The following is a 105,337-nucleotide window of genomic DNA, read 5'->3' as shown; positions in this document are numbered from 1 at the left end:
CCGAGCGCTCGGACCGGCTTCGGACCGGCCACTACCGCATCCGAGGCGGCCCCCGGAGCGCCCGGGACGGCGCGGGGGGGGGCCCCCCCCCCCCCCCCCGGCCCCCGCCGCGAGCCCTACGAGATCCGGATGGTGACCCGGTCGTAGCGGGTCAGGGGGAACCCGCCGTTGTCAGTGGCCTGGGCGATGACCGAGATGGTCTGCCCCGGCTGCGCGTCGGCCGGAACAGTGACCCGAGATCCGTCGACGGTCACGGTTCCGGGATACGAGCCCTCCTCGCGGTACTGCCACCAGGTCGTGGTGACCTTGTCGCGGTCCGGGTCGGAGATGTGCGCGGCCAGCTTCACCGTGGCGCCGGGGCGGACCCGGATCGTGTCCTGACCCACCACCCGGACCGACGGCGGATGGTTGCCGGCCGACCAGCGCGGCGTCAGCGTCCACCGGATGCGGGCGGCGAAGTCGTTCTGCGCGGCCGCCGCCCACCGCAGCGTGGTCAGATTGGCCACGTCGGCCCCGGTGGCGTCCTTCTCGGCCGGCACCAGCTCCCACAGGTTCGGCGAAGCCGTCACCTGGTACGCCCGTCCGCCCCAGCCGCCGATGGCCGGGTCGGCCGGGTTCTGCAGCCCCGTACGCAATAGCTGGTTGAACACGACGTTGTCGCCCTCGGACAGGAAGTCGTACTTGGCCATCGGTTTGCACCAGCCGCCCGGCGCTTTCACCGGGTCGCCGAACACGTCGAGCGGGTCACCCGGCGTGGTCTGCCCGTCGAGCCACGACCGGTACAGCGAACCCCACGGCCCGACCTGGATGTTCCGCTTGATCCAGGCGCCCGTGAAGTAGACCCGGTCGGCCGGCAGCCCGCGGACGTTCCCCTGCCCGTTGTTGTTGCAGTTGAAGCCCCACGTGGCATAGCCCGCCGACAGTTCCTCCACCTTGACGGCCGGCCAGTTCACCGAGATGTAGTTCGCGTACGTCTCGTCCTGGAACCCACTGGCCAGAATGACCGCCTTGGCCGACACCGCCGCCTTGACCGAAGCCCACTTCGGCGAGGCCGAATACCTCTCCTCGATCGACTTCAGCGCCCGGGCGATCGTGCTCGTGCCACCCCAGGCCTGCAGGTACAGCGGCCGCCGATCCTTGTCCAGCAACAGATCCCGGATCAGGTTCGACCCCGCCGTGTCGGTGGCCATCTCGCCCTCGAACGCGATGTTGCCCAGCCGCACCAACGACTTGAGCTCGGCCGGGCTCGGATAGTCCGAGTCATGCTTGCGCAGATTCGGATAAACCTTGGCGTACGCCGGGATCAGCTCGTTCTCGATGGTCGTGTTCCCGGTCCACCGCCACGACGTCTGCGGTGTCTTGTACTCGCGGTTGGGCAGGAAGAACTCCGTCCCCTTCCCGTCACCGGCCCAGTGGAACTTGCTGCTGCTGTAGATGATGCCCTTCGTGTCGAGCTCGTTCGTGTAGAGCAGATACCGCACCAGGGACGCGATGTCGTCCGATTCCATGTCGGTCGTGACGACGGTGCGCGGCTTCTCCGCGTGCGAACCGCCGGCGGACGCCGGAGCGGCGAAGGTGGTGAGAGTGGTGACGGCGGCGATGGTGATCGTTAGTGCGCGGGGAATACGCATGATGATCTCCCAATCTCGGGTCGGGCTATTCGACGGCGCCGAACAGCGCGTTCTGCACGATGCGCTGCGCGGCCATCGCGTCCTGTCGTTCCTGCGCCTCGGCCAGCGCGGCCGTGTCGAGCCGGTCGAGCGCGCGGTGGAGCCGCTTCAAGGTGTTGATCGCTGTGGTAGCCGCGTCGACGCTGTCCTCCCGGAACGGGAACTGGTCGAGCTGCCACACGCCTTCCCAGTTGTTCTTGCGCAGCGTGTGGAAGAACTCGAAGATCTCGGTCAGGTGGACCGTGCCCACGACCAGGTCGTCGTCCCAGCCGCGCAGGTTGTCGTTGACGTCCATGCCGTACAGGCGGCCGTGGTCGATGATCAGCTGGGCCGCGTCCGACGGCGACTCGCCGCCGTACAGGCTGTGCCCGAAGTCGAGCAGGATGCCCACGTTGTCCAGGCCGATCTCCTGGATGCCGAGCAGCGAACGGGCGGCCGAGTCCCAGGTCATCTTGACCCGGGGCTCGCGCGGCTTGTACTCGATCGCGAACTTGAGGTCGGGGTGCGCGCCCGCCAGTTCGCGCATCCCGTCCACGGCCAGTTTCCACAGCGTGTGGTGGTCGACCTGGAACGGGTAGTCCCAGCCGTCCTGGCCGGGCCAGATCTTGACGTAGTCGGCGCCCAGTTCGCGCACGATGCCCGCGGCCTCGTGCATCAGATCAAGAGCGACCTTGCGTACGCCGGGATCGGGGTTGGTGAACGAGCCGCGGGCGAACTTGCGCAGGTAGATCTCGGGCGTGATGCCGATGGCGGACAGCCCCTGGGCCGCGAGCGCGTCCTTGACCTCGTCGAGGCCGACGCCCGGGGTGAACGGGTAGTTCAGGTCGACCACCGACAGGTCCTCGACCTGACCGGCCAGTTCGATCGCGTCCAGCGTGGTGCGGGCCGGGCCGTAACCGTCGGACGCGTAACGGTCGACGTAGGTGGCGAAGTGCCACAGGCCGGCGCCGAAGCGGGGGTACTCGGTCATGGTGCTCAGCTCCCATGCTGTGGGGTGCGGGCCCGGGCCACCGCCGCCCGCCACGCGGAGCGCTGTGCGGCGGAGTCACCCGGCTGGGGACGGAATTCGTCGTACGAGATGGGTGGGGTGAAGCCCCCGGCCAGGAAGGCGGCGCCGAGGGCGGACAGGTTGGCGGTGCGGGCGCGCAGCACAGGCACACCCGTGAGGTCAGCTTGAATCTGCATGAGGACGTCGTTGCCGGTGGCGCCGCCGTCGGCCAGCAGCGCGTCGGCCGGGCCCATCACGTCCACGACGTCGGCCACCTGGTGGGCGATCGATTCGACAGCGGCCCGGGCCAGTTGCGCGGGTTTAGTGCCCAGCGTCAGCCCGCTGATCAGCCCGACCGCGGTGTCGTCCCACCACGGCGCGGCCAGCCCGCCGAAGCCCGGCACCAGGCACACGCCGTCGCTGGACGCGGAAGCGGCCAGGCGCCCGATCTGCTCGGGCGTGCTGCCCAGCAAGTCGGCCAGCCAGGCCACGGTCGAGCCGGAGGACCGGATGTTGCCCTCGGCTGCCAGTTCGTCATTCCATGCGACGGTCATACAAACCCCGTCGTTGGCGACGGCCCCGAGCCGCATCACCGACGAGCCGGTGCCGTAAGTGACCTTGACGCCGCCATGGACAGGACCGCCGAGTGCGCCGCCTTCTTCGGGGCCGCCGAGCGCGCCACCGCTTGCCGGGCCGCGGGGCGCCCCGGCCGCAGCACGGTCGCCGTGGGCGTACAGCGCCGCGTGCGAGTCGCCCAGCACCGCGGTGATCGGCAGGCCGGCCAGCTCTCCCCCGCGCTCGCCGATGCGCCCCAACTCGCCCGCGGACGGGGTGAGCGAGGGCAGCGCGGTCGACGGGATGCCGAACAGGTCGAGCAGCTCGGGGCTCCACGCGCCGGCCCGCACGTCCAGCAGTTGGGTGCGCGACGCGTTGCCCGACTCGATCTGGTGACTGCCGGTCAGCGCGTACAGCAGCCACGAGTCGATCGTGCCCACCACCGCGTCCGGCGCCCGGTCGAGCAGCCACCGCAGCTTGGCCGCACTGAACATCGGGTCGAGGGGCAGACCACTGATCTCCCGTACGCGGGAAGCCTGTCCCTTCTCGCGCAGGGCGTCACAAATCGGCTGGGCCCGCTGGTCCTGCCAACCCAGCACCGGCCCGGCCGGCTCCCCCGTGCGCTTGTCCCACACAAGGGCCGATTCGCGCTGGGTGCTGAAACCGACCGCGCGCACCCACTCCCTCGGCACGTCGGCCAGGCACTGCGCGGCCGCCACCAGCACGCTGTCGAGGATCTCGCCCGCGTCCTGCTCGACCCACCCCGGCCGGGGATACCGGATCGGCACGGGCGCCGACCCGGTCGCCACGACCACACCCTCGGCGTCGACCAGCAGGCACTTGGTGGAGCTGGTGCCCTGATCGATCGCCAGCACAAGATCGCCCGTCACCCGCCCCAGGCCCCGCCCTCCGCCGGCAGGCCGGTCACCGCCGACAGGCCGGTCACCGTCAGCGGGCCGGTCACGGTCAGCGGGCCGGTCGCCAGCGGGCCGGTCGCTGTCGGCGGCCGGGCTGGGGACGTCAGGCATCGGTGCGGGCCAGGCCGATCGCGGCCTGGCGGATGTCGCCGGTGGTCAGCCCGAAGTGCTCGAGCAGGAAGGCGGTGGTCCCGGTCGGCGCGAACTCCCGGTGGATGCCGAGCAGCCGCATCGGCACCGGCGCGCGCTCGGTGACCACCACCGCCGCCACCGCCGCGCCGAGGCCACCGGTCGTGGTCGCCTCCTCGGCGGTCACGATGCCCCGGGTCTCGGTCATGGCCCGGCGGATCGCGTCCTCGTCCAGCGGCGCGATCGTCGACATGTTCAGCACTCGCACGGATACTCCCTGTTCAGCGGCCTCCTCGGCTGCTTCCAGCGCGCGCGAGACCATGGTTCCGGCCGCCACCACCGTGACATCGGTGCCGTCGCGCAGTGTGGTCGCCGCGCCGAAGGTGAACGGTCGGTCACCGGTCACCGCGGGCACCTTGAACCGGCCCACGCGCAGGAAGGCGGGCCGATTCGCATGGGCCGCCCACCGCACCGCCGAGCGGGTCTCGGCCGGGTCGGCCGGCACGACGACGTCGAGCCCGGCGATCGCCCGCAGCCACGACAGGTCCTCGATCGAGTGGTGAGTCGGGCCCAGTTCCCCGTACGCCATGCCGGGGCTCATCCCGCACAGCACCACCGGCGACTGGCTGTAGGCCACGTCGGCCTTGATCTGCTCCAGCGCCCGCCCGGTCAGGAACGGCGACGCGCCGCACACGAACGGGATGTACCCGCTGAGCGCCAGCCCGGCCCCGACGCCGACCATGTCCTGCTCGGCGATGCCGACGTTGATCAGGCGGTCCGGGAACTCCTGCTGGAACTTGACCAGGTTGCTGGAGCCGACCGAGTCGTTGCACACGGCCACGATCCGCTCGTCCTCGCGGGCCAGAGCGCTCAGTTCCTCGGCAAAAGCGACGCGGCAATCGAACGTTTCACTCGGAGAAGTGACGGGCGCGCTCATCGGGCCAGCTCCGCGGAAGCGGTGACGATCTGCTCGGCCGACGGCACCTTGTGGTGCCACTCCACGCGGTCTTCCATGAAGGAGACGCCTCTTCCCTTGATCGTGTTGGCGATGACGCAGGTCGGCCGGTCGCCGCGCGGGGCCGTGAACGCCTCGTGCAGCGCGAGGTGGTCGTGCCCGTCGACCTCGAGGACGTCCCAGCCGAAGGCCCGGAACTTGTCGTCCAGCGGGTCGAGGGTGTTCGTCTCCTCGGTGCGGGCGCCCTGCTGCAGACGGTTGCGGTCGACGATCGCCGTGAGGTTCGACAGGCGGCGGTGCCCGGCGGTCATGGCGGCCTCCCAGTTGCTGCCCTCCTGCAGCTCACCGTCGCCGAGCACCACGTAGACGTGGCGCGCCGACGCGGAGAGCCGGCCGGCCACGGCCATACCGACGGAGACCGGCAGGCCGTGCCCGAGCGGGCCGGTGTTGGTCTCGACGCCGGGCACCTTGACCCGGTTGGGGTGGCCGTTCAGGGCCGACAACGGCCCGGCGAACGTGTCGAGCTCGGCCGTCGGGAAGAAGCCGGCCGCGGCCAGCGTCGCGTACAGGGCCCCGGCAGTATGCCCCTTGCTGAGCACGAACCGGTCCCGGTCGGCCCACTCCGGCTTCTCGGGGTCGACCCGAAGCACGCTGAAGAACAGGGTCGTGAGGATGTCGAGGACGGACATGTCGCCGCCCACGTGGCCCAGGCCGGCCCGGCCGATCATGTGCAGGTCAGCGGTTCGGGACTGGTTGGCGCGCTCCCGCAGCATCTCGCGGCGGCGCTCGGGACCGGCATCGGTGAACTCCTGCCGGAACCGGCGCCAGTCGGCGGCGGTACCAGGGTCGGCGACCAGCATGGGTGTGCCTTTCTTTACGGTGGTGAAGGGGCGGGCCAGGCGAGGGGCCCGCCCCGAAAAGAAGGTCAGGAGCCGGCGACGGCGAAGTCCTTGACCGTGTCGGCGTTGTCGGCGTTGACAAGCACGCAGTCGATCGACTGCTTCTCGGGCTGGTCGGTCTTGCCGCCGGCCTTGATGTAGGCGTCGGCCTGATCGACCGCCATCTGCGCGATCTTGCTGGCCGGCTGCAGGACGGTGGCCTTGATGGCCTTCTTCTGGATCGACGAGACGACGTCGGGGCTGCCGTCGAAGCCGACGACGATGATGTCCTTCTTGGCCGCCTGCACCGCGGCGTACGCCCCGAGGGCCATGGTGTCGTTGCCGGCGATGATGCCCTTGATGTTCGGGTGGGCCTGCAGGATCGTCTGGGTCTTCTGCAGCGCCTCGGCCTGGTCCCAGTTGGCGCTCTGCTGGGCCACCATCTTGAGGTCCGGGTACTGGTCGAGGATGCCGTGGTAGCCCTTCGAGCGGACCCCGGCGTTGGTGTCGGTCGGCTTGCCGAGCAGCTCGGCGTACTCGCCCTTGTTGCCCATCAGCTTCGCGAACTCCTGGCCGCCGAGCCCGGCGCCCTGGGCGTTGTTGCTGACGATCTGGGCCACCGCGACCCCGGTCTTGTTGATCTCACGGTCGATCAGGAAGGTCGGGATGTTGGCGTCCTTGGCCCGCTGGATCGCGGTCACCGAGGCGTCCGCACCGGCGTTGTCCAGGATGATGGCGGCCGCCTTGCGGCTGATCGCCGTGTCGAACTGCTGGCTCTGCTTGGTCGGGTCGTCGTCGTGGCTGAGCACCAGCGTCTCGTAGCCGAGGCTCTTGGCCTGGGCGGCCGCGGCGTCCTGCTCGGCCTTGAAGAACACGTTGTCGGGCGACGGCGTGATGATCACGATCAGCTTCGAGGCGGCCGGGGCCGCGCTCGAGCCGCCGGACGAGGACGCGTCGTCGTCGCCACCACCGCAGGCGGCCAGGGCGAGGACGGAAGCGGCGCCGACGGCGATGAATGCTCTGCGGGAGGGGAGGTATTTCATGGTGGATCCCTTCACATGCGACGGGGTGAGAAAGGGTTACGCGGTGCGCCGAGTCAGGCTCGACTGCAGGCGCTGCTGGGCCTGCTCGGTGATGACGGCGAAGATGATGACGGCGCCCTTGACCACGGACTGCCAGAAGGTGGAGACCCCGACCAGCACCAGGCCGTCGCTGAGGAAGCCGATGACGAAGGCGCCCATGACGGTGCCGATGATCGTGCCGCGACCGCCGGCCAGCGCGGTGCCGCCGAGCACCGCGGCCGCGATGGCGTTCAGCTCGTACGTCGTGGCCGTGTCGGGATAGGCCGCGCCCAGCTCCGAGGTGAGCAGCAGGCCGGCCAGGGCGGCACAGGCGCCCGAGATGACGTACACGGCAATCTTGACGCGGTTGACCCGGATGCCGGACAGCACCGCGGCGCGCTCGTTGCCGCCGACCGCGAAGATGTGCTTGCCGAACGGCGTCTTGGTGGTGACGACGATGGCGACGGCCGCGACGACGACCATGATCCAGACGGCGACCGGGATGCCCAGGATGCTGTCGACCCCGATGAAGCCGAAACCGGTGTTGCCGCGGGCTTCGGTGCCGCCCAGGTCGGGGTAGGTGCCGCCGTTGCTGTGGAGCTGGGCCGCGCCGCGGGCCACGTAGAGCATGCCGAGCGTGGCGATGAACGGCGCCACCCGGAAGCGCGTGATCAGCAGGCCGTTGACCGCGCCGACCAGGGCCCCGACCACGATGCCGATGAGGATGACGACGGCGACCGAGAAGAACACCGTACCGCCGGGGAAGTTCAGGCCTTTGAACAGCAACCCGCCGGCCACCATGCTGGACAGCCCGGCGATCGACCCCACCGACAGGTCGATACCGCCGGTGAGGATGACGAACGTGACCCCGATGGCCAGGATCGCGTTGATGGCCACGTGCTTGGTCATCAGGATCAGGTTGCTCTGCGTCAGGTACTCCGACGAGATCGAGCTGAAGATGATGATCAGCACCACGAGCACGACCAGGGTGCGCCCGCGCAGCAGGAGCAGCGCGGCCCGGGCCAGCGCGGTGTTGCCGCGCTCCTCCGGTTGCGGCGCCGACGCCGTGGGGGCCGGGGCGGCGACGTGCGTGTCGGTCATGAGTGGCCCTCCAGGACACTTTCGGATGCGGAAGCGGCGACGAGCGCCTCCTCGGTGACGTTCTCGGCGGTGAACTCGGCGGTGATGCGGCCGCGGGCCATCACCAGCACCCGGTCGGCCATGGCCATGACCTCGGCCAGCTCGGACGAGATGAACAGCACGCCGAAGCCCTGGGCGGCCAGCTCGGCCATCAGCCCGGCGATCTGCGACTTGGCCCCGACGTCGATGCCGCGGGTCGGCTCGTCCAGCAGCAGCACGACCGGCTCGGTGAGCAGGGCCCGGGCCAGGACGACCTTCTGCTGGTTGCCGCCGCTGAGCGCGGTGACCAGGGCGCCCAGGCCGGGGATCTTGATGGCCAGCTCGCTGACCTTGGTCTTGGCCGTCCGCTGTTCGGCCGCGCCGTTCAGCAACCCGCTCCGGGTCATGCGGGCCAGGGTGGCCAGCAGGATGTTCTCCCGTACGGACATGGTCTGCACGAGCCCGTCGCGCTGGCGGTCCTCGGGCACCAGGGCCAGCCCGGCGGCCATGCGCGCCTGCACGGTTCCCTTGGGCTCGCGTTTACCGCGCACGGACACCTCGCCGGCGCCGGCCTGACGCATGCCCATCAGCGTCTCGACCAGTTCTGTGCGCCCGGCCCCCATCAGCCCGTAGATGCCGACGACCTCGCCCGCGCTGACGGTGAGCGAGACGTCGTCCACCTTGACCGTGCCCGGCACCGTCAGGCCACGGACGTCGAGCAGCACGTCCCCGACCGGCGAGCTGTTGCGCACGTACAGCGAATCGGGGTCACGCCCGACCATCTGCCGCACGATCCAGCCCGTGTCGGTCTTGCTCATCGACTCGTGCGCGACCAGGCTGCCGTCGCGGAACACGGTGACCCAGTCGCCGATGCGGCGGAACTCGTCGAGCTTGTGCGAGATGTAGATGACCGTGACGTCCTGCTGCCGCAGATCGGCCATCACCTCGAACAGCACGTCGACCTCGTGGTTGGACAGGGCCGAGGTCGGCTCGTCCATGATCAGCACCCGCACGTCCTCGAGCAGCGCCCGGCCGATCTCGACCAGCTGCTGCTGCCCGATCGGCAGGTCGCCGACCAGCGTGTCGGGGTCGATCCGGTCCTGGCCGAGCCGCTTCAGCACCTCGCGGGCCCGGCGCCGCTGACCGCCGGCGTCGACGAACGTGCTGCCCTTGCGCATCTCACGCCCCGCGAACAGGTTCTCGGCGATCGACATGTTCGGGAACAGGCTCAGTTCCTGGTGGATGATCCCGATGCCCCGCTCCTGGGCCGCGCGCGGGCTGCCGAGCTGCACCGGTTCGCCGTCGAGCCGGATCTCGCCGCTGGTCGGCTGCTCGGACCCGGACAGGATCTTCATCAGCGTCGACTTGCCGGCGCCGTTCTCGCCCACCAGCACGTTGACCTGGCCGCGGTAGGCGGTGAAAGTGACGTCCTTCAGTGCCCGTACGCCGCCGTAGTTCTTGCTGATGTTGTGCGCTTCCAGCATCTCGGCCATCACTTGACCGCCAGCTCGGTCGGCACCAGGAAGATCGTGCCCGGCGACAGGGCCGAGAACGCGCCGTAGAAGTCGACCGTCTTGCCCTTCAGGCTGTCGCGGTCGACCTTGGCGATCACCTCGGTCTTGGCCTTCGTGTTGATCTGGTTCGCGACCTCGGCGTAGTCGATCTGGTTGGTGAAGTCGCCGAACGCGATGAACTTGACGGCGTCGCGGATCGCGGTGCCGGCGATGACCGGCCCGGTCGCGATGGTGACCTTGACCGGCTTGCCCCCGGCCACCGGGACCTCGACGGTGACCGGCCCGGTCGGGACGGAGGTGTCGACGTCGGTGACCTTGCCCGAACCCTTGACCATGAAGGCGAACGGGCTGCCGGTGCCGGTCCGGTTGCCGTACTGCTGGCCGGCCGCCACGGGGTCGTCGGCGATCGCCGCGGCCACCGTGGTCACGTCGACGGCGTTGTCGTGCACGGTCGGCACGATCTTCTGCGTCCAGTTGTTCTCGACGTACGTCGCGGGATCGGTCGCCGACGCCTCGGCGGCCACCTGCCCGTCCTTCTCGTAGACGTAGACGCCCGGAATCTTGGAGCAGGCCGTCACCGCCGAGGCCAGCGCGGCCGCGGTCGCCGCGGCGAGCAGTCGGCGTGTGATCACCGTCATGTTGAATATCCATTCATAGGCGATTGGGCATGCCCACACTGTGAATGCTGGATGTCGTTCTTGTCAACGGGTCGTTCCCCTCTCGCTTCTTGCCGCAATTTCCTCGTGACATCGACGCACTTGACGGCGCCGTTCGACCTCGCCGGCATCGTCTCCTCGATGCGGACGGCGACAAGCTGTCGTACCGCTGGTGGCAGTACACCGACGCCGGCACGTACCCGGGCTCCGTGGCGGTCACCGGCGGGTCCACGGCCTCGTTCCGGGTGCCGGCCGACGCCGTACGCGGGCAGACGATCCACCTGATCTTCGAGGTCACCGACGACGGCGCGCCCGCGCTGAAGCACTACCAGCGGGTCATCGTCACGGTGAAGTAGGGCCGTTCGCTCGGCCACTCCGGCTGAACGGACGCAGGCTGAATGGATATTCTCCTGCGCAGGACGCACACGGGAGGACCGGAGTGGCAGAGCGTTACCCGGCGGCACGCGCAGCCGCCCTGGACGAGGTCGCCACTGACCAGATCCGGTTACTGACCAAGGTGGCCCGCATGTACCACGAGCGGGGCATGCGGCAGCCTCAGATCGCCGCGCAGCTGCACATCTCGCAGCCGCGCGTCTCCCGCCTGCTCAAACGGGCGGTCGAACTCGGCATCGTGCGGACGACGGTCATCGCTCCCCGGGGCGTCTACGCCGAGCTCGAGGAACAGATCGAGCGGCAGTACGGCGTCACCGAGGTGATCGTGGCCGACACCGACGACCACGCCGACGAGAGCCACGTGATGCGCGCGCTGGGCGCCGCCGCCGCGGTCTACCTGGAGACGACCCTGATGGGCGGCGAGCGCATCGGCGTCTCGTCGTGGAGCTCGACCATCCTGGCCACCGTCGAGGCCATGCACCCGCGGCCGACCCAGGTCGCCGACCAGGTGGTCCAGATGCTGGGCGGCGTGGGCAACGTGACCGCCCAGACCCAGGCCACCCGCATCACCGGCCGCCTGTCGGCCCTGACCGGCGCCCAAGCGGTGTATCTGCAGGCCCCCGGACTGCTGGCGTCCGGCGACATGCGCCAGATGTTCGTCACCGACCCCAACATCGAGCCGGTCCTGCGCGCCTGCGAAGACCTGACGATGGCCCTGGTCGGCGTGGGCAGCATCGAGCCCAGCCCCTTGCTGCGCGAGAGCGGAAACGCCTTCGCCGAGAGCGAGCTACCGGGCCTACGCCAGGCCGGTGCGGTAGGCGACGTCTGCATGCGCTTCTTCGACCAGGCCGGCGACCACATCGAATCCTCGTTCGACGACCGGGTGCTGGGAATCGGCGCCGAGACCCTGCGAGAGATCCCCCGCCGCGTAGCCGTAGCCGGCGGCCTGCGCAAAAGCACAGCCATCAAGGCCGCACTACGCGGCGGCTGGGTCAACGTCCTCATCACCGACCTGCAGGTGGCCCGTAGCCTGACCGATCAGGGCAAGTAGCGAACCTCGGGGAACGCGCGGCTGGGCCCTTCCATCAGCCGCTGCCGCCGCCCCCGCAGATGCAGATCAAAGAACGCCAACGGGTACGCCTGCTGAATGCGAACGGCCCGCGCCGGGTCCAGCGTGCCGCACCAGTCGAGCAGTTCCTCGTCACTGAGCCCGCTGATCCGAGCGATCTGCGGAACAAGCCACTGCTGATCGTTGTACGACCCGTGCGCCGCCCCCACGGCGTGCACGTTGAGCCGCCACCCCCGCAGCAACTGCCAGAACTCTTCGACACTGGGCTCCACGTCCCGCGGAAACGCAGCACTCATCACCATGAACGGCCGAGAAAGCCCCGCTACCGGCGGTTGCGACTGCATCTCCCCGTCGAACGCGATGCCCGCCCGCACCCGCCGATCGGTATTCATGACCAGCGCTGTAGAGGTGGCCCCCTTGGACCACCCGAACATCCCCACACGGCTCAGGTCGAGCGCGGCGCCCAACCCCACCGGAAGCGGGCGACGCTCAGCATCCGGGTTACGCCCCGCCGCGAGAACCTCGAGCTTGTCGAGCAACACCCGCATGTCGTGCGCCGAGTCCCACGGGTTGAAGAGGTCAGCATCCGGCAGCCCGACCCGCCCATCCGGGAAGAGCGTGTACCCGTCCCCCGTGTGATCCACGGTGGCCACCACATACCCGTGGCTGACCAGCTCCTGCACCACAATGGTGGTCTCGGACCGACACGTGTCGTTCCCATGCGAATAGAGCACTACCGGCCGCCGCCCCTTCAACACAGGCGCACCGTCCCGCGCCGCCGTCAGAGGTGCCGCCACCGCACCCGCATCAAACCCCACCGCGTCCACCAAAGCCCGCCACGGCGCATCAGGCATCCAGGCCGCGACCCGACCCCCACCCCGCCCCGCCGGATACCAGACGGTGGCCATCAGGTCCCGCCCCCCACCAACAAGATGCAGCTCAACATTGCCAACGGCATGAGGCCCGGTCGGCTTGGGCAGCGTGAGCCGCACCCGGCTGGCCCAGGCTGGATCGGCCATGGGCAAAGCCGCGCCGGCAGCGAGCGCAGCAGTAAGCAAATGGCGCCGGGACAGTGCAGTGGTCATGAATCCTCCATGTGTCTAGCCTGCCAATAGGTTTCCACAGCAAACTACTTGGCGCTAGCGCACCACCGGAGATTCGGTCGCGCTGGGACGGTTGGGGCCGAGGGTGGCCACGCTGGGCTGAAAAGCAGCTACGCCCTGCGTGGCCCTCGGCCCCAACCTCGCGGAGTTCCAACTCACCCTGACGTTGTGGTCGGCGCTTCTCTGATCGCAGGGCTGAGCCGAGGAAGCCCGAGCCGGGTCGGCGGTCAGGCTTCCGCGCTGTGGACGAAGCCAAGACTTCCCTCACCCAGGCCAGCCTGAGTGGTGGGGCGCGCGTGCGCACCCTGCCGGTAGCGCTTGTAGCTTGGCTGATCTCCCCGGGGCGGCATCCAAGCCCCATCGTGAGATGAGGGGATCCGCAACCGGGGTGTGGTTGCGGATCCCCTCATCTTGCGATTCGCTCCTGGGTGTCGCCCCGGGGAGATCAGCCAAGCCCCCGCAGTAGGCCCTTCCTGATCTTCTCGAGCGGCCGGGGATTGGGGCGGAGCCCCAAGGTCTTACCCCACCCTCGAAGCAACCCGGGCAACATCACTCGCCCCTCCGCGCCGCAGCTCCGCCCAGGCCTGAAAGGACCTAGGTTGCCGAGATGTCCAGCGCCGCGAATCGGCTGAGCAGGTCGTCGATCCACTCGTCCGGCGCCCGCCCGTCCGGTAACGGGACGCCGGCCTCAGTCCGCCACGCCATATCACCGACCACGGTGCGCAGGTGCCAGGCCATAACTCGATCGAGGCTCACCGGTGTTGCGGTCAACGCCTCGTAATCGGAGACGACGGCGAGGAACATCTCGACCCCGCAATCGGCGGGCAAGCAGCGCAGGTCGTACTCCGGCTCTCCCACGCCGACCGTCTCCAGGTCCACGACCAGACGCAGCCGGTTGGACCGCCACACATGGTTGTCGCCGTGGAAGTCGCCATGCACCAACGCCGTACGGCCGGGGATTGTCAGCACTTGGTCGGCCCATTCGGACCATGGCCGCAGGCGGTTCCACCACCGGCCCGGCGGCACGTTCTCGGTCCGCTTCGGCAATGGGCCCAACAGCGCCGATACCGTACGCAGAACGGCTGGATCGTGCAGGGCCGCCAGCACACCGGCCAGGTCGCGGGCGGCCGCGGCCGGGTCGACCTGGTGTCGTACTTGGAAGAAGGGCCGGCCCGGCACCCGCCGCAGGACCACCATGGCCGGCGACTCGGAGGCCGCGACCACCTCGGGTAACGGAATCGCCGGGGCGGCACCGCGCAGCGCATCCAGCACGCGCGCCCGGTAGCAGACCCGTTCGGCCGCTTCCTCCGACCACGCGAACTTCACCACGAACCGCTCGTCGACCATCGCGCTGGCCGCACACCAGCGTGGGTCCTCGCTCGGCACCAGCCCGCGCGGCACGATCACGCCGTCGGCGAGCGCGGGCGCCACCACCCGAAGCCCCTCCCGCAGGGCCGTCACCGTCGGCTCACCCAGCCAAGACCTCGTCACGCTCCCAGCATGACGGTCCGGGCTAGCATGACGTCCACATGCTCACGATCCGCGACGTCGTCGTCATCACGCTGGCCGCCCTGCCGTTGGCCGTACTGACGGTATGGATTCTCGCCAGCCGTCGGAACGATCCTCTGAGGTGGCGGCGGTCACTGGGCGAAGTGGGCATCGTCTACGGCACAGTGCCCTGGGTCTGGATGATCCTGCTGCCGAACGGCGGATCGAACGGTGATCGGCGGCGGGTCAACCTGGTGCCGCTGCACGACCTGGTCGAGGTGGTCGCGGCCGGCCCGTTCACGGCGACGGTGCAGATCGTCGGCAACCTGCTCGTGTTCGCGGCCCTGGGCTTCTTCGCCCCGATCCGGTTCGCGTGGCTGGCGTCGCTGCCGCGCATTCTGGCTCTGGCCACGACCGGCTCGATCCTGGTCGAGACCGCGCAGTACGTCCTGCGCCTGGACCGGGTCTCGTCGGTGGACGACGTATTGCTCAATGCCGGCGGCGCCGTCCTGGCCGCCGTCGCCTCACGCCGTTGGTGGCGCACTGGCACGCCGAGCCCGGACAGGGTCGAGACTTCGCCGGGCTGAGGTGCGGTGTGGGCCAGGATCGGGGTGACCTGCGCGGCGCATCACCGAGGTGTACGTGCGCAGCTTCGCGGTGGATTTGTCACCAGACCCCTGTTCGCGCCGGGCCGGCTCCACCGAACTCGTCTCGATGAGACTCGTGCCATCCCCTGACGCCGCTGGGCCGTCGACGACCCCGTCGGTGAGCCCGGCGTGCAGGAGCGTTGCCACAGCATCCGGTCGTCCGGATAGATGCCGAGCCAGGTGAGAAAAGGCGGGCCGTCGCGGCCACTTCGCTACGAAGTTGCCGGTTGGTCCGGCCTGCCGCGGTGTTCGGCCCGCCGCGCCTCGTACCAGGTGGCGCCGACCGGTTCGCCGGCCATGTTCCAGCTCCATGAGATCCGGGGCGTGATGCGCAGGAAGAGTCCGGGGCCGATCAGGCCGACCCGCTCGACCGGGCCGTCGGCGTCGCCGTACACGCGGATCCCCCGGGCGATGAACGGATCGAACGACACCATGTCGTCGACGACCAGCGCGACCCGGGGCCGGCCGGATCGGACGTTGACGAACTTACGGGTCGTCAGGACGGCTTCACCCGATCCGCCGACCCAGAAGACCGTCCCGTCGAACTCGAACGCGACCGGCATGACGTCGGGTTGACCCTCCGGCCCGGCGGTCGCCAACCGTGCCAAAGGCTGGGATCGCAGGTAGGCGACCTCTTCATCGGTGAACGACATGACGCCTCCCGCTCTCGAAACGCCGGCTGGGCCGAGCGATCAGTCTCGCACGCGGAACGCGGGATCCGGCCATCAGCGCGCTTTGGCGGTGCGGTCCGGCACTGCATCAAGCAGCCAGCTTGCCGATTCGAGGCGGTCGGCGCCGGCCGTCCGGCTACCGGGTAGCGGGGGGTCGAAGCGCCTCGGTCACAGCTCGCCCCAGGTCTGGCCGCTGATGCAGGTACATGCTCCCGGCGAAGGGCGGATCCAGCCTCGTGAGGTCGAGTGCGGCGTCGCGCAGCACTTCGAACGCCGCCGGGTCGCCGGCCAGGCCCGGGGCCAGAGCGGCACAGACCCGTACGCCCAATTCGGGGTCATCGAGCCAAGGCCGTGTCACACCGCCCAGCTCGCCGAGCCCGACGACCATCGAAGCCCGGTGGTGCGGTGCTCCGTGGCGGGCCTCGCGAGCATGGTAGGCGATCATCTCGTCGCGGTGGCGGCGCAGCTCCGGGTGTCCGACCAGCGAGGCGGCGGCGCTGGCCGCGGCCGCCCGCACGTTGTCCGGATGGTGCGGGGCGAGCAGCACCGAAACGGCTTCGAAGCAGTGGGGCAGGAAGTCGACGCAGTCCACCCGAGCCGCAGCGAGCAGGATCCGCCCGGGCTCGTCGGAATCGGTCCATTCGAGGATCGACCGCTCGGTCCGCAGATATTCGTCGAGCCACGCGGTGACAGCCGGCTCGTCGCGCCGAGCTGCCACGCGGCGGGCATCGTTCAGATCGGCGCCCGCCGAAGCAGCCCCGGACACGGCCGGCTGGTCGCCCGGATCGGGGCCCGCCAATGCTGCGCGGCTCACGTCCCGCAGCCACGAAAGGACGGCCGGGAGCAACGACTGGTCAGCGCCGCCGAAGTCATCCGCGGTCACGGCTTCGGTCAGGTATCGAAGGCCCAGCACTGTGGCCGGGGTGATCCGTCCGCCGCGGTACAAGGCGGACCACAGGAAGACGTATGGCTGTTGCCACCAGATCGCGTCGGGATGCTCCTCGATATGCGCCTCCTCGACGCCACGCCGGAGCACCTCGAGCAGAACGTCGCCACCCCGCGCCGGGCCGTAGGCGTGAAAGGCCCGATCCCACTCGTCAGGACGCGGCGCGGTCATGGTGACGCGACTCGTTGCCGGAGTCGCCGGGCCGCGAAACTCGGCCGTCAGGATGCGGCGCGGTCATGGTGGGGGGTCTCGATGTAGGCGCGGTTGTGGTAGACGAGGTGGCCGGTCGGCGGGCCCAGCAGGACGTCGTCGATCTGGAGGATGACCAGGGTGGACGTGCCGACCGGGACGCGGTCGAGGGGTACGCCGCGCAGTGAGGCTAGGGCGGTGGTCAGCACCGGTTCGCCGGTGGGCAGGTAGTCCCAGCCCTGGTCGGGGGTGAATCGGGGGCCGCCACCGGCCGCGAACGCCTCGGCCAGGGCCACGGCGCCGGGGCCGAGCAGGTTGACCACCAAGCTGGGCGCCTCGAGGATCGCGCGGGCCGACGACGACGCCATCACCGAGAACGACAGGGCGGGCGGGTCGGCCGACACCGAGGCCACGCTGGACGCGGTCAGCCCGACCGGCCCGGCCGCGGTGATCACGGCCACGCCGGTGGGGTAACGGCGGAACGCCGCCTTGAACTGATCGGCGACGCCGGTACGAACACTGGGGAGCACCTCACGACCCTAGAACGTGAAGCTGACTTCAAGTCAAGGTGTGCAGCAGGGTGATGATCAGCAGCGCGGGCACGCAGGCCAGCGTCGACAGGAAGATCGCGTCGCGGGCGAGGATCTGGGCGGTGCCGAAGCTCTGGGCGTACAGGAAGATGTTCTGGGCGGTCGGCAGGGCCGCCATGATCGTCACCGCGTACGCCTGGGCGGGCGGCAGCCGCAGGGCCAGCGCCAGCAGGAACGCGAGCGCGGGCATGATCACGGTCTTGAGGACGACCGCCGCGACGATCGGGCGGCGGTCGGGGCCGGCCTCGAGCACCCGGCGTCCCGAGAGCGACATACCGAAGACCAGAAGTACGACGGGTACGGCGGCCTGGCCGATGGCCGTGATCGGCTCGGCCAGCACGCTCGGCAACTCGATTCCGGTCACCGCGACCAGCACGCCCAACGCCACCGCCACGGTCAGTGGCACGCGGAAGGGAGCAGTCAGCGACGTACGCCAGGACGCGTGACCGGTGGTGACGAACTGCAGAACCGTCAGCGCGACCGGCGTGATGATCAGCAACTGCAGCAGGACGATGGGCACGACCAACGCGGTGTCGCGCAGCACATAGGTCGCGACCGGCACCCCGATGTACGTGGCATTGGTATACCCGGCGGCCAGCGCCCCCACGATGCGCGTACCGGTGTCGCGGCCCCGGGTCGTCAACGCGTGCAGCCCGAAACAGAGCAGGGCCGCCGCCGTCGACACGATCAGCGGTCGTGAGAGCAGCGCCCCCGGATCGGAGGCGGCGGCCCCGCTGAAGATCAGGCAGGGCGTCAGCACCACGAACGCGAGCCGCCCGCCCACCGCCTGCGTCTCGGCGGGCAGCACGTCCGACCGTCCGACAATCCAACCGACCAGCACGATCACGCCGATGACAGCGAAGCCGGACAGCGCCGAGATCATGACCCCGGGCGGCTGCGGCCTGTCTCAGAACGGCGGTCCGTTCGTACCTCGATCATGAACAGGCGTCAGGGCCGGGTCGCTTTGAGTTCCTGCTCGATCGCGCTCACCAGCTGGGCGTCGTCGGGCGTGACACCCGGCGCGAAGCGACCCGCGACCTCGCCCGTACGGGAAATCAGGAACTTCTCGAAGTTCCACTGCACGTCCTGGTCACCGCCGAGGGTGGCGTAGAGCGGGTGGCGGTCGGGACCGAGGACGGCGATCTTCGAGAACATCGGGAACTCGACGCCGTACGTGCTGCGGCAGAACTCGGCGATCTCGTCGTCGCGGCCCGGCTCCTGGCCGGCGAAGTCGTTGGCCGGGAAGCCGAGGACGGAGAAGCCCTGGTCACGGTACTGCTCGTGCAGCTTCTCGAGCCCGTCGTACTGCGGGGTGAGACCGCACTTGGACGCGACGTTCGCCACCAGCAGCACCTGCCCGGCGTAGTCGCCGAGCGAGCTCGTCCCACCGGAAATGGTCGTCAGCGGAATGTCCTGGATCGCCGTCATCGCTTCTCCGCTCCTTCGGTCTGAACCCGCATGACCGGGCTCCACTCGATGCTCGGCCGGATTCCCGGCCGCATCGACCGGTTGTTGTCTTTCCATCGGCCCGGCCGACAATATCCGCCAGCCACCGGTCGCAGCGCGTCGGCGGCCATTTTGCCGCAGCAACCGACCACCAGCCGCAACGCAACAGCCGCTACCTACCGCAGCAACCGGCCACCGGCCGGTTGCTGCGGTCATCCGCGACAGACCACTGCCAGCCGCAGTGGGCCAGCAACCGAACGACAATCGCGCCGGCCGCGACACGTTGACTACCGGTCGGCGTTTGCCCGGCCGGGCGCGGGCCGGGCGAAGACGTCCGCAAGCCGGGGCGAGGGCAGTCGCGGTGGACGCCAAACCGACTACCGGTTCGGGTGCCACGGTACATCCGCGCTGGCTGGGGTACTGGGCGAGGGTGACCGACCTGGATCTGCCCCTCGCGCTCGACGACCCGGCCGCGCCGCACAGCGCCAGCGGCGAGCGCGTGCCCACGCACGATCTGAGCGATGTCGCGCCGCCCGCCCGGCCGGCCCGGCAGTGGTTCCCGAAGCGGGTCGTGGCCACCCCGCCCGCGTACGACCATCCGCACGGCCGCCGCATCATGGCGCGGATCGAGGCCTACGGGATCGAGGTCGAACGGCTTCCGTCAGCCCGGCTGACCGGGGTCCGGGGCGAGAACGACCGCCAGACGTACGCGCGGGCCAAGTCGACGCTGGCGATCGTGGTCAGCCCGCCGTCGCGCCGCCGGCTGCAACCGATTGCACCCAGCGCGGACTGGCGTTTCGACCTGGCCGAGGGCTGCCCCGCGCACTGCCAGTACTGCTATCTAGCCGGCTCGTTGTCGGGCCCGCCGGTCACCCGCGTGTACGCCGACCTCGACGACATTCTCGACAACCTTTCCGCGTACGAAGGGAAGGGGACCATCACGTCCCGCCGTGTCGCCCGACGCGACGAGGGCACAACGTTCGAGGCGTCCTGCTACACCGATCCGCTCGCGCTGGAGCATCTGACCGGCAGCTGGCGCCGGGCGGTCGAGCATTTCGGGGCCTGGGACGCGCCCGTGCAGCTGCGCTGGACGACCAAGTTCGGCGACGTGGACGGCTTTGTCGGACTGTCACACAACGGGCGCACGCGGGTGCGGTTCAGCGTCAACTGCCTGCCGGTCACCACCCGGATGGAGGGTGGCACGAGTCCCCTGGCCGAGCGCCTGGCGGCCCTGCGGAAGCTGGCGCTCGGCGGGTATCCGGTCGGCCTGACGATCGCGCCCATCATGACGGTCGACAATTGGCGCGACCACTACGGCGAGCTGCTCGCTGCGGTGGCGGCCGCGGTCGACGGCGTGCCCGATCTGGATCTGACGGCCGAGTTGATCACGCATCGCTTCACCCCGGGCAGCAAAGAGGTGCTGCTCGGCTGGTACCCCCGCACCCGGCTCGAGATGGACGAGGAATCCCGCACCCGCAAGCACGGCAAGTTCGGCGCCGTGAAGTACGTCTACCCGGCCGGCATCATGGCCGAGCTGCGCGGCTGGTTCGAGCACGAGATCGCGGCCCAACTGCCGGCGTGCCGGATCCTGTACTGGACGTAGCCCCACGGGTGGCATGCCCGCCAGACACCCGGCGACATGACCGTCAGACAAGCAGGCTGCACGATCGTCAGACAAAGGGGCAGCGGCTCGGGCAGCGCAGCGGCGGCGGCAGCGGGCGGTGCGATCGTCAGACAAACGGACTGCGTGATTGTCAGACAACCGGCGGTGCGATCGTCGGACAACGGGCCATAAGGCGGTCGGACGCGCAGCGGCATCCCGCGCCACTCGGGGTGCGGGATGCCGGGAAACTGCGGGTCAGCAGGCGTTACTCGCGGCGTGGCGTGTCGGGGCCGCTGGGGCCGGGGACGTCGCCGGGCAGGCCGGAGTCGTCCGGGTGGTGCTCGGGAATCCGCCCGGGCTGGGGCTTCTCGCCGCGCTCGGGCAGATCGGTGAGGTCGATCGGGCGTTCGAAATCGGGCTGCTCGTTCGATTGGCGGGAACTCATGTCAGCCTCCTTCGTCTACCAGCGCTGATACCCGCTCAGCGCCAGGCCATGCGATGCAAACACTGCAAACGCTTGCATTCGGTATTCACGCCTTTCTATCCTCGCAGAGGTAAGCGCTTTCCTGCATACGAATCGCCGCGTGGGTGGCTGGTCTGCGGCCCGGACGGTCGCGGACCCTGGGGGAACGGTTCGTACTGGCAGAGCCCGGTATGCGACAAGGAGCGAACCCATGAGACGGACAGCCAAACGTGCCCTGGCGGCGCTGGCGACGGGAGCCGCCGGCGCGGCCATCGTCATCGCGCTACCACTCCACCAGGCCAGCGCGGCCGCGGTCGGCACGGCCGACGGGTACGCCAGCAGCAACGGCGGCACGACCGGCGGCAACGGCGGATCCACCGTACGAGCCACCACCGGCACCCAGATCCACCAGGCCCTCTGCGGGCGGGCCAGCAGCAGTACCCCGATCACGATCGAGGTCTCCGGCACGATCAACCACGGAAACACGACCAAGGTGTCGGGCAACAGCTGCAACACGGCGGCCGACAAGATCGAGCTCAAGGAGATCAGCAACGTCACGATCATCGGGGTCGGCAGCGGCGCGGTCTTCGACCAGCTCGGCATCCACATCCGGGACTCGAGCAACATCATCATCCAGAACGTGACAGTGCGGAACGTCAAGAAGTCGGGCTCCCCCACCTCCAACGGCGGTGACGCCATCGGCATGGAGAGCACGGTCCGCAACGTCTGGGTCGACCACGTGACGCTCGAGGCGAGCGGCGGCGAGTCGGAGGGTTACGACGGCCTGTTCGACATGAAGGACAACACGCAGTACGTCACCTTGTCGTACAGCATCCTGCGGAACTCGGGCCGCGGCGGGCTCATCGGCTCGAGCGAGAGCGACACGAGCAACGGCTTCGTCACGTTCCACCACAACCGCTACGAGAACATCGATTCCCGTACGCCGTTGCTGCGCGGCGGTATCGCGCACATCTACAACAACTACTACTACCAACTGCACGAGTCGGGCATCAACTCGCGCGCCGGTGCCCGGGCCAAGGTCGAGAACAACTATTTCGAGGACTCCAAGGACGTGCTCGGCACGTTCTACACCGACGCGGCCGGCTACTGGCAGGTCGCGGGCAACGTGCTCGACAACGTGACCTGGTCGAGCCCCGGCAGCGACAACAAGCCGGCCGGCCCGAACCTGACCTCGACCACCAGCGTCAGCGTCCCCTACTCGTACCGTCTGGACGGTGGCTCCTGCACCCCGGACGTGGTGCGGCAGACCGCGGGCGCCAACACCGGCATTCGTACGTCGACCGGTAGTTGCTCGACGACCGGCCCGCAGCCGACCACGCCGAACCCCACGACGCCCAACCCGACCACACCCAACCCGACCACGCCCCCGCCGACCACGCCCAGCGGCACGAACCTGAGCCTGTCCGGCGGCGCTGACGGTTCGAGCAAGGCCAGCGGTACGAGCTACGGCAACGTCAAGGACGGCAGCCTCAGCACCTACTGGTCGCCGAGCAGCGCGACCGGTTCCATCTCCATCAAGTGGAGCGCCGCCACCACGGTCGGCCGCATCAACATCCGCGAGTCCTCCGGCGGCGGCTCGATCAGCGCCTACCGGGTCCTCAACGCCGACACCGGCGCAGTGCTCAAGACCGGCAGCGGCTCCGGCGTCATCAGCTTCACGGCGACCTCCCTGAAGAAGGTCACCTTCGAGATCACCGGCGCCGGCGCGGCGCCGCGCATCGCCGAATTCGAAACGTACGCGTCCTAGCGGCCAAACGTGCACCCTCGGCCGACCCGGGGGTGCACGCGGCGATTGACCATGCCATCAGGGCAGCGCACACGCGTTGCAGGCGCACGATTCCGGCCGACTGCGATACACACGAACTGGTCGCGGGAGTACGCGCATGCTCGCCAGTTGCGAGCACAGACGAGCCCAACCGACCCAGTCCCTGCGCCCTCGATGGCCGAGAGGTACGCGCCCGAAGATGGGGCGCGTGAGCCCCGGACGGCCGAGACAGGCATGCGCCGTACTGCGGAGGCGTGTCTGTCCTAGGCGGCCGTGGTGGTTGCCGCCTTCGTCGCCGAGTATTCGGTGACGAAGGCGGTGACCTGGCGGCAGAAGGCCCCGGGCGCTTGTCCCGAGTACGAGACCTGACCGGCCTCGACCTCGACGACGGCCGCACCCGCCTGACCCTCCACCTGGGCCTCGCCCTGACCGACCTGCTACTCACCGCGCCGGACTGATCGGCCGCCACCGCCAAGCCGCCACTCGACCCGAACGCCAAGCGATTATCGACCGGGCGATCGGGTGGTGGCCGCTGCCGCTACAGGTGCCGCTGCCGACGCCGGTTGCCGGCGAGCGGCCCGCGATCAGCGATCGGCCGCTGCCGGCTGCCCTGGCCGTGCTGCTACCGATGCCGGCTGCCCACTCCCGGGTTCGGGTCCGGGTCCGGACCCGGGTCCGGCAATCGATTGGCGATTGCGGGGCTGGGCCGGGTGGCGTGAAACCGGTTGCCCGGGGTGGCGGGGCGTGTTGAGGTGCCGGTATGGAGTGGGTCAAGGAGTTCTATTCGCGGACCGGGACCTGGTGGGGGCCGGCCGAGGCCAAGGTCGGCGATCGAGACCATGAGCGTGCGGCCAAGGTGCGCGCGCATGTGGGTGACGGGCCGTTGCGGGTCTTGGAACTCGGGTCGGGCTACGGGACCACGGCGGCGGTGCTGGCGGCGGACGGGCACACCGTCACTGCCGTCGAGCTCACTGATCGGGTGCGGTTTCAGACGCCTGCGGAGCGGCTCACCGTCGTCAATGAGGACTTTTACACCGTACGGCTGGGGAAGGAATTTGACGTTGTTTGTTACTTCAACGGCTTCGGGGTGGGTAGCGACGCCGACCAGCGGCGGCTTCTGGCCCGGATCGCCGGTGAGTGGCTGCGGCCCGGCGGCACCGCGCTGATCGACGTGAGTAATCCGTTCGTCTGGCAGTCGTGGCACGGCGACGAGGAGCATCGCCGACCCGACCCCGAGCAGGGATACGCGTACGAGCTGCGTGAGCGCACCACGTTCGACCAGGTGACGTGCACGGCCACCGACACGTGGTGGCCGGTCGACCAGCCGGATGAGGCGATCAGCCAGAGGTTGCGCTGCTACTCACCGGCCGACCTGACCCTGCTGCTCGAAGGCACCGGCCTGAAGCTGGCCGGGATCGATCCGGCCGAGCTCCGGACGGAACACGAGTACCTGGCAGTGCTGCGGCCGGCCACTCCGTAGCCGCGAGGCGGCCGGTTATTCGGCGGCCAGGACCTTTTCCAGTGCGGCGGCCACCGTGGCCGCTTCCGTCTTGGTCATGCGGGATGTGAACAGGCGCTCGATCGCGGCCAGATAGGTCGGTGCGGCGGCGCGCAGGCGTTTGCGGCCGGCGTCGGTGATCACCGCGTACGCCGAGCGTTTGTCGTCGGGGTTGGTTTCCCGGATCACCAGGCCGGCTGCGACCAGCTGGTCGACGACGCGGCTGGCGCGAGTGCGGCTGACCACCGCCACATCTCCCAGTTCGGTCATGCTGAGCCGGCGGCCGGGGGCCGAATTGAGCTCGAGCAGCACGTCGTACCAGGTCAGCGGCAAGCCACAGGCAGCCTGCAACTCTTTGTCCATGTGTGGGACCAGTGCCGCGTGCACGCGCAGCAGGGCCGCCCACGCGGCCGTGTCGGTGTCGCCCATCACCCCAGCCTAGCCAACTCTTGTGCGTGCGCACGCATCAGCGTAACAATGTGCGTGCGCACGCATTCTCCGAGAAGGGCTCCCGTCATGCACAAGGTCCTGCACCTCTCCGCCTCGCCTCGCGGTCCGCAGTCCGAGTCGCTGGCCATCGCGGCCACGTTCCTCGACACGCTGCGCGAGGTCTCCCCGGAAACACCGATCGACGAGTACGACCTGTGGGACGGCACCCTGCCCGCCTTCGGGCCCGACGCGGCCGCGGCCAAGATGGCGGTCTTCGCCGGGGAGGAACCTCAGGGCGCGGCGGCCCAGGCGTGGCAGGCCGCGATCGACACGTTCCGCCGGTTCGACTCCTACGACCGGTACGTGCTGAGCGTGCCGATGTGGAATGCCGGGGTTCCGTACATCCTCAAGCAGTTCATCGACGTCGTGAGCCAGCCCGGCCTGGTCTTCGGCTTCGACCCTGTCGCCGGCTACCGCGGCCTGTTGCGGGGCAAGCGCGCCGCCGTGATCTACACGAGCGCGGTCTACGGGCCGGAGCGGGGCCCGGCCTTCGGCGCCGACTTCCAGGCCCCGTACCTCGAAGAGTGGTTGCGGTGGGCCGGCGTCGAGGACATCCGCAGCATCCACTTCCGGCCCAACCTGGCCACCGCCGACGCCGACACCGGCCGTCGCCGGGCCCACGCCGAGGCCCGCGACGCGGCCAAACTGTTCCTGCCGGGCGACGCCCGCGGGTGACCGCGACCAGGTGGTGCGTCTTGGTCAAGGGCTGACCGCCCGTGAGTCGCTGAGCCGCCAGACCACTTCCTCCCGCCAGTCGCCGAACAGGTCGCCCGACAGGGCCGGGGTGGCCTTGGTGGTGTTGTTGGAGCTGACCCCGGACGCAGTGAGCAGCCGGGTGTCCCCACCCGTGCCGTACTTGTCGATGCGGGTCTGGTCGAGCAGTTCGCGCACCGGGTCGCCGTCCCACCGGATCAGGAAGTTGGTCGACGACGGCTTGCGGCCTACGTTCTGGCCACTGGTGTTCGACAAACCGTCCACTGAGGACGACCAGGCTTCGGCGCCGGCGCTGCCCGCGTAGATGTCGCCGGCGACGCCGCGGCCGTTGTCGCAGCCGCACGAGGCGTGGGTCCAGATCCGGGCGCCGGTGCGGGCGGCGAGCATCGCGTCGGTCGGCTGCGAGGTGCTCTCGGAAGGGCGGTAGACCTCGAGCCCGGCCCGCGACGGGATCAGATCGCCGACGTGCAGCGAGTCGCCGTGACCGAGGCCGGACCGCCACAGCAGGCTGCCGTTGTCGTCGATCGCGGCCGCCCCGTACATGATCTCGTCCCGGCCGTCGCCGTCCGCGTCGGCGATCGAGGCGTCGTCGGCCGAGTAGGTGTAGGCCATCCCGTCCGGCGTCGTCCCACCCGCCGGCACCTGCATGCGCACGTCGAGGTCGCCGTTGGCGAAGCTCAACGAGGCCGGTGAGTCACCCTGCTCGGCGCCGTCGACAACCGCCCTCACCGTGTACGAAGCATTGGCCGCCGCGCCCGGGTCGAGGTAATTGGTCGAAGCCGTGATGGGCGTGCTGTTCAGCTTCGTCCCGGCGCGGTACACATTGAAGCCGATGCCCTGGGCCTCGGTGCCCAGCAGTCGCCACGACACGAGGTTGTTGCTGCCCGACCGCACGCTGACCAGCCCGCGGTCCAGGTCTTCCATCTGCCGCCCGGTCGTGCCGGTCGGAGGGGGCGAGGTCGGCGCGGTCGGGCCGGAGACTTAGTTGAACGACCACTGCATGCGCGCGATGTCCGAGCACGTCTCCTCGACGATCGGATTTTGCCCGCCGTCGAGCCGTCCTTGTTGCTGATAAACAGGCCGGTGGCGACGCTCCTCACGACGAACTTGCCCGACGCGGCGGTCGACGGCGAACGTCCACAGCTGATTCGTCTCGGTGCCGTCGCCGCAGGCGTACTGCTGCAGCTGCGTCCCCGAGGTGGTCGAGGCGCTCGGCACGTCGGACTCCGCCCGGGGAAAGCCGGAGCCGCCTCACTGCCGTAGATGCCGCCGGCCCGTCGCGACAACAGAAATCACGCCAGATCCGGGCCGACCGGCTTTGAAGCCGGCCGGCCCGGTGGCCGTCAGGCCAGCGCGCGCCTGAGGGCGTCGAGCCGCATGGCCCAGATCCGCTGGGACAGGGCCGCGTCGGCGGCGAACGTCTCGGCCGCGTGGTAGCTGCCCGGGTGCACGTGCAGTTCGGTCGGTACGCCGGCCGCCATCAACCGCTGGGCGAAGGCGATGTCCTCGTCGCGGAACAGGTCGACCGTGCCGACGTCGATGAACGCCGGCGGGAGACCCGACAGGTCCTCGGCCCGGGTCGGGGCCGCGTACTGGTCGGCCGGCCGGCCGCCGAGATACCAGGCCCACGCCTCGATGTTGCCGGCCCGGTCCCAGATGCCGATGTCGACGATCTCGTCGCTCGACGCCGTCGTGTTCGTGTCGTCGATCATCGGGTAGATCGGCATCATGTACTTCAGGGCCGGGCCGCCCCGGTCACGGGCCAGCAGCGCCGTCGCGATGGTCAGCCCACCGCCGGCGCTGGCCCCGTAGATGGCCAGCCGGTCCGGGTCGAAGCCGAGCTCGGCCGCGTTCTTCGCCATCCACACGAGGCCGGCGTAGCAGTCCTCGACCGGCGCCGGGTGCGGGTGTTCCGGCGAGAGCCGGTACTCGACGGAGACGACCAGGGCGTTGGTCTGGTCGCAGATCAGCGTGGCCGTCGCGTCCTCACCCTCGACGCTGCCGAGGATCATCCCGCCGCCGTGGATGAAGAAGATGCCGGGGAGCGGGCCGGTGGCGTTGACCGGGCGGTACACCCGGACCGTGACGTCCGGCTCGCCTTCGGGGCCGGGGATCGTACGGTCGTCCTTGCTGACGTTGGGGTTGTCCGGGACCTCGATGCCGCTGAGCATGGCTTCGACGGTGGCCCGGCGCTGGACGATGTCGGGGACCGAGTTGAAACCGCCGGGCATGGCCTCGAGCAGCTGGTCCAGAGGCACGCGGACTTCGGGGTCGATCAGTTCACGACGAGACATGGCGAATCTCCTTAACGGGCCAGTTCGAATCCCTCGTAGCCGCGGGCGGCTACGTCGTCGCACTTCTTGCGGTACTCCCCCACGCCGCCGCAGTACGGCATGAACACCCTGGTCTTGCCGGGGACGTTCGCGCCCATGTACCACGAGTTGGCGCGCGGGTAGAGCGTGTAGCTGGCGAGCAGGTTGACGTGGTCGACCCAGTCGTCCTGCGCGGCGGGGGTGGCCTCGATGGTGCGCAGGCCTTCACGGTCGAGATGGGCGATGACGTCGTTGACCCAGTCGACGTGCTGTTCGATCGAGACGATCATGTTGGACAGCACGGACGGACTGCCGGGACCCGTGATCATGAACAGGTTGGGGAAGCCGGCCGAGCCGATGCCGAGGTAGGTGCGCGGGCCGGCGCTCCACGTCTCCTTGAGCGAGAGGCCGTCGCGGCCACGGATGTCGACGTTGGTCAGCGCGCCGGTCATGGCGTCGAAGCCGGTCGCATACACGATGACGTCGAACTCGTGCTCCTGCTCGCTGGTCCGGATGCCCTTGTCGGTCACTTCCACCAGCGGGGTGCGCTTCAGATTGACCAGGTGCACATGAGGTTCGTTGAACGTCTCGTAATAGTTGGTATCGAGGCAGGGCCGCTTGGTGCCGACCGGATAGTCGGGACACAGGTCCTCGGCGGTCTGCGGGTCCTGGACGATGTCGCGGATCTTGCCGTGGATCCAGCGCTTGGCCGTGTCGTTGGCCTGCTGGTTGGTGGCGAAGTCGGTGAACGTCGACAGCAGGTTGACCAGGCTGCCGCTCTCCCACGCCGCCTCGAAGGCCGCGTTCCGTTCCGGCTCGGACACTTCGAGCGCGGACTTGGTGGGGACCTCGACGGGGACGCCGGCGCCGGATTCGCGCTGCGCCTTGCGGTACGCCCGGTAGTTCTCGCGCATCGCGGCGATCTCGTCGTCGCGCAGGCGCCGGTTGCGGGCCGGGAGCGAGTACGACGGGGTGCGCTGAAAGACAGTCAGGCTGTCGGCCGTCTCGGCGATGACCGGGATGGACTGGACGCCCGAGGATCCCGTACCGATGATGCCGACCCGCTGACCGGTGAAGTCGATCTGTTCGTGCGGCCAGCGCGAGGTCTGGTACGAGGTGCCTTTGAAGTTCTCGATGCCGGGGACCTCGGGCAGCTTCGGCGCGGAGAGGCAGCCGGTTGCCATGATCAGGAAACGGGCGGTGACGGCGTCCTCGTGCTCGGTGCGCACGAGCCACGTCCGCTGGTCCTCGGCCCAGGCCGCGCTCGTGACGCGGGTCCGGAAGACGATGTCCTTGCGCAGGTCGAAGCGGTCGGCGACGTGGTTCGCGTACTTGAGGATCTCGGGCTGCGTGGGGTAGCGCTCCTCCCACGGGTACTCCTGCTCGAGATCCTCGGAGAAGGAGTACGAGTAAGCGAGGCTTTCGACGTCGACCCGGGCGCCGGGGTAGCGGTTCCAGTACCAGGTGCCGCCGACGCCGGTCCCGGCCTCGAAGACGACGGCGGTCAGGTTTTGCTGCCGCAGCTTGTGCAGCAGATACAGGCCGGAGAATCCGGCGCCGACGATCACAGCGTCGACCGTTCGAGTTTTGGTTGAGGGCTCCTGGGGGTTCACGGACATGGGCGGGCTCCTACGAATCTTCGGTCACCACGGGTGACCGGTTCGTGACGTAGGCCACAACCTAGAATGCATTCTGCATTGAGTCAATGTTTCGAAGACGTTTCCACCGTGCGACGAAACATCAGACTTCGCGCCGACCAGGGACAATGAGGCCGGTCTCGTACGCCGTCACGACCACCTGGGCCCGGCTCGAGAGCGCGAGCTTGCCCATCAATCGGGCCAAATGGGTCTTCACCGTCGCCTCGCTGACGACCAGCGCCTCGGCGATCGCTGCGTTGGTGCGGCCGCTGCCGACCAGGCGCAGGATCTCGATCTCGCGGGCGGTCAGCGGGCTGAGCTCGGGAGCGGCCCGCACCGGCGGCACGAATGCCTCGACCAAGCGCCGAGTGACGCTCGGGGTCAACAGCGTGTCACCCTCAGCCACCGTACGGATGGCCGACAGCAGACGCTCGGGCGGAGTCTCCTTGAGCAGGAAGCCGCTGGCGCCGGCCCGCAGCGCGGCGTAGATGTACTCGTCGAGATCGAACGTGGTGAGCACCAGCACCCGCGGCGCCGGACGGGGACCGGCCAGGATGCGGGCCGTGGCCGCCACGCCGTCGATGCCCGGCATCCGGATGTCCATGAGCACGACCTGCGGGCGCAACGCGGCGGCAAGGTCGATCGCTTGCCGGCCGTCGGCGGCCTCGCCGACCACCTCGAAGCCCGGCGCGGCCCGGATCAGGGCGGCCAGGCCGGCCCGCACGAGGATCTGGTCGTCGGCGACGAGCACGCTGGTCATCGGGCCCGGCGGTCTCCCTCGGGAATGGGCAGGGTCAGCCGGACTTCGAAGCCCTCGCCCGGCCGGGGCGCAGCCGTGAGCGTACCGCCGTAGAGCAAGGCTCTTTCCCTCATGCCGATCAATCCCTGCCCGCCCGGTGAACGGTGGCCCGCGGTGGGGGCGCCGTCATCTCGTACGGTGACTTCGACCTGGTCATGGCCGTAGCCGACGGTGACTGTGGCTGTCGCGGGCGCGGCGTGTTTGAGCACGTTGGTCAGGCCCTCCTGCACGATCCGGTGGACGCAGAGGTCGAGCCCCGGCGGCAGCACCCGCGGCTCGCCGGTGATCCGCATCTCGACCGGAACCCCGGCCGCGCGGACGCGGTCGATCAGTGCCAGCAGGCCGGGCAGCCCCGGCGCGGGCGCGTCGTCCTCCGGTTCCTCGCCCGCCCGCAGCAGCGACAGCACGCGCCGCATCTCGCCGAGTGCCTCGGCGCTGGTCGACAGCACGGTGGACAGCGCGGCCTCGGCCGTGGGCGGGTCGGTGCGCAACACGTAACGGGCCAGGCCGGCCTGCACGGCGACCACCGACATGTGGTGGGCGACCACGTCGTGCAGCTCGCGGGCGATGCGCAGCCTTTCCTCGGTGACCGCCTGCCGGGCCCGCGCCTCGTTGGCCGCGGCCAGCCGGCGCGCGCTGTCGCCGACCTTGGCGATGACGGCCGGCACGGCCAGGCCGGTCAGCAGCACCCCGGCCGGCGAGGCGAACCCGGTCGTGAAGCCGGTGACGATCCAGATCACCGGGTTGACGGCGAGCAGGGCGGCGGTGATCCGGCGGGGCTGGGTCGCGGCCACCGTGTACATGGCCAGGAGGACGCCGTACGTGCTGACCACGGGGTTGTAGCCGAGCAGGATCTGCCAGACCCAGAAGCCGTAGCAGGTGAGCAGCACGGCCACGGGCGCTCGGCGGCGGACGGCGACCGGCAGCGTGGCCAGCGCCGACAGCACCATCGCCGGCAGGTCGAACGGCCGCCAGCGACCCAGCTCGTCGTCGAGCCCTTGCAGGATGCAGACCGCCGCCAGCGCGACCGCGAGCAAGGCGTCCACGACCGGCGGCCGCCACCGGGAGCGCCACCACATCCGGGCACCCTAGCCGCGTCCCGGCGGCCCGTCGTCAACCCACGGGTGTAGGCCGATTTCATACCTGGGCTTCACGACAGAACGGCGGTTGATCTCGATAGTGGACAGACATGAGAAGACTCGCGCTCGTACCGATAATCGCGTTGGCTGCCACCCTCGGGCTCGCCGTTCCGGCGCAGGCGGCCACCGTGGTGGGGCCACTCCACGCCCAATGCCGCATCGGCGCCCGGCTCATACTGTTTCGCTCCTGGGTCAGCTATCCCACGCCGAACTACTCGTCATTCACCGTCTATCGCGTCGCCTGGGGAACCGAGCCTTCGTTCCGGCCGTCGCGCGTGGCGATCAGCGTTCGCAAGACCAACGGTGACAGCCCACTGGTGCGGGCCTGGGGCGCTTCGCAGAGCACCCTGGCCGACGTCGGCGCCACCGGTGACACCGGGTCGCCGTGGGGCACGACGCAGTATCCGACCAGCACCTATGCCGGCGTCTTCGCTCGCTTCTACCTCAACGGCAGGTCCGACGGCGCCTGTTCCACCCCAGTGATCAATGTCCAGCCCTGACGCGGCTCGTAGCTCACTGCGGCCGCACGGTCGTGCAGCAGCAGCGACTCCAGCGACTCGTGCCGGGCCGGGCGGGCGCGCTGCGCCTGATGCCCGGTCTCCAACAGCACGAGACAGATGAGGATGCCGAGACAGGCGGTGGCGGCGGCCCCGGGGCCGGTGCGATCACTACGGCGTACGAGGTAGAGCTGCAGAGCGACAACCACGGCACCGATGCCGAGCGTGGTCAGGTGGGCGTTCACGCTTCGACGATGCGTCACCGCCCGGGCCGGCGCCTTGCGTTTTGACAAGACGTTGACGCCGTCCGGGCCGGTTTTGACGGGCTGTTCACGCCGCCCCAGCCGGTTCTTGCAAGCCGGTCACGCGGTCAGGGCGGCGCCGATCGAGAGGCGGTTGATGGGCAGGCCGCGCAGCACCTCACCCCAGGCGACCGGTCCGGCCGGTGCTGACGAGCCGGTCGCGCACTCAGTGGCGGCGTCGATCGAGAGGCGGTTGATGGGCAGGCCGCGCAGCACCCGCTCTGGGCGGACCGGCCCGGCCGGTGCTGACGAGCCGGTCACGCGCTCAGCTCGAGGCGGCCCGACCAGCCGTCGAGGATCCGGGCCGGGTCGCTGTCGAGGACGTCGGCGAGCAGCGTCGCGTAGACGTCCCGGAAGTCGGTCGTGAACTTCAGGTCGCCGTCGTCGAGGTCGGTCAAGCTCGGGGGCTCGCCGTGCAGGCCGCCCTTGATGCCGTCGCCGACCAGGAACATCGGGGACGCCGTGCCATGGTCCGTGCCGTCGGACGCGTTGGCCTTGACCCGACGCCCGAACTCGGAATAGACGGCGACGACCACACCCCGGCCGGTCACGCGCTCGGCGAAGGCGGACAACGCTTTGTCGAGCTTGGCCAGCAGGGCCTTCTGGGCGTCCTTGCCGTCGGCGTGCAGGTCGAAGCCGCCCAGCGACACCGAATAGACCCGGGTCGCCACGTTCGCCTCGACGCAGCGAGCGACGAGGTCCAGCTGCTGGTCGAGGGGCGGCGCGGCGCCGCCGGTCGCGGTGGCCGGGGCCTCGGCGTCGTCGTCCTCGGCCAGGGGCGCCGACGTGATCAGGTCGCGGACCCGGGCCAGGTCGGCGAAGCAAGCGGCGGCGCGGGCCTGGGCCGGCGACTCCCCCGCGGCCGACGCGCCAAGCTTGGTCAGCAGGTCCGGCGTAATTCCGGCCGGCAGTTTGAGTTCGCCGCCGGGCACGGTCGCACCGGCACTGGTGGAGCCGGCCAGCAGGGGCGGCAGCACCGGCTCGGACGAGATCGCCAGCCGCGGGTCGCCGCCAACCGTGTCGAGCCAGCGGCCGAGCCAGCCGGTGGTGCCCGGGCGATCAGGTTGGGCGGTCTGCCAGATGTCCATCGACTGGAAGTGGCTGCGGTTCGGCTTCGGATAACCGACCCCACGGATGATCGCCAGCCGTCCCTCGCCGAAAAGCTTGTGCAGCCCCGGCAGGCCCGGGTTGAGGGCTTCACCCGCCCCAAGGTCGAGCAGTTCCTCCGGCCGATAGGCGAAGTCGGGCCGGGCGGCGGCATAGGCCGGATCCTCGTACGGGATGACAGTGTTCAATCCGTCGTTGCCCCCGTACAGCGTGACCAACACAAGTGTCTTCGCCGCCGGATCGCGATCGCCCGCAGTCGCGAGAATCTCGCGCAGGCCGAGCGTGCCCGCCGCCGCCGCGGTAACGCCACTAGCAACCAGAAACCGCCGCCTGGTGATGGTGTCCATCTCATTCCTCCTCGGTGGACGCCCGCGACACGGAGTTCCGTTCCGGTGGCGCAGTCGGTGGACAGTCGAGCAAGCCAGCCGCCGAACAAGCGGATGACCTATCCGTGGACGGCCGCGCGTGATTGGTGGTCAATGGATGGCGTATTCGGGGCTGGCCAGGGCTAGTGCGAGTAATCGGCGTGGGTCCTTGATGGGAGTCAGGGTCGCGTGGGTCCGGTCGGTCCAGGTGTCGATGGCCAGGCGGTTGGCCAGGGCTTCGAGGCGGTCGGGGCCGGTCAGGTCGTCGATTTCGGCCTTCGCCGCCAGCTTCTGGGCGGCGCGCAGCCGGGTCAGGGTTGACGACGTGGTGAGCCAGGCCGCGCCCTCGGGCCATCCGCCGACCGACGGTGGGCGCAGCGGGATCTGGCCCAGTGCGCGCAGGGTCGGCTCGGTGCCGTCGGGCTCGATGCGTAATTGGCGCAAGGCGCCGACGAGCCACTCGATGGGCTGCTTGACCAACGTGCCGTTGGCGGCGGCGAACTCGGGCGCAGCGCAGATCGCCCGCAGCAGAGATGTGGCGTCGCGTCCGGTGACGGCCGGCGCCGGGCCCGGGCCGCCGTAGCGCGCCCACAGTCGACCGGCCAGGAAGGGCAGATGAGCCGATTGTCGGACGATCAGATCGGCATACGAGTCGACGCCGTCGGCCCGGCCGTCGGCCCGGCCGTCGAGCAGGGCGACCGCCTGATCGTCGTGGCGTCGCGGAACCAACCGGGCGGTGCCGGCGGCCCGGTCGACCTGCCAACCGGTCAGCACGCGGGCGCCCGCCTTGACGTCGTCCTCGGTGTAGGCGCCGACGCCGAGCGTGAAGAGTTCCATGACCTCGCGGGACAGGTTCTCGTTGGGCGCCTTGCGGGTGTTCTTCTGACCGTCGAGCCAGAGGATCAGCGCGGGATCCCGCAGCATGGCGCGGACGAAGGGTCCGGTCGGACCCGTACCGTACCGGCGGAACGTCTGTTGCTGGGCGAGCATCAGGCGGGCCGAGCGCACCTTCTGGGCGCTGGTGGCCCAGTGGCCGTGCCAGAAGAACGTGAGCTTCTCGGCCGCGGTCGGGTCGGCGACCATCCGGCTCAGCCACCACCGCCCGAGCACGCCGACCTGCTCGCGCTGCTTCTTGCGGGCGGCCTGACGCCCCTCGCGGCTGCCGCCGGGATCCGGCTCGGGCCCGAGATCGGGTGGTTCCGGCAGCGCGACCGGGGCGAGCAGCCGTTCCAGCGTGGCGTCGTAGCCGGCTCGAACGGCCGCGTCGACCTCGGCCGCGGTCGGCCCGAAGCTGAGCCGCCGCAGCAGGTGCATCACCAGGCGTCGATCGGTCATGCGGGCGACGCTAGGCCGCTTGTGTAAGCGTTACGTAAGGGCAGAGTCCGCGCTTCGTTCAGACCACCGCCGGGTCAGCACGGTCGCGGGCCGGGGTCAGGCGGCCCAGAAGGAACGGCAGAACGCCGGTCAGCCCGACCGCATCGGCGGCAACCAAGCGATCTGCAATTGGCCCGGGACCCGCCAACCCGCTGAACCGGCCACACCCAGGCGGTCTGGAAGGGACCGGCAGAAACCTGGTCAGCGGCCGGGCTCAGGCGGCCCGGAAGGGACGGCGGAAGGCAGGTCAGCCGGGCCAGCCGCAGTCGAGCGATCCGGAAGGGACGACGGGACTGCGGCTCGGGGTGGCGGGAGTCAGGCGGCCCAGCAGGAACAGCAGGACGCCGGCCAGCCGAGCCCGCCGCAGTCGAACGGCCCGGAAGGGACGACGGGACTGCGGCCCGGGATGGCGGGGGCCAGGCGGCCCAGCAGGACGCCGGTCAGCCGGGCGGGCCGCAGTCGAGTTATCCGTGATGGACGGCGGGACTGCGGCCCGAAGCGGCTGGGTCAGGCGGCCTGGAAGGAGCGGCGGGACAGGCCCAGGGAGTAGCCCTCGAGCTTGGTGACGACGGGGGCGGCCGGGTCGGCGGCTGCGCCCAGGGCCACGAACAACGGGGTGAAGTGTTCGACCGTGGGGTGGGAGTAGGGCATGCCGGGGGCGGCGCTGCGGAAGCGGGCCAGTTCGGACACGTCGCCGCGGTCGAGGGCTTCGGCGGCCCAGGCGTCGAAGTCGGCCGACCAGCCGGGGACCTTGTTGTCGACGAACTGTTCGCGGGTCAGGAACGGCAGGCCGTGGGTCATGTGGCCGGAGCCGACGACGAGCACGCCCTGTTCGCGTAGCGGGCGCAGGCGGGCGCCGAGGGCCAGCAGTTGGTCGGGGTCGTCGGTGGGCAGGCTGAGCTGCAGCACGGGGACGTCGGCGGCCGGGTACATGATCTTCAGGGGGACCCAGGCGCCGTGGTCGAGGCCGCGGCGGTTGTGTTCGTGGGCCCGTTCGCCGTCGGGCATCATCGCGGCCACCTGCTGGGCCAGCGGGGCGGCGTCGGGGGTGTCGTAGCGGAACGTGTAGTAGAGCGGGTCGAAGCCGCCGAAGTCGTAGACCAGCTCGCCGGGACGGGCGGCGCTCAGCGAGAGCGGCGCCGACTCCCAGTGGGCGCTGACGACCAGGATCGCCTTGGGCTTGGGGAGGGCGCGGGCCCAGCGGCGCAGCGGGTTGAGCCACTCGGGGTTCTCGAACGGCATGGGGCCGCCGCCGTGACTCACGTACAGGCTGGGCAGGGGGCCGTCCTCGGGGGTCCAGCTGCGGTGCGGGTCGGCCGCCTCGGCCTCGGCGGCCCGGCGTACGTGCTGGGCGAACGGATGGGCGGCCGGGATGCGGGCATCGGCCGTGGCAGTGGTGCTGGACATGCTGACTCCCGGCTTTTAGTTGAAGCTACAAGCTCCATCTAAGATACGCCGGAAACTTGATTCGTCAAATACCTGTTGCCGACGCCACCCGCCGCCCCATGCGAAGCACGGCCGGACGCAACGCACGGCCAGACGCGGCGCGCACAAGGGGCACGACACGCACGAGCGCGCAGCGCGGACGAAGGCGCAGCGCGGACGAAGGGGCAGCGCGGACGAACGCGCACCGCGGATGAAGGCGCAGCGCGGATGAAGGCGCAGCGCGGATGAAGGCGCAGCGCGGACGAACGCGCACCGCGGATGAAGACGCGGCGCCGGCCCACAGCCCGCATGCGTGGGGCTGCGGGCCGGCTCGACCAGCGCTAATAGACGAAGGGCCAGCCGGCGGAGTCATAGCCGATCACGTTGACACCCAGGAACGACGTCCCGTTGTTGGCGTAGTAGTGATAGAACAGCACGTCAGCATCGGTATCGGTGATCACCGTCTGGTGGCCGGGGCCATGGATGCTGCCGTGCCCGGCCAGCACCTGGGTGCCCCCGCCCGAGGTCATCGCGACCCCGTTCCGGTCGGTGAACGGGCCGTTCGGGCTGGTCGAGCGCCCCACCATCACGCGGTACGTGCTGGACGCGCCGCGGCAGCACAGGTCGAACGACACCCATAGGTAGTAGTAGGAGCCGTGCCGCACCAGGGTCGGCGCCTCGATCGCGCCACCACCCCGCCCGGCCAGGCTGCGGATCGTCGTGCCGGAGCGTTTGCCGGTCGCGGCGTCGAGCGGGATCTGCTTGATGCCCGACCAGAACGACCCGAAGTTCAGCCACCACTTGCCGGCCGTGTCGACGGTCAGGTTGGGGTCGATCGCGTTGTAGTTGTCGGACCCGGACGACTCGATGACCAGGCCCTGGTTGGTCCAGCTGCCGGAGGCGCCGGTGGTGCTGGTGGCCAGGAAGATCGCCGACCGGTTGGAGCCGAACGTCGAGGCCGAGTAGTACAGGTAGTAACGGCCGTTCCGGTACGACACGTCGGGCGCCCACAAATTGCGGCTGCCCCCGGTATAGGCCGTCGTCCACGGCGCGCCGTCCGGGAAGACGCTGCCGGCCGCCCGGAACGCCGTGCGGTCGGCCGACGTCGACAGGGGCAGGTTGTCGCCGGTCTGGGCCACGAGATAGCCGCCGCTCGGCGTCCTCACTACGGACGGGTCATGCGTACGCGTGGCTCCCGTGACCACGCCCGGGTTCGGGTACTGCCCGGGGGGCACGGTCGGAGTCGCCGCCGCGACGACCGGCGCGGCGTTGACCGCGGCGTGGGCGTTGAGCGTCAGGGCCAGAGCCGTGACGGTGGCGGCCGTGAGGACTCCGGCCGCCGTGAGCTTTCGGAACATGGCTTGTCCTTCGATCGGGGCTGCGCCCGAGCCGCGGTGGAACGACGAGGACACAGACGAATGGGGACGGACTTACCATGGTGAACGTTAACATCGACACATGTCAACCACCACTGTGATCACTCCCATAAAACAAGACTTCAAGAGTCCTCTTTAACTATGGTCGTCTCGTGCGCTTGAACCGCTCCACCGACATCGGGCTCCGGGTCCTCATGCTCGGGGCCGCCCGCGACGACCTGCTCACCATCGACGAGCTGGCCGCCTCGCTGGAGGTCCCCCGCCACCACCTCGCCAAGGTGGTGCAGAAGCTCCAGCACATGGGCCTGCTCGAGACGGTGCGGGGCCGCAGCGGCGGTGTCCGGTTGGCTCCGGCCGCCCGCGACTCGTCGGTCGGCGGCCTGATCCGCGAGCTCGAGGGCGAGACCGAGGTCGTCGACTGCAGCGGCGATCCGGCCTGCCCCCTCAGCCAGGGCTGCCGGCTGCGCGGAGCGCTCAAGCGCGCCCAGGAGGCGTTCTATGCCTCCCTGGACCCCATCACGATCGGCGACCTCACCGCGCCGCCGGTCCGCCAGGTCCTGCTGAGTCTGGGCCGGCACTAAAGGAGATCCACATGCTCTCGGAGAAAAGCATCCCGGTCGTCGAGGCGACCCTCCCCGTCGTCGCGCAGCACCTCGACGCGATCTCGGGCGTCTTCTACGACACGATGCTCGGTGAGAACCCCGAACTGCTCAACACGTTCAGCCGCAGCGCCCAGGCCACCGGCGAGCAGAAGTCGGCCCTGGCCGGAGCCGTCGCCGCGTTCGCCGCGCACCTGGTCGGCGCCGGGCCCGAGGCCCACGTCTTCGACCACGTGGTCGAACGCATCGCGCAGCGGCACTGCGCCCTCGGCATCCGGCCCGAGCAGTACACATTGGTCGGCCGTTACCTGATGGGCGCGGTGGGCACGGTCCTCGGCGACGCGGTCACCCCGCCGATCGCCGCCGCCTGGGACGAGGTGTACTGGCTGTTCGCGTCCCGGCTGATCGGCCGCGAGGCCCGGCTGTACGGCGAGGCGGGCGTGGACGGCACGGACCCGTGGCGGGAGTACACCGTGGTCAACCGGATCGAGGAGGCCCACGACGCGGTGTCGTTCCTGCTCTCCCCGGCCGACGGCGCCCCGGCCCCGCACTTCCTGCCCGGCCAGTACGTGACGGTCGCGGCCGACCTGCCCGACGGCTCCCGCCAGCTGCGGCAGTACTCGCTGTCCCAGTCGGCCACCGGCGGCCCGCTGCGGATCACCGTCCGCCGGGTGCGCGGCCGCGACGGGACCCCCGACGGCGTGGTCTCGGGGTGGCTGCACGACGTGGTGCAGGTCGACGACACGCTGCGCCTGAGCCAGCCGTACGGCGATCTGACCCTGCGCGACGGCGGCACTCCCCTGCTGCTGGTCAGCGCCGGGGTCGGCATCACGCCGATCGCCGCCATCCTCGACCACGTGGCCCGCACCCAGCCGGCCCGCCCGGTCACCGCCGTGCACGCCGACCGCAGCCCCGACCGGCACCCGCTGCGCCACGACACGGCCAGTCACGGCTCCCGGTTGCGCACGTTCACCAACCTGACCTGGTACGAGGAGTCGACCGGCCGGGTCGACGTCGACCTGATCCCGCTGGACGAGGGGGCCGAGGTCTACCTGTGCGGCCCGGTGCCGTTCATGCAGCACATCCGGGCCGGCCTGCACCGCCGCGGCGTTCCCGACGCCAACATCCGGTACGAGGTCTTCGGCTCGGAGCAGTGGCGTCCGGTCCCCGTCCCCGCCTGACGCCCGCCCCTGAGACGGATCCCGGGTCCGCCCCGGGATCCGTCTCAGGCGAGGCAGTCGTCGGGTAGCAGGAACCAGCGCAGCTTCTCGAACGCGGCCGGCAACTCGGCGCCTGAGCCGTCAACCGGGACGGGTCGGCCGGCGAGGATCGAGCGGGCCTCGGCCAGTTGGGCCGGCAGCACGTCCTCGCCCAGCTGAGCCGGCGCCGGCGGCCGGGTGACCGAGCCGTCGGCGTGCAGACCAAGGTTCGACAACTTCGGCCGCGACCAAACAGCGTTGATGTGACACCACTGGCCGGTGCGCGGATCGAAGCGGTAGTCGGGCAGCAGCCGAGCTCCGTGGGAGGCGATCAGCGACACCGCCTCGATCAGGTAGTCGGCGACCGTGTCGGAGAGGAAGTACGCGAAGTTGAGGCGCGACCAGCCCGGCTTGATGCCCTCCCAGCCGTCCTCGATCTCGTGCTCGAACCGGCGTGAGAGCTCGGGGCCGATGCCGAGCAGCCGGTGACCGTACGGGCCGGCGCACGAGCAGCCGCCCCGGGCCTGGATGCCGAACAGGTCGTTGAGCAGCCTCACCACGTAGTTGTGGTGCAGGTGGCGCTCGCCCGCGCGGATCTGGAACGACACGATGGGCAGGCGGGGTGACTCCAGGTCGCCGAGGATCTGGATCCGGTCGTCGCCGGCCCAGCGGTCCCGCGCCCGCTGCCACAGCGCGTGTTCCTGAGCGGCGATCACGTCGGTGCCGACCGCGTCCTTGACCTGAAAGACCAGGCCGGCCCGGATCGACTCGACGATGGCCGGGGTGCCGCCCTCCTCGCGGGCGATCGGGTCGTCCAGGTAGCGGTGGTCTTCCGGGTCGACGAACGCCACCGTGCCGCCCCCGGGGTTGGTCGGCACGCGGTTGACCAGCAGGTGCTTGCCCACCACGAGCAGGCCGGGCGTCTGCGGGCCACCGGGGAACTTGTGCGGCGACAGGAAGATCGCGTCCTTGTCGGCCATCGTGATCGGCAGGTAGGGGCCGCCGGCCGCGTAGTCCCAGACCGACAGGGCGCCGTGCTCGCGCAGCAGGGCCGAGATCGCTCCGACGTCGGTGAGCAGGCCGGTCACGTTCGAAGCGGCGCTGAAACTGCCGATCCGCAAGGGCCTTCCGGCGTACGCAATGAGGGCTTTTCGAAGATCTTCGAGATCGGGATTACCGCGCCCGTCGCTGCCGATCTCGACCACGTCGGCCACCGATTCGCGCCAGGGCAGGACGTTGGAGTGGTGCTCGTAGGGCCCCACGAACACGACCGGGCGCTCGGCCGACGGGATCTGCCCGCTCCACCCGTACCGGTCGTCGAGGTTCTCCGGCACCCGCAGCCCGAGCGTGGCGACCAGCTTGTTGACCGCCGTCGTGGCCCCCGAGCCGCAGAACAGCACGACGTCGCCGGGACCCGCGCCGACCGCCCGGTGGATCGACTCGCGCGCCTGTTCCCGCAGCGCCTGGGTGCCCGCCCCGGTCGCCGAGGCCTCGGTGTGGGTGTTGGCGTACCCGGTCAGGACCGTGTCCCGGATGAAGTCCTCGACGAAGTCGAGCGCCTGGCCGGAGGCGGTCTGATCGGCGTACGTGACCCGGCGCGGGCCGAAGGGGCCGTCGATGACCGTGCCCGTGCCGATCGAACCCTCGCGCAGCCGCCGCAGGATCGGTGTGTCCATGGTTCCCTCCGCGTTGGTCGCGCGCGGAGGCGGATCTCGCGCACCGCTGCGACGTGGCCCTCAGGGTGCCGCCCACCGGGGTCGGTTGTCACGCGCGGAGTGGGAAATGCGACTTGCTGCTCATCACAGTCAACACAATCGGCACCCTGACAACCTGTCCGGCCGACCCGCCCGTCCGGGAGCACGGGCGAGCCTAGCCTGACCACATGCCGTACGTCGCCGCCCGGGACGGCCGCCAGCAGCGCGGTCCGACCAACCGGGCCCCCAGCGTCCCCGACCGCCTCGACGACCTGCACGGCCACAGCGTCGGCCTGCTCGAGCTGCCGAAACACATGGCCACCGGGCACCGCAGCCGCCGCCTGCTGGACCTTGAGGATCCGGCCCAGCAACGGCAGGCCTACCAGACCGTGCTGTGCCAGGCCGCCGACTGCTGTGAGATCAACAACCTGCTCAACCCGAGCGTGCTGCGCCGGCTCTGGCGTCATCTGCACCTGCCGGCCAAGGTGCGCGACGAATGGGAGGCTCGGCACCCGGCCCTGGCCGCGACGCGCTAGCCGGGCACCAGCAGGCGCGCGTAGTCGCTGCTGTGCAGCGGGCCGCCGGTCAGCGTGCCGTCGGCCCGCGGCACCTGCAGCGACTGGCCGTCGCGGGTGAAGACCACCGAGCCCACGTCGGCCCGCGCCGTCAGCGTGCATACGATCTGCCCGTAGGCCAGGATCTCGTCGTTGCGGGCGTTGCCCTCGTCGAAGTCGGGGACGTCCACGGTCGCCTCGGCCCCGGCCAGCATCCGGCCGGTCAGGGACTGCCCGGTCAGCGCCGTACCCAGGCCGGTCGAGCGTTCCTCCGGCGTCGGCCCGTCGGCCAGGCTCTCGAGCTGGGCCTGCACCGCGGGGTAGGACGGCGTACGCCGCACGGTCTGCACCAACCGGCCGTCGCGGACCAGGCAGAGCACCTGCGCCACCTCGCCCGCGGCCACCGCCGGGCCCGCGCCGGGCGTGGTCAGCGGGTGGCGCGGCAGGTCGACGCCGTGCGGCTCGTCCTGGGCGCGGACACCGCAGCCGCCGAGCAGCACGACGGCCACCGTCATGATCGTCCAGGCCCGCCGCATATCCGAATGATGCCTCGCGCCGGCCCGGCGCCCCGGCTCCGTCATGGAACTGTCATATCGCCGGGAAACTTCCGCAAACCTTGACCGTCACTGTGGAGCCATGACGGTCACCAGTCTGGTCACCGCCGTCCTCGTCGGCGGCGCGCTCGGTATTGCCGGGCATCTGCTGACGAGGGCCGGGCGCCGGGTGCCGTTCTGGCTGCCGCCCACGGTCGGCGTGGGCATGGCCGTGTTCGCCACGACCGTCACGCGGATCGCCGCCGACCTGCCCCCCGGGTTCAGCCTCACCGAACTCGGCCTGCAGGTGCTCTTCGGCGGGGCCGGGGTCGCCGCCGTGGTGACCACCGCCGACCGCCGTACGCCCGAGAAGGAGGGCATCCGATGACCGATGTGCGCGACGCCACCGACACTGCGGTGGTCACCCCGCTGAGCGACCTCGACGCGGACGCCGTCGAGCTGTTGCGCGAGTCGCTGACCGAGGCCGTCCGCGATCATCGGCATGTCATCGTCGACCTGCACGCGGCGCCGACCATCGACTCGGCCGGGCTGAGCATGCTGGTGCGGGCCTACAACGAGGCCAAGAGCGCCGGCGGCACGCTGTCGCTGGCCGCGCCGTCCCGGTACGTGGTGACGGTGCTGCACACGATGAAGCTGCACCAGGTCTTCCCGCTCTACGAGGACGTCGAGGAAGCGCTCAGCGCATAGGCAGGTCGATCCGGAACCGCGCGCCGCCGCCGGGCCGGTCGGCCAGCGACGCCTGGCCGCCGTGGGCCGCCGCGTGCTCGGCCACGATGGCCAGGCCCAGCCCGGTGCCGTCGCCGCCGCCGCGCGCGTTAGCGGCCGGTCCCCGCACGAACCGGTCGAAGATCGTCGCGCGCGCCTCGTCCGGCACTCCGGGGCCGGCGTCGTCCACTTCCAAGAAGCCCGGTCCCACGCGTACGGCCACCGGGCCCCCGCCGTAGCGGACCGCGTTGTCGAGCAGGTTGCCCAGCGCCTGCTCGACCCGCCGCCGGTCGACGGACCAGTCCACCGGCGTGTCCGGCTCCATGCGCACCAGGTCGGTGGGCAGGTTCCGCGAGCTCAGCACCCGGCCCACCAGCAGCCCGATGTCGGCCTCCTCGAGGTGGACCGGCTGGTCGCTGCGGGCCAGTTCGAGCAGGTCGTCGACGAGCGTCTGGAACCGGGTGACCTCGTCGGCGATCAGCCCGACCGCGGCCGCCGACCGCTCGTCGAGCCCGTCCCGGCGCCGGTTGAGCACGCTGACCGCGGCGGCCAGGGTCTGCAGCGGGGACCGCAGCTCGTGGCTGACGTCGGCCGCGAACCGGCGGTCCCGTTGCAACCGGCGCGACAACTCGTCCGCCATGTGGTTGAACGACGAGGTGAGCCGGGCCAGGTCGGGTTCGGCGTCGGGGTCGAGCCGGGTGTCGAAGTCGCCCTCGGCGATGCCGCTGGCTGCCTCGGCCACCGCGGCCAGCGGGCGCAGGGCGTGCCGGGTGACGTACCAGCCGACCGCCGCGCCGCCGGCCGACACCATGATGGCGACGGCGGTCAGCACCAGCGCGAGCAGCTGCAACGTCCGTTCCAGCTCGCCCAGCGAGACGATCTCGTAGAACACGCCGTCGCCCTGCACCGGCACGGCCACGACCAGCGCCGCCTCCCGGTCGCGGCGGATCCGCTGGGCGCCCGCCTCGCCGTCCGCGGCCATCTGCTGCAGGGCCTGCGGCACGGCGTTGCTCGCGGCCGGGCCGGCGCTGCGCGAGTACCACTGGCCGCCGCGCTGCAGCAGGACGTACCGGTCGGCGCCGATGTCGAGCGACTGCAGCAGCTCCCCCACGTCCGGGCTGCTGGCGCCGAGCCCGGCGTTGATCGCCGCCGCGTCGAAGTAGGTGGCCCGCACGGCCGCCCGCTCGCGCTCGCGGAACAGCGTGTTACTGATCAACTCGTACGAGACGAAAGTGACGCCCGCCGACAGGGCCAGAGCGCCCACGGCGAACGCGGCGCTGACCCGGGTCCGCAGCCCGGCCCGCCTCACGGCTGCAGCTTGTAGCCCAGACCGCGGACGGTCACCAGGTGCCGTGGCTTGCCCGCGCTGTCCTCGATCTTGTGGCGGAGCCGGCCCACGTGCACGTCGACCAGGCGCTCGTCGCCGATCTCGTACTCCCAGACCCGGCTCAGCAGCTGCTGGCGTGAGAGCACCTGGCCCGGGTGCTCGGCCAGCTCACAGAGCAGCCGGAACTCCGTACGGGTGACCGCGACGACCTCGCCGTGCAACCGCACCTCGCCCGCCTCGGGCCGGATCTCGAGGTCACCGAAGGTGAGCACGGTGACGGCCGGGGTGGCCGAGGCCGCCCGCCCCCGCCGCCGCAGCGCCCGCAGCCGGGCCGCCAGCTCTTTCACGGCGACCGGCTTGACCACGTAGTCGTCGGCCCCGGCCTCGAGCCCGGCCACGATGTCGTGGGTGTCGTCGCGGGCGCTGACCACGACGATCGGCACGTCGTCGGTGCGCCGCAGCTGGCGGATGCACTCGAACCCGTCCATGCCCGGCAGCATCAGGTCGACCAGCACGGTGTCGGCGGGCTGCCGGCGCTGCAGCTCCAGGCCCTCCTCGGCGGTGGCCACGGCATGCGTCGTGTAGCCCTCGTCCTCCAGGGCCATGGCCAGCGACAGCCGGATCCGGTCGTCGTCCTCGATCAACAGCACGGCACTCATAACCGCATGATGCCGCGCCGGGCACGCTCCGACACGGTTCAGCGGCGAATCCCCGGTTTCGTCACGCAACCGTCATATGCCCGGAGGGCTACCGCCATCGGCCCCGAGCAGCATCGAAGTCGGGAACGAACCCTCCCCACAGGCCCGCGCCCCGCCCCGCCGGTTCGGCGGGACGGGGCGTGAGCTTTCATGCCGGAGAGACCTGGACCGCCATCTCGGCCTCTCCGGCGCCTACCCTGACGTATGGATCTTTTCGACGGGTTGACCGGGGTGGCGCGGATCGGGCTGGGGCTGGCCGCGGTGGGGCGGCCGGCGTACATCAATCTCGGGCGTGAGGCTGACCTGCCGGGCGACCGCAGTGTCGAGGCCATGCGGGGGCGGGCGCACGAGCTGCTCGATCAGGCCTATGCGGCCGGCGTGCGGTATTTCGACGTGGCCCGGTCGTACGGCCGGTCGGAGGAATTTCTGGCTTCGTGGCTGCCGGGGCACGACGATGCGCTGGTCGGCAGCAAGTGGGGTTACACCTACACCGCGAACTGGCAGATCGAGGCCGAGGCGCACGAGGTCAAGGACCACAGCGTGAGTACGTTCGACCGGCAGGTGGGTGAGACCCGGGCGCTGCTCGGCGACCGGCTCGGGCTCTACCAGATCCACTCCGTCACGCCGGACAGCCCGGCGCTGACCGACACGACCCTGCACCGGCGCCTGGCCCAGCAGGGCGCGCTGGTCGGGCTGTCGACGAGCGGGCCGCGACAGGCCGAGGCGATCCGGGCCGCGCTGGGGGTCGAGGTCGACGGCGAGCCGCTGTTCCGCAGCGTGCAGGCCACCTGGAACCTGCTCGAACCGAGCGCGGGGCCGGCCCTGGCCGAGGCCCACGCCGCGGGGCGGGCCGTCATCGTCAAGGAGGCCATGGCCAACGGCCGCCTGGCCGGGCGCGACGCCGAGGCTCTGGCCGCCGCGCTGAACCAGCCGTGGGCGACGGTGGTGCTCTCCGGCGCGGCCACGGCGGCCCAGCTCACCTCGAACCTGCGGGCGGCCGGGCTCGACCCCGCGGCCATCGCGCCGGTCGAGGCCGAGCCGGCCGAGCTCTACTGGGCTACCCGCGCCGCCCTGCCCTGGGGATGACGACGGCGGCCGCGAGCACCACGGCGGCCGCGCCGGCCAGGGCCACGCGGTGCATCGAGGCCCACGACCAAGCGTCCCGGTTCTTGGCCTTGTCGTCGAACATGCCGTGGGCGCCGTGGTCGACGTCGTCGTCCTGGGGCTCGAACACGTTGCTGCCGTAGCGGGGACCGCCGTCCTCGGAGAGCTGGCCGTCGACGACGGTCCGGGCGAGGTACCAGTCCATGAACGAGGGCGCCAGCCGGCTGCCCAGGATCGTGTAGGCGGTCGAGAATCCGACCCAGAGGTTGCGGCGCGGGTTCTCGGCCAGGAACCGGACGGCCCGGGCCGCGACCTCGGGCTGGAAGATGGGCTCGACCGGCTGCGGGTGGTCCTCGAAGTCGGTCGCGTTCCAGTCGAACTGGGCCGTGTTGACCCCCGGCAGCTGCACCTGGCTGACCCGCACGGCGCTGCCGGTGTGCTTGAGCTCGGTGATCACGCTGTCGGTGAAGCCCTTGATCGCGTGCTTGGCGCCGCAGTAGGCCGACTGCAGCGGGATGCCCCGGAAGGCCAGCGCGCTGCCGATCTGCACGATCACGCCGCGGTCGCGGGGTCGCATGTACTCCAGCGCGACCCGCGTGCCGTGCACCTGGCCGAGGTAGGTGACGTCGGTGATCTTGCGGAATTCGTCCTCCGGGATGTCCCAGAAGTACCGCAGGTCGCCCGCGAAGGCGTCGTTCACCCAGAGCTCGATCGGCCCCAGCTCTTCCTCGACCCGCGCCGCGGCCGACCGGACCTGGCCGGAGTCCGACACGTCGGTCTCGATGCCCAGCGCTCGCGCGCCGAGGGCCGACGCGTCGTCGGTGGCGCCCTCCAGCCCGGCCTTGCCCCGGGCCAGCACCGCCACGTCCCAGCCGTTCCCGGCCAGCTCCCGTACGACCGCACGGCCCACCCCGGCAGTGCCGCCGGTGACCACGGCGACTCGACGCTCTGTCACAACCCGCTCCCTCACTTCACGATGTTCCGCGAGTGCAGGTACCCCCAGGTCTCAGTCGTACTCGCCCGATCCCTCGACCAGGGTCCGGAAGCGCTCGGCGGCCGGGGTCAGCGCGCGGTCGTCGCGCCAGGTCAGGCCCACGACCCGGGCCGCGCACCGCCTGGTCGCGGGGCGGGTGGCCCGCGGTGGTGCTGCTGGCGTCGGCCTTCGTCGTCGTCAGCGGCGTGCTCGCGGCCCGCCTGCGGCAGGTGCCGGCCCTGACCCCTATCCGAACGTGAACACGTAGGCCCGTACGCCGGGGGCGGCGAACGTGATCTCGAGGAACTTCTCGCCGATCGGGCCCGGCTGACGGATCAGCTGATACATGCGGCCCTCGTCGAGCAGGCCGCTGCCGTCGGCGCCGATGTCGAGGCCGGCCGCGTCCCCCGGGGCCTCGCCGTCGAGGGTGACGCGGAACGGGATCGGCTCGCCGCCGGCCCGGTCGAGCACCAGGTTGGCGTCGCGGGCCTGGAAGCGGAACGCCACCCCACCGTCGGGCTCGGCCGACGTGACGTGCTCGCTGCCCACGGTCCACTCGCCGTCCAGCGCCCAATGGTTGAAGTGCAGGTAGTTCGAGTACGAGTACGGGTGCCGGCGACCGAACTCGGCCTCGCCGGCCGATGCGAAGTGCTCGCCCCGGGCGTACCCAAGATAGGTTTCGGGGGTTCGCAGGTGGGTCCAGTCGGCCTCGACCTCGACGCCGGCCGGTTCCACCCGCGACAGCGGGCGGCTGATGCCGAGCAGCCGCTGGATCGACCGTTCCGACCGCTCGTACTCGCCCTCGCCGAAGTGGTGATCGCGGATCACCCCGTCGCCGTCGGCCAGGTAGAGCGCGGGCCAGTAGTGGTTGTCGAAGGCCTTCCACACGGCGTAGTCGCTGTCGAGGACGACCGGATAGTCGATGCCGCGCTCCTCCACGGCGCGGCGGACCAGATCGGGACTGTGCTCGAACCCGAACTCGGGTGTGTGCACCCCGATGACGATCAACCCGTCCTGGCGGTACGCGTCCCACCACGCGCGGCGGTAGGGCACGGTGCGCAGCCAGTTGATGCAGGTGAGCGTCCAGAAGTCGTAGAGGACGACGTGCCCGTGCAGGTCGTCCGGGCCGAGTGGGAACGAGTTGAGCCACTCGGCCTGCGGTAGCGAGGGCGTTCTCATACAGACACCGTGCCAGCCCGGAGGCCCTCGGCTCTATCGTCAATCGAGTGACGCTGCTCCCACGACTCCACCGCGTCGCCGTCCTCGTGCTGGAAGGCGCCAAACCGCTCGACGTCGGCATCCCGGCTCAGGTCTTCACGACCAGGGCCAGCATGCCGTACGAGGTGAGGGTGTGCGGCGCCGCGCCGGGTCTCGTCACGGGTGGTGACGGGTTGTCCTACCACGTGGCCGACGGGCTCGACGCCCTCGCGTGGGCCGACATCGTGTTCCTGCCCGGCTACCGGTTCCCGGACCGCGAGGATCCGCCCGCGGCCGTGGTCGGCGCCCTGCTCACCGCCCACGAGCGGGGGGCGCGGCTGGCGGCCATCTCGACCGGGGCGTTCGCGCTGGCCGCGACCGGGCTGCTCGACGGCAAACGGGCCACGACGCACTGGCACTACACCCGGCAACTAGCCGGCAAACACCCGCGGGTGCTGGTCGACGAGAACGTGCTCTTCGTCGACGAGGGCAGCGTGCTCACGTCGGCCGGGGCCGCCTCGGGGATCGACCTGTGCCTGCACATCCTGCGCGGCGACATCGGGGTGGGCGCCTCCAACCACGCGGCGCGACGGCTGGTGGCGGCGCCCCACCGCAGCGGCGGCCAGGCCCAGTACGTGCCGCACAGCGTCCCCGAACCGCTCGGTGAACGCTTCGCGGCGACCCGGGACTGGGCGCGGCAACGGCTCGACCAGCCGCTGACCCTGGCCGCGCTCGCGCAGAACGCGGCCGTCTCACCCCGTACTTTCTCGCGGCATTTCGCCGACGACACCGGGTACACGCCGATGCAGTGGGTCATGCGGGCCCGCATCGACCTGGCCCGCGAACTGCTGGAGCTCTCGCAGCTCTCGATCGAGCAGATCGCGGTGCGGGTGGGGCTGGGCACGGGCTCGAACCTGCGGATGCACTTCCAGCGGATCCTCGGCACCACACCCAGCCAGTACCGGCGGACGTTCGTGGCTTGATCCTTGCGAACGGTGGCGCGCCCGCCACTGTCTACCTCGTGGCGACCCGGCCAAGCTTGACGCATGACTCGCATCGCCATCAACGGATTCGGCCGCATCGGACGCAACGTGCTGCGGGCGTTGCTCGAGCGGGACAGCAAGCTCGAGGTCGTCGCCGTCAACGATCTCACCGAGCCGGCCGCCCTGGCCCGTCTGCTCGCCTTCGACACCACCGCGGGCCGGCTCGGCCGCCCGGTGACCGTCGACGGCTCCACCCTGGTCGTCGACGGCCGCCGCATCGCCGTCCTGTCCGAACCCGACCCGGCCCGGCTCCCGTGGAAGGAGCTGGAGGTCGACGTCGTCCTCGAGGCCACCGGTCGGCTGGCCGCCGCGTCGAAGGCCCGGGCCCACCTGGACGCCGGAGCGCGCAAGGTGCTCGTCGGCGCCCCCTCGGACGGCGCCGACGTGACGCTGGCCCCCGGCATCAACAATTCCGCGTACGACCCCGCGGTGCACACCATCGTGTCCAACGCCTCGTGCACGACCAACGCGCTGGCCCCGCTGGCCTCGGTGCTGGACGACCTGGCCGGCATCGAGCACGGCTTCATGACCACTGTCCACGCCTACACGCAGGAGCAGAACCTGCAGGACGGCCCGCACCGCGACCCGCGCCGGGCCCGGGCCGCCGCGGTCAACATCGTGCCGACCACCACCGGCGCGGCCAAGGCCATCGGCCTGGTCCTCCCCCGGCTGGCGGGCAAGCTGTCCGGCGACTCGATCCGGGTGCCGGTGCCGGTCGGTTCGATCGTCGAGCTGAACACGACCGTCATCCGCGAGGTCACCCGGGACGAGATCCTGGCCGCCTACCGCGCGGCGGCCGAGGGCCCGCTGGCCGGCGTCCTCGAATACTCCGAGGACGCCCTGGTCTCGTCGGACATCGTCGGCAACCCGGCCTCGTCCATCTTCGACTCGGCCCTGACCCGCGTCGACGGCAAGCACGTCAAGGTGGTCGCCTGGTACGACAACGAGTGGGGTTTCAGCAACCGGGTCATCGACACGCTGGAACTGCTCGCCGCCTGATCTTCCTCACTTGTCCGGGTCCAGGCGCTCGGCGACGAAGGAGGACCAGCGGGGGTCCTCGACCTTGCTGGCCGCGCGATAGAAGTCGGCGGCCGACGATCGCAGCACGAAGAAACCGGCGGCGCCGAGGGCGATCAGCAGTCCGAGGCCGACGACCGCGTTGACGCTGGGGTACCAGCCGGGCACGAGGTCGTAGGTGAGGCGGGCCGCGGGCTCGGCGTCCGGCCCAGGCGTCGCGCCGACCGGGTCGACGCCGGCCAGCAGGGCGGTGCCCACGAGCAGGGCGAGGACCAGCGCCGTGGACCAGGCGATGGTCCGGGCCCAGGCCACCGGCCGGCGCACGACGAAGGCCAGCACGCCGCCGGCCACCACCGTGACCAGCGCCAGAATCAGCGTGACGGTCAGGATCTCACCGACGTCGGTGGCGAACTGCTCGGCGGCCAGGTCGCCGGCGTTGAAGTCGAGGTAACGATCGAGGGCGGGGCCGTGGTGGGCCTGCCCGAGCACGACCACCAACGCGGACGCGGCGGCTATGCCGGCCGCCGCCGCGAAGGCCCAGGAACTGTTGCGTACCGTCCGCGGCATCTCCACGGCTCTCCCCCGTCACTCGAAATCGGGCGGCATCGTATCGCGTCGATGCCGCCGGGGGCGCCCCTCTTCGGGACGCCCCCGGCTTCGGGCGTCAGGCCGGGCGGTAGCCGGCCGGGCGGGTCGAGAAGGTGCCCCGGCCCCTCGTACGGCTGCGCAGGTCGGTCGCGTAGCCGAAGAGCTCGGCCAACGGCACCAGCGCCGTCACCGACTCGCCGTTGGACGCGGTGACCCGGCCGCGCCGGGCGGCCAGATCGCCGAGCACCCCGCCCAGGCTCTCGGCCGGGGCGTGGACCGTCACGTCCGCGACCGGTTCGAGCACCGCCATCCCGCACGCCTCGAGCGCCGCCCGCAGACCGAACCGGCCGGCCGCGCGGAACGCCATCTCCGACGAGTCCTTCACGTGCGTGGCGCCGTCGGTCAGGGTGACCCGCAGGCCGGTGACCGGGTGACCGGCCAGCGGACCGTGGGCCAGGGCCTCGCGGCAGCCCGTCTCGACCGCACGGATGTACTCGGCCGGCACGCGCCCGCCGGTCACCGTGGACGCGAACTCGAAGCCGACGCCGTCGAGCGGCTGCACGTCCAGCACGACCTGCGCGAACTGGCCGGCCCCACCGTCCTGCTTGACGTGCCGGTAGGTCAGCGCGGTCACGCCGCGAACCACGGTTTCCCGGTACGCCACCCGGGGCCGGCCGGCCGTGACGGCCACCCCGGACTCGCGCAACCTGGTCACTGCCACCTCCACCTGCAGTTCCCCCATCCCGCTGAGCAGCGTCTGGCCCGATTCGCTGTCCGTGCGTACGGAAAGCGACGGGTTCTCCTCGACCAGCGCGGCCAGCACACCGGGCAGCCGGTGGGCGTCGGCCCGGGTCCGGCCCTCGAGCGCGACCGAGACGAGCGGCTCGGCCGTCACCGGAGCTTCGAGCACGACCGGATGCTCGCGCGTCGACAGCGTGGTGCCGGGCCGGGCCGCCTTGAGCCCGGCCAGAGCCACGATGTCGCCCGCGGTGGCCCGGTCGACGTCGGTGTGCCGGTCGGCCTGCACCCGCAGGATGCGCCCGACCCGCTCGGCGCGGCCCTCGACCGCGTCCCACACCGTGGCCCCCTTGGCCAGCGTGCCGTCGTAGACGCGGACGAACGTCATCCGGCCCTGGCGACCGGTCTGCACCTTGAACACAAGAGCGGCCAGCGGCGCCTCCCCGCGATCGACAGGCGATGGCAGATAATCGATTACCGCGTCCAGCAGTGGTTCGACGCCGACTGCGCGATAGGCCGATCCGCACAGCACGACCACCGCCTTGTTCTGGATCGTCAGTTCCCGCATGGCCGTCCGCAGGGTCTCGTCCGACATCGCGCCCAGCTCTTCGAGAGCGGCCGGGTGCAGCTCGGCCACGGCCTCCTCCAGCCGTTGCCGGGCAATCGGATCGCCGCCGGGCGCCACGTGGAGCACGCCGTCGGGCCACGTGAGCGTGCGCCGGCCGACCAGGTCGACGACGCCCCCATCGATAGGCGATTGGGCCACGAGCGGGGTGACGCCGAGCCGCTCCCGCAGCGAGCGCACGGCCGCGTCGAGGTCGGCCCCCGGCCGGTCGAGCTTGTTGACGAAGACGATCCGGGGCACGCCGTACCGGTCGGCCTGACGCCAGACGGCCTCGCTCTGCGGTTCGACCCCGGCCACCCCGTCGAGCACGACCACCGCGCCGTCCAGCACGCGCAGGGACCGCTCGACCTCATCGGTGAAGTCGACGTGCCCCGGGGTGTCGATCAGGTTGAGCCGGTGACCGTTCCAGTCGCAACTGACGGCGGCCGCGAAGATGGTGATGCCACGCTCGCGCTCCTGGGGATCGAAGTCGGTGACGGTGTTGCCGTCCTGCACGTCGCCGCGTTTGTAGGTGGCGCCGGTCAGGAACAGGATGCGTTCGGTGAGGGTGGTCTTGCCCGCGTCGACGTGGGCGAGGATGCCGAGGTTTCGCATGAGAGTCGGGCTTCCGGGAGTTCCAGCGGTGGACAGCGCCCACCCGTCCGCGTCGTCAGGAACGCGGGCAGGAACGACCAGCCTCGGTGGCGCAGCCGAGGCTGGGCGCACCAGACACGAGAAGAGGAGCGGTGCGGAACTGCACGGCGTCCTCCCCTCGACTATCGATCAACTGCGAAGAACCGTACGGATCCGGTTGCACCGCTGTCGAACGCTTTTCCGCCCGCTGCGACCCCCACCGGGCAGACGCGGGGTGGCGCAGCAGCGGGTCGGCCCGTGGGTGACGGGTCGACCCGGTGCTGACTCGTGGACAGTCGGAGTCAGGCGCGGACGGCGGTGGTGGCGGGGCCGTGGAGCGTACGGCGGGTGGTCTGCACCACGGCGGACGCCGTGAGCACCACTGCGATCGCGGCGACGATGCCGAAAGCGGCTGGTGAGGCGTCGGGCCAGATGCGGTCGGCGCGGGCCGAGCCGAACGGCAGGATGGTGAACAGGGAGGCGAGCAGGCCGCCGAGTACGCCGGTGGCCGTGATCAGGACGCCTTCCAGGGCGACCATGGCCGTCACCTGGCCCCGGGTGGCGCCGGCCAGGCGCTGCTGGGCGAACTCGCGGCGGCGGTGGGTGGTCGCGGCGATCAGCGTGTTCACCAGCATGATGGCCACGAAGAGCGTGATCATGCCGACGACCACGTAGTTGAGCGTCTGGATGTCCTGGGCGTAGTCGGGTTCGATCTGGCCGACCGCGGCTCGGTCCTCGATGCCCTGCATGTAGACCGTTCCGGTGGCGATGCCGGTGAACAGCAGCACGGGCATCACGGCCGCCGAGAGTCGCGGGCCCCGGAGCGCGAGTTCGCCGGGAGCACCGAAAAGGCGTACGACCGGACCCAGAGCAGCCGTGACCAGGCGCAGCAGCTCGGGTGCGAGCAGGGCCAGGCCGATCGACGCCCAGATGCCGGCCTGACCGGCGGTCTGCATCGCGTCGATGCCCTTGCCGTCCATGAGCGTGGCGGTCAGGATCGCGCAGTTCGTGCCGATCAACAGGAACAGCCCGGCGCCGATCCGGCGCAGCAGGGGGCGTTGCTTCTTGCGGCCGTGAGCCGACGTACGCCGGGCCGTCGCGAACGCCGCAGCCAGTGAGCCAAGTAGCGTTACTCCGAAACCAGCGCTGAGGGCAGTAACTCCGAACGCAGGGTCGATTGTGGACGCGACTTGACCCGTGTTGTGCAACAGCTTGACCAGCACGCGGCCCAGCAACCACCCGACGGGAACAGCCACGGCAGCGGCCAGAAGCGCTACTAAGAGCGCCTCCCCCACAATCATCCGGCGCACCTGGGGGCCGGTGGCACCCACCGAACGCAGCAGGGCGATCTGCTGGTCGCGTTGCCGGACGGCCAGCGTGAGCGTGGACGTCACCGCGAACGCGACGATGACGAGACACCAGCCGCCGCCGACGCCGGCGGTGGTCACGAGCGACTCGTTGCTCGCGGCGTCCACTCCGGTAGCGGTATCGATCAGCGAAGCGAACGCCATGATGAGCGCCGCGCCCAGAAAAGCGGACAGGAACGTGGCGATGAAACCGCCGGGACGGTGACGCAGGTTGCGCAGCGCGACGGCGATCATGCTGCCACCCCCACGCGGTCGCCGAGGTGGGCCAGGCGCTCGGCCACGGCGTCGGCGGTGGGCGCGCGCAGCGAACCGGCGAGCCGGCCGTCGGCCAGGAACAGCACCGAATCCGCGTACGCGGCGGCGACCGGGTCGTGCGTGACCATGACGACCGTACGGCCGTGCTCGTGCACTATCGACCGCAGCAAGGTAAGTACCTCGCGGGCGCTGCGCAGGTCGAGCGCACCGGTCGGCTCATCGGCGAAGATCACGGCGGGCTCGGCCACCAACGCCCGGGCGATGGCGACGCGCTGCCGCTGACCGCCGGACAGCCGCTCGGGCAACTCGCCGAGGCGGTCACCCAGGCCGAGGCGGTCCAGAATTTCGCGTACGCGAAGGCGGTCGGCCCGGCGCCCGGCGAGCCGCAACGGAAGCACGACGTTCTGCTCGACAGTGAGCGCAGGGAGCAGGTTGTAATCCTGGAAGACGAAGCCGACCCGGGTCCGGCGGAACTTCGTCATCGCGGTGTCGCTGGTGGCGGTCAGCTCGGCGCCGTCGATGAACACGCGGCCACCGGTGGGGCGGTCGAGGCCGGCCGCGCACTGCAACAGCGTGCTCTTGCCAGAACCCGAGGGGCCCATCACGGCGGTGAAGCTGCCGGCCGGAAAAGTGGCGGTCACACCGTCGAGGGCGGTCACCCCGCCGTCGTACGTCTTGTAGAGGGACTCGAGGCTCACGATGTCTGTCATGGATACACCGTACGAACGCACTACCCTAGAAATCGGTAGTGCTAGCACCCCACTGTGGGTAGTGCGGAGAGGTACGGTGCACTAGTGCAGGTTCCCGTCTACCGCCGGATCGCGGCTGAGATCGCCGAACGCATAGCCGCGGGCGAACCGCCGCCGGGGCAGCGCATCATGTCGACCCGTCAGATCATGGCGGAATACGGGGTGGCGATGGCCACGGCAACCAAGGTCATCAACTATTTGCGTACGGAAGGATTGGTGCGGGCAAAGCCGGGCGTGGGAACGGTGGTGGCTGGAGCGACGCTACCGCCGGGAGGCACCCCGGATCGCGACCTGGTCGTGCGGACGGCCATCACCATCGCCGACGCGGAGGGGTTGCCGGGGCTCTCGATGCGCCGACTGGCCGGGGAGCTCGACATCCCGACGATGTCGGTCTACCGGCATGTGGCCGACAAAGAAGAACTCGTGCTGCTCATGATGGACAAGGTCATGGCGGCCAACCCGCCGCCGCCCCGGCTCGATCCGTCACGGGACGATTGGCGGGTCTGCGTCGAGGCGCTGGCTCGGCTGCAGTGGTCGATGTATCGGCGGCACACCTGGCTGGCACAGGCCATTTCGTTCACCCGGCCGTTGTTGGCGCCTCACGCTATGGCCCACACGGAGTGGTGCATGCGGGCGCTGGAGGGGCACGGGCTCGACATCAGCACCCAGTTCCGGGCCGCGGTGACGATCGCCAACTACGTACGCGGCACGGCGGTCAACCTCGAGGAGGAAGCACAGGCGGTCCAGGAGACCGGCATGACCGACGCCGAGTGGATGGCTGCGCAGGGTGAACGCTTCGCCGAGGTGCTGGCCGGCGGCAAACTGCCCCTGATGGCGCGGTTCATGGCATCGGATGATCGCGAGCTGACTCTTGATCTGCTGCTGGAGTTCGGGTTGCAGCGGTTGCTTGATGGACTTTCGCCTTGAGGGCGGCGGTACTGCCGTTGCTGGCCGCCCGCTACCGGGTGCTGGATGCCTGACCCCGCGCGGTTCGACCGCGGTGTTTCCCCGTGGCGGCAATCCGTCCGGCATACCGGTGGCCGTCCCGAGTCGGGCGGCTCCTCTGCGGGCCGGCCTTCCGCCTGCGCCGGGACGGGTGGGGCCGAGGGTGGCCATGCTGGGCTGAAAAGCAGCTGCGCCCTGCATGGCCACCCTCGGCCCCACCCTTGCGGGGTTTCACCTCGCCCTTCCGTTGTGGTCGGCGCTTCTCTCCGTGCCTCGTCGAGGTGGGGGAACCCGTGCGGGTTCGGGGTCTGGCTGCCGCGCTGTGGACGAAGTTTGGACCTCTTCTTACGCAGGCCCGGCTTGGTGGTGGGTGCGCGTTCGCACCGTGCCGGCTGCTCATGTGGGCATGACTGTCTGACTGTCTGACAGTCTGGCGCGGTTGGGCTGGGGTCAGGCTGGTTCGCGGCGGTCCCACAGGAGCAGGCCGGTCAGGAGGAGGGTGCCGCCCAGGGCGAGCATCGACAGGGCGGTGGCGGTTTGGGCAGTGCCGGTCAGGTGGGAGGCGAGGATCCAGGCGCCTTTGATGTCGAAGACCAGGACCATCAGGCCTTGGGGGACGACCGGGATCCAGCCCAGGGTCAGCAGGGCTAGAGCGCCGAGCGTGATTTTGTGCGTACGGGCCCACTCGGTGTCCCAGGTCAAGGGGATCTGGGCTGTGGGGAGGGCGGTGGTCTGGGCTGCTGCGGCCAGGACCTCGGTGCCGCGGCGGGTCAGGCGCTCGGTGGCAGCCCAGGCTGCGGCGCGCCAAGCGGCGAAGCCGCAGAGCAGGCCTACGGCAACGGCGGGCCAGCGGGACCACGGTGGACCCCACACCGACAGGCTGAAAGCAGGGGCCGAGGTCACGACCAGCGCGAGCAGGACGAGCAGCACGCTCACGATGTCGGTGGGGTTGTCGGCGGCTGTGGGGTGGCGGGGGTCGGTTACCGGGCGTACGCGGGAAACGGATATCCACACCGGAACCGCGGACCCGGCGCCGAGGACGGCCGGGAGGACGGCAACGGCGGCGAAGACGCCGGCGGTGTTCGCGTCGGGGGTGATGAGGATGCCGAGGACGGTCAGCAGGATGCCGGCTGGTGCGACCAGGAGCAGCCACGCGAAGGCTCGGCCCAGCACCTCGGAGCGTTCGCCGCGCGGGGCGGTCAGGGGTAGCCACAGGGCGGTGCCGTCGAGGGCGACCAGGCTTGCGGCCATTGTGGCGGCCCAAAGGGCGACGAGCACGCCGGCCCAGGGGGCCAGCAGATCCACGTCGGACAGCATCGGCAAGGTGGCCAGCAGGACGCCGTAGACGAGGGCGAACGCCAGGTACTGCAAGCGAAGCGGATGGCGTATCCAGGTGTGGCGTTCGCGGCCCAGAACGCCGGCGATCGGGCCGCGGGCGAAATCTCCGGCTGAGGCGGTCGCCGCGCGGGCGGGCGAGGCGGTCACGGCGCCGGGCGAACCGGTCGCGCCGCCGGGCAAGCCGGTCGCGCCGCCGGGCGAACCGGTCGCGCCGCCGGGCGAACCGGTCGCGGCGCCGGGCGAACCGGTCACGCGGCCGGGTGCGGCGGGCGCCGGGTGGGCGGGTGAGGCGGGGGCTGGGCGGCGGGAGCGTGGGCGGGCGGCGCCGGTCAGGACGCGGCGGACCAAGGAGGCGTACGCCAGGAAGGCTGCGCCGACGAGCAGCGCCAGCGGCAGCAGCAGGATCGCCGTGGCGTCGAGCGGCCAGAAGCCGGGGGTCCAGCGCAGCACCGCCGTGACCGAGGCGGGTGGGCCGGTTATCAACAGGAGGCCGGCCCAGGGGGCTACGGCCCAGACCGAGCCCAGTACGCCCATGGCCGTGCCGGTGAGGACGCCGGTGAGCGCGGCGCCGACCGGACCGGCCGCGTTGCCGACCGCCTCGAGGGCGATGGCTGAGCCGGTCAGGCCGAGCAGCCACAGCAGCAGCGCGCCGGCCGCGGCGATCAGTGCGGGGCCGAACCCGTCGCGGGCGGCGTGGGCCGGCAACGCAGCCAGGGCGATCAGGGAGACGGCCGGGCCGATGCCGAGCGCGGACGCGACCAGCAGGGCGTACGCGGCGGGCGCGGGTGGGATCGACTCGAGGCGCAGGTGCACCGGGCGGACCCGGCCGCGGACCCCGCCCAGCAGGAGCGGCAGCACGATCCAGCCGAGCACCCAACTGCCGGTCAGGATGGACAGCGTCTCGGTGCTGGCCGACGGTCGTACGGCGTACACGATCAGCCATCCGGCCGCGAGCAGGCCGATCATCGCGGCCACGATCGGGCCGGGTTCGCGCAGGGCGCGGCGGAACATGGTCGCGCGCATCTGCGTGACCACAGAAACGGAGCGCGTCCGCGTGACCACGGCAACCGCGGGCGTCATTGGGTCAGCCAGTCGAGCGAGCCCGCACCGACGACGTCGGCGCCGACCAGTTCGACGAAGCGGTCCTCCAGGGTGCCCCCCGCCGCTACCCCGGACACCGGGCCGGCCGCGACAACCTTGCCCCGGTGTACGACTGTCACATCGTCACACATTTGCTCGACCAGCAGCATCGAGTGCGTCGACAGCACAGTGGTGCCGCCGCCGGCCACGAAGCGCTGCAGCACGCGGCGGATCGCCAGCGCCGAGACCGGGTCGACCGCCTCGAACGGCTCGTCGAGCACCAGCAGCCGCGGCGCGTGCACGAGCGCCTGGGCCAGGCCGATCTTCTTGCGGGTGCCGGTGGAGCAGTCGGCCAGCGGGGTGCCGGCCCCCTTGGTCAGGCCCAGCACCTCGATCAGTTCGGCGCTTCGGTTCTTCGCGACGGCCGGGTCGAGGCCGCGCAGACCCGCCGTGTAGCGCAGCAGTTCGGCGCCGGTCAGCCGCTCGGGCAGATCGAGTCCTTCGGGCAGCACACCCAGGAGGGCCCGGGCCGCCCGGACCTCGTGCCCGAGGAGCCGGATCGTCCCGGCATCGGGGGTGATCAGTCCGACTGTCATACCGAGCGTTGTCGACTTACCGGCCCCGTTCGGCCCGACCACCCCGTGACAGGTGCCCGTCCGTACCGTCAGATCGAGCCCGTCCACCGCCCGGAATTGCCCGAATGTCTTGACCAGACCGCGGATCTCGACCGCTGTTTCCACCCCGTGCCCCCGTTCATCCCGGTCGATGACCTTAACTGCTGACCAGTGACTTGTACGGGCGCGGTCGGGCCGACCGGGCCGCGACGCTGGTTTGTATGACAGCCGCACAACAGTTTCGTCTGACAAAGGTCAGCCCCGCCTACTGGCGCGTCACGTTCGGCAACGGCCCGGTCAACCTCATGGATCCGGACACGGTCGAGCAGCTGGCCGCCCTGATCGGTGACATCGAGACCGACCCGGACCTGACGGTCGTCGTCTTCCGCAGCGAGACGCCGGGCTACTTCATGGCCCACTGGGACTTTCTCGCCGACGGCGCCCGGGTCGCCGCGATGCCACCCGGTCCGACCGGCCTGCATCCGTACGTGGACAACTTCATCCGACTGAGCCGGGTGCCGGTGGCCACGATCGCCGAGATCCGCGGCCGCACCCGCGGCGCGGGTAGCGAGTTCGCGCTGGCCATGGACATCCGCTTCGCGTCCGAGCAGGCCGTGCTGGGCCAGTTCGAGGTCGGCGTGGGCGCGGTGCCGGGCGGCGGGGCGATGGCCCGCCTCGGCCGCTTGGTCGGTCGCGGCCGGGCCCTGGAGATCCTGCTCGGCGGCGACGACCTGGTGGCGGCGCTGGCCGCCGACTACGGGTACGTGAACCGGGTCGTGCCCGACGCCGAGCTCGCATCGTTCACCGACAGGTTCGCCCGGCGCATCGCCGCGTTCGACCGGGTGGCCGTGGCCGGCATCAAGTCCCTGGTCGACCAGGCCACCCTGCCCGCCGACGCGGAACTGGCCGCGGGCCTGAAGGCCTACTTCTCCACCGCCGGGCGCCCCCAGCACCGCCCGTTCGTGAAGTCGCTTTTCGACCGCGGCCTGCAACAGCCGGACGGCGTCGAGACCGAACTGGGAACCGCCGTCGCCCAGCGATAACCTCACGGCCCGGGTCTGACCCCGACACGTCTCGCCGCCGTGCGCACCCGGCTGATCTCCGGCGTACATTGATCTGCTTCAATGTCACCCGGAGGCAGTGAGGTGGGGACGAGCATGGATCTGGTGTTGCCGGGCGGGCGGGTGCTGAGCTGGGCCGAGTTCGGCGACCCGGCGGGGATGCCGGTGGTGTTCCTGCACGGCACCCCGGGTTCGCGCCTGAGCCGGCCGGACGAGCAGGCGCTGGGCGGCATCCGGCTGATCACGATGGATCGGCCCGGTTACGGCCGCTCCGACCCGGCGGAACGGGCGTCGCTGCTCGGCGTGGCCGACGACGTCGGGGCGCTGATGACCTCACTCGGTGTCGAGCGCTTCGGCGTGGCCGGTTTTTCCGGCGGAGCCCCGTACGCGCTGGCCTGTGGGGTTCGGCTGGCGTCCCGGCTCACCGGGGTGGCGGCGGTCGCGCTGACCGGGCCCTATCGGGAGCTGGGCACCGTGCGGGGGCGGCAGCTCTGGCAGACCTGGCGGCTGCGGTTCGTGCCGGGGGCCGGCCGCTCCTACGTGTCGCGGGCGGCCCAGTGGTACGCCGAGGACCCGCTGCAACAGCATCGGCAGGCGCTCGCCGCGGGCGACGACCCGTGGCTGCGACCGGCCGAGGACGCGCAGCGGGAGGGGGCCCGCCAGAACGCCAAGGGGCTGATCAGCGACTGGCTCGCTACCGACGTCCACTCGTGGGGGTTCAGCCTGCGCGAGGTGCCGGGCCGGGTGCTGATCTGGGCCGGCCGCCAGGACCCGGGCCGGGCTGTGCCGGACGCGCCATTGGTCGCCGACCGCCTGCCCGACGCCGAGGTGCGCATCAGCGAGGACGCGGGCCACACCCCCTCCCCCACCGACTGGCGAAAGACGCTGACCTGGTCAACGGGCGCGCAGCGGCACCAGATCGGCCAGTAGCTCCGGCAGGCCGGGTGACAGGTAGACGTGGCCCATGCCCGGCACGAGCTCGAAGCGGGCGCCCGGAATGGCGGCGGCCAGCGCCTCGCCATGGGCCGGCGCATAGATCGGGTCGACGTCGCCGTGGACCACAACCGTCGGGGCGGTGATCGTCGACAGCGGCACCTGCAGGTCCGGGCTCATCCGCTCGACGAGCCGCCCGTGGTTGCGGGCGGCCGCCGGGTCGGCCGCCCGGGCCCAGCACCGTTCCAGCATGGCCCGGGTGGCCGGTTCGTCGAACGGGCGGGCGTCCCCGTTCATCAGCCGGAACAGGGCCACGTCGGACTCGACGCCGGGCGGCCCGGCCTCGTACTGCAGGAAATGCGGAGCCGGCGGCGGCAACGGTGAGTCGGCCGGGTCGATGCCCACCGGGCTGGTCGAGAGCAGGGTCAGCGAGCGTACGCGGGCCGGCTCGTGCAATCCCAGCCACTGCGCGATCATCCCGCCCATCGACCCGCCCACGATGTGGGCCGAGTCGAGCCCGTACGCGTCGAGGACGGCCACGGCGTCGTGCCCCAGCTCGGTCAGCCCGTACGGGTCGCGGTCGAAGTCGACCGTGCTGGAGCGCCCGGTGTCGCGGTGGTCGTAGCGGATCACCTGCGCCCCGCGCTCGACCAGCCGGGCGACCAGGGCGTCGGGCATCGTGAAGCCCTGGGCCGACGCGCCCGCGATCAGCAGCACCGCGGGCCGCGAGGGCGGGCCGATGCGCTCGGTCCACAGCCGCAGCCGGCCGGAGGTGGCAAACGTCATCCGCGCAGGATAGCCCGGCCGCGCGGTTCGCGCGGCCGGGATTTTCCGGTCAGCTGACGGATATCGCGCCGCTCGACGCGCGCACACATTGGACGGAGCGCGAGGCCGTGACCGCGGCTCCGGACAAGCACTGGCCGAGGACGCCGTGCCCGGCCGCGTTCGGGTGCCACGACTCCTGGCACGTCTGGAAGTAGGTGACGCACGAGTTGGCGATCCGCTGGATGGCGATCTTGTCGCGCCCGGCCAGGTCGGTCAGGAACGTTCCGGTCGGCCCGTCCATCAGGCGGATCGGTGTGGCCAGCGCGTTCCCGGGGCTTCCCGTACGCTCGCACAGCCGGGCGCCGTCGAACGCGCGCTGCACGTTCAGATAGACCAGGTCGTCGTTCGGGAACTCAGCCCGCAGTGAGCCGTGCACCCCCGAGACCAGCGTGCCGAGCCCGCCCGAGAACAGGTGCCCGGCGGCCAGGCTGGCGCGGTGGATCGGGCACCCGGCGCGATACCGTTCGGCGCCCAGCTCGCGGAACTTGTCCCGGTCGTCGGCTCGCCCGTCCTCCTCCCACAGGCTGTTTTCGAGGTCGGTCGGCAGCGGATTCGTGTAGTCCTGGAACACCACCCGGTGCACGCCGTCCGCGTCGATCTCGTCGAGAGTGCGCAAGATTTCCCGTACGGCGGAAAGGGTTTCGGTCTGGGCCGCGCTCAACTGGGCCGCGGTGGCCAGATCGCCGGCGGCGCACGGGGCCTGCGGCACCGGCCCGCCGATGTAGGCCCAGAACTCCCACCACCCGGTCCACGCGTCGGCCACGAAGCGGTTCGCGCACTTGACCGCAACATCACCAAATGTGAACTGGCTGTTGTTGGAACCGAGCCCGACCAGCACCAGATCGATGTCGTGCGTCTGTCCGACAGCCCGCAGCTGGGCGAGTTGCGAGGCGACCGTGCGGCCCTTCTCGCGGGTGTTGGACGCGTTGGCGATGTCGCGGGGCTGGCCGCCCGAGCAGGCCAGGTTGAACCTGTCCTGAATGCCCGGCAGACTGGCCCGCAGCAGCGACGCGTTGGCCGAGCGGTGGCAGAAGAAGGCGTTGCTGTTTGCCGCCGACCAGCCCGGGAAAGCCTGGGCCTGCCCGTTCACGTCGACGACGGACTGATAGGCGCCGGCGCCCTCACCGCTGATGAAGCTGTCGCCGAGCGCGACGGCGGCGGTGGGCAGGGCGGCCTGAGCGGGGAGGGCGGGGACGGTCAGCGCGACGAGAGCGAGGGCGGCGGGCACGGCGAAACGACGCCACAGGGACAAGGCGGCCTCCAGTTCCGAATAATCTTCGGAACTCCGATCCGATCACCAACTTCGGAAGTCGTCAATGTGTCGTCGATGTTTCTTCAAGGGTTTGTGAAACTCGCCGGCGTCGCCAGGACAACAGCGGCGGCGCCACCAAGGCCAATACGACGAGGATCCACAGAGCCACGGTGAGCGGCGACGAGACCAGCGTCGACCAGTCCCCTTCGGACAGAGCCAGGGCCCGGCGCAGCTGCTGCTCGGCCAGCGGGGCCAGGATCAGCCCGACCACGGCCGGCGCCACCGGCACGCCGGCCTCGCGCATCAGCAGGCCGAGCAACCCGAGCACGGTCAGCACGATCAGGTCGGCGATCGTGCCGCCGGCCGCGAACGCGCCGAGGCAGGCGAAAACCAGAACACCGGCATAGATCCCGTACGCCGGGATGCCGAGCAGCCGCACCCAGACCTTGGCCAGCGGCAGGTTCAGCACGAGCAGCAGCACGTTGCCGATGTAGAGGCTGGCGATCAGCGCCCACACCAGGTCCCCGGACTCGCTGAAGAGCTGAGGGCCGGGCTGCAGACCGTACGACTGGAAGGCGGTGAGGATGACGGCCGCGGTGGCCGACGTGGGCAGGCCGATGGTCAGCAACGGCACGAGCACCCCGGCCGCCGCCGCGTTGTTGGCCGCCTCGGGCCCGGCCACCCCCTCGATCGCGCCGCGGCCGAACTGCTCGGGCCGCTTCGACAATCGTTTCTCGATGCTGTAGCTCAGGAACGTGGGCACGTCGGCCCCACCCGCGGGCAGGCTGCCGATCGGGAAGCCGAGCGCCGTCCCCCGCAGCCAGGCCGGCCACGACCGCCGGAAGTCCTCGCGGGAGAGCATCGGCTGGCCGCGCAACGGTTCGACCCGGCTCGCGCCGGTACCGGCGATCAGGTGGGCGAACGTCTCGCCCAGCGCGAACAACGCCACCACGACGATCACGACGTCGATGCCGTCGAACAGCGAGGGCAGGCCGAACGACAGCCGCGTCTGACCGGTCTGGGTGTCGATGCCGACCAGGCCGATGGTGGCCCCGATGACCAGGCCGGCCGCGCCCTTGAGCAGGCTCGGGCCGAGCAGCGCGCTGACCGTCACGAAGGCGACGGCCATCAGCGCCACGTATTCCGGCGGTCCGAAGTTGACGGCGATGTCGGCCACCAGCGGGGCCGCGGCGGACAGGGCGATGGTGCCGATCGTGCCGGCCACGAAGCTGCCGAGCGCGGCCGTGGCCAGGGCGGCCGCGCCACGACCGGCCCGGGCCATCTTGTTGCCTTCGAGCGCGGTCGCGACCGAGGCACTTTCGCCGGGCGTGTTCAGCAGGATCGAGGTTGTAGAACCGCCATACATTCCGCCGTAGTAGATGCCGGCGAACATGATGAGCGCGGCCGCGGGTTCGAGCCGGAACGTGACGGGCAACAGCAGGGCGACGGTCAGCGCAGGGCCGATGCCCGGCAGCACACCGACCGCGGTGCCGATGGTCACGCCGACGAACGCCCACAGCAGGTTGCCCGGGGTGAGCGCGTCCGCGAAGCCGCTGAGCAGGTCACCCATGTCAGAACCCCCACGGCCCGGTCGGCAGGGACAACCCGATGAGTACGTCGAAGACCAGGAAGACGATCACGGCCAGCGTCCACCCGTAGGCGGCCACGCGGGCCGGGTGCGGCGCCCCGAGCAGCAGGGCGGCCCCCGTGAAGAGGCCGGCGCTGCTCACCACGTACCCCATGATCGGCAGCAGCAGAGCGAACGCGACCAGGCCCGCGACCAGGGCCGCCAGGCGCCAGAGGCGCCGGTGGGGCCGTTCCGGCGTACGCAGGAAATGGCGCGACTGAAAGGCCAGAGCCCCACCGATGAGGCCCAGCAGGACGCCGAGCAGCGTGGGCGCGGCGGCCGGTCCGAGCGCCTCGTCGGAGTCCCGCAGCCGGGCCGCGTCGACCAGCACGACCACGGCAGCCACGACCATCAGCACGCCCAGCGCCCCCGCCGCCCGCGCTTCCCGGTGCGCGACCTCAGGCGTCTCCGGAAGCGGCCGCCCCTCCTCGATATCGGTCATGCCAGGCCCATCTTGACCAGCACATCCGTGACCGTGCGGCGCTCGCCGGCCAGGTACTGCTCGAACTGGTCGCCGGTCAGGGTGGCGTCCGACCAGCCACGGCGCTCCAGCGTCTCGCGCCAGGCGTCGGTGCGGGTCATCCGGACGAGCAGGTCTTCCAGCTGGCGCTCGTCGTCGGCGCTGATGCCCGGCGGCGCGACCACCCCGCGCCAGTTCGCCAGCTCCACATCGACCCCCTGCTCCTTGAGGGTGGGCACATCAGGCAGGTTGGGCAGGCGCTGCGGGCTGGAGACGGCGATCGGCCGGATGGTGCCCGCCTTGATCTGCCCCACCAGCTCGGAGACCCCCGAGACGCCCGCGGTGGCCCGCCCCGACAGCAGCGTGGACAGCGCCTCCCCACCACCGGAGTGCGCCACGTAGTTGACCTCGGCCGGATCCGCACCGACCGCGTCGGCCACCAGCCCCGCCAGAATCTGCTCGATCCCGCCGGCCGAACCACCGGCCCAGCTGACCTTGCCGACGTCGTCCTTCATGGCCGCCACCAGGTCTGACATGCCCTTCACGGGCGAATCGGCCGGCACCACGATCACCTCGTAGTCGGTGAGCAGCCGGGCCAGCGGCGTGGTCTGGTCGAGCGCCACCGGTGAGTCATTGCTCTTGATCGCCCCCACCATGACCAGGCCCATCACCATGAGCTGGGTGGCATCCCCGTCGTGGCGCACGAACTGGCTGAGCCCGATCGTCCCGCCCGCGCCGGCCACGTTGTAGACCTCGGTGCGGCCGACCTCGCCGCGCAGGGCGGCCTGCATCTCGCGCGCGGTCTGATCCCAGCCGCCGCCCGGGGCAGCCGGGGCCATCAGCCGCAGCTGGCGTCCGTTGAGGAAGCCCGCGTCGTCGTCACCACCCCACACGAGCGACGCGATGAGCAGCAGCGTTGCCACCGCAGCAGCCACGAACGGCCCCGCGGCGGCGGGTCGCCAGGTGTACCGCATCGGTCCTCACCACGCTTTCGTGACGTTCCGCCCGACACTCCCCATAGATTCAGCTACCTGGATCTTTAAGTCAATCGCCCCGCACACGACTTTCCCTCCACCCCACCGAAACAACCGCCCACCCAGCACCGCGCAACGAGCACCCCGCGACCGCCCTGAGCTGCGCAGCCGACGACGCATGATCAGCGTTAGGCGATCACCGACCTCAGTGAGCCGGGGCAGCGCGCGATGAGCAGACCGACGTCAACTGGCAATCGGCAATCGATAGGCGATGAGCGATAGGCGGCGCGCGTGCGGCCAGCCCAGCTCGTCCGCTCCGCGACACCCGAGGGCTGAACCCTGCTCAGGCCGCTGCGACGGTCGTGGAAGTTATTGACGTCGTGGCCGGCCCCAAGAGTCCGTGCGCCCCGACTGGCGGTCCGCAGTCAGCCGGAGAGGTCGACCGCTGGGCGGCAATCGGCTATCGATAGGCGATTAGCGGTTGGCGAAGGCGGACTGAGGGCCGTCCAGCTGTGTGAGGGCTGTGGGGTGCTGGGGGTGTCGTTTGGGTTCGGGGGCTCAGCGCGGCAGGATCAGGGGTGTGGGCGGGGACGGGGACTCGGCGACGCGGCTGCGGGTGACGCTGCTCGGCGCCTTGCGGGTGAGCTGCGGCGGGGCCGTGGTCGCCATTCCCGGTGCGCGGGTCCGGGCCCTGCTGGTGCGGCTCGCGCTGGCCGGTGGGCGCCCGGTCGATGCGGGCGCACTGGTCGACGCGGTCTGGATCGACGGGCGGCCGGGGGAACCGGCCAACGCGCTCCAGTCGCTGGTGTCACGGCTGCGGAAGATGCTCGGGGCGGCCGGGGCCGTGGTGCCGGTCGAGGGTGGCTACCGGCTCGATGTGAGCCCGGATGACGTCGACTCGCTTCGCTTCGAGCGGCTGGTTGCCGGCGGGCGGGAGAAGCTGCGGGTCGGTGAGCCGCAGGCCGCCGTGAGCTTGCTGGTCGAGGCCTTGGATCTCTGGCTCGGGCCCGTCGCGGCTGAGCCGGCCACGGTGGCGGCGGTGGCTCCGGCCACGGCGACCCGGCTCCGGCGGGCTTCGGTCGAGGCAGTGGCCGATCTGGCCGAGGCCGAACTCGCGCTCGGGCAGGCCGGGGACGCTGCCGCTCGGCTCACGTCTCTGTTGGCCGAGGAGCCGGTCGACGAGCGGGCGGCGGCCCTGCTCATGGACGCTCTCGCGGCTCAGGGGCGGCAGGCCGAAGCGCTCGGCGTCTACGAGTCGATCCGCGGAATCCTCGCCGACCGGCTCGGAGCCGACCCTGGAACCGCCCTCCGCGAACGCCACTTGCGCCTGCTCCGCTCCCCGAGCGACCTGGAAACCGCGATCCCGCACAGCTCCACCCCCGGCGTCACGGCCGCCGGCCGTCGGACCGGAGCCAAGCCGGCCACAGCCGGACCAGCCACACCTGCATCCGCGCCGGCCGCGGCTACGCCAGCTGCATCCGCGGCCGCCGCACCTGGACGTGTCACGTCGGCGGCAACCGCACCCGGGCCGGCCACAACCGCGGCCGCCGCTCATGGGCCGGCCACAGCTGGATCGGCCGTAACCCCGCCAACCACTGCCGGGCCCGCCGAAGTCGCTCCAGGCCGCAGCGCCGGGCCCACTGACACCGCGCCTACTACCGATCCGGCCGGACCGGCGCGGGGTGCTCCGGGTGACAGGGGCGGTGCGCTGCCGCCGAGCAATCTGCCGGCGCCGCTCACCAGTTTTGTCGGACGGGATGACGATCTGGCTCGGATCGACACGTTGCTGGCGGCCGGGCGGCTGGTCACGATCGTCGGGCCGGGTGGGGCGGGTAAGACGCGGCTGTCGATCGAGGCCGGGCGGCGCCGGCGGCACGAGTACCGCGACGGCACGTGGCTGATCGACCTGGCCGCCGTCACCGAGCCGGCCAAGGTGGGAGCGGCCCTGCTCACCGCGGTCGGGCTGCGGGGTTCCGCGCTGTTCGAGCTGTCGGCCCGGATGCAGGCCCAGAGCGCCGAACTCGACGTCCTCGTCGAGCAGCTCAGCGGCCGCGAATGCCTGCTCATCGCCGACAACTGCGAACACCTCATCGACGCCGTGGCCCATCTGCTGGCGGCCCTGCTGCCGCGCTGTCCGGGGCTGACCGTGCTGGCCACCAGCCGCGAGCCGCTGGCCGTCGACGGGGAGGCGCTGGTTCCGCTCGGGCCGTTGACTCTGCCCACTCCGGGTGACGATGTCGGGCAGGTTCGGCGTACGGCGTCGGTCCGCCTCTTCGTCGAGCGGGCGGCCGCCGTACGCCCGAAATTTGATGTTGACGAGCACACCCGGGACGACATCGTGCGGGTCGTGCGGGGCCTCGACGGGCTGCCGCTGGCGCTCGAACTGGCCGCGGCGCGGCTGCGCACCCTGTCGCTGGCCGAGCTCACGACCGGGCTGTCCGACCGGTTCCGGCTGCTCACCACCGGTCACCGCACCGCCAACCCGCGCCACCGCACGTTACGTGCCGTGATCGCCTGGAGCTGGGATCTGCTCGGCGCCGACGAACGCGTCGTGGCCGAGCGCGTCTCCGTGCTGCCCGGTGGCGTCACCTCGGCCACGGCGGCCGCGGTCTGTTCCGGCACGTCGGTCGGCCCGGCCGACATTCCGGACCTGCTCGGGGCGCTCGTCGACCGTTCGCTGCTGCAACTCGCGCCCGAACCGGGGCGTTACCGAATGTTGGAAACCCTGCGTGAGTACGGCACCGAGCGCTTGGCCGAGCAGTCCGAGCTGAACGCCGTACGGGGTCTGGCCGCTCGTCATCTGGCCGCGCTGATCGCCCGTCTCGACCCCGAGTTGCGCGGCCACCACCAGCTGCGCGCGCTGCGCGAACTCAGCGCCGAGTACGACAACGCCCTGGCCGCGCTGCGGCACCTGTGCGACGTGGGCGACGAGCGGGGCGCGGTCGGGCTCGCGATGAACCTGGCCTGGTTCTGGCAGATGTTCGGGCGGCACAACGACGCGACCTACTGGCTGGCCGAGGCGCTGGCCGTCCCGGCCGTCGGACCCTCGCTGCGCCGCGACTGTGCCGAGGCGTTCCTGCTGCTCAACCGGGTCAGCGCACGCTCGGCGATGACGCCCGAGGCCGTCGAGAAGAGCGAGGCCGAGCTGCGGGCGCTGAAGGACCGCCTGCTGAGCTATCCGGCGCTGCCCGGCCTGGCCGGCGCGCTGACCGCGCTGACCCTGTTCTTCCTGCAGGAGGACGAGGCGTCGCTGGCCGTCATCGACCGCCTGACCACGGGGTCCGACGTCTGGCTGGCCGGTCTGGCCCACTTGTTCCGGGCCCAGTTCGCCGAGAACGACGGCGACATCGAGCAGGTCGCCGTCCACGTGGCGGCCGCCCTGAAGTGTTTCGGGAACGTCGGCGACCGGTGGGGCCAGGCGACGGCACTGCCGATGCGGGCCCTGCTGCGCCAGTACGACGGCGACCCGGAGGGCGCGCTGGCCGACCTGGATCAGGCCCGCACGCTGGCCCGGCAGTTCGGGTCGCTCAACCTCAACGACGAGTTGTTCATCGACCTGCGCTGGATCGACCTGCACATGCGCCAGGGCAACGAGGATCAGGCCATCGCCATGCTGATCTCGTTGCGCGAGCGGGCGCTGAACGCGGCCGCGCCCGAGATGATCGTGCTGCTCAACGCGCTCGAGGCCGGCATGTGGGTGCGCCTGGGCGACCTGAGCCGGGCCCGCGAGCTGATCGATCTGGCCGAGGCCGAGATGGCAGCCGACCCACTGTTCGCCGGCGATCACGGACGGGCCATCGCGGGCAGCGTGCGGGCCGCCCTCGCCCTGGAACTGGGTGACCTGGCCGGCGCCCAGCGCGCCCTCACCGGCGCCTACACCGCGGCCGTGGAGAGCCGCGACAAGCCGATCCTGGCCCTGGTGGCGGTGACCGCGGCCGGTCTCGCCGAGCGCCAGGAGCACCCGTACGAGGCCGCTCGCCTGCTCGGTGCGGCCGCCCGCCTGCGCGGCGCCCACGACCGCAGCGACCCGAACATCCGCACCCTGACCGCCAAGACCCGGGCCGCACTGGGCGAGGAGGGCTTCGCCCGGGCGTACGGGACGGGTTTCGACCTGGACGGCAAGAGCGCCACCGTCCAGGTCGATCCGGCTCGCCTGATGGAGCTGCCCGAGGGTCAGGCCCGCCGGGCGTAGGCGCGCAGGGCCAGCGGCACGAAGACCACCAGCAGGCCGGCCATCCAGGCCAGGGTGACCGTCAGGTTGTGGGCCACCGGGCCGCCGATCAGCAGGCCGCGGATGGTCGAGACCAGCGGGGTGATCGGGTTGACCGACACGAAGGCCTGCAGCCAGCCGGGCAGCGTGCTGGTCTGCACGAAGACGTTGCTGCCGAAGGACAGTGGGAAGATCAGCAGGAACATCACTCCCTGTACGGCGCCCGGGGTGCGGACCAGCATGCCGACCCAGACCGAGATCCAGCAGAAGCACAGGCCGAAGCCGATGGACAACGCCACCGCGGCCACCGTCGGCACGAAGCCGGTCTCGACCCGGAAGCCCATCAGCGTGCCGAAGCCCAGCATGAACACGCAGACCGTCAGGTAGCGCACGATGTCGGCCGAGACCGCGCCGACCAGGGGCGCCGACCGGGCCACGGGCAGCGAGCGGAAGCGGTCGAAGACACCCTTCTCGATGTCGGCGTTCAGGTTCTGGCCGAGCGCGATGCCGCCCAGCGCCAGCGACTGGGCCAGCAGACCGGGCAGCAGGAACTGCAGGTACGCGCCGCGGTCGCCGGCCCCGATGGCCCCGCCGAACAGGTAGGTGAACAGCAGCAGGAAGATCACTGGCTGCACGGTCACGTCGATCAGCGCTTCGGGCGTACGCAATGTCTTGATCAGACTGCGCCGGGCCAGCGCCACGCTGTGGCGCACTAATGCCGCTAGCGCGCCGCCGCGTGGACGGTCGATGTCGCCGGTGAAGCCGCGGGTGGGTACGTCGAGGGTGGTCATACGAGCTCGTTCTCCTTGGTCGACGCGGCGGGCGCGGGGGTGCCCTCGGTGAGGGCGTGGAACACCTCGTCAAGGCTGGGCAGGTGCAGGCCGAAGTCGATGACCTCGACGCCGGCCCGGCGCAGCGCCGGCACAGCCTCGTCGAGGGCCAGGTCGCTGGTCACGGGCACGCTGACGGCGCCGGGGCGGGCGCCCGCGGCCGTCTCGGCCGACGCGCTGGTGCCGGGGGCGGCCACCGCGTCCAGCACGCGCAGCGTGTCGGGCACCTTGGCCGGGTCGGCCGGGCGGACGCTCAGGGTGAGGCCACCGACGCGGCGCTTGAGCCCGTCGGGGGTGTCGTGGGCGATCACCTTGCCGTGGTTGATCACCACGATCTCGTCGGCCAGCGCGTCGGCCTCCTCGAGGTACTGCGTCGTGAGCAGCACGCTCGAGCCCTGCGTGACCTGGGTGCGCACGACGCCCCACATGTCCTCGCGCTTGGCCGGGTCGAGGCCGGTCGTCGGCTCGTCCAGGAAAATCACCTCGGGGTGGCCGACGAGGCTGGCCGCGAGGTCGAGACGGCGCCGCATGCCGCCGGAATAGGTCTTGGCCATCCGGCCCGCGGCCTCGGTCAGGTCGAACCACTCGAGCAGTTCGGCCGCCCGCTTCTTGGCGTCACGGGTCGTCAGGTCGAGCAGCCGGCCGATCAGCACCAGGTTCTGGGTGCCGGTCAGATCCTCGTCGACGCTGGCGTACTGGCCGGTCAGGCCGATCCGCCGGCGGACCCGGGCCGGCTCCTTGAGCACGTCGATGCCGGCCACCTCGGCCCGGCCCTCGTCCGGCCGCAGCAGCGTGGCCAGCACACGCACGGCCGTGGTCTTGCCGGCGCCGTTCGGCCCGAGCACGCCGAGCACCGTGCCCCGGCGCATCGCGAGGTCCACCCCGTCGAGTGCCTGGGTCTTTCCGAAGCGCTTGCGGAGTCCCTCCGCGCGCACCACGAGGTCACTCATGTCACTTTCCTCCCGTCGCGAGCAACGCCGTATGGCGCCCGCTCTCGACGAGAAGGCTCCCGCGAGGGGCTGACATTCCGCGCACATATCGCTGACACAGCGGTGTCAGCGGCGGCGGTGGATCCCCTTGCGCGGCCTCAGGCTCCACACGAGAAGCGCCCCGACCAGCAGAACCAGGGGTATCGCGGCGATCCAGAGAAGTGGCGGTGTGGGCTCGCTCACCTGTTTCTGCGGAGCGGCGACCTTCGTCGGCGCGGGACGAGTCTTGGACGGCGTCGGCTTGGGCTTCAGGTCGGCCCCGACGACCGAGAGGATCCAGGGCGCGATCGCGTCGACCCGGGTCGAGGTATCGGCGCCGCTGTGCGGGCAGCGCGGGCCCCGGCTGACCACGGCGACCACCACGGCCGGCTTGGCGTCGGTGAAGTACGGGCCGCCCGAGTCGTGCGGGCACGCGCTGGTGGTCCGGCGCGGGGCGATGCCCTCGACGCCCAGCTCGATCTTGCGCACCGAGGTGACCTCGAACTGGCCGGTCTGCAGCCGCGAGGCCGTCTTCTTGGCGGTGCCACTGGTCAGGCCGAACCCGGCCAGCCGCAGCTTCTGACCGTCGGTGGGCTTCTTGCGGTTGAGCTTGAGCGGGGTGATGGCGGTGATCGCCTTGTCGAGCCGGGCCAGCGCCACGTCGGCGTCCCCGTGCTGGCGCACCTCGACGACGTTGGCCGTGAACCCGGCCTTGCCCTTGAGGTCGGCCCGGCCGATGGTGGCGATCGTTTTGTCGGCCACCGTGCGCGAGACGCGCTTGTCGTTCTCGTCCTTGAAGCAGTGGCCCGCGGTCAGCACCCAGTGCGGCGAGATCAGCCCGCCCGAGCACGAGCTGTTCCGCTTGCTCCCGTCGGCGGTCGGGATGCCGATGTCGTCGATCTTGACCGCGAACTCGTACTTTCCGTCGGGCACGCCGTCACCGTCGGCGATCGCGTGGGCCGGCGTGCTCACCGCCCCGGCGACCACGGTGGCGGTCAGCGCGACGAGGAACTTCGAAAGCGACTTCATCGGGGACGACAATAGAGGCAAGCCGCCAATTACGGACCGCATCCCCGGGGACACAGGTCCCCGGGGAACACCGGCGTCAGGACTGCAGCCACTCCAGCAGGTCGTTGTTGATCGTGTCGGCGTTGGTCGTCGGCATGCCGTGCGGGAAGCCCTCGTACGACTTCAGCGTGCCGTTCTTCACCAGCTTCACCGACAGCGGAGCGGCGTCCGCGTAGGGCACGATCTGGTCGTCGGTGCCGTGCATGACCAGAACCGGCACGGTGATTTTCTTGAGGTCCTCGGTGAAGTCGGTCTCCGAGAACGCGACGATGCCGTCGTAGTGGGCCTTGGCGCCGCCCATCATGCCCTGCCGCCACCAGTTCTGGATGACCGCCTCGGACGGCTCGGCGCCCTCCCGGTTGTAGCCGTAGAACGGGTTGGCCGCGAATTCCCGGTAGAAGCCCGCCCGGTTCGCGGCCAGCTGCTGCTGCAGCCCCTCGAAGACGCTCTTGGGCAGGCCGCCCGGGTTGGCCTCGGTCTGCAGCATGAGGGGCGGTACCGCGCTGATCAGCACGGCCCGGGCCACCCGTTCCTCGCCGTGGCGGGCGATGTAGTGCGCGACCTCGCCGCCGCCGGTCGAGTGGCCGACGTGGATCGCGTCGCGCAGGTCGAGGTGGTCCACGACGGCCTTGAGGTCGTCGGCGTAGTGGTCCATGTCGTGACCGTCACTGACCTGAGTGGACCGGCCGTGCCCGCGGCGGTCGGCCGCGACCACCCGGTAGCCCTTGCTCAGGAAGAAAAGCATTTGGGTGTCCCAGTCGTCGGCCGACAGCGGCCACCCGTGGCTGAAGACGATGGGCTGCCCCGAGCCCCAGTCCTTGTAGAAGATCTCGACGCCGTCGGAAGTGGTTACGTAACCCATGCCGGTCTCCGCTCAGTCTCTGCTGGGAGTGCTCCCAGCGGCCAAGCTATGCCCGGTGAGGTGGTCTTCGACAGCACTTCGTGATGAACGACAACTTTCCTTCTGCCTGTCACGAAAAGGCCCGGCGCCCCCTCGGAGCGCCGGGCCGCGGAGCGTCAGGCCTTCCAGAAGACGTAGATCGCGCCGTACTTGACGGCCTTGGTCGCGCCGTCGGTGCACGCGCCGGCCGGGGCGGTGCCGCCCGAGGTGAGCAGGCGGCTGATGTGGGTCGAGGTGCCCAGGACGCCGCTGCCGGACTTCTCGGTGACCTCGAGCAGCAGCTCGGGGATCGTGCCGGCGCGCGGGCTCTCGGCCACCTTCTTGGCCTTGACCAGCGAGTTGTCGCGGGTCGACTGCCAGCTCGGGCCGCCGAAGTGGTGGACGCGGCCGCCGGTGCCGATCAGCTGGGCCTCGGGCACGGACGCGCCGGTGAAGACCCCGCCGGTGCAGGTGTAGGTCTGGGTGCCGGAGGCGACGAAGTAGGCGCCGGTCGGCTTGGCCCCCTTCGGCGGCTTGATCGCGGCCGGGATGCCCGGGATCGACACGGCGCGGGCATCGGGCCCGACGGCGGCCGGCGCGACGGCGGCCTGCTCGGCGGCCGAGGCGTTGAAGGTCACGGCGCCGACGGTGGCGACCACGGCCGCCATCCCCACCCCGGCGGCGGCGCGGACCCGGGAACGCTTCGTGTTGAGCATGGAAACTCCTCGTTTGGGGGCGTGAGCGTCGCCCCGTCGACGGGAGACACGGTTCCCGGACGCGTGCAGATTTATATCGGTGTCGATGTTGCCCGTTCATCCACGGTGGATGGTACGAATGGCCGACCCTACTATTAAGTAACCATTTGCAACGGCATTTCCGCGGCTAAGAATGCATTCTGCGGCGGATAATTAGACAAACGTCGAAGGCCCGCGGCTGGTGAGCCACGGGCCTTTCGACTGGTGCCGCCGGGTCAGGACTTGAAGGCGTCCTTGACGTTCTCCACGGCCTGCTTGATCTTCGAGCTGCTCTGGTCGGCCTTACCCTCGGCCTCGAGCTGCTCGTCGTCCGTGGCGCGGCCGACGCCCTCCTTGACCTTGCCGCCGAACTCCTCGGCCTTGTTGTCGACCTTGTCATCGAATGCCATGACAGCCTCCACATCGTCGTGCCAACGACTGTGGAGTACCCCCACTTGTCCCTCGGCAATCATTTTTCCTGCGACACCTCGGTGGGCCGGGCGTCGGTCTGCGGGTGGCGCAGGCCGGGGTGGCCGGCGGGCAGGGTGCGGCGGATGACCCACCAGCTCACAGCCAGACAGGCGGCGACCAGGGGCCAGGTCAGGGCGATCCGGGCCACGCCGAGCGCGACGACCTGACCCGCGGCGTAGAGGGGCAGGAAGACGGCCAGCCGGATCAGGTACTGCAGCACCCAGAACCAGCTGGCCAGGCTGTACGAGCGGAGCAGGGCCGGGTCGCGGCGCCAGCGGGTCTTCTGGCCCAGCACGGCCCCGACGATCAGGCCCAGCAGCGGCCAGCGGATCACGATGCTGACTGCCCAGGCCAGCGCGCTGGCCGCGTTGCTCAGCAGCTGGATCAGGAAGAAGTCCTCGGCCCGGCCGGTGCGCAGGGCGATCAGCGCGGCCACGCACACGGCGAGCAGGCCGATCAGCACCGCGCGGGGCTTCTCGCCGCGGCGCAGGCGCCAGATCGAGATGGCGATCGCGCACACGACCGCCACGGCGGCGCCGGCCCAGATCGACTGGCCGGTGGCCAGCCAGCCGACGACGAAACCAACCGCCGGCACCGTGGCGTCGACCGCGGCCCGCCGCCCGTTGAGCAGCTGCGACAGCGACTCCGGCTGCGTCATCCCCCACACCCCGTCCGCTCGGCGGCTCGACAGTTAGGAAAGCCTAACCGCAGCCGGAGCGGGCCCTCACTCCAGGTGGAACGTCGCGTCGCTGCGGCTCACGGCGTCCGGCGCGGTCTCGAGCCGGAGCAGATAGTTGACGTGACGCAGATAACGGCCCGGGAAGTTGGTCGACTCGAAAGAGACACCGGCCGAGTCGGCCAGCCCGGTGCGGCGCTGGAAGCTGGCGTCGGCCTTGAACAGGGCGGAGCCGTCGGAGCGGTCGACCCAGGCCTCGTTGTTGCGGTGGCGCAGGTAGTAGCCGGGATAGTTGGTCGATTCGAGCGACACCGATCCGCCGCCGGCCAGACCGGGGACGATCCGGAACTGCGAGTCGGCGAGCGCGGTCACGTTCGGGTCGAGTCGGGCCCGGAACTCCCAGTGACGCAGGTAACGGTCGGCGAAGTTGTGCGACCGCAGGCGTACGGGATGAAGGCCGTCGGGAATCGGGATGCCGAAGTTCGGGGTGCCGTCGTTGTTCCAATAGAACTTCTGCACGCGAGTGCGGCGGTTCGGGTCGTTGAGCGGGTCGCCGCTGATGTCCCGGTAATTGCGGTCGTGATAGACGATCAGGTCGCTCTGCCCGTCCTCCGAGACGGTGAACGAATTGTGTCCGGGACCGTACTGTCCGGTAGCCGCATTGCTGACGAAAACCGGGTTCGGGTTCTTCGTCCACGACGAGGCGCTGAGCAGATTCGCGGTGGCCGAGGCGGTGAGCAGCCCGAGGCAATAGTTGGCGTCGGTGGCACTGGCCGAATACGTCATGAATACGCGGCCGTTACGCACGATCACGGCCGGGCCCTCGTTCACCGCGTACCCCCGGGTCTCCCAAGCCAGCGTCGGCACGGCCAGGCGAACGGGAGTGCCCGTGATCGTCCACGGGTTGCTCATCCGCGCCAGATAGAGGTTGGAGTTGGTCGAGATACCCGGCTCCTGCTGCGCCCAGGCCAGATAACGGACGCCGTTGTGCACGAACGTCGTCTCGTCGAGCGAGAACGTGTCCCAGGCCGTGACGATCCGCCCGCGTTCGGTCCAGGCGCCGGTCAGCGGGTTGGCCGAAGAGCTTTCCAGTACGTACATCCGGATGCGGAACCGGTCGTCCGCGCGCCCGGCCGTGAAGTAGACGTACCACTTGCCGTCGATGAAGTGAATCTCCGGCGCCCAGATATTGGCGCTCATCTCGCCACTCGCGTGTTTACGCCAGATCACCGTTTCGCTCGCGGACGCCAGGCCCTGCACGGTCGTGGCCCGGCGCAGCACGATCCGGTCGTACTCGGGAACGGTCGCGGTCATGTAGTAGTAGCCGTCGGTGTGCTTCCACACGTGGGTGTCGGCCCGCTGATTGGCGATCGGATTGGTGTACCCGACCGGCGGCGCAGCCATCGCGGGCGTCGCGGGCGCCACCGTCGCCAGCAGGATGACCGCGGCGAGCAGAGTCAGAACACGTCTCATCGTCGGCTTGACCCCTCTGATTGATGGCTGCCTACCCAGTTCACCGTAGTGTTAACGATAACAATTTGCCCGTCAAGCGGTTGCCGTGCGCCACGGCAGGTTCTAGCATCTCGGCACACATACATTGACGTCCTTCGACGCTTGATGCCACCGTCGAAGCGCTTCGATTGGGCGTCCGGAACAGAGGGGACACCATGCGCAGACGTGTTCTTGCGCTATCCACGGCCGTGGCCGTCGTCGCGGGAGGGGCGGCCGTCCTCACCGCCCTCCCCGCGTCGGCGGCGGCCGGGTGCCGGGTCGCCTACGCGGTCAGCAGTTCATGGCCGGGCGGGTTCGGGGCCAACGTGACGATCACCAACCTCGGGGACCCGCTGTCCTCGTGGACGCTGGTGTGGTCGTACGCCAACGGTCAGACCATCACACAATCGTGGAACGCCGCCGTGAGTCAGAGCGGCTCGACGGTGACGGCCCGCAACGCCGGCTACAACGGGGCGATCAGCACCAACGGAACCGTGTCGTTCGGCTTCAACGGCTCCGCGAGCAGCACCAACAGCGTGCCGACGGCGTTCACGCTCAACGGCACGGCCTGCACCGGCGCCACCACGACCAACCCGCCGGCGACACCGACCACTCCCCCGCCCGCGGGCGGCAACGGCGTGCCGTCCGACGCGGCCTGGGTCGACTCGGGCCAGTGGGCGTCGTGGACCAACAACGGGTACACGCTCTACAACAACATCTGGGGCGGCGGCGCCGGGTCGCAGACGATCTGGGCCCGCAGCGGCACCAACTTCGGTGTCGTGGCCAACCATCCGCGGACCAGCGGCGTGAAGTCGTACCTGAACACCGGCAAGACGCTCAACCGGACGCTCAGCTCGCTGTCATCGGTGACCAGCTCGTTCAACGTGTCGGTGCCGGCCGACGGCGACTACGCCACCACGTACGACATCTGGGCCGACAACCACGCGTACGAAGTGATGATCTGGACCAACCAGCACGGCGCGGTCGGCCCGATCGCCGAACAGTACGACGCCAACGGGGCCGTGCCGAACGTCCGCAACCTCTCGGTCGGCGGTCACACCTGGAACGTGTACCGCGGCTCGAACGGCGCCAACGCGGTCTTCTCGTTCATCCGCACGAACACCAACTCGGGCACGATCGACCTGCTGGCCATCATGAACTGGCTGCGCACCAACAACTGGTGGGGCAACGTGACCGTGGGCGAACTCCAGTTCGGCTTCGAGATCACCGGCACGGCCGGCCAGTCCAACTTCACCACCAACAGCTTCTCCCTGAACTACAGCTGACCCAAGCCAAGACGGCGGTGACGACTCCCACCAGGAGCCGTCACCGCCGCAGCCCGTGTGCCGCCAGACCACTCGACACAGCCGGCGAATACCGACTCGTCGGCGGCGCACCGCACCTCCGGCCCGACGCCGACGTTTCGCGCCATCTCGGCCGGGCATCGGCGCCGGTTGTCCACGGCCTCGACCGCCCGCCGCGTCCCGACCCCAACACCGCCGCGCCCCGACGCCACCGCGCATCCCAGGCCCAGCACCGCGCATCCCAGGCCCAGCACCGCGCAACCCGGGCCAGCACCGCGCATCCCAGGCCCAGCACCGCGCATCCCAGGCCCAGCACCGCGCAACCCGGGCCAACACGCGCATCCCAGGCCCAGCACCGCGCATCCCAGGCCCAGCACCGCGCATCCCAGGCCCAGCACCGCGCAACCCGGGCCAACACCGCGCAACCCGGGCCAGCACCGCGCAACCCGGGCCAGCACCGCGCAACCCGGGCCAGCACCGCGCATCCCGGGCCCAGCACCGGGGTGGGCCTCGACCCCAACACCGCCACGCCTCTCGACCTCAACGTCGCGTGCCGGCCCCAGCACCGCCACGCGCCCCGACCCGAACCTCACCGCACGTCCCGGCCCCACGCCGCTGCACGGCCCTGCCCCAAACCCCACCTCACGGCCCGGCCCCAACGCCGCCGCGCGCCCGCAACCCACCGCGCGCTCCGACCCCCGCGCCGCCGCACGTCTCGACCCCACCGCATGTCCCGACCCCAATCCCACCGCACGGCTCGAACCACGCCACCGCACGGCCCGACACCACGCCACCGCACGGCCCGACACCACGCCACCGCACGGCCCCCCGTCTCCAGCGTCGCCGCGCGTGTGAACGCCGTGGCCGAGTAAGGCGCGGGTGGCGGCGTACTGCAGAGGGCTGGAAGGCCCGATGGGAGGCCGGGGACTGCTCGCGCGCTTGGGTCGCATACCGCCGGACGGCCCGCGTGCGTGAAGCCGTCCGCCGCCTCGGCGGCGTCTGGCCGTACGGCGACTTGCTCATCGGCACTGGCGAGAGCGACATACCAACGACGTCACTGTTTTGTTCGGCTGATGTCGAGACGGCGACGGCCGCTCCGACCAAGGGGCACTGGTGTTTCCGCCTGATCGATCAGAGGAGAACAGTCATGGGCAAGGTCTGCACGGGCGCGACGATGTCACTCGACGGCTTCATCGCCGGGCCGAACGACACCGGCTTCGACCTGTTGTTCCAGTGGTACGGCGAGGGTGTGCCGGGACAGCAGAAGACGACGTCCGAGGCGAGTGCCGAGCACCTGCGCCGCCTGCAGGAACGCACCGGCGCCCTGGTCGTCGGCCGCCACCTGTACGACCTGACCAACGCCTGGGGCGGCCGCCATCCGATGGATGTTACGACCGTCGTATTGACACACAATCCGCCGCCGGCCCGACCCCAGGCCGACGACAACTTCGTGTTCGTGACCGGCGGCATCAAGGAAGCCATCGCGGCCGCTCAGAAGATCGCCGGCCCGAAGGAGGTCGGCGTCAACGGCGGCCAGATGGCCCGCCAGGCGCTGGAGGCCGGCCTGCTCGACGAGTTCCACGTCGACCTGGTGCCCGTGCTGCTCGGCGCGGGTACCCCGTTCATCGGCCAGTTCGAGGGCTCGCCGCTCGCGCTGGAGGGCCCGGTCGGCACCATCGCCGGCGTCGGCGTCACTCACCTGCGCTATCGCATCCGCAGGCCGTGACGGAGAGCGCCGACCCGTGCCGGCGAGGGCACGGCGCACAGGGCAACAAGGGCACGGCGCGCAGGGTGGAAAGCGGAGCTGGCGCGCTCCGATTCGCCGTGCTCGGCGACGGCCGCGTCGTATTCGGCGGCGTAGACGGAGAACCCGGCGCCGACGCCTGCCGACGAGGGCACGGCGCGCAGGGCGGCAAGCGGGGGCTGGGGCGCCACGCTTGGGCGCGCTCGGCGCAAGCAGCGCAAGCAGCGCAGGGGGCCCAGGCGTCGTCGTCGAGACCGGCCTTGAGACTGGCGGGCGCGGTCGAGCAGCACCGGAACCGCGCGCGGTGTCCCGACTCAGGGCGACGTGGGCGCACGGGCGTTCCGTCGGAGGCAGAGCCTGGCCGGGCGTTGCCTGGGTTGGCGAGGTCGGCGCGGAGCTTGGTCAGGGTTTGCGGGCGACGCCACCGAACTGGGGCACGGGCTCGGGGTTGGGCTCGGTGGGATGCCACTGGGAGCAGGTGACCACGCCGGGTGGGATCAGGTCCAGGTCGGCGAAGAGGATGTGCAGCTGGGCCGCGCTGCGTAGGACCATTTCGGCGGCGGGCCCTCGTTCCACAGGCGGAGGGCCGACTCCATCGTTTCGCCGTTGATTTCGTTGGTGGGGTCGGAGATGGCCACGTAGCTGCCTGGCGGCAGTGCGGCGGTCAGACGGCCGACCAGGTCGGCGGCCTCGGTGTCGTCCGGGATGAAGTTGAGGATGCCGAGCAGGGTGAGGGCTACCGGTTGGCTGAAGTCGAGAGTGCGTCGGGCGCCGGTCAGGATCTGGTCGGGGTCGCGCAGGTCAGCTTCGAGGTAGTCCGTGCGGCCATCGGGGTGGCTGGTCAGCAGGGCGCGGGCGTGCGCGTGGACCAAGGGGTCGTTGTCGACGTAGACGATCCGGCTGGAGGGGGCGACGCTCTGCGCCACCTCGTGGGTGTTGTCGGCGGTCGGGATACCGGTGCCGACGTCGAGGAACTGCCGGATGCCGGCCTCGCCGGCCAGGTGACGCACGACCCGGCCCAGGTACGCGCGGTCGGCCCGGGCCGAGGCCACCATCTCGGGCACCATGGCCAGGATCTGATCGGCCACCGCCCGGTCGACGGCGAAGTTGTCCTTACCGCCCAGCCAGTAGTTCCAGAGCCGCGCTGAGTGCGGGACCCCGGTATCGAGCTTGGCGATGGCTCCGCCTTCCGAAGTGGACACGCTGTCCCCCGTTCGTCCGCCGTCTCCGCGCAGCGTATCGACATCAGCCTCTGCGGTGGGGGCGAGGGCTTGCGCTTATTACCCGCTCTTCCGACCGGTGGAAGGCCACTCGCGGCGTGGGACTTCTGCTTGCTCGCCAATGTGAATACCTCTGGAGGTGGTCGGGGAGATTCGATCGCGATCCGGGAGGGACGGGCTCAGGACGGTGCCGGCCGCCCGTCCCGAGATCGGGGCCACCGTGGCGTGCCGCCTGCTCAGAAAGGCCGGCGACGGACAGGATAGATCTACGCTTGGTCGATGCGCCTGGCTCACGTCACCGACCTGCACCTCGGGGCCGAGGAGCCGTCTGTGGTGGCAGGGCTGCGCGCCGACCTCATTGCTCAGGCGCCAGACCGGGTGCTGGTCAGCGGCGACCTGACCATGCGGGCCCGGGACGATCAGTTCCGGGCGGCCGTCGAGTTGCTGCAGGCGACCGGGCGGCCCTGGACGTGCGTGCCGGGCAACCATGACCTGCCGCTCGATCGGCCGGGCCGGGCGTTCGAGCCACTCGGCGCGTACCGGCGGCTCGTCGATCCGGATCCGGAGCCGCTGGTCCGTGAGGGCGGTTTGCTTGTGCTGGGGCTGAGTTCCCCCCGTCCGTACCTGTGGAAGGGAGGACGGATCGGCCCGGCTCAGCTGGCCCGCGTCGAGCACGACCTGGCCGGACCGGCCGAGCTCAAGGTGCTGATGCTGCACCATCCGGTGTTCCGATCACCGCAACGGCCGCGCGAGGCCCTGGTGCACGGGGCCGACGCCGTGGTGCGGGCCGCGGCCGCGGTAGGAATCGACGTCATCCTGTGCGGGCACGATCATGTGGCGGCGCAGGTCCGGCTGGACGGCGGGGTGATCGGGTTGATGAGCGGCACGGCCTGCTCCTGGCGCGTGCGAGCCGGGGAGAGCCAGTCCTACACACTGCTCGACCTCGACGGCGACATCCTGCGGTTGACCGTGCGGCACTGGCGCGACAAGACCTTCCAAGAAGCGAGCACGACCGAGTGGCACCGCGACTCAAACGGCTGGCACACCTGAGCCGGAACGAGCACAACCCAGTGGCACAACTAAGGCGTGTTTCATAACTGGACCCGACCTGCGCCGGGCCCAGATTCCGGCTGCGCACGTCCCGCGAAAGGCCGGTTACAACACCGGTAGCCTGCCTTCCGCGGGCCGCACGCAGCCGAAATCTGGACCTCGCCGCAGGCCGACCCCAGTTATGAAACACGCCTTAGACGGCTGGGACGCCTGAGGCCACGCGGACCAGGGCGTTCAGGTCGCGCCGGGTGAGCGTCGCGGTCCGCGCCCGCCCGCCGGAGGACGACCGGGGCACGCGCACCCGCAGCGCCCCCGGCAGCGACCGGAACACCAGCGGCGGCGTCAACAGGATCGCCTCCCCGTCCACCCCGGCCGGCACGTCGGCCGTCGAGCGCACCGTGAACTTCTTGGCGATGAACTCCCCCGCCGGCCGGGCGCCCCGCACCGCGACGATCCCCAACCGGCCGGTGTCGAGCCGGGGGCGCCCGCCCGAGCGTCCCACCCGCGACAGGTCGTACGGATTGTTCGACACCAGCACCAGCGAGACCCCGCTGATCGGCGGCCCTTCGGGGCTGTCGAACTCGAGCGCCGACGGGGCCGCCTCGGGCCCCAGCAGGTCGGGCAGCAGCCGGCCCCACGTACGGATCTTGGCTTTGCGGTAGCCCTTGGCCCTCACCACCTCGGCGTAGACCCCGAGCGAGGCGTTGTTCACGAAGATCCGGTCGTTGACCGAGCCCAGGTCGACCACCCGCTCGACCCCGTCGGTGTAGGCGTCCAGCGCGCCCGCCACGTCCGTCCGGTCGAGCCCGAGGTCGAGCGCGAAGTGGTTCCGGGTGCCGGCGGGCACGCACACGAACGGGAGTCCGTGGCGCATCGCCGTGGTCGCGACCAGCGCCTGCGACCCGTCCCCGCCGGCCATCCCCAGCACGTCGGCCCCGTCGCGTACGGCCTGTTCGGCCAGTTCGGCCAGGTCGTCGCCGGGGCCCAGGGTGATCACCTCGATCCCGCGCGAAGCCGCCGCGGCGTCCAGGCCTGCCCGGGCCGCCGCGCCGTCACCCGAACGCGGGTTGATCAGCAGGACGCCCTTGCGGGCCGCGGGCACCGGTTCCGCCGGCGGCCCACCACTCATCATCGCGGCGCTGTGCGGGCCGAGGGCGAACCGGCCGGCCATGGCGAACACGATCAGCAGCACGGCCTGGGCCAGGAACAGCGACAGGCTGAGCAGCACCATCATCAGGGCGGCGACCACAGCCACCACGATCGCCAGCACCCGCAGCAGGCCGCGGCGGGTCAACGCGTACCAGGTCGCCGCCGTCACCACGGCGACGACGAACAGGAACGAGACGAACGTGCCGAAGTGCCGGACCGTGGTCTCGAGCGTGGCCGCGACGGCCAGCAGCGGCGCGATCAGGGCGATCACCGCGGCGGTGCGCCGACCGCTGCTGGGCGTCACCGCCGGGCTGGTCACCGCCGGGGCGGCGGCACGACCGGCGGGGTGGTGCCGGGTTCGCCCTCCGGCGGCTTCTCCTCCGACTTGCCGTTGCTGATCTCGATGACGACGACGCCGTTCTTGACCGTACGACCGCTGGGGCTGGTGCCGGCGGCGGTGCCCTTCGGGCACTTGGAGTCGACCTCGCTGTTGGACAGCACCGCGTCGAACCCGGCGCCCTCGATCCGGTCGCGGGCCCGGCCCAGCGACAGGCACTCGACGTCGGGGATGCGCCGCTGGTCCCCGTACACGATCTTGCGGTTCTCGGGTCGTTTGAACTGGACCTTGGGCTTGCCGTCCATGTAGTCGCCGAGCGTGCGGTACACGGCCGGGTTGACCTGGTCGTGGTCCATCCGGTCTTTATGGGCCTGGTAGTCGGGGTTGACCAGGTAGCCGGCCACGACCAGCGACGTCGTGCCGGCGATGAGCGAGGCCGTGCGGTCGCGGTCGGTGGTGCCGGTCTTGCCGAACACCGGGTGCCCGACCACGCCCCGGGTGACCCGGGCCGTCGCCCCGGCGCAGCTGCCGGTGCGGGCGCGGTCACCCACCGGGCACCGGGCGGCGTCGACCGCGGCCCGGGCGACGTCGGGGGACGTGGCCCGTACGCAATGGGGTTTGCCGATGTCGAGTTTCTGGTTGTCGCGGGTCGTGATCTGTTCGATCGGGGTCGGCTCGCAGTACATGCCGTCGGCGGCGAGCGTGGCGTAGGCGTTGGCCATGTCGAGCGGGGTGGTGGCCGAGACGCCCAGGGTGAACGCGCCCCACTGGTGCGAGTAGCCGGGCGAGGCGAGCTTGGCGTCCTCGGGGTCGCGGAACTTGATGCCGAAGCGCTTGGCCACGTCGACGACCTTGTCCGCGCCGACCCGCTCCTCCAGCGGCACGAAGTAGGTGTTGATCGAGCGACCGAACCCGCTCCACATGTTGTAGACGCCCTCGCCGCCGCCACCGGAGTTCTGCGGGCACCAGAAGTGGGTGCCCGGGCAGGCCGAGTCGCTGCTGCGTTCGACGATGTAGCGCGACTTGTAGAACTTCTCGGCCTTGATCGTGTAGTGCAGCGGGTAGCCCTTCTCGAGCGCCGCGATCAGAGTGAAGATCTTCATGACCGAGCCGGCCTGGTAGCCGTTGACCCCGCCGCCACCGGTGATCAGCGGGTTGACCGTGTTGGGGGCCGAGCCCTTGATGCCCGCCTTGCGCTTCTTGGGGTCGCTCGAGAGCGGGTTCTTCGAGTCGTCGAGGGTGTACTTGCGGTTGGTGACGAGCAATTTCACCTTGCCCGTACGAGGTTCGACCGCCGCCAGCAGCAACGCGTTCTTGTTCTTCTCCTTGATCAGGTCGGCCACCCGGCCCTTGGCCTCGCTGGTCGCCTTGAGGTCGATCGTGGTGGTGATCCGGTAACCGCCGCTCTTGAGGCGCCGCTCACGCTCGTACACGGTCGCGCCGAACTCGGGCCGGTCCATCCACCAGCGGTAGAAGAAGTCGCAGAAGAAGCCCCAGCTGTTGTACGCCACCGAGACGCACCCGTTGCCGACCTGGGCCACCTTGCGCGGGATGGCCTCCTTCTTGGCCGCCTCGCCCTGGGCCTTGGTGATGGCCCCCATCTCGACCATGCCCGGGATGACGTAGTTGTTGCGGCGCTGGCGGATCTCGTCGTACCCCTGCTTGGTGGTGGGGTCGTAGAACGAGGGCGCCCGGACGACCGCGGCCAGCAGGGCGGCCTGGCCGATAGTGAGGTTCTTGGGGCTCTTGTTGAAGTAGACCTTGCTGGCCGCGAAGATCCCGTACGTCTGCTTGCCGAACGGCGCCATATTGAGGTAGCGCTCGAGGATCTGCTCCTTGTTGAGCTCCTGCTCGACCCGCATGGCGTACTTGATCTCGGTGACCTTGCGGACGTTCGTGTCCTCGGTCGCCTTGACCACCTCGGACGGGCTCGTGGCCGAGTAGGCCAGCGACATGCGAACCCACTGCATCGTGATCGTCGACGCGCCCTGCTTCGACTCCGACCTGCCGCTGTTGTTGACCACCGCACGGGCGACACCCTTGAGGTCGACGCCGTTGTGGTTGAAGAACTCCCTGTCCTCGGCGGCGACCATGGCGTCGCGGATGTGCGGCGACATCTGCTTGAGCGGCACGTCGCTGCGGAACTCGTCGTAGAACTGCGCGATCTGGGTCTTGTTGTCGGACGCGTAGACCCGGGTGATCTGGGGCGAGGCGAAATCCTTGAGCTCGCTCGGCAGGCTCGCGAAGGCCTGGTTGCCGGCCTTGGCCGTCAACCCGGACATCGCCGCCACCGGGAACGCCGCGGCCGCGACCACGACACCGGCCACCAGCCCACAGGTCAGCAGCGCGAACACATTGAAGAAGACATTGTGATCACGCCTGCGCCACCACGAACTCACCGAACCACCACCAGCGCCTCGTCGGGAGCGAGTCCCGTCTATTTCACCTTGCTTTGTCAAGGCGCGGGCCCGGCAATTCTGCATCAGCCCGGCATTTACCTCACAATCTTCGACCAAAAGATCGAAATTCAAAAGCCGTTGTACGCCTTCCCGGCGACAACAAACGACGCAGAGTCACCACCGGGAACGGAAATAGTGACGGGCCACCCAATCGGCCAGGTCGACCCCGAGCGTCCGGGCCGCCGTGTCGGCCGTACGGAAGTGAATGCCCAGCCAGATCCGGGCGTCCACGACATCCGCGCGCAACGAAGCTCCACCCCGGTAGTGCCGCACCTCGCCCGGTGTGGCCGTGGAGATCAGCGCCAGGTCCAGCCGCGGCCCGACGACGTGTTCGAGAGCGCGCGTCGAAGCCGCCATCACCGAGTTGTAGCCGCTGACGTAGTCCGGGTAGTTCGGGCTGGGGATCAGCGACGTCCAGGCCGGGTCGGCCGTCGTGGCCGGGTTCCCGTCCGTGTCGGCCGACCGGATCGCCGTGATCGGGCGCCAGTAGGCCCGGTCGAGCTTCGAACGCCAGGTCAGGATGGCCACGTCGGCCGTCGTCATGGTGGTCGCGGCGAACAGCCGGGCCGAGTCGACGATGTCGAGGCCGCGCCGGGTCGCCTGGTCGCGCAGGAACGCGTTGATCTGCACGACCGCGTTGCCCGAGAAGAACAAGGCCGTCGCCGTCTGCGCGGGCGTCCGCGCCGTCGAGGAGGCCGAGCCCATGGCCTTGACCTCGGCGAAGTCGCGCGTGTAGCGGCGCGAGGTGAGCGCGGGCGGAGCCGGCGGCTTGAACTGGTTGTTGCTGCGGGCCAGCAGCGGCGTCACCCGGCCCAGCCAGGGCACGGCCATGGGCAGGTTGGCCGGCGGGGTCGGCCGCCACACGCCGGGCGCCGGGGTCGCCGTGTACTGCACCGGGGCGTTGCGGCCGTCGTGGGCCCGGGCCGCGATCAGGTCGCGCGCGACGCGTTCGCCCCAGGCCACCCCGGCCCGCTCGGCCGGGCCGTCGGGCACCTGGGCCAGGGAGGCGGCCAGCGCTTGATCGAGGGCCTGCCGGGCGTACGGGGACGGCGCCTGACGGTGCTCATGATGAAACTCCCTTCCGTGGACCCGACTGACACTGCTCCCCGGTTGCGGGGCCCGCGTCGGCCGGACGGCCGGAGGAAGTGGCAGATCTACGACTCAGGGGCCGCCGTGGTGATGTCGTCGAGGCCGGCGATGGTCAGGACCGGGGACAACAGCGGGTTGGAGATCAACCGCAGGCGGTCCACATGGGGGAAGAGGGCGGCCAGGCCGGCGCTGTCGATGTACTCCACCCGGGTGAGGTCGACCACGAAAGTGGCCCCGGCCGACTCGTCGCCGGCGCCGTTCAGTGCGGCCGCGAAGGCGGCCGCGTTGCTCATGTCGATCTCGCCGGTGGCCGTGAGCACGACGGCCCCGTCCGGGTGACGGCCCGTGGTGCAGGTCAGCGGTGTGCTCATCGGGGAATCCTCGCTTGCAGGCCGACGACGGTCCCGGCGGCGCCGGTGGTCACTGTCACTTCGCTCATCAGCGCCCGCATCAGGGCGAAGCCCCGCCCGCGGTGCGGGTTGGCCGCGGGCTGCGGGGTCTTCCACAGGCCACTGTCGGTGATGGTCAGGTGCAGGTTCTCGGCCGTGGCCGCGGCCCGCAGGCTGATCCGGCCGCCGGGCCGGTGGCGGTGGCCGTGCTCGATCGCGTTGGCGCACGCCTCCCCCGTCGCGACCAGCACGTTCTGGGCCGTCGTGGGGTCGATGCCGCAGCGGGCCAGCCACGTCCGCAGCATCGCGCGCAGCGGGGCGAGCCGGGTCGCCTCGGCCGCGAACTCGTACTCGAGCGGGCCGGGTTGGCGGTAGAGCAGCATGGCCACGTCGTCGTCGTAACCCGCGGCCGGGGCCATGCTGTCCATGACCTCGGTGGCCAGCTCTTCCAGGGCGGTCGAGCGGCCCTGCTGCACCGCGGCCGCCACCTGCCGGATGCCGGTGGTCAGCGGCTGCCGGCGACGTTCGACCAGGCCGTCGGTGTAGAGCAGCAGCGTGGCCCGGGCCGGCACGGTGTAGTGGGCCTCGGGCCGTTCGCCGGCCGAGCGCACGCCGAGCGGCCGCGAGCGGCCCTGGTCGAGCAGGTCGGTGGCCCCGTCGGCGTGGGTGACGACCGCGGGCGGGTGCCCGGCGCTGGCGTACGTCAGATCCCCGCTGGCCGGGTCGAGCACGCCGCAGAAGACGGTTGCGCACATGGCCCCCGGCAGCTGGGCCGCGAACCGGTCGAGGGCGGTCAGCGTCTGCGCCGGGTCGGTGTTCTGCAGCAGCAGGGCCCGGCAGGCGCTGCGCAGCTGACCCATGACGGTGGCCGCCTCGAGCCCGTGCCCGACGCAGTCGCCGACCACGATGCCGATCCGGCCGCCGGTCAGGGTGACGGTGTCGTACCAGTCGCCGCCGACCTTGAGCGGACGGGTCGCCGGCGCGTAGCGGACCGCGAACCCGGCGGGCAGCTGGGCCGGTCCGAGGATCGCCCGCTGCAGGGCCAGCGCCGTCTCACGCTGCTGGTCGATCTGGTGGATGCGGTGCAGGCCCTGGCCCAGGTGACCGGCCAGCAGGGCCAGCAGCGTGCGGTCCTGCTCGGTGAACGGGCGCCGCTCGGCCAGCTCGAGCATCAGCGCCATCGTGCCGTCCGGGTGCTCGAGCGTGATGCCGGCCCGGCCGGGCTCGTCGGCCACCGGCGTCAGCAGCGGCTTGTCCCGCAGCTCGGTCAGGGCCGTCCGGTGTTCGGCGGCCAGCGTGTCCCAGCGGACCTGGTCGTCCGCGCTGACCAGGGCAGGCGGGCCGGAACCGGCGAAGACCGCCGCGTACACCTGGTCGGCCTGCCACAGCTCACCGAGTTGGGTCAGCACGCCCGGCAACGCGCCGCTCAGGCTCTCGGCCTGGGACAGGCGGACGCTGAGCGCGGTCAGCGCGCTGTCCCGCTGCACGGCGTAATGCTCGGCCGTGACGTCGCGGAAGGTCCCCACGATGACCTTACGACCGCTGTCCGGGTCGGCGACCTGATTGAACGACGCGGCCGCCCACAGCCGGTGGCCGTCGCGATGCTGGACCGGGATCGTGTAGGCGCCCCGGGTGCGGCCGACCAGCATGGCCAGCGCGTCCGCGACCTGCTGGTAACCCTTCGGGTCGGCCTCGCGGTCGGGCCACCAGGGATGCACCGGCGGGTACGGCAGGCCCTCGACCCCGAAGCCGAGGATGTCGGTGAAGGTCGAGTTGATCTCGATGACCGCCCCGTCCTCGTCACAGACGAAGAACGCCTCCTGCAGCGAGTCGATCAGGGCCGTGCGCCAGCGGGCGTGGTGGTTGCGCAGCCGGGCCAGCTCGACGTTGGCCCGCACCCGGGCCAGCAGCTCGGCCGACGAGAACGGCTTGACCAGGTAGTCGTCGGCGCCCGCCTCCAGGCCCTCGATCGACGCCTCCTGACCGGCCCGGGCCGACAGCAGCAGCACGGGCGTCCCGGCCGTCCGCGGGTCGGCCCGCAGCGCCGCCACCAGTTCGAGCCCGTCGAGGCGGGGCATCATGACGTCGCTGACGATGAGGTCGGGGTGCCGGGCCCGGGCCGCCTCGAGCGCGGCCTGCCCGTCGCCGACCGCGTGCACCTGGTGGCCGGCCGAGTGCAGCAGCCGGGTCAGGTAGTCGCGCATGTCGGCGTTGTCGTCGGCGACCAGCACGGTGGCGGGCGACTTGGCTCGCGGCACGGGGTCGCCGGCCGGCTCGGCGGTGCCCGGCGTCCAGCGCAACGCCTCCTGCACGTACGGGTCGGCCCCGGACGACACGGGGGCCGTCACCCGCGCGGTGGTCACCGCCTCGGCCGGCAGATGGCCGGCGCCGACCGGCAGCCGTACGGTGAAGGTCGTGCCCTGGCCGTAGGTGCTGTCGGCCGTGATCGTGCCGCCGTGCAGCTCGACCAGCTCCCGCACCAGCGCCAGCCCGATGCCGCTGCCCTCGTTCGACCGCGAGCGCGCGTTCTCGATGCGGTGGAAACGCTCGAACAGCCGCGGCATCTCGTCGGCCGGCACGCCGACCCCGGTGTCGGTCACCGTCACCGTGGCCGTTCCGGCTTCCTCGCGTACGGCGATCCGGACCCCGCCGCTGAACGTGAACTTGAGGGCGTTGCTGAGCAGGTTGAGAACGATCTTCTCCCACATCCCGCGGTCGAGGTAGACCGGCTGGGCCAGCGCAGGCGTGTCGACCTCCAAGGTCAGCCCGGTGCGCTCGATCGCCGACCGGAACACGCTGGCCAGCTCGGCCGTGGCGTTGGCCAGGTCGACCGGCTCGAACCGGGCCTGCATGCGGCCGGCCTCGAGCCGGGAGAAGTCGAGCAGCGCGTTGACCAACTTGCCCAGCCGCAGCCCGTTGCGGTGGATCACGTCCAGCTCGGCCCGTACGGCCGGCTCGTCGGTGAGGTCGGCCCGGGTCAGCAACTCCTCGAGCGGGCCCATGATCAGGGTCAGCGGGGTGCGGAACTCATGGCTGATGTTGGAGAAGAACGCGGTCTTGGCCCGGTCGAGCTCGGCCAGCTCCTCGGCCCGGCGCTGCTGGGCCTGATAGCTGCGGGCGCTGGCGATGCCGGCCGAGACGTGCCCGGCGGTCAGCTCGACGAACCCGCGATAGCCGTCGTCGAGGGCGCGGAAGCGGTTGAGACCGGCGACCAGGAACCCGTACGGACTGTCGCCCTGCTGCAGCAGCGGCACGAGCAGGGCCTCGGTCGGCGGCTCGTGCCAGTCGCCGGCCGGAAGGTCGCCGTCGAGCGGCACCACCACCGACTCGCCGCGCGCGACCGCCTCGACGGGCCAGCCGGCCGGGCTCGCGACGGGGTGGTCGGCCGGCATACCGGTCGCCTCGGCCAGGCGTACGCCGTCGAGGTCGAACAGATAGGTCAGGGTGAACGGCAGGTCGCGCAGGTTGCGGCCCAGCTGGGCGCCGGTGAAAGCGAGCGTCTGCTGCTCGGTGCGCACCACGCTCGGATCCGACCCGAGATCACGCAGGGTGGCCATCCGGCGCTGGCCGATCACCCGTTCGGTGTCCTCGCTGACCACGCAGAGCATGCCGACCAGGGCGCCCTCGTCGTCACGCAGCGGGCTGTACGAGAACGTGTGGTACGTCTCCTCGCGGTAGCCGGAGCGTTCGAGGAACAGCAGCAGGCCCTCGTCCCAGGTGGCCTGGCCGGTGGCGAGCACGCCCTCGATGCGCGGGCCGATGTCGTCCCAGATCTCGGCCCACACCTCGTTGGCCGGGCGACCCAGCGCCCACGGGTACTTGCGGCCCAGCGTGTCGCGACGGTAGGCGTCGTTGCAGAAGAAGGTGAGCTGCGGCCCCCACGCCATCCACATCGGAAACCGCGACGAGAGCAGGATGCTGACCGCCGTGCGCAGACTCTGCGGCCACTGCTCGGGCGGGCCGAGGGACGTGCCACCCCATTCCACCACCGTGAGGTCACGACCGACGTCACCGCCACCGGCGAACACGTCCTGAGTCATCGCGCGAGCGTCTCCCGTTCCTCGGCCCCGGGCGCGTAAGCAGTTCGTAGAATACGCAACCGGCCGCGCCCGGACGTCCTCCTGGCGGGTGGCCTCTTACCCACTTCCCCCTCAGTTGAACGGCGGGCGGCTCACTCCGAAATGGGTGTGGATGCGGGAGGCGCCGTGTTCGACCCGGAAGACCACAAAACCGACAGTGGTCAGGACGGTGAGGGCGCCCGCCGTGCCCCAGAAGAACTGGTGGGTCCAGTCGAGGTAGGCGAAGATGCCGCAGAAGGCCAGGCCCAGCGCTCCGACCCCGGCGATCATCTGCAGTTCGCTCAGCAGGGCGATGAACCGGCGGTAGGCGTCGCGGGCGTCGCCGAAGTGCGACGGCGGGCACCACTTGCGGGTGATCCAGAGGCCGATGGCGGTGCCGGCCCAGAACATGGCCAGCCACAGGTTCCAGGCCCGGGCGTTGCCCAGGAAGAACGCGGGTGGGATCTCGAGACTGGCGATGGCGAAGGGCAGCAGGCAGTCCAGGAACGACGGCGCCCAGCGGATGAGCACGCTGAGGGTCAGGTACCAGTAGAAGACGCTCACGAAGATCAGCAGGAGCGAGACGCTCTGGATGCCGACCAGCAGGCTGGGCTTCTCGAACGTGTTCTCGGCCAGCAGTGCCAGCGCGACGCCCTGGATGATGCTGATGATCGTGATGAACCCGTTCGGCGACATCTCGAGCGAGCGCCGGATGAGCACGTCGTGGTTGAGGGCCTCGATCCCCTCGCCCCGCACGACCGGGGCCGGGGCGGGCGGGCCCGGGATCGAATGCCGCGGTGATGACGGTGCGTAGCCCGGGCGACGCCGCCGCGTTCTGATGGGGTCCGATAATTCCGCTGCCACGACCCACATCCTGCCGAGGCCGTCAACACCGCTTCTCCCGTACGGAATCTGCACCTTGACAATGCTGCCGAGTTTACGTTTCCGCAGTTCAGAATGGAGAACAATGATCGCCGGAAAATGATCTCGAAATTGACCGGGCTGACCAGTCAGGCGTCACCGGAATCGGAACAATCGACCCCGGTGAGCGCCCGATGAAACCGTTCCGTGGCAGCACCGTCACATCGCGTCTGCTCACCCAAAGCGACGATCGCCGGGTCCGAGGCGCCGAGTCCAGGCCTTGCTGTCTGCGACTCGGCGCCTGAACGGACAAATCAGCGGGCGGTGACCTCGGCCGTCTCGTCGTTGGCGGGCAGCGAGTCCATGAACGAGGACACCGAGAACACGGCTCGGCCGGCGCCGGCCGGACCGTACCCGGGCGGGCTGGACAGGCCGTTGGCCTCCATCACCGCGCGGTACGTCTCGAGCAGCCGCACGTGGTATTCCAGCGGCGCGCCCTCGGGGTTCGACTTGCCCAGCGGCGTCGTCGGCTCGGGGCACCACGTGGTGAACCGGGGTGTGATGCCGCGCGACATGAAGTACTCGAGGCCCTCGGCGGTCGAGTCGATCGCCTCGTTCACGGTGGTGAAGCCGTGCGGCGCCGCCATCTCGACCCCGGCCACGAAGTTCGGGATCACGTTGCGCGGGCCGAAGATCTCGGCCGAGTCGAGGATGCGGCGGTGCCACTCCTCCCGGCCCACGTACCGCTCCTTGCCCGGGCAGTACAGCTCGAACAGCTTCTTGTCCCACACCTCGTAGTTGGGGTGGTAGATCTGGATGCCGTAGTCCTTGAACCGCTGCACGTCGGCCTTGGGCAGCGCCTGGGCCACCACCTTGCCGATCCACCGGCCGGGGAAGTGCTCCTCGATCGCCTGCGCGTACTGGCCGTAGAAGTCGGCCTCGGCCTTGCCCTGCACCTGCGACGTGATGCTGCCGCCGGTCAGCGTGTAGGCCCGCGACGTCTTCGCCGTGTCGTGCTTGTCGATGATCGCCAGCGCCTCGAGGATCTCGTCGACCGGCTTGACCCCGGTGTAGGGCCGCCCGGCCGCCTTGTGCTGGCGCCAGTTGTGGTTGATGTCGCAGTACTGGCACTCCTCCTTGGCCCCGAAGTACTGGCAGACCCGGAAGGCGGTCAGATAGATCAGGTAGCCCCACTGGATCGTCGGGGCCACCTCCATCACCGATTTGCCGTTGGACAGCGTGTGCCGGTAGTAGTCCGGCATCGGGGGCACCCCGACGTCGGCGATCGGCTTGCCGTCGAGGTAGAGGTGCATGCGGCCGTCGTCGTCGGTCTTCACCCGGTAGGGCGAGCTCGGGTTGACGCGGACCGACACGACCGTACGGCGGAAGTCGTAGGGGCCGCCGGTGAGCACGATCTCTTCCGGCGGGCGACGCAGCGCGGCCGTGCCCAGCTCGGGCAGCGCGCGGAGGTCGAACGAGAAGATGAAGTACGACTTCGGTTTGACGTCGCCGCCCTCGTTGTCGCTCAGCGCCGAATCGTCGAACGCCAGCCCGCCGCGCAGCAGGTCCTCCTTGACGACGGCCTCCCGCGGGACGTGCGGAAAGCGTGCCATCAAGTCTTCGACAACGTCGGTGCGTGACCGCATGGGCCCCTCCTGATCAACAGCCTGCCGTTCCATCCTCCACCACACTGCTGCCTGGGTCACAGCCCCGGCAAACGGATGCGCGGTGCGTCACGCCACATCTGCCCTCCGGCCCTTACGGTACGAGGGTGAGCAGCGCCAAGAAGCCACCGGTGACCAGCGACGACGGCCGTTACATCATCGTCGACGGCCGGCGGTGGCGCGCGACCGACCCCGCGATCCCCGACGACGTGGCCGCCGTCCTGCGCAAGGCCCTGATGGCGGCCCGGCGCGACGTCGGCGCCCTCAAGCGGGCCGGACAGGACCCGGCCCCGGCCCGCGCCCGCGTCCAGGCGGCCAAGGTGGCGCTGGGCGAGCGCGGCCCCGAGTGGTGGGAGCAGACCCTCGACGAGCGGCGGGAACGCTGGGAGCGGGGCTTACAGGCGTTCTCGGGTGACGACCGGCTCGATGCCGGCGGCGCCGCGACCGGCGACGGCAGCGGTGACGACTGAGACACCGAACAACACGAAGCCGAGCAGGCCACAGCCGTAACCGTAGGTGACCGACAGCGCCCAGAACGGGGCGTGCGGGGCGCCGCCGACGACCTGCTGGCCGATCATCCCGACCAGCGCGAGCAGCGCCTGCGGGAGCAGCAGGACCAGCGCCACCCAGGCCGGTTCGCGGGTCAGCGAGCGGACCCGGGCGCTGCCGAGCTCGGTGCGGCGGCTCACCCAGCCGGTCGCCAGCCAGCCCAGCAGCGCCCCCACCAGCAGGCCGGACACGCCCGCGGCAAGCACCCAGCCCGGCGTCAGGCGGTCGATCTCGGCGGTCACGTAGAACGAGCCGGCCGGGGTGTCGACGACGTCGGTCTCGGTCGCGATCTCGAGGGCCAGGCCGTCGCGGGTGGCCGTGAACAGGCGGCCGCTGTCGTCGATCTCGCCGGTGGCGATCCAGGTGGCCCCGGTGACCTGGGCCTCGCCGACCTCCCAGCCGGCCTCGACCAGGCGGCCCTGGGCCGCTGTCGTCCACTGCCGGTAGTCGCCGGGCAGGAAGCGGTCGTCAGGCCACACGATGAGGTCGGAGAACTGGAAGTCCTCCTCGTGGCCGGTCAGCAGCACCTTGGCCAGGGATGGTTCGCGCAGGTCGTAGAAGAGCTCGTCGGTGTATTTGTCGGTCGTCGTGGGAAGGCCCGGGAAGACCGTGCCCGAGATGTCGGCCAGCCGTTCCCCGGAGGGCAGGGCGGGCACAGCCTCCCAGGCCAGCCGGGTCGTCACGGCCGCGCCGAGCACGCCGGCGACCACCGCGATCAACGTCGCCAGGACCACCACGGCGTGACTGGCCGGCCGGCCCAGCCGGGCCCGCAGCCCGTACCGCAGAAGATTCAACCCTTCCCGTACGGAGGGACGGCCGCGTCCCGCCTCGAGCAGGGTGTCCGTGAGTTCGCCGCGCCGACGGCCGGGCGGATACGCGCGCAGCAACAGGCGGTAGCGCACATCGAGGCGGCTCACGCGGTCGCCTCGCCGAGGTTGCGGCGCGTGGCGAGCTGGCGCGAGGCGGTGGTCGCGTTGCGGGCCAGGCGCTCGGTCTCGTCCTGCAGGGCCAGCACGCCGCCCTTGGTGAGCCGGTAGTAGCGGCGCTCGCGCCCGTCGACCGTCTCGTCGTGGTCGACCACCACCAGCCCCTCGGCGGCGAGCCGGTCGAGGGCGGCGTAGAGCGTGCCGGCCTGCAGCCGCACCGAGCCGTCGGACAGAATGGCGGCCTGCTGGATGATCCCGTACCCGTGCCGAGCTTGATCGACCAGAGCCGTCAGAATCCAGAAGGTGGGTTCCCGCATCGCCTTCGCCATGCGGGGCAATATAAAGATTATCTGAGTATGAGGTCAAGCGTGACAAACATGGAAGCGACACGGCCGCTGCGGTGGTACAGCGTGATCGCCGTGCTCGTGTTCGGCATCGTGCCCGTGGTGATGCTGACGCTGCTGGTCACCGGCGGTCACACCCCGGGAGCGGTCGGCCTGCTGCTGATCGGCGGGGTCCCACTGGTGATCATGGCCGGGGTGTTCGCGCTGCGCGGCATCCGCGGCGACGACCCCGAGGTCGCCTCCCGCCACCTGCACCTGAGCCTGGCCCTGGTGGCGGGAGCCGACCTGCTCATGCTGGGCGGCAACGCACTGATCCGGATGGGCGCCTGATCAGCCCCGCAACCACTGGCGGTAGGTGGTCTCGGCCAGCACGGCGGTGTCCCCGGCGATCAGGGCGGCGCCCCGGACGTACGAGTACATGCCGGCCGCCGTCGGGTCGACCACCACCGGGCGCTCGTCACCCCGGGCGGCCAGCGTGATCCGGCCCAGCTGGTCGAGCGGGAACACCTCGGGCCCGGCGATCTCGAGGACCCCGTCGAGCGAGCCCGTCGTGGCCACCCCGGCCACGATGCGGGCCACGTCGTCGGCCGCGATCGGCTGCAGCAGGGTGGCCGGCAGGCGGACCGCGGTGTCGTCGGCGGTCCAGGTCAGCACCCGGTCGATGAACTCGAAGAAGTCCGTCGAGCGGATCACCGACCACGGGACGTCGCCGTCGCGCAGCACCTCTTCCTGCACCACCCGGCCCTTGTAGTAGTGCACGTCGGGCACCTGCTCGGCGCCGATGACGGACAGGATGACGATGTGGCCGACCTCGGCGTCCTCGGCTGCCTGGAGCAGGTTCTCCATCGTCTCGCGGAAGAACACCGGCGAGTTCTGGTCGAACACCGGCGGACGGGACAGGTTGACCACCACGTCGACGTCCTTCAGCGCCTCGGGCAGGCCACGCCCGGTCTGCAGGTCGACGCCGGTCGACAACCCGTGCGGCACGGCCTCGTGCCTCCGCTCGCGCAACAGGGCGACGACGCGCGACCCGACCAGCCCGGTCCCGCCCAGCACAGCGATCCTCATGACGATTCCCCTCGTACGACCGCCACCGGGCTGGCCGAGTTGTAGAGCAGCGACTGGCTGACCGAACCGAGCATCAGACCCTTGAAGGCGCCCAGGCCGCGCGCCCCGACGACCATCAGCTGGGCCTCGTGCGACAGCTCGGCCAGCACTTTGCGCGGATGCCCGCGCAGCGCGGCCGGGGCCACCTCGACCTCCGGGTACTTGCCCCGCCACCCGCTCAGCTGCTCGCTGAGGGTGCGCTGGGCCTCCCCGGCCAGCGCCTCGGCCGCGGTCGAGGCCGAGTGCCACTGGTGGGCGCCGGCCGTGTCGGCCTCGTTCCAGGCGATCACCGGCATCAGCGGCACCCCGCGGCGCGAACTCTGATCGAACGCGAAGCCCACCGCGAGCTCGGACGACTCCGACCCGTCGACCCCGACCACGACCGGCCCCACGGGCGGCGCGTCCCCTCGAACGACCAGCACCGGGCAGTCGGCGTGGGCGGCCGCGTGCACGGCGACCGACCCGATGATCACCCCGCTGATCGCGCCCAGCCCCCGATCGCCCAGCACCAGCAGGGCCGCGCCGCGCGACGCCTCGATCAGCACCGGCGCGGCCGGCCCGTCGATCAGGGCCTTGGTCACTTTGACGCCGGGCTCGACGGCCTGCGCGGCGCGCACCGCCTCGGCCAGCATGTCGGCCGCGAAATTCTCCAGCCCGCTGTCCGGCATGTCCGCCGAGACCGGCCCGGTGTCCACATGCAGCATCGGCCAGAAGAAGGCATGCACGATGTGCAGCGGCATGTTGCGGCGGGCCGCCTCGCCCGCAGCCGCCCGCACGGCGGTCAAGGCCTGTTCGGAGCCGTCGATGCCCACGATCACACGTGCCCTCATTGGCACCCCTTTCGCTTTTCCCTTCAATGACCCGGGCCGGCTCCGGAACGTGACAGGCTCGCCGGTTTCCGGGTAGCAGGTATCTCGGTTGGGTGCTCGCCGTGACGACAGGGACGCGGAAGATCGCCATTGTCGAGGGCATGAGAAATTTCCCGTACGAACCTCGGCACGCGCAGGCCGGGCCGGGTGGCCGGCTGGTCGCCGGGCGGTACCGGCTCGGCCCGCTGCTGGGGCGGGGCGGGATGGGGTCGGTGTGGCTGGCCGACGACGAACTGCTCGGCCGGCCGGTCGCCGTCAAGCGGGCCGACGAGCCGGGCCGGGCGCTGGAAGAGGCCCGGGCCGCGGCGAGCGTCGACCACCCGGGCACGGTGCGCGTCCTCGACCTGGTGGCCGACGGCGACGAGCACTGGATCGTGATGGAGGCGCTGAGCGGGCGAACGCTCGCCGACGTCCTGCGCGAGGACGGGCCGCGGCCGGTCGAGCAGGTGCGCCGCATCGGGCTCAGCCTGCTCGACGCCCTGGTCGCGGTGCACCGGGCGGGCATCGTGCACCGCGACGTGAAACCGGGCAACGTCCAGCTCTGCGCCGACGGCCGGGTCGTGCTCATCGACTTCGGCATCGCCTGGTCCCCGGCGTCCGGTCCGGGGGCTCCGGCCGAGGGCTTCGAGGGCAGCCCGGCGTATGTCTCGCCCGAGCAGATGTACGGCGCGCCCCCCGAACCCGCGAGCGACCTGTTCACCCTGGGCGCGACCCTCTACGCCGCCGTCGAGGGGCGCTCGCCGTTCGACCGGGGTGACCTGTTCGCGACGATGCTGGCCGTGACCGAGGCCGATCCGGCGCCGTTCCGCCTCGCCGGGCCGCTACGGCCGGTCATCGAGGGGTTGCTCGCGGCCGATCCGGCCCGCCGGTGGACCCTCGACCAGGCCCGGGAGGCGCTGGTCACAGCGGACGTGACGGCAGTCAAACGACCGATGTCGGAAGCGCGCAGCAGCCGCATGATCAAGGCATGACGACGTACGGGAACCAGCGCTGGACCGCCTCGGCGGCGATCCCGGCCCCGCCGCCACCCCGGCGGAGCCGCCGCTGGATCCTCTGGCTCGGCATCGGGCTGGTGGTGGTCGTGGTCGGCGCCGGCCTGCTGGTGGTGCGGCCCACGCCGGTGGCGCCGACCGGCACGTACGTGGCCGGGGTGGCCGTGGGCGGGATGGACGCCAAGGCGCTGCGGGGAGCGATCGACGGCCCGGTCCGCCTGAAGGTGGAGCAGCCGGTCACCGTCGCGGCCGGCTCGGAGCGGTTCACCGTGCGCCCGGCCGAACTCGGCATCCGGCTCGACGTGGCCGCCACCGAGCGCAGCGTCGGCACGACCCGGCTGCGGCTGCCCGGCGGTGGCCGGAACGAGATCCCGCCGGCGCTGACCGTGGACGAGTCCCAGGCCCAGGACGGTCTCGACGCCGCCCTGAAGCCGATCAACCGGCCCGCCCGCAACGCGTCGGTGCGACTCGCGTCGCCACAGACCGTGCTCGACGGCAAGGGCGATCTCGCGTACACCGCTTCGGATCGGGGGGTGACGCTCGACCCGGGTGAGCCCGGCCGGGGTGTGCGGACCACTGATGCCGTACGCAAGCTGACCGAGACCGTCCGCAGCGGCGGAACCACCCTGAGCCTGCCGGTGACCGAGCTGCCGCCGGGCAACTCCACCCCGAAGCTGGCCGGGGTCGACCAGCTGATCGGCACGTTCACCACCTACCACCCGTGCTGCGCCCCGCGCGTCACCAACATCCACCGCATCGCCGAGCTGATCGACGGCACGGTCGTCCCGGCCGGCGACACGTTCTCGCTGAACGACGCGGCCGGCGAGCGCACCCGGGCCGCCGGTTTCGTGCCCGCCCCGGCCATCGTCAACGGCGAGCTCGAGGACCAGCTGGGCGGTGGCGTCTCCCAGTTCTCGACGACGCTGTTCAACGCGGCCTGGTTCGCCGGGCTCGACATCCGCAAGCACCAGCCGCACTCGCTCTACATCAGCCGCTATCCCCCGGGCCGCGAGGCGACGCTCGACTGGCGCTCGATCGACCAGGTCATCCACAACGACACCGAGGCGCCGTTCGTCATCCGGGTGCGCACCACCGGCACGTCGGTCACGGTCGGCATCTACGGCCACACCGGCAACCGCGAGGTCGAGTCGGTGACCGGCCCGCGCCGGCCCCGGGACAACGGCGGCTTCCGGATCTCGGTGACCCGGACGGTCAAGCAGGACGGCGCCGAGCGCGGCACCGACACCCTGAACTGGACCTATCGCGGGCTGGACTGACGCTCGCGCAGGTCGGCCGCCGCCCGCGGGTCGATCTCGTCGAAGATGTCCAGGGCCGCCCGCCACGCCGTGCGGGCGGCGTCGGGGTCGGCGGCGCTCAGGTGGGTCTCGCCGAGCCGGGTCAGCAGCTGGCCCTTCAGGTAGCGCTCACCGATCTCGTCGCACAGGGCCGAGCCCCGCTCGTACAGCTCGATGGCCGCGGCGTGGTTCTCCCGATGCTGTTCGGCGTAGCCCAGGCTCTCGAGCGTGTGGGCCTCGCCGTACCGGTCGCCGGTCTGCCGGAACAGGCGCAGCCCCTCCCGGCAGAACTCGCTCGCGGCCGCGTGGTCGCCGAGCAGCGCCCGGTACCAGCCGACGGCGTTGAGCGAACTGGCGAGCCGCCGCGTCCCCGGCAGCTGCCGGCTGATCTCCAGCGCCAGCTCCGAATGGCGCAGGGCCTCGGCGTACCGGCCCTCGCGCTCCTCCATCCAGGCCACGTTCTTGTGACAGGACACCTGGGCCGAGCGGTCCCCGAGACGCTCGAACAGCACGAGGCTCGTCCGCAGGTGCCGCCGCGCGGTGTCATAGCGTCGCAGCCGGGTCGCCGCGTTGGCCAGGTCGCGGTGGCAGCACGCCTGTCCCCGCACGTCGCGCAGCCGGTTGGCCGCGGCCAGCCCGCGGCGCTGCACGCGGGCCCAGTCGTGCCAGTGCCCGCTGCGGTTGAGGTAGGTCGTCACGGCCCAGGCCAGCTGCCACGACCGCTCGTGCTCGCCCGCCGCGTGGGCCCGGTCGACCGCCTCGACCAGCACCGCCCGTTCCGCGTCGGCCCAGGCCATCGCAGCCGCGACGCTGTCGAACCGCTCGCCCGGGACGAGGCCGATCGGGTCGCGGTCCGGGAAGAGAGCCTGGTCGGCCGCGTACGCCCGGCGCAGGTAATAGTCGAGCAGCCTTCGCAGGGCAGCGGCGGGTTCGTCGGCGTCCGTGGTCAGCTCGGTCGCGTACGCCCGCAACAGGTCGTGGCCCCAGTGATGGTCGCCGTCGGTGGTGACGAACCCGGCCGTGGCCAGCTCGGCCAGCAGCCCGGCCGCGGTGTCGCGGTCGATGTCGGCCAGCGCGGCCACCGCCGCCGTGCCGATGCGGTCCCCGATTCGCACGTGGAGCAGGCGGAACACCCGTGCCGCCGCTGGTGACAAACGGCGATAAGAGACCGACAACACCGTACGCAGGTCGCTGGCCCTGTCCGCAGTGCCGGTGAACGCGTCCAACGGGCGGCCGGCCCGCGCCAGCTGCGCCGCCAAGTCAGTCAGGGCCGCGGGCGCCGGGCTGATCGCGGCCCGCGCGGCGGCCACGGCCAGGGCCAGCGGCAGACCGCTGCACCGGCGCACGATCTCGGCGGTGGCCGCGGGCTCGGCCTCCAGGCGGGGCCTGCCCACCCGTACGGCGAGAAGCTCGTGCGAATCGGCCGCGTCCATCAGATCCAGCGTGAGGTGGTCGGCCCGGCCCGTGACGGCCAGCCCGGTCAGCGGCTCCCGGCTGGTGACCAGCACCAGCGACCCGGAGGTGCCCGGCAGCAGCGGCCGCACCTGCTCGGCGTCGCGGGCGTCGTCCAGCACGATCAGCATCCGGCGGCCGGCCAGCAGGCTGCGGTACAGGCTCGCCTGGGCCTGCAGCCCGGTCGGGACTTTCTCGGGCGGCACGCGCAGCGCCTCGAGGAAGCCGCGCAACGCCTCGCCCGGGCTCAGCGAACGGCCCGAAGGCGCCCAGCCCCGCAGCCCGACGTGCAGCTGCCCGTCGGGGAAGCGGGACGCCGCCGAATGTCCCCAGTGGACGGCCAACGCCGACTTGCCGACCCCGGCCGGACCGGCGATGACCACGCACGAAGCGCCCTCCGGGACCAGGTTGTCGAGCGCGCGCAGGTGGCGGCGGCGGTCGACGAAGCGGACGTCGGCCGGCAGCTGGGCCGGGACGAGTTCGGCCAGGTCACGGCCGGGAGCCTCGGCCAGCAGCTCGTCCAGCGTCGCGGCCAGGTCGGGGCCGGGCTCGATGCCCAGATCGGCGACCAGGCGTACGCGGGTCCGGCGGTAGACCTCGAGGGCGGCGGCCCGCCGGCCGGCCGCGGCCAGTGCCCGCATGAGCAGCACGGCGAACCGCTCCCGGTACGGGTGGTCGCGGCTCAGCCCGGTCAGGTCACGGGCCACGGCGTCGGCCCGGCCCAGCTCCAACTCCCAGCCCAGGCAGGTCTCCCAGGCTTCGAGGCGGCGCTCCTCGAGCGTGTGGGCGGCGGTGCGCAGTGGGGCGGTGTCGACCCCGGCCAGGGGTGGGCCGTGCCAGAGGCCGAGGGCGGTGCGCAGCACATCAGCCGCACGCGAGAGGTCGCCGGACGCCATGAGGGCGTGGGCGCGCCGCAGCTCGTCGTCGAAGAGTGCCAGGTCATACGGAACCGGACCGGGCCGCAGCAGATAGCCCGGCGCCTGACGGTCGAGCGTGGCGTCGAGACCGGCCCGGCGCAGCTGAGCCCGCAACGTGGAGACGCGGTTCTGCACCTGGATCCGGGCGCCCGACGGCGGGTCGTCCCCCCAGACGGCGTCGACCAGCTGTTCCACGCCGACGACGCGGTCCGCGTTCAGCAGCAGACAGGCGAGCAGGTTGCGGGCCCGCGGCCCACCGAGCGAGATCGGAACGCCGGCTTGCGCCGCTTTCCGATTGTCGGCAGCCACCACTTCCTGGCCGTCGGCTGGCAGCTTTGCCGGGCCGACAGACCGCACCCGTTCCGGGCCGCCGGGCCGCAGTTCTTCCGCGCCGCCGGGTCGCGGCTCTTCCGGGCCGCCGGATCGCGGCTCTTCCGGGCCGCCGGATCGCGGCTCTTCCGGGCCGCCGGATCGCACCTCGACGGGGCCCAGAATCCAGAAACCGGGCCCTCGGTGGCCCCCGCCCACGATCACGCTCGCGAATGTATCCGCTCACTCACAGCGTCGCCGCTCGCGCCACGGCCGACCGGCCTGTGAAAAACCTGTGTCGATGTCTGAGAGCGTTCTCCCGCCACCCCACGAGGGCGGTGTCCGGCGCGCACGGGGGACGCCGGATGCCGCCCATCCCCCACCCCGGGTGCGCCCTCAGCACGCCGGCGGTCAAACCACGGGCTTGCCGAGGGAACGGCTGCGGCCGCGGAACTCGGCCAGCACCACGTTGTCGGCGGCCCGGGTGACCGTCACGTCGTAGAGCCCCGAGCGCCCGCGGCGGGCCCGCTCGACGGCGTGGGCGCGCAACAGATCCCCGGCCCGGCCGGACTCGAGAAACGTGATGTCGAAGCCGGCCGCCACGGTGACCTCGCCGTACGAGTTGCAGGCGACGGCGAACGCGCTGTCGGCCAGCGAGGCGAGCAGACCGCCGTGGCACAGCCCGAAGCCGTTCACCATGTCGTCGCGAACCCGCATGGTCAGCGTCGCGTGACCCGGGCCCACGTCTTCGAGCTCGATGCCGAGCCCGGCGCTGGCCGCATCCCGCCCGAGCATGACCTCGGCGCTGCTCCGCGCCACCTTCTCCGCATCCTCAGCCATGCCGGCCGCCCGAGCATGACCTCCGGCGCTGCCCTGCGCCACGTTCTCCGCCTCGTCAGCCATCCACTCCAACCTAACATCGTGCTAAGTTGAACGTGTTCAAGAAAGTGAGGACGCACATGGACAGGTTGACCGGACCCGGCTGGGTGGCCCTACACATCGTGGTGGCGGCCTGCGTGCTGCTGTTCGTCCCACTGGCCCTGGGCGCCCTCGGCCGCGGCCGCCAACTGAGCACCCTCCCCCCGAAGCCACACCCCGACGGCGACAACTCCGACGCGGAACGGCGCCCAGGCGACGGAAGTGATCTCGATCGAGAGCCGCAGCCCGAAGGCGGCGGCAGCGTCACGCGACAGCCCCAGCTCAGCGGCGCAGGCAACCGCAACGACGAACCACAACCACGCGACGCAAGCAACCACAACCACGAACCACACCCACGCGACGCAAGCAACCACAACCACGAACCACACCCACGCGACGCAAGCAACCACAACCACGAACCACACCCACG

97 protein-coding genes and 1 pseudogene are annotated in these 105,337 nt (G+C 70.9%); 28 read left to right on the top strand and 70 right to left on the bottom strand.

Annotated features, from left to right (window positions below):
* Nucleotides 1–116: 116 nt before the first annotated feature.
* The 9 genes from M1L60_RS08075 to M1L60_RS08035 all read right to left on the bottom strand — a co-directional run bounded on the left by M1L60_RS08075 (nucleotide 117) and on the right by M1L60_RS08035 (nucleotide 10,424).
* Complete coding sequence (locus M1L60_RS08075) at nucleotides 117–1,631, bottom strand: DUF1593 domain-containing protein (RefSeq protein ID WP_253236689.1); 1,515 nt, start codon at nucleotides 1,629–1,631, stop codon at nucleotides 117–119.
* 25 nt (nucleotides 1,632–1,656) lie between these two features.
* On the bottom strand, nucleotides 1,657–2,640 hold the full coding sequence (locus M1L60_RS08070) for a TIM barrel protein (RefSeq protein WP_253236688.1): 984 nt from the start codon (nucleotides 2,638–2,640) through the stop codon (nucleotides 1,657–1,659).
* 5 nt (nucleotides 2,641–2,645) lie between these two features.
* The gene (locus M1L60_RS08065; RefSeq protein WP_253236687.1) at nucleotides 2,646–4,103 is read right to left on the bottom strand and encodes an FGGY family carbohydrate kinase; all 1,458 of its coding nucleotides are present in this window, start codon (nucleotides 4,101–4,103) and stop codon (nucleotides 2,646–2,648) included.
* A gap of 130 nt (nucleotides 4,104–4,233) precedes the next feature.
* Nucleotides 4,234–5,196 carry a transketolase family protein gene (locus tag M1L60_RS08060; protein ID WP_253236686.1) on the bottom strand — a complete coding sequence of 321 codons (963 nt, stop codon included), beginning with the start codon at nucleotides 5,194–5,196 and terminating at the stop codon, nucleotides 4,234–4,236.
* Complete coding sequence (locus M1L60_RS08055) at nucleotides 5,193–6,074, bottom strand: transketolase (RefSeq protein ID WP_253236685.1); 882 nt, start codon at nucleotides 6,072–6,074, stop codon at nucleotides 5,193–5,195. Before M1L60_RS08055 ends, M1L60_RS08060 begins: the two co-directional genes overlap by 4 nt.
* A gap of 65 nt (nucleotides 6,075–6,139) precedes the next feature.
* Nucleotides 6,140–7,135, bottom strand: a complete 996-nt coding sequence (locus M1L60_RS08050) for a D-ribose ABC transporter substrate-binding protein (protein ID WP_253236684.1) — start codon at nucleotides 7,133–7,135, stop codon at nucleotides 6,140–6,142.
* Nucleotides 7,136–7,171: 36 nt separating this feature from the next.
* Nucleotides 7,172–8,254, bottom strand: coding sequence for an ABC transporter permease (locus M1L60_RS08045; RefSeq protein WP_253236683.1), 1,083 nt, complete (start codon nucleotides 8,252–8,254; stop codon nucleotides 7,172–7,174).
* The gene (locus M1L60_RS08040) at nucleotides 8,251–9,765 is read right to left on the bottom strand and encodes a sugar ABC transporter ATP-binding protein (RefSeq protein WP_253236682.1); all 1,515 of its coding nucleotides are present in this window, start codon (nucleotides 9,763–9,765) and stop codon (nucleotides 8,251–8,253) included. The genes M1L60_RS08045 and M1L60_RS08040 overlap by 4 nt, the downstream gene beginning before the upstream one ends.
* Nucleotides 9,765–10,424: a DUF2291 family protein gene (locus M1L60_RS08035; RefSeq protein ID WP_253236681.1), complete on the bottom strand. Its 660-nt coding sequence runs from the start codon at nucleotides 10,422–10,424 to the stop codon at nucleotides 9,765–9,767. Before M1L60_RS08035 ends, M1L60_RS08040 begins: the two co-directional genes overlap by 1 nt.
* Nucleotides 10,425–10,513: 89 nt before the next feature.
* On the opposite strand from M1L60_RS08035, the gene M1L60_RS08030 reads away from it, so the two are divergent.
* Together M1L60_RS08030 and M1L60_RS08025 are read left to right on the top strand one after the other, a co-directional pair.
* Nucleotides 10,514–10,798, top strand: a complete 285-nt coding sequence (locus M1L60_RS08030) for a hypothetical protein (RefSeq protein WP_253236680.1) — start codon at nucleotides 10,514–10,516, stop codon at nucleotides 10,796–10,798.
* An 83-nt stretch (nucleotides 10,799–10,881) separates the two neighbouring features.
* A complete protein-coding gene (locus tag M1L60_RS08025) occupies nucleotides 10,882–11,886 on the top strand; it encodes a sugar-binding transcriptional regulator (protein ID WP_253236679.1) in 1,005 nt (334 codons plus the stop codon).
* Here M1L60_RS08025 and M1L60_RS08020 read toward each other — a convergent pair.
* Nucleotides 11,874–12,989, bottom strand: a complete 1,116-nt coding sequence (locus M1L60_RS08020) for an alpha/beta hydrolase family protein (RefSeq protein WP_253236678.1) — start codon at nucleotides 12,987–12,989, stop codon at nucleotides 11,874–11,876. The genes M1L60_RS08025 and M1L60_RS08020 overlap by 13 nt on opposite strands.
* 612 nt (nucleotides 12,990–13,601) lie before the next feature.
* Nucleotides 13,602–14,498, bottom strand: a complete 897-nt coding sequence (locus tag M1L60_RS08015) for a phosphotransferase family protein (RefSeq protein ID WP_253236677.1) — start codon at nucleotides 14,496–14,498, stop codon at nucleotides 13,602–13,604.
* Between the two features lie 38 nt (nucleotides 14,499–14,536).
* Between M1L60_RS08015 and M1L60_RS08010 the strand changes: the two genes are divergently transcribed.
* A complete protein-coding gene (locus M1L60_RS08010; protein ID WP_253236676.1) occupies nucleotides 14,537–15,082 on the top strand; it encodes a VanZ family protein in 546 nt (181 codons plus the stop codon).
* Between the two features lie 272 nt (nucleotides 15,083–15,354).
* Here the strand turns inward: M1L60_RS08010 and M1L60_RS08005 are convergent, their stop codons facing one another.
* The 5 genes from M1L60_RS08005 to M1L60_RS07985 form a co-directional block, all read right to left on the bottom strand.
* Nucleotides 15,355–15,795, bottom strand: coding sequence for a PPOX class F420-dependent oxidoreductase (locus M1L60_RS08005; RefSeq protein WP_253236675.1), 441 nt, complete (start codon nucleotides 15,793–15,795; stop codon nucleotides 15,355–15,357).
* Between the two features lie 154 nt (nucleotides 15,796–15,949).
* On the bottom strand, nucleotides 15,950–16,930 hold the full coding sequence (locus M1L60_RS08000) for a hypothetical protein (protein ID WP_253236674.1): 981 nt from the start codon (nucleotides 16,928–16,930) through the stop codon (nucleotides 15,950–15,952).
* 47 nt (nucleotides 16,931–16,977) lie between these two features.
* Nucleotides 16,978–17,478 (bottom strand): flavin reductase family protein, encoded by a 501-nt coding sequence (locus tag M1L60_RS07995; RefSeq protein WP_253236673.1) that lies wholly within the window; start codon nucleotides 17,476–17,478, stop codon nucleotides 16,978–16,980.
* Between the two features lie 28 nt (nucleotides 17,479–17,506).
* Nucleotides 17,507–18,421, bottom strand: a complete 915-nt coding sequence (locus M1L60_RS07990) for an AEC family transporter (RefSeq protein ID WP_253236672.1) — start codon at nucleotides 18,419–18,421, stop codon at nucleotides 17,507–17,509.
* 65 nt (nucleotides 18,422–18,486) lie between these two features.
* Nucleotides 18,487–18,966: a glutathione peroxidase gene (locus M1L60_RS07985; protein WP_253236671.1), complete on the bottom strand. Its 480-nt coding sequence runs from the start codon at nucleotides 18,964–18,966 to the stop codon at nucleotides 18,487–18,489.
* 448 nt (nucleotides 18,967–19,414) lie between these two features.
* On the opposite strand from M1L60_RS07985, the gene M1L60_RS07980 reads away from it, so the two are divergent.
* Entirely contained in the window at nucleotides 19,415–20,587 is a 1,173-nt protein-coding gene (locus tag M1L60_RS07980; RefSeq protein WP_253236670.1) for a spore photoproduct lyase family protein, read from the top strand.
* Nucleotides 20,588–20,852: 265 nt separating this feature from the next.
* Here M1L60_RS07980 and M1L60_RS07975 read toward each other — a convergent pair whose 3' ends face one another.
* The gene (locus tag M1L60_RS07975; RefSeq protein WP_253236669.1) at nucleotides 20,853–21,032 is read right to left on the bottom strand and encodes a hypothetical protein; all 180 of its coding nucleotides are present in this window, start codon (nucleotides 21,030–21,032) and stop codon (nucleotides 20,853–20,855) included.
* Nucleotides 21,033–21,261: 229 nt separating this feature from the next.
* On the opposite strand from M1L60_RS07975, the gene M1L60_RS07970 reads away from it, so the two are divergent.
* The 3 genes from M1L60_RS07970 (at nucleotide 21,262) to M1L60_RS07965 (ending at nucleotide 24,316) form a co-directional block, all read left to right on the top strand.
* Nucleotides 21,262–22,818, top strand: coding sequence for a pectate lyase family protein (locus M1L60_RS07970; RefSeq protein WP_253236668.1), 1,557 nt, complete (start codon nucleotides 21,262–21,264; stop codon nucleotides 22,816–22,818).
* Between the two features lie 365 nt (nucleotides 22,819–23,183).
* Nucleotides 23,184–23,294 carry a hypothetical protein gene (locus M1L60_RS48235; protein ID WP_369077215.1) on the top strand — a complete coding sequence of 37 codons (111 nt, stop codon included), beginning with the start codon at nucleotides 23,184–23,186 and terminating at the stop codon, nucleotides 23,292–23,294.
* Between the two features lie 302 nt (nucleotides 23,295–23,596).
* Nucleotides 23,597–24,316 (top strand): class I SAM-dependent methyltransferase, encoded by a 720-nt coding sequence (locus M1L60_RS07965; RefSeq protein ID WP_253236667.1) that lies wholly within the window; start codon nucleotides 23,597–23,599, stop codon nucleotides 24,314–24,316.
* Nucleotides 24,317–24,331: 15 nt separating this feature from the next.
* Here the strand turns inward: M1L60_RS07965 and M1L60_RS07960 are convergent, their stop codons facing one another.
* Entirely contained in the window at nucleotides 24,332–24,763 is a 432-nt protein-coding gene (locus M1L60_RS07960; RefSeq protein ID WP_253236666.1) for a MarR family winged helix-turn-helix transcriptional regulator, read from the bottom strand.
* Nucleotides 24,764–24,850: 87 nt separating this feature from the next.
* Between M1L60_RS07960 and M1L60_RS07955 the strand changes: the two genes are divergently transcribed.
* Nucleotides 24,851–25,498, top strand: a complete 648-nt coding sequence (locus M1L60_RS07955) for an FMN-dependent NADH-azoreductase (protein ID WP_253236665.1) — start codon at nucleotides 24,851–24,853, stop codon at nucleotides 25,496–25,498.
* A gap of 24 nt (nucleotides 25,499–25,522) precedes the next feature.
* Here the strand turns inward: M1L60_RS07955 and M1L60_RS07950 are convergent, their stop codons facing one another.
* The 6 genes from M1L60_RS07950 to M1L60_RS07925 form a co-directional block, all read right to left on the bottom strand.
* Nucleotides 25,523–26,461: a rhamnogalacturonan lyase family protein gene (locus tag M1L60_RS07950; RefSeq protein WP_253236664.1), complete on the bottom strand. Its 939-nt coding sequence runs from the start codon at nucleotides 26,459–26,461 to the stop codon at nucleotides 25,523–25,525.
* 57 nt (nucleotides 26,462–26,518) lie between these two features.
* On the bottom strand, nucleotides 26,519–26,755 hold the full coding sequence (locus tag M1L60_RS07945) for an RICIN domain-containing protein (protein WP_253236663.1): 237 nt from the start codon (nucleotides 26,753–26,755) through the stop codon (nucleotides 26,519–26,521).
* A gap of 125 nt (nucleotides 26,756–26,880) precedes the next feature.
* Nucleotides 26,881–27,831, bottom strand: a complete 951-nt coding sequence (locus M1L60_RS07940; protein WP_253236662.1) for an alpha/beta hydrolase — start codon at nucleotides 27,829–27,831, stop codon at nucleotides 26,881–26,883.
* An 11-nt stretch (nucleotides 27,832–27,842) separates the two neighbouring features.
* Nucleotides 27,843–29,468 (bottom strand): flavin-containing monooxygenase, encoded by a 1,626-nt coding sequence (locus tag M1L60_RS07935; RefSeq protein WP_253236661.1) that lies wholly within the window; start codon nucleotides 29,466–29,468, stop codon nucleotides 27,843–27,845.
* Between the two features lie 121 nt (nucleotides 29,469–29,589).
* A complete protein-coding gene (locus M1L60_RS07930) occupies nucleotides 29,590–30,246 on the bottom strand; it encodes a response regulator (RefSeq protein ID WP_253236660.1) in 657 nt (218 codons plus the stop codon).
* A complete protein-coding gene (locus tag M1L60_RS07925; protein WP_253236659.1) occupies nucleotides 30,243–31,364 on the bottom strand; it encodes a sensor histidine kinase in 1,122 nt (373 codons plus the stop codon). The genes M1L60_RS07930 and M1L60_RS07925 overlap by 4 nt, the downstream gene beginning before the upstream one ends.
* Before the next feature lie 110 nt (nucleotides 31,365–31,474).
* Here M1L60_RS07925 and M1L60_RS07920 point away from each other — a divergent pair, with 110 nt between their 5' ends.
* The gene (locus M1L60_RS07920; RefSeq protein WP_253236658.1) at nucleotides 31,475–31,924 is read left to right on the top strand and encodes a hypothetical protein; all 450 of its coding nucleotides are present in this window, start codon (nucleotides 31,475–31,477) and stop codon (nucleotides 31,922–31,924) included.
* Here M1L60_RS07920 and M1L60_RS07915 read toward each other — a convergent pair.
* The 6 genes from M1L60_RS07915 to M1L60_RS07890 all read right to left on the bottom strand — a co-directional run bounded on the left by M1L60_RS07915 (nucleotide 31,864) and on the right by M1L60_RS07890 (nucleotide 37,852).
* A complete protein-coding gene (locus tag M1L60_RS07915) occupies nucleotides 31,864–32,166 on the bottom strand; it encodes a hypothetical protein (RefSeq protein ID WP_253236657.1) in 303 nt (100 codons plus the stop codon). The genes M1L60_RS07920 and M1L60_RS07915 overlap by 61 nt on opposite strands.
* A gap of 117 nt (nucleotides 32,167–32,283) precedes the next feature.
* Complete coding sequence (locus M1L60_RS07910; protein WP_253236656.1) at nucleotides 32,284–32,484, bottom strand: hypothetical protein; 201 nt, start codon at nucleotides 32,482–32,484, stop codon at nucleotides 32,284–32,286.
* Complete coding sequence (locus M1L60_RS07905) at nucleotides 32,481–33,677, bottom strand: DUF1501 domain-containing protein (protein WP_253236655.1); 1,197 nt, start codon at nucleotides 33,675–33,677, stop codon at nucleotides 32,481–32,483. The genes M1L60_RS07910 and M1L60_RS07905 overlap by 4 nt, the downstream gene beginning before the upstream one ends.
* A 129-nt stretch (nucleotides 33,678–33,806) precedes the next feature.
* Nucleotides 33,807–35,030, bottom strand: coding sequence for a DUF1800 domain-containing protein (locus tag M1L60_RS07900; protein WP_253236654.1), 1,224 nt, complete (start codon nucleotides 35,028–35,030; stop codon nucleotides 33,807–33,809).
* Between the two features lie 546 nt (nucleotides 35,031–35,576).
* Complete coding sequence (locus M1L60_RS07895) at nucleotides 35,577–36,476, bottom strand: DODA-type extradiol aromatic ring-opening family dioxygenase (protein WP_253236653.1); 900 nt, start codon at nucleotides 36,474–36,476, stop codon at nucleotides 35,577–35,579.
* A gap of 359 nt (nucleotides 36,477–36,835) precedes the next feature.
* Nucleotides 36,836–37,852, bottom strand: a complete 1,017-nt coding sequence (locus tag M1L60_RS07890; RefSeq protein WP_253236652.1) for an arabinan endo-1,5-alpha-L-arabinosidase — start codon at nucleotides 37,850–37,852, stop codon at nucleotides 36,836–36,838.
* A 170-nt stretch (nucleotides 37,853–38,022) separates the two neighbouring features.
* Here M1L60_RS07890 and M1L60_RS07885 point away from each other — a divergent pair, with 170 nt between their 5' ends.
* Nucleotides 38,023–38,451, top strand: coding sequence for an RrF2 family transcriptional regulator (locus tag M1L60_RS07885; RefSeq protein WP_253236651.1), 429 nt, complete (start codon nucleotides 38,023–38,025; stop codon nucleotides 38,449–38,451).
* 11 nt (nucleotides 38,452–38,462) lie between these two features.
* Complete coding sequence (locus M1L60_RS07880) at nucleotides 38,463–39,650, top strand: globin domain-containing protein (protein ID WP_256516174.1); 1,188 nt, start codon at nucleotides 38,463–38,465, stop codon at nucleotides 39,648–39,650.
* 44 nt (nucleotides 39,651–39,694) lie between these two features.
* Here M1L60_RS07880 and M1L60_RS07875 read toward each other — a convergent pair whose 3' ends face one another.
* The gene (locus M1L60_RS07875; protein WP_253236650.1) at nucleotides 39,695–41,344 is read right to left on the bottom strand and encodes an aminotransferase class V-fold PLP-dependent enzyme; all 1,650 of its coding nucleotides are present in this window, start codon (nucleotides 41,342–41,344) and stop codon (nucleotides 39,695–39,697) included.
* Between the two features lie 206 nt (nucleotides 41,345–41,550).
* Here M1L60_RS07875 and M1L60_RS07870 point away from each other — a divergent pair, with 206 nt between their 5' ends.
* A complete protein-coding gene (locus M1L60_RS07870; RefSeq protein ID WP_253236649.1) occupies nucleotides 41,551–41,898 on the top strand; it encodes a hypothetical protein in 348 nt (115 codons plus the stop codon).
* Here M1L60_RS07870 and M1L60_RS07865 read toward each other — a convergent pair.
* Nucleotides 41,895–42,452: a GerMN domain-containing protein gene (locus M1L60_RS07865; protein ID WP_253236648.1), complete on the bottom strand. Its 558-nt coding sequence runs from the start codon at nucleotides 42,450–42,452 to the stop codon at nucleotides 41,895–41,897. The two genes, M1L60_RS07870 and M1L60_RS07865, sit on opposite strands and share 4 nt — an antisense overlap.
* 100 nt (nucleotides 42,453–42,552) lie before the next feature.
* Between M1L60_RS07865 and M1L60_RS07860 the strand changes: the two genes are divergently transcribed.
* Together M1L60_RS07860 and M1L60_RS07855 are read left to right on the top strand one after the other, a co-directional pair.
* Nucleotides 42,553–42,837 carry a hypothetical protein gene (locus M1L60_RS07860; RefSeq protein WP_253236647.1) on the top strand — a complete coding sequence of 95 codons (285 nt, stop codon included), beginning with the start codon at nucleotides 42,553–42,555 and terminating at the stop codon, nucleotides 42,835–42,837.
* Nucleotides 42,834–43,157 carry an STAS domain-containing protein gene (locus M1L60_RS07855; RefSeq protein WP_253236646.1) on the top strand — a complete coding sequence of 108 codons (324 nt, stop codon included), beginning with the start codon at nucleotides 42,834–42,836 and terminating at the stop codon, nucleotides 43,155–43,157. The genes M1L60_RS07860 and M1L60_RS07855 overlap by 4 nt, the downstream gene beginning before the upstream one ends.
* On the opposite strand, the gene M1L60_RS07850 is transcribed toward M1L60_RS07855, so the two are convergent.
* Together M1L60_RS07850 and M1L60_RS07845 are read right to left on the bottom strand one after the other, a co-directional pair.
* Complete coding sequence (locus M1L60_RS07850) at nucleotides 43,147–44,484, bottom strand: sensor histidine kinase (protein WP_253236645.1); 1,338 nt, start codon at nucleotides 44,482–44,484, stop codon at nucleotides 43,147–43,149. The genes M1L60_RS07855 and M1L60_RS07850 overlap by 11 nt on opposite strands.
* The gene (locus M1L60_RS07845; RefSeq protein ID WP_253236644.1) at nucleotides 44,481–45,161 is read right to left on the bottom strand and encodes a response regulator transcription factor; all 681 of its coding nucleotides are present in this window, start codon (nucleotides 45,159–45,161) and stop codon (nucleotides 44,481–44,483) included. Before M1L60_RS07845 ends, M1L60_RS07850 begins: the two co-directional genes overlap by 4 nt.
* A 243-nt stretch (nucleotides 45,162–45,404) precedes the next feature.
* Here M1L60_RS07845 and M1L60_RS07840 point away from each other — a divergent pair, with 243 nt between their 5' ends.
* Entirely contained in the window at nucleotides 45,405–46,286 is an 882-nt protein-coding gene (locus tag M1L60_RS07840) for an aldo/keto reductase (protein WP_253236643.1), read from the top strand.
* On the opposite strand, the gene M1L60_RS07835 is transcribed toward M1L60_RS07840, so the two are convergent.
* A complete protein-coding gene (locus M1L60_RS07835; protein WP_253236642.1) occupies nucleotides 46,258–47,259 on the bottom strand; it encodes an SDR family oxidoreductase in 1,002 nt (333 codons plus the stop codon). The two genes, M1L60_RS07840 and M1L60_RS07835, sit on opposite strands and share 29 nt — an antisense overlap.
* Before the next feature lie 264 nt (nucleotides 47,260–47,523).
* On the bottom strand, nucleotides 47,524–48,456 hold the full coding sequence (locus tag M1L60_RS07830) for a thioredoxin family protein (RefSeq protein WP_253236641.1): 933 nt from the start codon (nucleotides 48,454–48,456) through the stop codon (nucleotides 47,524–47,526).
* Between the two features lie 47 nt (nucleotides 48,457–48,503).
* Here M1L60_RS07830 and M1L60_RS07825 point away from each other — a divergent pair, with 47 nt between their 5' ends.
* Both M1L60_RS07825 and gap read left to right on the top strand, forming a co-directional pair.
* Complete coding sequence (locus M1L60_RS07825; protein WP_253236640.1) at nucleotides 48,504–49,457, top strand: GlxA family transcriptional regulator; 954 nt, start codon at nucleotides 48,504–48,506, stop codon at nucleotides 49,455–49,457.
* A 63-nt stretch (nucleotides 49,458–49,520) separates the two neighbouring features.
* Nucleotides 49,521–50,516 (top strand): type I glyceraldehyde-3-phosphate dehydrogenase, encoded by a 996-nt coding sequence (gene gap, locus M1L60_RS07820; RefSeq protein ID WP_253236639.1) that lies wholly within the window; start codon nucleotides 49,521–49,523, stop codon nucleotides 50,514–50,516.
* A gap of 6 nt (nucleotides 50,517–50,522) precedes the next feature.
* Here the strand turns inward: gap and M1L60_RS07815 are convergent, their stop codons facing one another.
* The 4 genes from M1L60_RS07815 to M1L60_RS07800 form a co-directional block, all read right to left on the bottom strand.
* On the bottom strand, nucleotides 50,523–51,107 hold the full coding sequence (locus M1L60_RS07815; protein WP_253236638.1) for a hypothetical protein: 585 nt from the start codon (nucleotides 51,105–51,107) through the stop codon (nucleotides 50,523–50,525).
* Nucleotides 51,108–51,198: 91 nt separating this feature from the next.
* Entirely contained in the window at nucleotides 51,199–53,079 is a 1,881-nt protein-coding gene (locus M1L60_RS07810; RefSeq protein WP_253236637.1) for an elongation factor G, read from the bottom strand.
* 320 nt (nucleotides 53,080–53,399) lie between these two features.
* Nucleotides 53,400–54,698 (bottom strand): FtsX-like permease family protein, encoded by a 1,299-nt coding sequence (locus tag M1L60_RS07805; RefSeq protein WP_253236636.1) that lies wholly within the window; start codon nucleotides 54,696–54,698, stop codon nucleotides 53,400–53,402.
* Nucleotides 54,695–55,429, bottom strand: coding sequence for an ABC transporter ATP-binding protein (locus tag M1L60_RS07800; protein WP_253236635.1), 735 nt, complete (start codon nucleotides 55,427–55,429; stop codon nucleotides 54,695–54,697). Before M1L60_RS07800 ends, M1L60_RS07805 begins: the two co-directional genes overlap by 4 nt.
* A 54-nt stretch (nucleotides 55,430–55,483) precedes the next feature.
* Here M1L60_RS07800 and M1L60_RS47735 point away from each other — a divergent pair, with 54 nt between their 5' ends.
* Nucleotides 55,484–56,395 carry a TetR/AcrR family transcriptional regulator gene (locus tag M1L60_RS47735; protein WP_308208436.1) on the top strand — a complete coding sequence of 304 codons (912 nt, stop codon included), beginning with the start codon at nucleotides 55,484–55,486 and terminating at the stop codon, nucleotides 56,393–56,395.
* Between the two features lie 468 nt (nucleotides 56,396–56,863).
* Here the strand turns inward: M1L60_RS47735 and M1L60_RS07790 are convergent, their stop codons facing one another.
* Both M1L60_RS07790 and M1L60_RS07785 read right to left on the bottom strand, forming a co-directional pair.
* The gene (locus M1L60_RS07790; protein ID WP_253236633.1) at nucleotides 56,864–58,774 is read right to left on the bottom strand and encodes a hypothetical protein; all 1,911 of its coding nucleotides are present in this window, start codon (nucleotides 58,772–58,774) and stop codon (nucleotides 56,864–56,866) included.
* A 53-nt stretch (nucleotides 58,775–58,827) separates the two neighbouring features.
* Entirely contained in the window at nucleotides 58,828–59,571 is a 744-nt protein-coding gene (locus tag M1L60_RS07785; protein ID WP_253236632.1) for an ABC transporter ATP-binding protein, read from the bottom strand.
* 95 nt (nucleotides 59,572–59,666) lie between these two features.
* Here M1L60_RS07785 and M1L60_RS07780 point away from each other — a divergent pair, with 95 nt between their 5' ends.
* Nucleotides 59,667–60,488, top strand: a complete 822-nt coding sequence (locus tag M1L60_RS07780) for an enoyl-CoA hydratase/isomerase family protein (protein WP_253236631.1) — start codon at nucleotides 59,667–59,669, stop codon at nucleotides 60,486–60,488.
* Nucleotides 60,489–60,602: 114 nt separating this feature from the next.
* Complete coding sequence (locus tag M1L60_RS07775) at nucleotides 60,603–61,436, top strand: alpha/beta fold hydrolase (protein ID WP_253236630.1); 834 nt, start codon at nucleotides 60,603–60,605, stop codon at nucleotides 61,434–61,436.
* On the opposite strand, the gene M1L60_RS07770 is transcribed toward M1L60_RS07775, so the two are convergent.
* The 5 genes from M1L60_RS07770 to M1L60_RS07750 all read right to left on the bottom strand — a co-directional run bounded on the left by M1L60_RS07770 (nucleotide 61,401) and on the right by M1L60_RS07750 (nucleotide 66,577).
* The gene (locus M1L60_RS07770; RefSeq protein WP_253236629.1) at nucleotides 61,401–62,225 is read right to left on the bottom strand and encodes an alpha/beta fold hydrolase; all 825 of its coding nucleotides are present in this window, start codon (nucleotides 62,223–62,225) and stop codon (nucleotides 61,401–61,403) included. The genes M1L60_RS07775 and M1L60_RS07770 overlap by 36 nt on opposite strands.
* 49 nt (nucleotides 62,226–62,274) lie before the next feature.
* Nucleotides 62,275–63,516, bottom strand: coding sequence for an SGNH/GDSL hydrolase family protein (locus M1L60_RS07765; protein WP_253236628.1), 1,242 nt, complete (start codon nucleotides 63,514–63,516; stop codon nucleotides 62,275–62,277).
* 61 nt (nucleotides 63,517–63,577) lie between these two features.
* On the bottom strand, nucleotides 63,578–65,086 hold the full coding sequence (locus M1L60_RS07760; RefSeq protein WP_253236627.1) for a tripartite tricarboxylate transporter permease: 1,509 nt from the start codon (nucleotides 65,084–65,086) through the stop codon (nucleotides 63,578–63,580).
* 1 nt (nucleotide 65,087) lies between these two features.
* The gene (locus M1L60_RS07755; RefSeq protein ID WP_253236626.1) at nucleotides 65,088–65,585 is read right to left on the bottom strand and encodes a tripartite tricarboxylate transporter TctB family protein; all 498 of its coding nucleotides are present in this window, start codon (nucleotides 65,583–65,585) and stop codon (nucleotides 65,088–65,090) included.
* Nucleotides 65,582–66,577, bottom strand: coding sequence for a Bug family tripartite tricarboxylate transporter substrate binding protein (locus tag M1L60_RS07750; RefSeq protein ID WP_253236625.1), 996 nt, complete (start codon nucleotides 66,575–66,577; stop codon nucleotides 65,582–65,584). The genes M1L60_RS07755 and M1L60_RS07750 overlap by 4 nt, the downstream gene beginning before the upstream one ends.
* A 580-nt stretch (nucleotides 66,578–67,157) precedes the next feature.
* On the opposite strand from M1L60_RS07750, the gene M1L60_RS07745 reads away from it, so the two are divergent.
* Nucleotides 67,158–70,769, top strand: a complete 3,612-nt coding sequence (locus M1L60_RS07745) for an AfsR/SARP family transcriptional regulator (protein ID WP_253236624.1) — start codon at nucleotides 67,158–67,160, stop codon at nucleotides 70,767–70,769.
* Here the strand turns inward: M1L60_RS07745 and M1L60_RS07740 are convergent.
* The 8 genes from M1L60_RS07740 to M1L60_RS07705 all read right to left on the bottom strand — a co-directional run bounded on the left by M1L60_RS07740 (nucleotide 70,751) and on the right by M1L60_RS07705 (nucleotide 77,887).
* Entirely contained in the window at nucleotides 70,751–71,578 is an 828-nt protein-coding gene (locus tag M1L60_RS07740; RefSeq protein ID WP_253236623.1) for an ABC transporter permease, read from the bottom strand. The genes M1L60_RS07745 and M1L60_RS07740 overlap by 19 nt on opposite strands.
* Nucleotides 71,575–72,567: an ATP-binding cassette domain-containing protein gene (locus tag M1L60_RS07735; RefSeq protein WP_253236622.1), complete on the bottom strand. Its 993-nt coding sequence runs from the start codon at nucleotides 72,565–72,567 to the stop codon at nucleotides 71,575–71,577. Before M1L60_RS07735 ends, M1L60_RS07740 begins: the two co-directional genes overlap by 4 nt.
* A 105-nt stretch (nucleotides 72,568–72,672) precedes the next feature.
* Complete coding sequence (locus tag M1L60_RS07730) at nucleotides 72,673–73,614, bottom strand: S1 family peptidase (protein WP_253236621.1); 942 nt, start codon at nucleotides 73,612–73,614, stop codon at nucleotides 72,673–72,675.
* A gap of 76 nt (nucleotides 73,615–73,690) precedes the next feature.
* A complete protein-coding gene (locus tag M1L60_RS07725) occupies nucleotides 73,691–74,515 on the bottom strand; it encodes an alpha/beta fold hydrolase (RefSeq protein ID WP_253236620.1) in 825 nt (274 codons plus the stop codon).
* Nucleotides 74,516–74,670: 155 nt separating this feature from the next.
* Nucleotides 74,671–75,249, bottom strand: coding sequence for a DUF3455 domain-containing protein (locus tag M1L60_RS07720; protein ID WP_253236619.1), 579 nt, complete (start codon nucleotides 75,247–75,249; stop codon nucleotides 74,671–74,673).
* 254 nt (nucleotides 75,250–75,503) lie between these two features.
* A complete protein-coding gene (locus tag M1L60_RS07715; RefSeq protein WP_253236618.1) occupies nucleotides 75,504–75,677 on the bottom strand; it encodes a CsbD family protein in 174 nt (57 codons plus the stop codon).
* 59 nt (nucleotides 75,678–75,736) lie between these two features.
* Nucleotides 75,737–76,396, bottom strand: coding sequence for a DUF3159 domain-containing protein (locus M1L60_RS07710; protein ID WP_253236617.1), 660 nt, complete (start codon nucleotides 76,394–76,396; stop codon nucleotides 75,737–75,739).
* 66 nt (nucleotides 76,397–76,462) lie between these two features.
* Complete coding sequence (locus M1L60_RS07705; RefSeq protein ID WP_253236616.1) at nucleotides 76,463–77,887, bottom strand: family 43 glycosylhydrolase; 1,425 nt, start codon at nucleotides 77,885–77,887, stop codon at nucleotides 76,463–76,465.
* Between the two features lie 194 nt (nucleotides 77,888–78,081).
* Between M1L60_RS07705 and M1L60_RS07700 the strand changes: the two genes are divergently transcribed.
* Nucleotides 78,082–79,191, top strand: coding sequence for a glycoside hydrolase family 12 protein (locus M1L60_RS07700; RefSeq protein WP_253236615.1), 1,110 nt, complete (start codon nucleotides 78,082–78,084; stop codon nucleotides 79,189–79,191).
* 1,165 nt (nucleotides 79,192–80,356) lie between these two features.
* Nucleotides 80,357–80,935: a dihydrofolate reductase family protein gene (locus tag M1L60_RS07695; RefSeq protein WP_253236614.1), complete on the top strand. Its 579-nt coding sequence runs from the start codon at nucleotides 80,357–80,359 to the stop codon at nucleotides 80,933–80,935.
* A gap of 420 nt (nucleotides 80,936–81,355) precedes the next feature.
* On the opposite strand, the pseudogene M1L60_RS07690 reads toward M1L60_RS07695, so the two are convergent.
* Nucleotides 81,356–82,155: pseudogene (locus tag M1L60_RS07690) on the bottom strand (SAM-dependent methyltransferase).
* A 297-nt stretch (nucleotides 82,156–82,452) separates the two neighbouring features.
* Between M1L60_RS07690 and M1L60_RS07685 the strand changes: the two are divergent.
* On the top strand, nucleotides 82,453–83,223 hold the full coding sequence (locus tag M1L60_RS07685; protein WP_253236613.1) for a metallophosphoesterase family protein: 771 nt from the start codon (nucleotides 82,453–82,455) through the stop codon (nucleotides 83,221–83,223).
* A 193-nt stretch (nucleotides 83,224–83,416) separates the two neighbouring features.
* On the opposite strand, the gene M1L60_RS07680 is transcribed toward M1L60_RS07685, so the two are convergent.
* The 7 genes from M1L60_RS07680 to M1L60_RS07650 all read right to left on the bottom strand — a co-directional run bounded on the left by M1L60_RS07680 (nucleotide 83,417) and on the right by M1L60_RS07650 (nucleotide 95,178).
* Nucleotides 83,417–84,676, bottom strand: coding sequence for a diacylglycerol/lipid kinase family protein (locus tag M1L60_RS07680; RefSeq protein WP_253236612.1), 1,260 nt, complete (start codon nucleotides 84,674–84,676; stop codon nucleotides 83,417–83,419).
* An 11-nt stretch (nucleotides 84,677–84,687) separates the two neighbouring features.
* A complete protein-coding gene (locus M1L60_RS07675) occupies nucleotides 84,688–87,108 on the bottom strand; it encodes a penicillin-binding protein (RefSeq protein WP_253236611.1) in 2,421 nt (806 codons plus the stop codon).
* 174 nt (nucleotides 87,109–87,282) lie between these two features.
* Nucleotides 87,283–88,161 carry a vanadium-dependent haloperoxidase gene (locus M1L60_RS07670; protein WP_253236610.1) on the bottom strand — a complete coding sequence of 293 codons (879 nt, stop codon included), beginning with the start codon at nucleotides 88,159–88,161 and terminating at the stop codon, nucleotides 87,283–87,285.
* A 161-nt stretch (nucleotides 88,162–88,322) separates the two neighbouring features.
* Nucleotides 88,323–88,628, bottom strand: a complete 306-nt coding sequence (locus M1L60_RS07665) for an STAS domain-containing protein (protein WP_253236609.1) — start codon at nucleotides 88,626–88,628, stop codon at nucleotides 88,323–88,325.
* Nucleotides 88,625–92,686 carry a SpoIIE family protein phosphatase gene (locus M1L60_RS07660; RefSeq protein ID WP_253236608.1) on the bottom strand — a complete coding sequence of 1,354 codons (4,062 nt, stop codon included), beginning with the start codon at nucleotides 92,684–92,686 and terminating at the stop codon, nucleotides 88,625–88,627. The genes M1L60_RS07665 and M1L60_RS07660 overlap by 4 nt, the downstream gene beginning before the upstream one ends.
* Nucleotides 92,687–92,797: 111 nt before the next feature.
* Complete coding sequence (locus M1L60_RS07655) at nucleotides 92,798–93,460, bottom strand: hypothetical protein (RefSeq protein WP_253236607.1); 663 nt, start codon at nucleotides 93,458–93,460, stop codon at nucleotides 92,798–92,800.
* Between the two features lie 419 nt (nucleotides 93,461–93,879).
* Nucleotides 93,880–95,178, bottom strand: coding sequence for a radical SAM protein (locus M1L60_RS07650; protein WP_253236606.1), 1,299 nt, complete (start codon nucleotides 95,176–95,178; stop codon nucleotides 93,880–93,882).
* Between the two features lie 158 nt (nucleotides 95,179–95,336).
* Between M1L60_RS07650 and M1L60_RS07645 the strand changes: the two genes are divergently transcribed.
* A complete protein-coding gene (locus M1L60_RS07645) occupies nucleotides 95,337–95,699 on the top strand; it encodes a hypothetical protein (RefSeq protein ID WP_253236605.1) in 363 nt (120 codons plus the stop codon).
* On the opposite strand, the gene M1L60_RS07640 is transcribed toward M1L60_RS07645, so the two are convergent.
* A complete protein-coding gene (locus tag M1L60_RS07640) occupies nucleotides 95,625–96,695 on the bottom strand; it encodes a hypothetical protein (protein WP_253236604.1) in 1,071 nt (356 codons plus the stop codon). The two genes, M1L60_RS07645 and M1L60_RS07640, sit on opposite strands and share 75 nt — an antisense overlap.
* On the bottom strand, nucleotides 96,692–97,033 hold the full coding sequence (locus tag M1L60_RS07635) for a PadR family transcriptional regulator (RefSeq protein WP_253236603.1): 342 nt from the start codon (nucleotides 97,031–97,033) through the stop codon (nucleotides 96,692–96,694). Before M1L60_RS07635 ends, M1L60_RS07640 begins: the two co-directional genes overlap by 4 nt.
* Nucleotides 97,034–97,081: 48 nt before the next feature.
* Here M1L60_RS07635 and M1L60_RS07630 point away from each other — a divergent pair, with 48 nt between their 5' ends.
* Complete coding sequence (locus tag M1L60_RS07630) at nucleotides 97,082–97,378, top strand: hypothetical protein (RefSeq protein WP_253236602.1); 297 nt, start codon at nucleotides 97,082–97,084, stop codon at nucleotides 97,376–97,378.
* On the opposite strand, the gene M1L60_RS07625 is transcribed toward M1L60_RS07630, so the two are convergent.
* Nucleotides 97,379–98,116 carry an SDR family oxidoreductase gene (locus M1L60_RS07625; RefSeq protein ID WP_253236601.1) on the bottom strand — a complete coding sequence of 246 codons (738 nt, stop codon included), beginning with the start codon at nucleotides 98,114–98,116 and terminating at the stop codon, nucleotides 97,379–97,381. It abuts the gene before it with no gap.
* On the bottom strand, nucleotides 98,113–98,985 hold the full coding sequence (locus tag M1L60_RS07620) for a universal stress protein (RefSeq protein ID WP_253236600.1): 873 nt from the start codon (nucleotides 98,983–98,985) through the stop codon (nucleotides 98,113–98,115). Before M1L60_RS07620 ends, M1L60_RS07625 begins: the two co-directional genes overlap by 4 nt.
* Nucleotides 98,986–99,086: 101 nt before the next feature.
* Between M1L60_RS07620 and M1L60_RS07615 the strand changes: the two genes are divergently transcribed.
* On the top strand, nucleotides 99,087–99,995 hold the full coding sequence (locus tag M1L60_RS07615) for a serine/threonine-protein kinase (protein WP_253236599.1): 909 nt from the start codon (nucleotides 99,087–99,089) through the stop codon (nucleotides 99,993–99,995).
* Entirely contained in the window at nucleotides 99,992–101,293 is a 1,302-nt protein-coding gene (locus tag M1L60_RS07610) for a VanW family protein (RefSeq protein ID WP_253236598.1), read from the top strand. The genes M1L60_RS07615 and M1L60_RS07610 overlap by 4 nt, the downstream gene beginning before the upstream one ends.
* On the opposite strand, the gene M1L60_RS07605 is transcribed toward M1L60_RS07610, so the two are convergent.
* From M1L60_RS07605 to M1L60_RS07595, 3 genes are all read right to left on the bottom strand, one after another.
* A complete protein-coding gene (locus M1L60_RS07605) occupies nucleotides 101,275–103,989 on the bottom strand; it encodes an AfsR/SARP family transcriptional regulator (RefSeq protein WP_253236597.1) in 2,715 nt (904 codons plus the stop codon). The genes M1L60_RS07610 and M1L60_RS07605 overlap by 19 nt on opposite strands.
* A 411-nt stretch (nucleotides 103,990–104,400) precedes the next feature.
* Nucleotides 104,401–104,892, bottom strand: a complete 492-nt coding sequence (gene paaI / locus M1L60_RS07600) for a hydroxyphenylacetyl-CoA thioesterase PaaI (protein ID WP_438862081.1) — start codon at nucleotides 104,890–104,892, stop codon at nucleotides 104,401–104,403.
* 89 nt (nucleotides 104,893–104,981) lie between these two features.
* A partial coding sequence (locus M1L60_RS07595; RefSeq protein WP_253236596.1) for a hypothetical protein occupies nucleotides 104,982–105,337 on the bottom strand: 356 nt, incomplete at its 5' end.

This window comes from Paractinoplanes aksuensis (assembly GCF_024137025.1).
Classification (GTDB): Bacteria; Actinomycetota; Actinomycetes; order Mycobacteriales; family Micromonosporaceae; genus Actinoplanes; species Actinoplanes aksuensis.
This window is presented reverse-complemented; position numbering and strand designations above follow the sequence as displayed.

Coding starts and splice junctions, on each gene's coding strand:
- M1L60_RS07905 (WP_253236655.1), bottom strand. CDS start 33,677: ATGGACACCATCACCAGGCGGCGGTTTCTGGTTGCTAGTGGCGTTACC.
- M1L60_RS07990 (WP_253236672.1), bottom strand. CDS start 18,421: ATGATCTCGGCGCTGTCCGGCTTCGCTGTCATCGGCGTGATCGTGCTG.
- M1L60_RS07700 (WP_253236615.1), top strand. CDS start 78,082: ATGCGCAGACGTGTTCTTGCGCTATCCACGGCCGTGGCCGTCGTCGCG.
- M1L60_RS07880 (WP_256516174.1), top strand. CDS start 38,463: ATGCTCTCGGAGAAAAGCATCCCGGTCGTCGAGGCGACCCTCCCCGTC.
- M1L60_RS07810 (WP_253236637.1), bottom strand. CDS start 53,079: ATGCGAAACCTCGGCATCCTCGCCCACGTCGACGCGGGCAAGACCACC.
- M1L60_RS07610 (WP_253236598.1), top strand. CDS start 99,992: ATGACGACGTACGGGAACCAGCGCTGGACCGCCTCGGCGGCGATCCCG.
- M1L60_RS07855 (WP_253236646.1), top strand. CDS start 42,834: ATGACCGATGTGCGCGACGCCACCGACACTGCGGTGGTCACCCCGCTG.
- M1L60_RS07685 (WP_253236613.1), top strand. CDS start 82,453: ATGCGCCTGGCTCACGTCACCGACCTGCACCTCGGGGCCGAGGAGCCG.
- M1L60_RS07805 (WP_253236636.1), bottom strand. CDS start 54,698: ATGATCGCCGTCGCGCTGCGCAACCTGCGTCACCGTCCCGGCGGTTTC.
- M1L60_RS08050 (WP_253236684.1), bottom strand. CDS start 7,135: ATGAAATACCTCCCCTCCCGCAGAGCATTCATCGCCGTCGGCGCCGCT.
- M1L60_RS07890 (WP_253236652.1), bottom strand. CDS start 37,852: ATGTTCCGAAAGCTCACGGCGGCCGGAGTCCTCACGGCCGCCACCGTC.
- M1L60_RS08060 (WP_253236686.1), bottom strand. CDS start 5,196: ATGAGCGCGCCCGTCACTTCTCCGAGTGAAACGTTCGATTGCCGCGTC.
- M1L60_RS07650 (WP_253236606.1), bottom strand. CDS start 95,178: ATGGCACGCTTTCCGCACGTCCCGCGGGAGGCCGTCGTCAAGGAGGAC.
- M1L60_RS07970 (WP_253236668.1), top strand. CDS start 21,262: ATGAGACGGACAGCCAAACGTGCCCTGGCGGCGCTGGCGACGGGAGCC.
- M1L60_RS07620 (WP_253236600.1), bottom strand. CDS start 98,985: ATGAGGGCACGTGTGATCGTGGGCATCGACGGCTCCGAACAGGCCTTG.
- M1L60_RS08020 (WP_253236678.1), bottom strand. CDS start 12,989: ATGACCACTGCACTGTCCCGGCGCCATTTGCTTACTGCTGCGCTCGCT.
- M1L60_RS07830 (WP_253236641.1), bottom strand. CDS start 48,456: ATGAGAACGCCCTCGCTACCGCAGGCCGAGTGGCTCAACTCGTTCCCA.
- M1L60_RS07875 (WP_253236650.1), bottom strand. CDS start 41,344: ATGGACACACCGATCCTGCGGCGGCTGCGCGAGGGTTCGATCGGCACG.
- M1L60_RS08070 (WP_253236688.1), bottom strand. CDS start 2,640: ATGACCGAGTACCCCCGCTTCGGCGCCGGCCTGTGGCACTTCGCCACC.
- M1L60_RS07860 (WP_253236647.1), top strand. CDS start 42,553: ATGACGGTCACCAGTCTGGTCACCGCCGTCCTCGTCGGCGGCGCGCTC.
- M1L60_RS07740 (WP_253236623.1), bottom strand. CDS start 71,578: ATGACCACCCTCGACGTACCCACCCGCGGCTTCACCGGCGACATCGAC.
- M1L60_RS07780 (WP_253236631.1), top strand. CDS start 59,667: ATGACAGCCGCACAACAGTTTCGTCTGACAAAGGTCAGCCCCGCCTAC.
- M1L60_RS07775 (WP_253236630.1), top strand. CDS start 60,603: ATGGATCTGGTGTTGCCGGGCGGGCGGGTGCTGAGCTGGGCCGAGTTC.
- M1L60_RS07870 (WP_253236649.1), top strand. CDS start 41,551: ATGCCGTACGTCGCCGCCCGGGACGGCCGCCAGCAGCGCGGTCCGACC.
- paaI (WP_438862081.1), bottom strand. CDS start 104,892: ATGGCTGACGAGGCGGAGAACGTGGCGCAGGGCAGCGCCGGAGGTCAT.
- M1L60_RS07925 (WP_253236659.1), bottom strand. CDS start 31,364: ATGTGGTGGCGCTCCCGGTGGCGGCCGCCGGTCGTGGACGCCTTGCTC.
- M1L60_RS07950 (WP_253236664.1), bottom strand. CDS start 26,461: ATGGAAGACCTGGACCGCGGGCTGGTCAGCGTGCGGTCGGGCAGCAAC.
- M1L60_RS08075 (WP_253236689.1), bottom strand. CDS start 1,631: ATGCGTATTCCCCGCGCACTAACGATCACCATCGCCGCCGTCACCACT.
- M1L60_RS07755 (WP_253236626.1), bottom strand. CDS start 65,585: ATGACCGATATCGAGGAGGGGCGGCCGCTTCCGGAGACGCCTGAGGTC.
- M1L60_RS07660 (WP_253236608.1), bottom strand. CDS start 92,686: ATGACTCAGGACGTGTTCGCCGGTGGCGGTGACGTCGGTCGTGACCTC.
- M1L60_RS07985 (WP_253236671.1), bottom strand. CDS start 18,966: ATGACGGCGATCCAGGACATTCCGCTGACGACCATTTCCGGTGGGACG.
- M1L60_RS07955 (WP_253236665.1), top strand. CDS start 24,851: ATGCACAAGGTCCTGCACCTCTCCGCCTCGCCTCGCGGTCCGCAGTCC.
- M1L60_RS07865 (WP_253236648.1), bottom strand. CDS start 42,452: ATGCGGCGGGCCTGGACGATCATGACGGTGGCCGTCGTGCTGCTCGGC.
- M1L60_RS07725 (WP_253236620.1), bottom strand. CDS start 74,515: ATGGGTTACGTAACCACTTCCGACGGCGTCGAGATCTTCTACAAGGAC.
- M1L60_RS08010 (WP_253236676.1), top strand. CDS start 14,537: ATGCTCACGATCCGCGACGTCGTCGTCATCACGCTGGCCGCCCTGCCG.
- M1L60_RS07790 (WP_253236633.1), bottom strand. CDS start 58,774: ATGCGCGCGACCATGTTCCGCCGCGCCCTGCGCGAACCCGGCCCGATC.
- M1L60_RS07840 (WP_253236643.1), top strand. CDS start 45,405: ATGGATCTTTTCGACGGGTTGACCGGGGTGGCGCGGATCGGGCTGGGG.
- M1L60_RS07625 (WP_253236601.1), bottom strand. CDS start 98,116: ATGAGGATCGCTGTGCTGGGCGGGACCGGGCTGGTCGGGTCGCGCGTC.
- M1L60_RS07635 (WP_253236603.1), bottom strand. CDS start 97,033: ATGGCGAAGGCGATGCGGGAACCCACCTTCTGGATTCTGACGGCTCTG.
- M1L60_RS08005 (WP_253236675.1), bottom strand. CDS start 15,795: ATGTCGTTCACCGATGAAGAGGTCGCCTACCTGCGATCCCAGCCTTTG.
- M1L60_RS07895 (WP_253236653.1), bottom strand. CDS start 36,476: ATGTCCAGCACCACTGCCACGGCCGATGCCCGCATCCCGGCCGCCCAT.
- M1L60_RS07920 (WP_253236658.1), top strand. CDS start 31,475: ATGAGAAGACTCGCGCTCGTACCGATAATCGCGTTGGCTGCCACCCTC.
- M1L60_RS07900 (WP_253236654.1), bottom strand. CDS start 35,030: ATGACCGATCGACGCCTGGTGATGCACCTGCTGCGGCGGCTCAGCTTC.
- M1L60_RS07710 (WP_253236617.1), bottom strand. CDS start 76,396: ATGACGCAGCCGGAGTCGCTGTCGCAGCTGCTCAACGGGCGGCGGGCC.
- M1L60_RS07760 (WP_253236627.1), bottom strand. CDS start 65,086: ATGGGTGACCTGCTCAGCGGCTTCGCGGACGCGCTCACCCCGGGCAAC.
- M1L60_RS07935 (WP_253236661.1), bottom strand. CDS start 29,468: ATGTCCGTGAACCCCCAGGAGCCCTCAACCAAAACTCGAACGGTCGAC.
- M1L60_RS07770 (WP_253236629.1), bottom strand. CDS start 62,225: ATGACGTTTGCCACCTCCGGCCGGCTGCGGCTGTGGACCGAGCGCATC.
- M1L60_RS07730 (WP_253236621.1), bottom strand. CDS start 73,614: ATGAAGTCGCTTTCGAAGTTCCTCGTCGCGCTGACCGCCACCGTGGTC.
- M1L60_RS07630 (WP_253236602.1), top strand. CDS start 97,082: ATGGAAGCGACACGGCCGCTGCGGTGGTACAGCGTGATCGCCGTGCTC.
- M1L60_RS07960 (WP_253236666.1), bottom strand. CDS start 24,763: ATGGGCGACACCGACACGGCCGCGTGGGCGGCCCTGCTGCGCGTGCAC.
- M1L60_RS07800 (WP_253236635.1), bottom strand. CDS start 55,429: ATGACAGACATCGTGAGCCTCGAGTCCCTCTACAAGACGTACGACGGC.
- gap (WP_253236639.1), top strand. CDS start 49,521: ATGACTCGCATCGCCATCAACGGATTCGGCCGCATCGGACGCAACGTG.
- M1L60_RS07665 (WP_253236609.1), bottom strand. CDS start 88,628: ATGAGCACACCGCTGACCTGCACCACGGGCCGTCACCCGGACGGGGCC.
- M1L60_RS07845 (WP_253236644.1), bottom strand. CDS start 45,161: ATGAGTGCCGTGCTGTTGATCGAGGACGACGACCGGATCCGGCTGTCG.
- M1L60_RS07705 (WP_253236616.1), bottom strand. CDS start 77,887: ATGAGACGTGTTCTGACTCTGCTCGCCGCGGTCATCCTGCTGGCGACG.
- M1L60_RS07750 (WP_253236625.1), bottom strand. CDS start 66,577: ATGCGGTACACCTGGCGACCCGCCGCCGCGGGGCCGTTCGTGGCTGCT.
- M1L60_RS07695 (WP_253236614.1), top strand. CDS start 80,357: ATGGGCAAGGTCTGCACGGGCGCGACGATGTCACTCGACGGCTTCATC.
- M1L60_RS07975 (WP_253236669.1), bottom strand. CDS start 21,032: ATGAGTTCCCGCCAATCGAACGAGCAGCCCGATTTCGAACGCCCGATC.
- M1L60_RS07735 (WP_253236622.1), bottom strand. CDS start 72,567: ATGAGTGACCTCGTGGTGCGCGCGGAGGGACTCCGCAAGCGCTTCGGA.
- M1L60_RS08000 (WP_253236674.1), bottom strand. CDS start 16,930: ATGACCGCGCCGCGTCCTGACGAGTGGGATCGGGCCTTTCACGCCTAC.
- M1L60_RS07930 (WP_253236660.1), bottom strand. CDS start 30,246: ATGACCAGCGTGCTCGTCGCCGACGACCAGATCCTCGTGCGGGCCGGC.
- M1L60_RS07720 (WP_253236619.1), bottom strand. CDS start 75,249: ATGCTCAACACGAAGCGTTCCCGGGTCCGCGCCGCCGCCGGGGTGGGG.
- M1L60_RS08045 (WP_253236683.1), bottom strand. CDS start 8,254: ATGACCGACACGCACGTCGCCGCCCCGGCCCCCACGGCGTCGGCGCCG.
- M1L60_RS07715 (WP_253236618.1), bottom strand. CDS start 75,677: ATGGCATTCGATGACAAGGTCGACAACAAGGCCGAGGAGTTCGGCGGC.
- M1L60_RS07940 (WP_253236662.1), bottom strand. CDS start 27,831: ATGTCTCGTCGTGAACTGATCGACCCCGAAGTCCGCGTGCCTCTGGAC.
- M1L60_RS08055 (WP_253236685.1), bottom strand. CDS start 6,074: ATGCTGGTCGCCGACCCTGGTACCGCCGCCGACTGGCGCCGGTTCCGG.
- M1L60_RS08040 (WP_253236682.1), bottom strand. CDS start 9,765: ATGGCCGAGATGCTGGAAGCGCACAACATCAGCAAGAACTACGGCGGC.
- M1L60_RS07965 (WP_253236667.1), top strand. CDS start 23,597: ATGGAGTGGGTCAAGGAGTTCTATTCGCGGACCGGGACCTGGTGGGGG.
- M1L60_RS08035 (WP_253236681.1), bottom strand. CDS start 10,424: ATGACGGTGATCACACGCCGACTGCTCGCCGCGGCGACCGCGGCCGCG.